This is a genomic window from Paenibacillus sp. UNC496MF (assembly GCF_900113915.1).
GTDB lineage: Bacteria > Bacillota > Bacilli > Paenibacillales > Paenibacillaceae > Paenibacillus_Z > Paenibacillus_Z artemisiicola.
On the sequence record NZ_FORE01000007.1, the window covers coordinates 227917 to 340873 of the forward strand.

The 112957-nt window shown below is 60.6% G+C and carries 110 protein-coding genes, 1 riboswitch and 1 other annotated feature (2 of these 112 running past the window's edge); of the genes, 76 read left to right on the forward strand and 34 right to left on the reverse strand.

Annotation, left to right across the window (positions count from 1 at the left end; genetic code table 11):
• Window positions 1–143 carry the 5' portion of a methyl-accepting chemotaxis protein gene (locus BMZ79_RS12785; RefSeq protein ID WP_090640680.1) on the reverse strand. Its footprint begins 1114 nt before the window's first position, so 143 of the gene's 1257 nt are visible here — the first part of the coding sequence; it begins with the start codon at window positions 141–143; the stop codon falls past the left edge of the window.
• A 300-nt stretch (window positions 144–443) separates the two neighbouring features.
• On the opposite strand from BMZ79_RS12785, the gene BMZ79_RS12790 reads away from it, so the two are divergent.
• Window positions 444–806 carry an O-methyltransferase gene (locus BMZ79_RS12790; RefSeq protein WP_256252709.1) on the forward strand — a complete coding sequence of 121 codons (363 nt, stop codon included), beginning with the start codon at window positions 444–446 and terminating at the stop codon, window positions 804–806.
• Between the two features lie 97 nt (window positions 807–903).
• Here the strand turns inward: BMZ79_RS12790 and BMZ79_RS12795 are convergent, their stop codons facing one another.
• From BMZ79_RS12795 to BMZ79_RS12805, 3 genes are all read right to left on the reverse strand, one after another.
• The gene (locus tag BMZ79_RS12795; RefSeq protein WP_090640684.1) at window positions 904–1125 is read right to left on the reverse strand and encodes an alpha/beta-type small acid-soluble spore protein; all 222 of its coding nucleotides are present in this window, start codon (window positions 1123–1125) and stop codon (window positions 904–906) included.
• A gap of 94 nt (window positions 1126–1219) precedes the next feature.
• Window positions 1220–1552 carry a DUF1980 domain-containing protein gene (locus BMZ79_RS12800; RefSeq protein ID WP_090640685.1) on the reverse strand — a complete coding sequence of 111 codons (333 nt, stop codon included), beginning with the start codon at window positions 1550–1552 and terminating at the stop codon, window positions 1220–1222.
• A 61-nt stretch (window positions 1553–1613) separates the two neighbouring features.
• A complete protein-coding gene (locus BMZ79_RS12805) occupies window positions 1614–2534 on the reverse strand; it encodes a permease (protein ID WP_177222130.1) in 921 nt (306 codons plus the stop codon).
• Between the two features lie 252 nt (window positions 2535–2786).
• Here BMZ79_RS12805 and BMZ79_RS12810 point away from each other — a divergent pair, with 252 nt between their 5' ends.
• Window positions 2787–4814 (forward strand): hypothetical protein, encoded by a 2028-nt coding sequence (locus tag BMZ79_RS12810; protein WP_090640689.1) that lies wholly within the window; start codon window positions 2787–2789, stop codon window positions 4812–4814.
• A 16-nt stretch (window positions 4815–4830) separates the two neighbouring features.
• Window positions 4831–6777, forward strand: coding sequence for a beta-propeller fold lactonase family protein (locus tag BMZ79_RS12815; RefSeq protein WP_090641004.1), 1947 nt, complete (start codon window positions 4831–4833; stop codon window positions 6775–6777).
• Window positions 6778–6912: 135 nt separating this feature from the next.
• Here the strand turns inward: BMZ79_RS12815 and BMZ79_RS12820 are convergent, their stop codons facing one another.
• Window positions 6913–7938 carry a YihY/virulence factor BrkB family protein gene (locus BMZ79_RS12820; RefSeq protein ID WP_256252710.1) on the reverse strand — a complete coding sequence of 342 codons (1026 nt, stop codon included), beginning with the start codon at window positions 7936–7938 and terminating at the stop codon, window positions 6913–6915.
• Window positions 7939–8083: 145 nt separating this feature from the next.
• Window positions 8084–8344 (forward strand) — a binding site (T-box leader).
• 46 nt (window positions 8345–8390) lie between these two features.
• Here BMZ79_RS12820 and trpS point away from each other — a divergent pair.
• On the forward strand, window positions 8391–9377 hold the full coding sequence (gene trpS, locus BMZ79_RS12825) for a tryptophan--tRNA ligase (RefSeq protein ID WP_090640691.1): 987 nt from the start codon (window positions 8391–8393) through the stop codon (window positions 9375–9377).
• A 65-nt stretch (window positions 9378–9442) separates the two neighbouring features.
• On the opposite strand, the gene BMZ79_RS34275 is transcribed toward trpS, so the two are convergent.
• Window positions 9443–9619, reverse strand: a complete 177-nt coding sequence (locus BMZ79_RS34275) for a DUF5325 family protein (RefSeq protein WP_177222131.1) — start codon at window positions 9617–9619, stop codon at window positions 9443–9445.
• A gap of 118 nt (window positions 9620–9737) precedes the next feature.
• On the opposite strand from BMZ79_RS34275, the gene BMZ79_RS12830 reads away from it, so the two are divergent.
• Complete coding sequence (locus tag BMZ79_RS12830) at window positions 9738–9968, forward strand: alpha/beta-type small acid-soluble spore protein (protein WP_090640693.1); 231 nt, start codon at window positions 9738–9740, stop codon at window positions 9966–9968.
• A gap of 117 nt (window positions 9969–10085) precedes the next feature.
• Here the strand turns inward: BMZ79_RS12830 and BMZ79_RS12835 are convergent, their stop codons facing one another.
• On the reverse strand, window positions 10086–11072 hold the full coding sequence (locus BMZ79_RS12835) for a metal-dependent hydrolase (RefSeq protein WP_090640695.1): 987 nt from the start codon (window positions 11070–11072) through the stop codon (window positions 10086–10088).
• A gap of 119 nt (window positions 11073–11191) precedes the next feature.
• On the opposite strand from BMZ79_RS12835, the gene BMZ79_RS12840 reads away from it, so the two are divergent.
• The gene (locus BMZ79_RS12840; RefSeq protein ID WP_090640697.1) at window positions 11192–11500 is read left to right on the forward strand and encodes a hypothetical protein; all 309 of its coding nucleotides are present in this window, start codon (window positions 11192–11194) and stop codon (window positions 11498–11500) included.
• Here BMZ79_RS12840 and gerQ read toward each other — a convergent pair.
• Window positions 11466–12065 (reverse strand): spore coat protein GerQ, encoded by a 600-nt coding sequence (gene gerQ, locus BMZ79_RS12845; RefSeq protein ID WP_090640698.1) that lies wholly within the window; start codon window positions 12063–12065, stop codon window positions 11466–11468. The genes BMZ79_RS12840 and gerQ overlap by 35 nt on opposite strands.
• Window positions 12032–12343 carry a hypothetical protein gene (locus tag BMZ79_RS12850; protein ID WP_371263718.1) on the reverse strand — a complete coding sequence of 104 codons (312 nt, stop codon included), beginning with the start codon at window positions 12341–12343 and terminating at the stop codon, window positions 12032–12034. The genes gerQ and BMZ79_RS12850 overlap by 34 nt, the downstream gene beginning before the upstream one ends.
• A gap of 213 nt (window positions 12344–12556) precedes the next feature.
• Between BMZ79_RS12850 and cyoE the strand changes: the two genes are divergently transcribed.
• Genes cyoE through BMZ79_RS12865 form a run of 3 tightly spaced genes read left to right on the forward strand, consistent with a single transcriptional unit; the run spans window position 12557 to window position 15011 of the window.
• Window positions 12557–13426, forward strand: a complete 870-nt coding sequence (cyoE, locus tag BMZ79_RS12855; protein WP_256252733.1) for a heme o synthase — start codon at window positions 12557–12559, stop codon at window positions 13424–13426.
• 13 nt (window positions 13427–13439) lie between these two features.
• A complete protein-coding gene (locus BMZ79_RS12860; protein ID WP_177222132.1) occupies window positions 13440–14060 on the forward strand; it encodes an SCO family protein in 621 nt (206 codons plus the stop codon).
• 6 nt (window positions 14061–14066) lie between these two features.
• Window positions 14067–15011, forward strand: coding sequence for an AEC family transporter (locus tag BMZ79_RS12865; RefSeq protein ID WP_090640703.1), 945 nt, complete (start codon window positions 14067–14069; stop codon window positions 15009–15011).
• An 11-nt stretch (window positions 15012–15022) separates the two neighbouring features.
• Here the strand turns inward: BMZ79_RS12865 and BMZ79_RS12870 are convergent, their stop codons facing one another.
• Together BMZ79_RS12870 and BMZ79_RS12875 are read right to left on the reverse strand one after the other, a co-directional pair.
• Entirely contained in the window at window positions 15023–15394 is a 372-nt protein-coding gene (locus BMZ79_RS12870) for a toprim domain-containing protein (protein ID WP_090640705.1), read from the reverse strand.
• 320 nt (window positions 15395–15714) lie between these two features.
• Window positions 15715–16923, reverse strand: coding sequence for an MFS transporter (locus tag BMZ79_RS12875; protein ID WP_090640706.1), 1209 nt, complete (start codon window positions 16921–16923; stop codon window positions 15715–15717).
• 163 nt (window positions 16924–17086) lie between these two features.
• Between BMZ79_RS12875 and BMZ79_RS12880 the strand changes: the two genes are divergently transcribed.
• From BMZ79_RS12880 to BMZ79_RS12940, 13 genes are all read left to right on the forward strand, one after another.
• Window positions 17087–17530: a hypothetical protein gene (locus tag BMZ79_RS12880; protein WP_090640708.1), complete on the forward strand. Its 444-nt coding sequence runs from the start codon at window positions 17087–17089 to the stop codon at window positions 17528–17530.
• A gap of 58 nt (window positions 17531–17588) precedes the next feature.
• Window positions 17589–18758, forward strand: a complete 1170-nt coding sequence (locus BMZ79_RS12885) for a transglutaminase domain-containing protein (protein ID WP_090640709.1) — start codon at window positions 17589–17591, stop codon at window positions 18756–18758.
• 43 nt (window positions 18759–18801) lie between these two features.
• A complete protein-coding gene (locus tag BMZ79_RS12890) occupies window positions 18802–20823 on the forward strand; it encodes a peptidoglycan D,D-transpeptidase FtsI family protein (protein WP_090640711.1) in 2022 nt (673 codons plus the stop codon).
• A gap of 499 nt (window positions 20824–21322) precedes the next feature.
• The gene (locus BMZ79_RS12895; RefSeq protein WP_090640712.1) at window positions 21323–22075 is read left to right on the forward strand and encodes a Cof-type HAD-IIB family hydrolase; all 753 of its coding nucleotides are present in this window, start codon (window positions 21323–21325) and stop codon (window positions 22073–22075) included.
• A gap of 7 nt (window positions 22076–22082) precedes the next feature.
• Entirely contained in the window at window positions 22083–22559 is a 477-nt protein-coding gene (locus tag BMZ79_RS12900; RefSeq protein WP_090640714.1) for a DUF456 domain-containing protein, read from the forward strand.
• Window positions 22560–22577: 18 nt separating this feature from the next.
• On the forward strand, window positions 22578–23300 hold the full coding sequence (locus tag BMZ79_RS12905; RefSeq protein ID WP_090640715.1) for a ThuA domain-containing protein: 723 nt from the start codon (window positions 22578–22580) through the stop codon (window positions 23298–23300).
• 42 nt (window positions 23301–23342) lie between these two features.
• Window positions 23343–24998, forward strand: a complete 1656-nt coding sequence (locus BMZ79_RS12910; protein WP_090640717.1) for a putative polysaccharide biosynthesis protein — start codon at window positions 23343–23345, stop codon at window positions 24996–24998.
• 81 nt (window positions 24999–25079) lie between these two features.
• Complete coding sequence (locus BMZ79_RS12915) at window positions 25080–26657, forward strand: copper amine oxidase N-terminal domain-containing protein (RefSeq protein ID WP_090640718.1); 1578 nt, start codon at window positions 25080–25082, stop codon at window positions 26655–26657.
• Window positions 26658–26738: 81 nt separating this feature from the next.
• A complete protein-coding gene (locus BMZ79_RS12920; RefSeq protein ID WP_090640720.1) occupies window positions 26739–27083 on the forward strand; it encodes a thioredoxin family protein in 345 nt (114 codons plus the stop codon).
• A 146-nt stretch (window positions 27084–27229) separates the two neighbouring features.
• The gene (locus BMZ79_RS12925) at window positions 27230–28162 is read left to right on the forward strand and encodes a COX15/CtaA family protein (protein WP_177222133.1); all 933 of its coding nucleotides are present in this window, start codon (window positions 27230–27232) and stop codon (window positions 28160–28162) included.
• Complete coding sequence (locus BMZ79_RS12930) at window positions 28159–29925, forward strand: UbiD family decarboxylase (protein ID WP_090640722.1); 1767 nt, start codon at window positions 28159–28161, stop codon at window positions 29923–29925. The genes BMZ79_RS12925 and BMZ79_RS12930 overlap by 4 nt, the downstream gene beginning before the upstream one ends.
• Window positions 29901–30740 (forward strand): Cthe_2314 family HEPN domain-containing protein, encoded by an 840-nt coding sequence (locus tag BMZ79_RS12935; RefSeq protein ID WP_256252711.1) that lies wholly within the window; start codon window positions 29901–29903, stop codon window positions 30738–30740. The genes BMZ79_RS12930 and BMZ79_RS12935 overlap by 25 nt, the downstream gene beginning before the upstream one ends.
• 30 nt (window positions 30741–30770) lie before the next feature.
• Window positions 30771–31556 (forward strand): SDR family oxidoreductase, encoded by a 786-nt coding sequence (locus tag BMZ79_RS12940; protein WP_090641009.1) that lies wholly within the window; start codon window positions 30771–30773, stop codon window positions 31554–31556.
• An 81-nt stretch (window positions 31557–31637) separates the two neighbouring features.
• On the opposite strand, the gene BMZ79_RS12945 is transcribed toward BMZ79_RS12940, so the two are convergent.
• Window positions 31638–31883, reverse strand: a complete 246-nt coding sequence (locus BMZ79_RS12945; protein WP_048744982.1) for a NifU family protein — start codon at window positions 31881–31883, stop codon at window positions 31638–31640.
• An 89-nt stretch (window positions 31884–31972) separates the two neighbouring features.
• Here BMZ79_RS12945 and BMZ79_RS12950 point away from each other — a divergent pair, with 89 nt between their 5' ends.
• Window positions 31973–32242, forward strand: coding sequence for a YuzB family protein (locus BMZ79_RS12950; RefSeq protein WP_090641011.1), 270 nt, complete (start codon window positions 31973–31975; stop codon window positions 32240–32242).
• 46 nt (window positions 32243–32288) lie between these two features.
• Here the strand turns inward: BMZ79_RS12950 and BMZ79_RS12955 are convergent, their stop codons facing one another.
• On the reverse strand, window positions 32289–33356 hold the full coding sequence (locus tag BMZ79_RS12955) for an NAD(P)/FAD-dependent oxidoreductase (protein WP_090640725.1): 1068 nt from the start codon (window positions 33354–33356) through the stop codon (window positions 32289–32291).
• A gap of 129 nt (window positions 33357–33485) precedes the next feature.
• Window positions 33486–34589, reverse strand: coding sequence for an aminofutalosine synthase MqnE (mqnE, locus tag BMZ79_RS12960; RefSeq protein ID WP_090640726.1), 1104 nt, complete (start codon window positions 34587–34589; stop codon window positions 33486–33488).
• A 300-nt stretch (window positions 34590–34889) separates the two neighbouring features.
• On the opposite strand from mqnE, the gene BMZ79_RS12965 reads away from it, so the two are divergent.
• From BMZ79_RS12965 to sda, 8 genes are all read left to right on the forward strand, one after another.
• Window positions 34890–35534 (forward strand): PAQR family membrane homeostasis protein TrhA, encoded by a 645-nt coding sequence (locus tag BMZ79_RS12965; protein WP_090640727.1) that lies wholly within the window; start codon window positions 34890–34892, stop codon window positions 35532–35534.
• Between the two features lie 141 nt (window positions 35535–35675).
• Window positions 35676–36035 carry an iron-sulfur cluster insertion protein ErpA gene (erpA, locus tag BMZ79_RS12970; RefSeq protein WP_090640728.1) on the forward strand — a complete coding sequence of 120 codons (360 nt, stop codon included), beginning with the start codon at window positions 35676–35678 and terminating at the stop codon, window positions 36033–36035.
• A gap of 545 nt (window positions 36036–36580) precedes the next feature.
• A complete protein-coding gene (locus tag BMZ79_RS12975) occupies window positions 36581–37183 on the forward strand; it encodes a hypothetical protein (protein ID WP_090640729.1) in 603 nt (200 codons plus the stop codon).
• The gene (locus BMZ79_RS12980; RefSeq protein ID WP_177222134.1) at window positions 37173–37700 is read left to right on the forward strand and encodes an accessory gene regulator B family protein; all 528 of its coding nucleotides are present in this window, start codon (window positions 37173–37175) and stop codon (window positions 37698–37700) included. Before BMZ79_RS12975 ends, BMZ79_RS12980 begins: the two co-directional genes overlap by 11 nt.
• Window positions 37697–37825 (forward strand): cyclic lactone autoinducer peptide, encoded by a 129-nt coding sequence (locus BMZ79_RS12985; RefSeq protein ID WP_090640732.1) that lies wholly within the window; start codon window positions 37697–37699, stop codon window positions 37823–37825. Before BMZ79_RS12980 ends, BMZ79_RS12985 begins: the two co-directional genes overlap by 4 nt.
• A 2-nt stretch (window positions 37826–37827) precedes the next feature.
• Entirely contained in the window at window positions 37828–38226 is a 399-nt protein-coding gene (locus BMZ79_RS12990) for a LytTR family transcriptional regulator DNA-binding domain-containing protein (RefSeq protein ID WP_090640733.1), read from the forward strand.
• 253 nt (window positions 38227–38479) lie between these two features.
• Window positions 38480–39154: a YheC/YheD family protein gene (locus BMZ79_RS12995; RefSeq protein ID WP_090640734.1), complete on the forward strand. Its 675-nt coding sequence runs from the start codon at window positions 38480–38482 to the stop codon at window positions 39152–39154.
• 244 nt (window positions 39155–39398) lie between these two features.
• A complete protein-coding gene (gene sda / locus BMZ79_RS13000; RefSeq protein ID WP_090640736.1) occupies window positions 39399–39542 on the forward strand; it encodes a sporulation histidine kinase inhibitor Sda in 144 nt (47 codons plus the stop codon).
• A 370-nt stretch (window positions 39543–39912) separates the two neighbouring features.
• Here sda and BMZ79_RS13010 read toward each other — a convergent pair whose 3' ends face one another.
• On the reverse strand, window positions 39913–40848 hold the full coding sequence (locus BMZ79_RS13010) for an NAD(P)/FAD-dependent oxidoreductase (protein WP_371263721.1): 936 nt from the start codon (window positions 40846–40848) through the stop codon (window positions 39913–39915).
• Window positions 40849–41253: 405 nt separating this feature from the next.
• Here BMZ79_RS13010 and BMZ79_RS13015 point away from each other — a divergent pair, with 405 nt between their 5' ends.
• On the forward strand, window positions 41254–42447 hold the full coding sequence (locus tag BMZ79_RS13015) for an NAD(P)/FAD-dependent oxidoreductase (protein ID WP_090640740.1): 1194 nt from the start codon (window positions 41254–41256) through the stop codon (window positions 42445–42447).
• On the forward strand, window positions 42447–42701 hold the full coding sequence (locus BMZ79_RS13020) for a hypothetical protein (protein WP_090640742.1): 255 nt from the start codon (window positions 42447–42449) through the stop codon (window positions 42699–42701). The genes BMZ79_RS13015 and BMZ79_RS13020 overlap by 1 nt, the downstream gene beginning before the upstream one ends.
• Before the next feature lie 81 nt (window positions 42702–42782).
• On the opposite strand, the gene hemQ is transcribed toward BMZ79_RS13020, so the two are convergent.
• Complete coding sequence (hemQ, locus tag BMZ79_RS13025) at window positions 42783–43529, reverse strand: hydrogen peroxide-dependent heme synthase (protein ID WP_090640743.1); 747 nt, start codon at window positions 43527–43529, stop codon at window positions 42783–42785.
• A gap of 175 nt (window positions 43530–43704) precedes the next feature.
• On the opposite strand from hemQ, the gene BMZ79_RS13030 reads away from it, so the two are divergent.
• The 4 genes from BMZ79_RS13030 to dnaI all read left to right on the forward strand — a co-directional run bounded on the left by BMZ79_RS13030 (window position 43705) and on the right by dnaI (window position 47639).
• Complete coding sequence (locus BMZ79_RS13030; protein WP_090640744.1) at window positions 43705–44010, forward strand: YuiB family protein; 306 nt, start codon at window positions 43705–43707, stop codon at window positions 44008–44010.
• Between the two features lie 116 nt (window positions 44011–44126).
• Entirely contained in the window at window positions 44127–45005 is an 879-nt protein-coding gene (locus BMZ79_RS13035; protein WP_090640746.1) for an alpha/beta fold hydrolase, read from the forward strand.
• A 130-nt stretch (window positions 45006–45135) separates the two neighbouring features.
• Window positions 45136–46662 (forward strand): replication initiation and membrane attachment family protein, encoded by a 1527-nt coding sequence (locus tag BMZ79_RS13040; RefSeq protein WP_090640747.1) that lies wholly within the window; start codon window positions 45136–45138, stop codon window positions 46660–46662.
• Window positions 46663–46685: 23 nt separating this feature from the next.
• Window positions 46686–47639 carry a primosomal protein DnaI gene (gene dnaI / locus BMZ79_RS13045; RefSeq protein WP_090641013.1) on the forward strand — a complete coding sequence of 318 codons (954 nt, stop codon included), beginning with the start codon at window positions 46686–46688 and terminating at the stop codon, window positions 47637–47639.
• 161 nt (window positions 47640–47800) lie between these two features.
• Here the strand turns inward: dnaI and BMZ79_RS13050 are convergent, their stop codons facing one another.
• The 3 genes from BMZ79_RS13050 to BMZ79_RS13060 all read right to left on the reverse strand — a co-directional run bounded on the left by BMZ79_RS13050 (window position 47801) and on the right by BMZ79_RS13060 (window position 54523).
• On the reverse strand, window positions 47801–49318 hold the full coding sequence (locus BMZ79_RS13050) for an S-layer homology domain-containing protein (protein ID WP_090640749.1): 1518 nt from the start codon (window positions 49316–49318) through the stop codon (window positions 47801–47803).
• 74 nt (window positions 49319–49392) lie between these two features.
• Complete coding sequence (locus BMZ79_RS13055; RefSeq protein WP_256252713.1) at window positions 49393–53313, reverse strand: bifunctional 2',3'-cyclic-nucleotide 2'-phosphodiesterase/3'-nucleotidase; 3921 nt, start codon at window positions 53311–53313, stop codon at window positions 49393–49395.
• A 190-nt stretch (window positions 53314–53503) separates the two neighbouring features.
• Window positions 53504–54523, reverse strand: a complete 1020-nt coding sequence (locus BMZ79_RS13060) for a sulfate ABC transporter substrate-binding protein (protein WP_090640750.1) — start codon at window positions 54521–54523, stop codon at window positions 53504–53506.
• 529 nt (window positions 54524–55052) lie between these two features.
• Here BMZ79_RS13060 and BMZ79_RS13065 point away from each other — a divergent pair.
• The 5 genes from BMZ79_RS13065 to BMZ79_RS13085 all read left to right on the forward strand — a co-directional run bounded on the left by BMZ79_RS13065 (window position 55053) and on the right by BMZ79_RS13085 (window position 59295).
• Window positions 55053–56174, forward strand: a complete 1122-nt coding sequence (locus tag BMZ79_RS13065; protein WP_256252734.1) for a sulfate ABC transporter substrate-binding protein — start codon at window positions 55053–55055, stop codon at window positions 56172–56174.
• Window positions 56175–56200: 26 nt separating this feature from the next.
• The gene (gene cysT / locus BMZ79_RS13070) at window positions 56201–57049 is read left to right on the forward strand and encodes a sulfate ABC transporter permease subunit CysT (RefSeq protein WP_090640751.1); all 849 of its coding nucleotides are present in this window, start codon (window positions 56201–56203) and stop codon (window positions 57047–57049) included.
• Between the two features lie 12 nt (window positions 57050–57061).
• Complete coding sequence (cysW, locus tag BMZ79_RS13075; RefSeq protein WP_090640752.1) at window positions 57062–57940, forward strand: sulfate ABC transporter permease subunit CysW; 879 nt, start codon at window positions 57062–57064, stop codon at window positions 57938–57940.
• Between the two features lies 1 nt (window position 57941).
• A complete protein-coding gene (locus BMZ79_RS13080; RefSeq protein ID WP_090640753.1) occupies window positions 57942–59006 on the forward strand; it encodes an ABC transporter ATP-binding protein in 1065 nt (354 codons plus the stop codon).
• Between the two features lie 70 nt (window positions 59007–59076).
• Window positions 59077–59295: a YezD family protein gene (locus BMZ79_RS13085; RefSeq protein ID WP_090640755.1), complete on the forward strand. Its 219-nt coding sequence runs from the start codon at window positions 59077–59079 to the stop codon at window positions 59293–59295.
• Between the two features lie 103 nt (window positions 59296–59398).
• Here BMZ79_RS13085 and BMZ79_RS13090 read toward each other — a convergent pair whose 3' ends face one another.
• From BMZ79_RS13090 to BMZ79_RS35105, 4 genes are all read right to left on the reverse strand, one after another.
• Window positions 59399–61627, reverse strand: a complete 2229-nt coding sequence (locus BMZ79_RS13090; protein ID WP_090640756.1) for an MMPL family transporter — start codon at window positions 61625–61627, stop codon at window positions 59399–59401.
• Window positions 61628–61711: 84 nt separating this feature from the next.
• Window positions 61712–62374, reverse strand: a complete 663-nt coding sequence (locus BMZ79_RS13095; RefSeq protein ID WP_090640757.1) for a TetR/AcrR family transcriptional regulator — start codon at window positions 62372–62374, stop codon at window positions 61712–61714.
• A 70-nt stretch (window positions 62375–62444) separates the two neighbouring features.
• Entirely contained in the window at window positions 62445–63629 is a 1185-nt protein-coding gene (rsgA, locus tag BMZ79_RS13100) for a ribosome small subunit-dependent GTPase A (protein ID WP_090641019.1), read from the reverse strand.
• A 519-nt stretch (window positions 63630–64148) separates the two neighbouring features.
• On the reverse strand, window positions 64149–64295 hold the full coding sequence (locus BMZ79_RS35105) for a YqzM family protein (protein ID WP_090640758.1): 147 nt from the start codon (window positions 64293–64295) through the stop codon (window positions 64149–64151).
• 198 nt (window positions 64296–64493) lie between these two features.
• Here BMZ79_RS35105 and uvrC point away from each other — a divergent pair, with 198 nt between their 5' ends.
• Entirely contained in the window at window positions 64494–66578 is a 2085-nt protein-coding gene (gene uvrC, locus BMZ79_RS13110; protein WP_090640759.1) for an excinuclease ABC subunit UvrC, read from the forward strand.
• A gap of 86 nt (window positions 66579–66664) precedes the next feature.
• Here uvrC and BMZ79_RS13115 read toward each other — a convergent pair whose 3' ends face one another.
• Both BMZ79_RS13115 and BMZ79_RS13120 read right to left on the reverse strand, forming a co-directional pair.
• Window positions 66665–68299, reverse strand: coding sequence for a CPBP family intramembrane glutamic endopeptidase (locus BMZ79_RS13115; protein WP_177222135.1), 1635 nt, complete (start codon window positions 68297–68299; stop codon window positions 66665–66667).
• A 287-nt stretch (window positions 68300–68586) separates the two neighbouring features.
• A complete protein-coding gene (locus BMZ79_RS13120) occupies window positions 68587–69480 on the reverse strand; it encodes a LysR family transcriptional regulator (RefSeq protein WP_090640762.1) in 894 nt (297 codons plus the stop codon).
• A gap of 238 nt (window positions 69481–69718) precedes the next feature.
• On the opposite strand from BMZ79_RS13120, the gene BMZ79_RS13125 reads away from it, so the two are divergent.
• The 3 genes from BMZ79_RS13125 to sdhB are packed head-to-tail and all read left to right on the forward strand — an operon-like array spanning window position 69719 to window position 72946.
• Window positions 69719–70390 carry a succinate dehydrogenase cytochrome b558 subunit gene (locus tag BMZ79_RS13125; RefSeq protein WP_090640763.1) on the forward strand — a complete coding sequence of 224 codons (672 nt, stop codon included), beginning with the start codon at window positions 69719–69721 and terminating at the stop codon, window positions 70388–70390.
• Window positions 70391–70414: 24 nt separating this feature from the next.
• Window positions 70415–72163, forward strand: coding sequence for a succinate dehydrogenase flavoprotein subunit (gene sdhA / locus BMZ79_RS13130; RefSeq protein WP_090640765.1), 1749 nt, complete (start codon window positions 70415–70417; stop codon window positions 72161–72163).
• An 18-nt stretch (window positions 72164–72181) separates the two neighbouring features.
• Window positions 72182–72946, forward strand: a complete 765-nt coding sequence (sdhB, locus tag BMZ79_RS13135) for a succinate dehydrogenase iron-sulfur subunit (RefSeq protein ID WP_090640766.1) — start codon at window positions 72182–72184, stop codon at window positions 72944–72946.
• Window positions 72947–73311: 365 nt separating this feature from the next.
• Here sdhB and BMZ79_RS13140 read toward each other — a convergent pair whose 3' ends face one another.
• Entirely contained in the window at window positions 73312–73620 is a 309-nt protein-coding gene (locus tag BMZ79_RS13140; protein WP_090640768.1) for a winged helix-turn-helix transcriptional regulator, read from the reverse strand.
• A gap of 301 nt (window positions 73621–73921) precedes the next feature.
• On the opposite strand from BMZ79_RS13140, the gene BMZ79_RS13145 reads away from it, so the two are divergent.
• A complete protein-coding gene (locus BMZ79_RS13145; protein WP_177222136.1) occupies window positions 73922–74788 on the forward strand; it encodes a DUF695 domain-containing protein in 867 nt (288 codons plus the stop codon).
• On the opposite strand, the gene BMZ79_RS13150 is transcribed toward BMZ79_RS13145, so the two are convergent.
• The 3 genes from BMZ79_RS13150 to BMZ79_RS13160 form a co-directional block, all read right to left on the reverse strand.
• Window positions 74753–75655 (reverse strand): EamA family transporter, encoded by a 903-nt coding sequence (locus tag BMZ79_RS13150; protein ID WP_090640770.1) that lies wholly within the window; start codon window positions 75653–75655, stop codon window positions 74753–74755. The genes BMZ79_RS13145 and BMZ79_RS13150 overlap by 36 nt on opposite strands.
• A gap of 166 nt (window positions 75656–75821) precedes the next feature.
• Window positions 75822–76631 (reverse strand): histidinol-phosphatase, encoded by an 810-nt coding sequence (locus BMZ79_RS13155; protein WP_090640772.1) that lies wholly within the window; start codon window positions 76629–76631, stop codon window positions 75822–75824.
• Between the two features lie 11 nt (window positions 76632–76642).
• Window positions 76643–77545: a LysR family transcriptional regulator gene (locus tag BMZ79_RS13160; protein WP_090640774.1), complete on the reverse strand. Its 903-nt coding sequence runs from the start codon at window positions 77543–77545 to the stop codon at window positions 76643–76645.
• A gap of 193 nt (window positions 77546–77738) precedes the next feature.
• Between BMZ79_RS13160 and BMZ79_RS13165 the strand changes: the two genes are divergently transcribed.
• Window positions 77739–79013, forward strand: a complete 1275-nt coding sequence (locus BMZ79_RS13165) for an MFS transporter (RefSeq protein ID WP_090640775.1) — start codon at window positions 77739–77741, stop codon at window positions 79011–79013.
• A 50-nt stretch (window positions 79014–79063) separates the two neighbouring features.
• Complete coding sequence (locus BMZ79_RS13170; protein ID WP_090640777.1) at window positions 79064–79717, forward strand: metal-dependent hydrolase; 654 nt, start codon at window positions 79064–79066, stop codon at window positions 79715–79717.
• Between the two features lie 104 nt (window positions 79718–79821).
• Here the strand turns inward: BMZ79_RS13170 and corA are convergent, their stop codons facing one another.
• Window positions 79822–80757, reverse strand: coding sequence for a magnesium/cobalt transporter CorA (corA, locus tag BMZ79_RS13175; RefSeq protein WP_090640779.1), 936 nt, complete (start codon window positions 80755–80757; stop codon window positions 79822–79824).
• A gap of 505 nt (window positions 80758–81262) precedes the next feature.
• Window positions 81263–81370: riboswitch (SAM riboswitch) on the forward strand.
• A 93-nt stretch (window positions 81371–81463) separates the two neighbouring features.
• On the opposite strand from corA, the gene metA reads away from it, so the two are divergent.
• From metA to BMZ79_RS13225, 11 genes are all read left to right on the forward strand, one after another.
• A complete protein-coding gene (metA, locus tag BMZ79_RS13180) occupies window positions 81464–82381 on the forward strand; it encodes a homoserine O-acetyltransferase MetA (protein WP_090640780.1) in 918 nt (305 codons plus the stop codon).
• Between the two features lie 40 nt (window positions 82382–82421).
• Complete coding sequence (locus BMZ79_RS13185) at window positions 82422–83582, forward strand: PLP-dependent transferase (protein ID WP_090640782.1); 1161 nt, start codon at window positions 82422–82424, stop codon at window positions 83580–83582.
• A 3-nt stretch (window positions 83583–83585) separates the two neighbouring features.
• On the forward strand, window positions 83586–84764 hold the full coding sequence (locus tag BMZ79_RS13190) for an aminotransferase class I/II-fold pyridoxal phosphate-dependent enzyme (RefSeq protein WP_090640783.1): 1179 nt from the start codon (window positions 83586–83588) through the stop codon (window positions 84762–84764).
• 169 nt (window positions 84765–84933) lie between these two features.
• Window positions 84934–86067, forward strand: coding sequence for a cyclic dehypoxanthinyl futalosine synthase (gene mqnC, locus BMZ79_RS13195; protein WP_090640785.1), 1134 nt, complete (start codon window positions 84934–84936; stop codon window positions 86065–86067).
• A gap of 700 nt (window positions 86068–86767) precedes the next feature.
• Window positions 86768–87601 (forward strand): putative sporulation protein YtxC, encoded by an 834-nt coding sequence (locus tag BMZ79_RS13200; RefSeq protein ID WP_218154691.1) that lies wholly within the window; start codon window positions 86768–86770, stop codon window positions 87599–87601.
• A gap of 399 nt (window positions 87602–88000) precedes the next feature.
• Entirely contained in the window at window positions 88001–89938 is a 1938-nt protein-coding gene (gene thrS, locus BMZ79_RS13205; RefSeq protein WP_090640788.1) for a threonine--tRNA ligase, read from the forward strand.
• Window positions 89939–90027: 89 nt separating this feature from the next.
• Window positions 90028–90612: a 3D domain-containing protein gene (locus BMZ79_RS13210; protein ID WP_090640790.1), complete on the forward strand. Its 585-nt coding sequence runs from the start codon at window positions 90028–90030 to the stop codon at window positions 90610–90612.
• 88 nt (window positions 90613–90700) lie between these two features.
• Complete coding sequence (locus tag BMZ79_RS13215) at window positions 90701–91249, forward strand: RNA polymerase sigma factor (protein WP_256252716.1); 549 nt, start codon at window positions 90701–90703, stop codon at window positions 91247–91249.
• A gap of 128 nt (window positions 91250–91377) precedes the next feature.
• The gene (locus tag BMZ79_RS35110) at window positions 91378–91506 is read left to right on the forward strand and encodes a hypothetical protein (protein ID WP_256252717.1); all 129 of its coding nucleotides are present in this window, start codon (window positions 91378–91380) and stop codon (window positions 91504–91506) included.
• A gap of 118 nt (window positions 91507–91624) precedes the next feature.
• Window positions 91625–91816: a hypothetical protein gene (locus tag BMZ79_RS13220; protein WP_090640791.1), complete on the forward strand. Its 192-nt coding sequence runs from the start codon at window positions 91625–91627 to the stop codon at window positions 91814–91816.
• Between the two features lie 211 nt (window positions 91817–92027).
• Window positions 92028–92369 (forward strand): hypothetical protein, encoded by a 342-nt coding sequence (locus tag BMZ79_RS13225; protein ID WP_090641023.1) that lies wholly within the window; start codon window positions 92028–92030, stop codon window positions 92367–92369.
• A 212-nt stretch (window positions 92370–92581) separates the two neighbouring features.
• Here the strand turns inward: BMZ79_RS13225 and BMZ79_RS13230 are convergent, their stop codons facing one another.
• Window positions 92582–93880 carry an ammonium transporter gene (locus tag BMZ79_RS13230; protein WP_090640793.1) on the reverse strand — a complete coding sequence of 433 codons (1299 nt, stop codon included), beginning with the start codon at window positions 93878–93880 and terminating at the stop codon, window positions 92582–92584.
• Between the two features lie 262 nt (window positions 93881–94142).
• On the opposite strand from BMZ79_RS13230, the gene liaF reads away from it, so the two are divergent.
• The 12 genes from liaF to serC all read left to right on the forward strand — a co-directional run bounded on the left by liaF (window position 94143) and on the right by serC (window position 107432).
• Window positions 94143–95369: a cell wall-active antibiotics response protein LiaF gene (gene liaF / locus BMZ79_RS13235; RefSeq protein WP_256252718.1), complete on the forward strand. Its 1227-nt coding sequence runs from the start codon at window positions 94143–94145 to the stop codon at window positions 95367–95369.
• 7 nt (window positions 95370–95376) lie between these two features.
• Window positions 95377–96423, forward strand: a complete 1047-nt coding sequence (locus BMZ79_RS13240) for a sensor histidine kinase (protein WP_090640794.1) — start codon at window positions 95377–95379, stop codon at window positions 96421–96423.
• Window positions 96410–97075, forward strand: coding sequence for a response regulator transcription factor (locus BMZ79_RS13245; protein ID WP_090640796.1), 666 nt, complete (start codon window positions 96410–96412; stop codon window positions 97073–97075). Before BMZ79_RS13240 ends, BMZ79_RS13245 begins: the two co-directional genes overlap by 14 nt.
• A 58-nt stretch (window positions 97076–97133) precedes the next feature.
• Window positions 97134–97547: a YugN-like family protein gene (locus BMZ79_RS13250; RefSeq protein WP_090640797.1), complete on the forward strand. Its 414-nt coding sequence runs from the start codon at window positions 97134–97136 to the stop codon at window positions 97545–97547.
• 184 nt (window positions 97548–97731) lie between these two features.
• Window positions 97732–99363, forward strand: coding sequence for a S1C family serine protease (locus tag BMZ79_RS13255; protein ID WP_090640799.1), 1632 nt, complete (start codon window positions 97732–97734; stop codon window positions 99361–99363).
• 172 nt (window positions 99364–99535) lie between these two features.
• Window positions 99536–100228 carry a response regulator transcription factor gene (locus BMZ79_RS13260; RefSeq protein ID WP_090640800.1) on the forward strand — a complete coding sequence of 231 codons (693 nt, stop codon included), beginning with the start codon at window positions 99536–99538 and terminating at the stop codon, window positions 100226–100228.
• Between the two features lie 6 nt (window positions 100229–100234).
• The gene (locus BMZ79_RS13265) at window positions 100235–101701 is read left to right on the forward strand and encodes a sensor histidine kinase (RefSeq protein WP_090640802.1); all 1467 of its coding nucleotides are present in this window, start codon (window positions 100235–100237) and stop codon (window positions 101699–101701) included.
• Window positions 101702–101769: 68 nt separating this feature from the next.
• Entirely contained in the window at window positions 101770–102720 is a 951-nt protein-coding gene (locus BMZ79_RS13270; RefSeq protein ID WP_090640804.1) for a 4-hydroxy-3-methylbut-2-enyl diphosphate reductase, read from the forward strand.
• A 19-nt stretch (window positions 102721–102739) separates the two neighbouring features.
• Window positions 102740–103249 (forward strand): DUF2062 domain-containing protein, encoded by a 510-nt coding sequence (locus tag BMZ79_RS13275; RefSeq protein ID WP_090640805.1) that lies wholly within the window; start codon window positions 102740–102742, stop codon window positions 103247–103249.
• A gap of 130 nt (window positions 103250–103379) precedes the next feature.
• On the forward strand, window positions 103380–104441 hold the full coding sequence (gene aroF / locus BMZ79_RS13280; RefSeq protein WP_090640807.1) for a 3-deoxy-7-phosphoheptulonate synthase: 1062 nt from the start codon (window positions 103380–103382) through the stop codon (window positions 104439–104441).
• 269 nt (window positions 104442–104710) lie between these two features.
• Window positions 104711–106135 (forward strand): type I glutamate--ammonia ligase, encoded by a 1425-nt coding sequence (glnA, locus tag BMZ79_RS13285; protein ID WP_090640808.1) that lies wholly within the window; start codon window positions 104711–104713, stop codon window positions 106133–106135.
• 208 nt (window positions 106136–106343) lie between these two features.
• Complete coding sequence (gene serC / locus BMZ79_RS13290) at window positions 106344–107432, forward strand: 3-phosphoserine/phosphohydroxythreonine transaminase (RefSeq protein WP_090640810.1); 1089 nt, start codon at window positions 106344–106346, stop codon at window positions 107430–107432.
• A gap of 73 nt (window positions 107433–107505) precedes the next feature.
• On the opposite strand, the gene BMZ79_RS13295 is transcribed toward serC, so the two are convergent.
• The gene (locus tag BMZ79_RS13295; protein WP_090640811.1) at window positions 107506–108234 is read right to left on the reverse strand and encodes a response regulator transcription factor; all 729 of its coding nucleotides are present in this window, start codon (window positions 108232–108234) and stop codon (window positions 107506–107508) included.
• 112 nt (window positions 108235–108346) lie between these two features.
• Here BMZ79_RS13295 and trmL point away from each other — a divergent pair, with 112 nt between their 5' ends.
• The 3 genes from trmL to BMZ79_RS13310 all read left to right on the forward strand — a co-directional run bounded on the left by trmL (window position 108347) and on the right by BMZ79_RS13310 (window position 110919).
• Entirely contained in the window at window positions 108347–108811 is a 465-nt protein-coding gene (gene trmL / locus BMZ79_RS13300; protein WP_090640813.1) for a tRNA (uridine(34)/cytosine(34)/5-carboxymethylaminomethyluridine(34)-2'-O)-methyltransferase TrmL, read from the forward strand.
• Between the two features lie 148 nt (window positions 108812–108959).
• Window positions 108960–109208 carry an AbrB/MazE/SpoVT family DNA-binding domain-containing protein gene (locus tag BMZ79_RS13305; protein ID WP_090641027.1) on the forward strand — a complete coding sequence of 83 codons (249 nt, stop codon included), beginning with the start codon at window positions 108960–108962 and terminating at the stop codon, window positions 109206–109208.
• Window positions 109209–109677: 469 nt separating this feature from the next.
• Window positions 109678–110919 (forward strand): aminotransferase-like domain-containing protein, encoded by a 1242-nt coding sequence (locus tag BMZ79_RS13310; protein WP_177222137.1) that lies wholly within the window; start codon window positions 109678–109680, stop codon window positions 110917–110919.
• Window positions 110920–111029: 110 nt separating this feature from the next.
• Here BMZ79_RS13310 and BMZ79_RS13315 read toward each other — a convergent pair whose 3' ends face one another.
• Together BMZ79_RS13315 and BMZ79_RS13320 are read right to left on the reverse strand one after the other, a co-directional pair.
• Window positions 111030–111350 (reverse strand): Rieske (2Fe-2S) protein, encoded by a 321-nt coding sequence (locus tag BMZ79_RS13315; protein WP_090640816.1) that lies wholly within the window; start codon window positions 111348–111350, stop codon window positions 111030–111032.
• The gene (locus BMZ79_RS13320; protein WP_090640818.1) at window positions 111347–112114 is read right to left on the reverse strand and encodes a DUF2161 family putative PD-(D/E)XK-type phosphodiesterase; all 768 of its coding nucleotides are present in this window, start codon (window positions 112112–112114) and stop codon (window positions 111347–111349) included. Before BMZ79_RS13320 ends, BMZ79_RS13315 begins: the two co-directional genes overlap by 4 nt.
• Before the next feature lie 454 nt (window positions 112115–112568).
• Between BMZ79_RS13320 and BMZ79_RS13325 the strand changes: the two genes are divergently transcribed.
• Window positions 112569–112957, forward strand: the beginning of a protein-coding gene (locus tag BMZ79_RS13325) for a PrkA family serine protein kinase (protein WP_090640820.1). Its footprint extends 1507 nt past the window's final position; only the first 389 of its 1896 coding nucleotides appear in the window; it begins with the start codon at window positions 112569–112571; the stop codon falls past the right edge of the window.

The window sequence follows — 112957 nt, forward strand, 5'->3', positions numbered from 1 at the left end:
ATCGCGACGATGCAGAGGCCGAGCAGCATGCTGCCGCCGGTAATCGCCAATCCGAGCAGCAGGGCGATCGCGAACAGCGCGACGATGGCGTAGCAGCCCGTCAGCAGTTTATTACGAATCGATAATGAAGAGAACCATGGCATGAGGCTCGCTCCTCCTAATTTTGGAATAATCCTATTATAGCATTGCAGTGCTTTTTGTCTATATTCGTCTCATCCGGTTCGATTCGAACGACTCATGTCGAAAGTACTGTAATATGTCCGAGGTCGGGTGTCGAAAGGACCAAAAAATCTGTAAGGTATTTGTAAAAAACTGTTGTAAGATTGGGAATGTTGTCCTATAATGGGACCATTGGATGAGATGGAAGTTTCATCTAAAACAGGACGACGGAGGCGGGAATAGTGAATCTGGAGGCAATGCCTTTATCTCGGCAAATCGATTTCGTGTTTAGACAGTTGGAAGACGAGCTGCTTTATTCGTTGGCGGGAACCGTAATCATTCAAATCCGCAACAATGTCGTCGGGAAGTACGGCGTTCGCCATAACCCCATCGAAAGCAAAAACGGGCGGATCGGGCCGGCGGAGCAGGGAATGACGCGGGAGCAGGTGCAGGCGTTCCGCCAGATGGCGGTCGATTCCATCAAGCTGAAACGCAGTTGGACGCACGGGGAGATCATGTACGATTTCTCGGTCCGGTCGGGCGCCTGGACGGCCGGCATTCTCTTCGAAAGCAATTACAATCTGGCGAGCGGCATGTTCCGGTATACGCCGAAGCACGGGCCGCAAACCCTGCGCGACGCGCCTTGACCGCGCCTTCATACATAACAAAGAAGCTGCCTCGGCTCATGGGGCAGCTTTTTTCGTCTCTATGAAGCGGTTGCCTTGGAGGAACTTCGCTTGGCCGTTACCGGGAAGCTCTTCCTGCAAGCTGCATTTCCGCCATTTGCACGAGTCTGCGCGTGATGTTTCCGCCGAGCGCGCCGGCGTCGCGGGTCGCCATCATGCCGTAATACCCGTCTTGCGGAATCGACACGCCGATTTCGCGGGCCACCTCGTACTTCATTTGATCGAGCGCCGCGTTGCATTGCGGGACGAGCAGGGAGTTGCTGCTGCGGTTGTTCGCCATTCGTCTTCACCTCCTTCGCGTACCCTTAGTATGGGTGCGCTGGAAGCGTTTATTCGGCGGCGCCGCTCCGGATCGGGATGTAATTATTGCCAGCTCAGAACGCGAAGCCGAGCGCGAGCGGAAGCAGGAACAGCCCGTAGACGAGCACGTTGGCGGCCAGGGAAGCGGGCGGCTCGTGGTTGCAGTCGCAGGCGGCGGCCGAGGTGCCTTGCCATTCCTGGAGCGCGGCGTGAAGCTGGTAGATGGCCGTCGCGAACAGGCCGATCGCGGACAGCTTGACGGCCGTGGCAAGATTCGGCTCGACGTAGCGGACGAGAGCGCCGGCGCGCGTCAGGAAGACGATGTAGAAGCCGAAGGCGGCGAGGATGCAGCACCGGATCAAATGATGCGCGATCGTTCTTCGCTGCCGGGTCGACAAGGGCGGCATGGCGCATGACCTCCTTCTTCGGGATGAGCGGGATTCGCGCGGTTCATGTGGATCATGGGATTCAGGTTCCGAATACGAGCTTCTCCGTCAGCAGCGATCCGATCCAGACCGCGGCAATCAGAAACGCGATGATGCCGACGATCGTGCGGCTGCGGAAGGCGGAGAAGAGCAGCAGGACGTTCTTGACGTCGACCATCGGGCCGAACACGAGGAACGCGAGCAGCGCGCCGGGGCCGAAGACGCCGTGGAACGACGAGGCGACGAACGCGTCGGACGTCGAGCAGAGCGACAGCGCGAAGCCGGCCGCCATCATGAACGGCGAGGCCAGCGCGGGCGAGGCGGCGACGGCCGTCAGGAGGCCCGGATCGGCATGCGACTGCGCGAGCGCGGCGACGAAGGCGCCGATGATCAGATATTTGCCGATATCGAAGAACTCCTCCGACGCGTGCGCGAACGTTGCTTGCACCCTTTCCGCGACGCCGCCGTTCGCATGGCCGTGGTTGTACTGGTAATCGCCGTCCGGCCGGCGGCCGGGCGAGACGAAGGAGTGCAGGCCGAGCTTGAGCGGATTGCGCTTCATGAACGCGTACAGCGCGAAGCCGAGCAGCAGGCAGACGAAGAAAGCGAGGCCCATCCGGGCATAGGCGATCGCAGGCTCGGCGGCGAACGCGCCCAGGGTGGAAGCGAACACGATCGGATTGAGAACCGGACCCGCGAAGATGAACACCATGCCGATGTAGGGCGGCATGCCCTTCCGGATGAGCCGGCGGACGATCGGAATCATGCCGCACTCGCACAGCGGCAGCAGCAGCCCGAGCAGGCAGCCGAAGAGCACGCCGGCGACGGGGTTGCGCGGGGTCAGCCGCGCGATCAGCCGGTCGGACACGAACACCTGCAGCACGGCGGACGCGAGGACGCCGAGCAGGATGAACGGAAACGCTTCTATAATAATGCTGATGAAAATATGCTGGAAATCGTGCACGTCGCCGAAGCTCCTTTCCCGCCGGCGCAAGCGCATCGGGCGCATGACGAAAACGCGGCTACGATTAAGGTATGCGGGCCCGTTCGCGAGCAGGACAAACTTTGCGCCGAAATTGCGCGGCCCGCAAAAAAAACGTTGCCAACGCTTGGGAAAAAGAGTAGAATTCGCTTTGCGTGATAATGATTATCATTGTTAATTAGATCGACATCATCTTCCATCCATTCACTCTTATAGGTAAGGGGTCTTCTTTCGATGAAATGGCGCAAAACAACGACCGGAGCCGCCGTGATGTCCGCGCTGCTCGCCGTCTCGGCGGCGGCAGCCGGCTGCAGCAACGACGGCGCGCACGTCAAGGTGACGGACTATAATTTCGACACGGCCGGCAACATGTTCGCTTACGCGGAATTCGAGCTGTCCGGCGAACCGCTGGCGGAGTCGCTCGGCGTCGATCTCGACGTGCTGGACGCGGGCAAGATCGACGAGCCGACCGCGTTCGACTATAAAGCGGGCATCGAATCGTACGAGTATTCCGAGGAGGGCATGTACGAGGTCGTGGAGAAGTCCGGGCTCGGCCTGCACCTGGCGAACGGCCCGGCGACCGCGCTGGAAGCGAAGGCGGCCGGCGTCTCCAACAACGAGCTGCTCGCGTCCCGGTTCCGGCATATGGCCGAGAGCGTCGGCCAGCCCGCGGAGGACATTCAGCAGAACATGTTCCCGACGTTCATCGAATATGCCTCGGGCGACCCGCAATACCCGCAGCCGGTCGATACCGGCAAGTTCGCCGACGGCGAGAACGGCGCGTACATCCCGAATTACCAAGTGAATTTCGCGTCGCTCCGCTGGGACCGCGACAAGATGAAGAAGCAGCTCGTGCCGGCCGCGTACGGCGGCGCGATGCTGAAGCAGTCGCTGTGGGCCGGAGATTTCCTCGGCAACCTCCACGACGCGAAGAGCGACGAAGAAGTGGACGCGTCGACGGCGAAGGAAGGGCCGGAAGGCGGCCAGGGGCTGAAGCTCGGCGTCAGCTCCGTCGACGGCATGCAGGGGATGATTTTGACCGACGAGGTCTGGAACAAGCTGCTGTACGTCCGCGACAACCTGTTCTATAACGCATCCGCGAAGTCGGTCGGCGCGCTGTCGGCTTCGTCCGAAGGCTACTTGCCGCACGCGGTCGACGTCGAGGAGGACGGCAGCAAGGACTTCGCCGGCGTCAAGAGCCTGAAGGTATCCGACGGCCGCAGCCTGCTGCAGGATCAGTGGCTGATGCTCTGGCCGGCGTCGGAGTTCTTCGGCATGACCGATCAGCGCCCGGCGAACCCGAACCGCAACCCGGCGTTCGCGCGCGTCTTCGACGGCGACCCGTTCCCGGCGGCGCCGGCCGTCAACACGGATGCCGACGACGCCAACGACGTCGACTCCACGGACCCGTACACCGTCGCGCGCGACGTGCTGCTCGCCGTGTTCGACAACGTGAAGAACCGCCACTGGAACGAGAAGGCCGGCGCGTTCGTGACGGAATCGGACGGCGCCGCGCAGGGCGCGCAGGTGGACACGTTCCAGGCGGGCTATACGATCGAGGCGCTGCGCATGTTCGAGCGCGCGATCGACGGCCTGCCGGTCGGCTACGCGAACGGCGAAGCGGCCGAAGGCCTGAATACGCCGCAAGGCGCCGCGGCGAAGGACATGATCGTGAAGCAGGCGGATTTTATCCTGAATTCGCTGATCAACAAGGACGGCCTGGCCGTGACCGGCTACGACACGGCGAAGGGCGAAGCGAGCGCCGACACTTCGCTTCGGGCGCAGATCGGCGCCATCCGCGGGCTGACGTCCGCGTTCCTCGTCACCGAGGACGAGAAGTACCGCGACGCGGCCCGCAAGCTGTACGCGGCCATGGACGAGAAGCTGTGGGACGACGGGCTGCAGGCGTACAAGACGAACGGCGACAAAGCCAGCTACGACGCGTTCACGGCGGGCGGCGTCTCCGCGGTGTTCCGTCTGGCGCTCGAACATCTGAAGAACACGAGCGGCGACGCCGATGCGGCGAAAGCGCTGGACCAAAGCGCGATTCAAGAGCGCTACGTGACGTTCTTCAAGCATGTCGTCAACGGGCCGAAGCTCGACGAGGGCATGCAGGCCAGCGAATTCTGGGATACCGGCGACGCGTACAAGGAAGGCGACGATTCCGGCAACACCGACGGCGACACGGTGCCGCAAATTCAGAAGGGACATGGTGAACATGGGATTGCTCCGATCCTTCTTCCGGTCGAAGTTACCGATTAACGGACGGCGGGCGGTCATGACGGCGGCGGGTGCTGGAGCACTCGCCGCCGCGGCGTTGCTCGGCGGCTGCGCCCATGACGGGGAGAAGGCGGCCCCGGCTCCCCAGTCCGGCAGCAGCATCGTCGCGAGCCCGGACGGGGAGACGCTCTACGTAGCGAACGGCGACAGCAACACCGTGTCCGTCGTCGACGCGAAGAACCGCAAGGTCGCGAAGGAAATCGCCGTCGGCAAGGAGCCCCGCGAGCTGGCTTTGTCGGCGGACGGGAAGACGCTCTACGTGACGTGCCGCTATGCCGATTCGGTGGAATGGGTCGACGTCGCCAAGGGCAGCGTGCTCGGCTCGGTCAAGACGGGCATCGAGCCGTACGGCATCGTCGCGAGCCCGGACGGCCGGACGCTGTATGTCACGAACTATCGCTCCGGCACGGTGTCGGCCGTCGACGCCGAGAGCCGGCAGGTCAAGGACAGCGTCTCCGCGGGGGACAACCCGCGCGCGCTGGCGCTGTCGGCGGACGGCGGGAGGCTGTACGTGTCCGATTATTTGACCGCGGAGACGTCGATCTTCGACACGGCGACGATGAAGCGGGTAAGCGACGGCACGCTGGCGCCTTCCCCGGATGTCGCCGACCGGAAGAAGAGCCAGGGCACGCCGAACACGGTGGAGCAGGTCCGGCTGACGCCGGACGGCGGCTCGCTGTGGGAAGCGCATCTGCTGACGAACACGGACACGCCGGTCCAGTTCGAGGAAGTGATCTTCCCGGCGCTGTCCGTCGTGGACGCGCGGACGGGCAAGGAGGACGCCAAGGCCCGCAAGGAGCTGTTCAAGGCGATCGACGTCAGGGACAAATTCGGCAAGACGATCATCGTCTCCAATCCGACGGACGTCGTCTTCTCGCCGGACGGCAAGAAGGCGTACGCGCTCATGGGCGGCAGCGAGGACCTGCTCGTCTTCGACTTGGCGCGGGGCGGCCGCGCGGGGCAAATCATCCACCACCTGCCGGGCGATCTGCCGATCGGCATGGCGCTGTCGCCGGACGGCGGCAAGCTGTACGTGCATAACGCGAGCTCGCACGATTTGACCGTCGTGACGCTGCCGCCGACGGAAGAGGAAGGCGGGCAGGCCCGCGTGGACGGCGAGCCGGTGAAGCTGGTCGCGCGGGACCTGCTGAACGCGCAGCAGCGGCTCGGGAAGACGCTGTTCTACAGCGCGAACTCCGACGACAATCCGCTTGCGGGGAACAATTGGATGAGCTGCGCGTCCTGCCATTCCGACGGCGAGGTCGACCGGCTGTCGATCATGACGGCCAAGGGACCGCGCAACGTGCCGAGCAACGCGCTGGCGTTCGAGACGGGGCTCTTCATGTGGGACGGCAGCCGCGACGACTTCTATGACTATATCCATACGGTGCAGGGCGAGATGGGCGGGCTAAGCGAGGTCGATCCGGCGAAGCCGCTGCCCGCGGACGCGCGGAAGCTGTTCGACGCGCTGGAGGCGTACATGACCATGCCCGACGCGTTTCCGGTGCCGCGCAGCCCGTTCCGGACGGCGGACGGCCAGCTGACCGAGGACGCGGAGCGGGGGAAGGCGATCTTCGAGGGCAAGGCGCAGTGCGTGGCCTGCCACGCGACCGACGTCATGACCGACAGCGCGATGGCCGTCGGCTCGGACGGCAAGCTGACGACGGCCGATACGGACTTCCTGCACGACGTCGGGACCGTTAACGGCGCGGACGTCGATTACGGCGGCGACGCGCGCGGCGCGTTCGCGAACAAGCGCCTGCGCGGCGTCTACGATACCCCGACGCTGCGCGGCGTCTACGCGACGGCGCCTTATCTGCACGACGGCAGCGCGCCGACGCTGGAGGACGTCGTGAAGCGGGCCGGCGACCGGCACGGGCATGCGTCGGAGCTGTCCGATAAGGAAATCCAAGACTTGGCGGCGTATTTGAAGCAGATTCAGTAGCGGAACGGACGATAGCCGCAGCGTGAGCGCTGCGGCTTTTTGCGCCGCCGATAGGCGGGCGGGCGTCGGCGTCGGCCTGCGGCGGATCGGACCCGGAGGCCGCCGCAGGCTCGGCACCGTGCCGGGAGAGGGCGTTTATTTTGCCCGTGTGGCGTGGTCTTTCTTGTCCTTGTGCCGGTTCAGCAGCGGGATCGAGATGGCGAATTGCTTGCAGTTGTCCTTCGTGATGCCGTTCCGGTCGAAGTGCAGCACGGCGTTGATCTCTCCGCCGAGGACGATGATGACGCTCGACAGGTAGAGCCACGTGAGCAGGACGATAATGCCGCCGATGCTGCCGTACGTTTTGGAATAGTTACCGAAGTTGTTGACGTAGAACGAGAACGCGAGCGACGTGGCGATCCAGCCGAACGTCGCGAACAGCGCGCCGGGGACGACCTCGCGGAACCGCAGCCGCAGATTGGGGACGTACAGGTACATGGCGGCGAACACGACGGCCATCACGGCGATCGGCAGCGCGAACTGGGCGATGCTCCAGACGGCGTCGATGCTGCCGGGCAGGCGCGTCTCGCGATACAGCATGTCCCCGATGACGCGGCCGAAGATCAGCATGACGAGGCTGAACACGATCACGAGCGCGAGCACGAGGGTGAAGACGAGCGAATAGGCCTTGACCTTCCAGAACGGCCGCGTCTCCTCGACGTCGTACGCCTTGTTCAGCGCCTTCATGATCGCGGCGACGCCGCTCGACGCCGACCAGAGCGTGACCAGCAAGCCGAACGAGAGGAGGGAGCCGCTGCGCGAGTTTTGGATTTCCTTGAAGGAGTCCGCGATCGTCTGGGCCGACAATTGCGGCATCACGGGCCGGATGCGGTCGATGACGTCGTTCACCGTCAAGTCGGCGAAGCTGAGCACCGCGATCAGGAAGATCAGGAACGGGAAGAACGCCAGAATCAAATAATACGTCAGCTGCGCGCCCATCGCCTGCACGTCGTCGTCCTGGAACCGGCAGTACAAATGCTTCGAGAACGACAGCACGCCCATGCGGCGCCGCGGTTTCCGCGGCTGCGCCGCGGGCGAGGGGCGGGTGCCGCCGGACGGTACGGTTCGGGGATCGGGAAGCCTGGCTTTCTCCGATTCGGGCATCGACCAAGGATTGGCCATCTGGATCTCCTCCTCGATATCGTTTACTGATCATTAACCAGCCCCCACAGCGGACAAACTAGGGCGGCTCTTTATCCTATGCGGCGTTTCGGGGGTTCTTGTCCTTCTCCGCTTGACAATCCATGCGCAAGAGCGTCATAATCGTTCTAAAGCAATGACGGGAACAAGTAAGCGCGGACGAATGCTGCAGAGAGCCGGTGGTCGGTGGAAACCGGCGCGGACGTCCGAGGCCGAATGGATCCCCGAGCCGCGATGAGGAAAGCGATCCCCGGGATCGGCCGTATGCATCGCCGTTTCGCTTCGCGTTAAGAAGCTTGGAGGTTTGCCGCGCCGACGCGGGCACGATTCGCGAAAAGCGGGACGCGGGCAAACGAATTAGGGTGGCACCACGGTCCTCGTCCCTTTGCGGCGGAGGGCTTTTTTTGCGTTCACATTCAAGGAGGCGTAGAGACATGAAACGCGTATTATCCGGCATTCAGCCGAGCGGTCAGCTGACCCTGGGCAACTACATCGGAGCCATTCAAAATTTCGTCAAGCTGCAGGAAACCCACGAGTGCTACTTCATGGTCGTCGACCTGCACGCCATCACCGTGCCGCAAGAGCCTGCGGCCCTGCGGGAACAAACCGAGTCGGTCGCGGCGCTGTTCATCGCGGCCGGCATCGATCCGGCCAAGGCGAGCGTATTCGCGCAGTCCCACGTGCCGGCGCATGCCGAGCTGGGCTGGCTGTTCACGACGCTGTCCTACATGGGCGAGCTGGAACGGATGACGCAGTTCAAGGACAAATCGAGCGGCAAGGAGTCCGTCGGCACCGGCCTCTTCGTGTATCCGACGCTGATGGCCGCGGACATTCTGCTCTACAACGCGGACCTGGTGCCGGTCGGGGACGACCAGAAGCAGCATCTGGAGCTGACGCGCGATCTGGCGCAGCGGTTCAACCAGCGCTTCGGCGACACGTTCACCATTCCGGATCCGTATATTCCGAAGGTCGGCGCGCGCATCATGTCGCTGGACGACGGGACGAAGAAGATGAGCAAGAGCAACCCGAATCCGGGCAGCTACATCGCCTTGCTGGATCCGCCGGACGTCATCCGCAAGAAGATCAGCCGGGCGACGACGGATTCCGGGCGCGAGGTGCGGTTCGATCCGGCCGAGAAGCCGGAAGTCAGCAATCTGATGAGCATCTACGCGCACTGCGCGGACATGACGCTGGACGAGATCGCGGCGCGTTACGAGGGACAAGGCTACGGGGCGTTCAAGAAGGAGCTGGCGGAGCACGTCGTGGCGAAGCTGGAGCCGCTGCAGCGGCGGTACGCGGATATCCGCGGCTCCGGGGAAATCCACGACATCCTGAAGCGGGGCGCGGAGCAGGTGTCGGCCGTCGCCAACGAGACCCTTCGCGCGGCGAAGGAGCGCATGGGCTTCCTGCTGCCCCGCTGATCGACTCGCAAGCTTGGGCCGCAAGGCCGGCATAGGGAAAAAAGAAGAACGCCGCAGACGGGGGATTACCCTTGTCTGCGGCGTCTCATTTTGGCGTTGACGATGAATCCGGCTCCGATGCTGAAGACGGTCAGAACGAAAAACAAGAGCGCGAGCCAGCCGCTATAGCTGATGGAAATAGCGGTGGCGCACATAAGCAGCACGGAGAAAACGGCGAAAAACAACGCCATGGGCTTGGACACGAATACCTACTCCTTTAGCTCGTCAAATATTTGCGCAAGGTTAGCATATTCTCCTCGCGAACGAATCATAATAAGTTTGCAACACACCATCGTAAGAGTTGAAAGGAGAAATTACAACATGGCAGGACGTAACAACGGAAGCAGCAATACGTTGGTTGTACCGCAAGCAAACGCAGCTCTTCAGCAAATGAAATACGAAGCCGCACAAGAGCTGGGTATCCAAATCCCGCAAGACGGCTACTATGGCAACTTCTCGACGCGCGACGCCGGCTCCCTCGGCGGTTACATCACGCGCAAGCTGGTCCAAATCGCCGAGCAACAACTTTCCGGTTCCTCGCAGTTCCGTTAATCCATAACCGGATCGAAGAAGCAACGGCCAGAAGCTCAAGGGCAACCTTGAGCTTCTGTTTTTGCATGAACGGACGCGCAAAAGCCTCTTCTATTTTGCAAGAAGAGGCCCTCCGAGTCAATACGTGTTCATGCGCAGCCGTTTCTGCAGCCGTTCGTCGCTGAGCCAGCCGACGTACGAGCCGAGCGTTTTGTGCTCCTTATCCATCAGAAGCACGCCGACGAACGGATACTGCTTTCGGTGCCGGTAGCGGACGTCCGACCAGCGGACTTCATAGCCCCAGGGATGCTCCTGCACGTCGGCGCAGGCGAAGGAGGTGAAGTACAGGAACGCGCGGATGGACGGATCGTTCCGGGACTTGTCGATCGCGGGATGGTCTTCGCAGCGGGCGCTGTCGATCCAGCGCAGCTTGCCCTGCCGGAAATCCCCGATGAAGAAGCGGCCGTCCGGCCGGCGTTTGACGACGTTCCAGTCGTGCAGCGAAATCGTCGGAATCAGAATGTGCTTGTCGCCGGGCCGATAATCGGGATCGATCCGGGCGAGCCGCCGCTGCAGCGTCCGGTGAGTCACGGTCCGCCAGATGTAGTACACGATCAGGAAAGCGTACAGCAGCGGGAAGATGACCGCGGGGTCGCCGACCCGGAGCGCCCACAAGGCGATGGCGACAAGGTGCGAGACGAAGATGACCGGGTCGAAAATATGGATGATGTTCCACGAAATCCATTTCTGCGTAAACGGCCTGGCCGCTTGCGTCCCGTACGTGTTGAACAAATCCGAGAAGACGTGGACGCATACCGCGAGCAGCACCCAGCCGCCGACATGGACCCACGGGAGACGGAAACGGAAGATCGCTTCGATGAGCAGGGTAATGGCGATCGTCCAAAGCGCGACGGCGGGAATGGAGTGGGACGCGCCGCGGTGGTGACGGATGTAGGCGGCGTTGCTCTTGAGCCGGAGCACCCCGTCGAGATCGGGCGCCTGCGAGCCGACGACCGTGCCGATCAATACGGCGGCGTACAGCGTCTGATCCCCGGCGACGACCGGGTCGACGGCGGCCAGCCCCGCGAGCCCGATGCCTACGACCAAATGCGTTCCGCTATCCATAGCTGAGAACCTCCTTGCATGCGTATGCGAAAATGGACTGATGGAATGGTGTATACTTCATATATGTACGCTTAAGTATTTTCCGAATCGTGGGCGTTTATAACGGGAGGCTGAAATTCATGTACATTTGTTTCGTCGAATATCGGATCGCGCCCGAAGCCGAGGCGCAGTACCGCGCCTGGATCGCGGACAAGCGTTCGGAAGCGCCCGGCTTCGCGCTGTACGAAGGCACCGACCAGCCGCAGCTGTTCGTCGAGGTATGGAACGCGGGCAGCCTGGAGGAGGCGGAGAACGTCAAAAAAGAACGCTGCGGGGAGCGTTCTTCTTGGCGCCATATGGCGGATTGGGTGCCGGGCGGCGCGGCGAAAATCCACGCCTGGACGTTCAAGCCCGTTACGGACGGCCGAGCGGAGCGGAATTCGTCGTAGGCGACGAAGGCAGCGCCGTGTTATTCGTGATGGTCACGCCGTTGAACGTGTACGAGTAGTTGATCGGGCCGTCGAACGTGACGTAGTCGAGGTTCAGCGTCAGCAGCAGGTAGCGCATGCCCGTGGACGGATCGCTGATGATGATGTGGTCGCGGCCGGCGGCCTCGATCACGCCGCGGAACACTTTCGCGTTCCATTCGCGGTTGTTCTCGTACGTCATGTAGAACGTCGCCATTTTGCCGCGGTTCATCCGCAAAATGTTCTCGACGTAGGATTCTTCCGAAGCCCCCCCGACGACGTTACCGCCGCCGGCCGCGATGAAGGATCCGTTCGGGATCATAGGCGGCTGCGCGGACGCGCCCGCAACGAGCGGCGACATGCCTTGGCTTTGCGCCTGGACCGGCATTTGAACCGGCAGCTGCATCGGCATTTGCGACGACATTTGCATCGGCATTTGCGCCGGCAGCGTCGTCGGCATCTGCGTCGGCATGCCGTAGCCGTAACCCGGGAATCCGCCCGTGCTTGCAGGGCTTACCGCTGTGTTGTACCCGTAACCGTTAGACATAAGATGTAACTCCTCGCTTTCTTGAATGGGTGACTTTGTTCATAAACCGCAGGACAATCGAAAGACTCGGGCGCGTAGAAGCAATGGGCTTTATATTTATCGACCAGCCGCTGTTCCCGCCGGGCCGCCGGCTGGCTGCCGCCCGGACTCCGGTAGACCATCTGCTGAATCGTGCGGATGTTGCGGACATCCAAGCAATTGCCGGACACGCGTTCGGCTTCGGGGCGCAGTAGCCGGGCCGGCTTCGCTTCTGCCGAATCGGACTTGACGACCGCCATCGCCGAAGCTTCCGCTTCCTTTCGTTCAGGTGGGCCATGAACCACATTGACACTGTATGGGGCTCTGGGCAAAATGGTTCCAACCGGTGTCAAATTCATGAACAGGAACCGCGAACATTGTCAAGAGCTTGTTTTTTCGGTATGATTAAAAACGATTTTAAAACATAGAAATGAGCGCCGAAACGACGCTCATCGGGATCGGAAGCGGGGAGGCTGGCTGTGCTTAAAGATTATGTGGCCCTGACAAAACCGAGCATCATTCGCTTAAACGCGATTGCGGCTTTCGGCGGGTTCTGGGTCGCTTCCAAATGGGATATCGATTGGCTGCTGCTGCTGTACATGCTCATCGGTTCGGCTCTGACGATGGCATCGGCGTGCGTGATTAATAACTATTGGGACCGCGAGTTGGACACGAAGATGGAGCGGACGAAGAACCGCGCCCTGCCCGCGAAACGGCTCAATCCGACCGCGGTGCTCGTGTACGGCATCGTGCTCGGCATTATCGGCGTGACGGTGCTGTTCACGCTGGTGAATCCGCTCACGGGCTGGCTCGGCCTGCTCGGCATCTTCGTGTACGTCGTCATCTACACGATGTGGCTGAAGCGGACGTCGACGTGGAGCACGTCCATCGGCGGGATCTCCGGCGCGATGCCGCCGGTCATCGGGTACTGCGCGGTCACGGGCGTCGTCGACGAAGGCGCGTGGATCTTGTTCGCCCTGCTGTTCCTGTGGCAGCCGGCGCATTTCTGGTCGCTCGCCATCCGGCGGGTGGAGGAGTACCGCGCGGCGGGCTTCCCGCTGTTGCCCGTCGTGAAGGGCATTCCGCGGACGAAGCTGCAGATGCTGCCTTACGTCGTGCTGCTCATTCCGACGGGGATTTTCATGTTCGCTTACGACTACGTCGGCTACACGTTCCTCGTTATTTCGCTGCTCGGCGGGCTGCTCTGGCTCGTGCACACGATCATGGGCGTGCGGGCCGGCGACACCACAAAGTGGGCGAAGACGAACTTTTTCATTTCCATTAACTATCTGATGGTCGTGTTCCTGATCATGATCGCGGATACGAATGGAGCGATCGGTTAGGGGGAGACGCTTTATGCGCGTCATGCGCAAGTACGGATTCGCGATCGCGGTGCTCGCGCTTTGCGCCGCGATGGGCCTTTATTTGTATCTTTCGTCCACGAAGGGCAGCGCCGTCAACCTGGACCAGAACCTCAAGGCGCCGAGCTTCGCGCTGACGGATCTGGACGATAACCAGGTCACGCTGGCGGACACGAACGGCAAGGTCAGGGTGATCTATTTCTTCTACGCCAACTGCCCGGACATTTGCCCGCCGACCACCTACCTGATGACGCAGGTGCAGGACAAGCTGAAGGACAAGGGGACGTTCGGCAAGGACGTCGAGTTCATGTGGGTGACGTTCGATCCGAAGCGGGACACGACGGACGCGCTGAAGACGTACGCGAGCAAGTTCGACATCGACGCCGGCGGCTGGAAATTCCTGCGCGAGGACAGCGAGGAAGACACGGAGAAACTGATGAAGGATTTCGGCTTGGGGCTGGCGAAGGATCCGAGCACGAACCTGTTCACGCATTCGGACGTGATTACGTTCGTCGACCGCGAAGGCGTGGTGCGCAAGTACTTGACGGGGTCCATCGACGAGACGCAGAACGCGGACAAAATCGTGGACGTCATCGACGCGCTGGTCAAAAAATAAGCGCCGATGACCATTTTTCTCTCCATATTGTGGAACAACGTAATCCCGCTGTCAGTCATGATCGCTCTAGGCATCACGCTGCATCGGGTTTTTTCTTTGGACATCAAAACGTTGTCGAAGCTCAACTTTTATCTGTTCTCTCCGGCCGTCATCTTTAATTTATTGTACACGACGGACATTACGGTGTCCGTGCTGCTGAAGGTGCTGCTGTTCTTCTTCGTCTTCATGCTCCTGCTCTACGGCTGCGTGGAAGTCATGATCCGGCTCCGGGGCACGCCGGGCGGCATGCGGGGAGCGGTTCGCAACAGCGTCCTGTTCTACAACAGCGCGAATTACGGCATTCCGCTCAACCAGCTCGCGTTCGCGTCGAACCCGTACACGCTTTCCGTGCAGGTGCTGATCATGATGATGCAGTCGCTCATCCCGAATACGTACGGCATCTACAACGTCAACGCGCATAAGCTGCGGGCGAAGGATATCCGCCGGACCATACTCGGCCAGCCCGTCATCTACGCGATTCCGCTCGGCTTCCTGCTCCATACGCTGCAGGTCCCCATTCCGCAGGCGCTGTCCACGCCGCTCGGCTATTTGGCAAACGCCTTCATCGGGACGGCGCTCATCACGCTCGGCGTGCAGCTCGGCAGCATAAAGCTGACGTTCCGCCATCCGAAGATGAAGGACGTGCTGCTCGCCTGCGGCCTTCGGTTGATCGGAGGCCCGCTGCTCGCGCTGGCGGTCGTCTGGCTGATGCGAACGAACGGCTTCACGGCCGTCGACGCCTTGATGGCGAAGGCGCTCATCGTGTCCTCGTCCGTCCCGACCTCGCTGTCCAGCGTGCTGCTCGCCGTCGAATTCGACAACGAGCCGGAGTTCGCGTCCCAGGTCGTGCTGCTGTCGACGACGCTCAGCATCGCGACGGTGACGGCCGTGATTTATTTCCTCCACATTTGACGGCGGGACGGTCAAATGCCGTCCTCTTTCGACCATATGGCGCCGCTCTCGGGCGGGTACTCGATATACGCTTCGAGGCCCGCCTTTTCCAATTGCTCGATCAAGTACTCTTCCGGCGTCTTCTCCACGCCGGGATAGCCGCGCCGGGTATGAATGTGCTCGGCGTCGGGGAAGGCGTCGCGCAGCATGCCGCGGATGCGCCGTCCGGACGAGTCGTTGTCGGTAAAAATGTAGATCTGCTTGTCGCCGGCTTCGCGGCGGAGCTTGTCGATTTGCAGCGCGCCCGGCGTGCCGTGGGTGCACAGGATGGGCACGTCCGCGTTCAGGACGCGCCGCAGCCGGCTTCGGTCGTTTTTGCCTTCCACGATCAGGGCGATGTCCATGGCGTTCACCTCTTACCGCCATCTTACCGCATTTGCGCCGGAAACGGAAAGACGGCCCGCCGTCGTCCGGCGAGCCGTCTATTCACGTCGAATTGGTCCTAGCAGAAGCAGCCGCTGAATACGATTACGAGCAGGATGAAGAGTACGAGGATAATGCCGATATGACCGAAGCCGTGATGGCCGTGGATTCCCTCTACGGACATTGTGAGTCACCCCTCTTTCGCCTATGGAGGACTAAGGCGTCTGGCGTTCTGCGCGAAGCATCACTGCCGCTTGCCACACAGTACTATATGCCCCGGAGTGACAACAGCCCTGTGCGCTTACCCAGAATGCGAAAAATGGGCGTCGGCGCGGTCTCGGGTGCGCGGGGTGTCGGCGTAGAAGGGCAGCACGGATACGGCGATCATGAGTCCGACGAACGCGATGTAGTACGGCGAGACGAAGTCGCGCAGCTGGCCCGCCAGCATCGGGCCGAGGAAGGCGCCGACGGAGAAGGCGATGGACAGGATGGAGAACACGCGGCCGTACCGCTCGCCGCCGCTTCGCTCGATCAGCAGGGAAGACAGCGCGGGGAAGATGACGCCCTTGGCCATGCCGAGGACGAACAGCAGCGCGTAGAACGGGATCGGCACGCCCGCGGCGATCGCGAAATAAGCGAGCGCGAGCAGGAAGGCGCCCCACAGCGAACGCTGAAACGGCGAGCGCCTGTTCAGGAACAGCATGCTGAGCGTGAACAGCGCGCCGAGGCTGACGATGGAGAAGAGGAGTCCCGTCGTCATCATGCCTTCCTTGGTCGTCGACATGAGCGGCAGCTCGAAGGACAGGATGCCCTGGGCGCAGCTCATGGCGACGGGCAGCAGGAAGATGAGCCACGGAATGACCGTCGTCTTCCCGCTCTTCTTCGCCGCTTCGACGCGCATGCCGATCGCTTCCGCGCCGGCCTTCGCCTGCGCGCCGCCGGACAACGGCACGGCCATCTGCGCGGGCACGTCGCGAATGAAGAAGAGCGCGCAGGTCGCCGTGACGATCAGGATCCAGCCGAGCACGTCGAAGGCCGTCGTGAAGCCGATCTGCGCCACGAGGTAGGCGCCCGCGGCCGGCGAGACGACGGAGGCGAGGGTGTGGATGAAGCCGTTGCCGGCCATCAGCTTGCGCTGCCGGATGCGGCTCGTGGCGATCCGCGCGAGCAGCGACATGCAGGCGGGCGAGAGGAACGCCAGCACGAAGCCGCTGACGGAACGAAGCGTCAGCAGCTGCCACGGATTCGTCACGTGGGATTGCAGGAGCAGGATGACGCCGGCGGCGCCGAGGCTGAAGACGATGAACAGCCGGCTTCCGAACCGGTCGACGCCGACGCCTGCGATCAGATTGCCGGGCAGATGCGTGATGGAATACAGCCCCATCATGAGGCCGATGAACGACGGCGCGGCCCCGAGCGACACGGCGAACGGGGTCAGGATCGGATATTGGGCGTGCAGGTCGAAGAACGCGACGAACAGAAACAGGTACAGCCAGATGGCGGTTCTCATAACGCGATCACTCCTTCGGGACGGACAAACCGATTGTTACTACTTGTACGCGGCCCGGGGCCGGGATATGTCTGGGCTTGGGGCCGGTTTACGCTCCCAGGGTCCTCGGGTATAATGGTTGGTAGAATGACCTATGGGCGGTATAATGGAGGCGTGCGCGCAAATGAGCTTTGATTTTAACTACGATACGGATACATGGGTGCAGTTTTTCAAAGACAACTGGCTGATGCTCGTCATCGCGCTCGTCGTGCTGTTCCTCGTCCTCCGGATCGTGAAGACGGTCGTGAAGTGGCTGATCGTCGTCGCGATTCTCGCGGGCGTCGTCATCTACAGCGGCTACTCGCTGGAGGACGTCAAGTCCATCGGCACGAAGGTGGCGGACGGCGTGAAGCAGGAAGCGATCTCGGCCATGGCGGGCGAGGCGAAGGACGCGACCTTCACGGATAACGGGGACGGCACGTTCACGGTGAAGACGAAGAACTTGGAGCTGGACGGCAAACCGGGCGACGACGAAGTGGAAGTCTCGTTCCGCGGGACCTCGCTCGGCAAGTGGAAAATCGACGCGACGATCCGGACGCTGATCGACCAGGCGAAGCAGAACGTCTGATTCGCCGGCCGGTCTGGCCGCAAGACGCGTCATTCTGAAATTCAAAGGAGGCCTCATCATGCATTCATGGGTTCAAACCCTGCTCAAACCGGAACCGGTTGCGCTCATGGTGGCGCTCATCCTGCTTGTTTCCCTGATATCGGGCATGCGAAGAGGTGCGTCGGGTTCCGCGAAGCACCTTTTCTTTTTTGTCTGGCAGGCGATCGCGGTCATCGTGTCGCTCGCGCTGGCCGGCCGGGGGGCCGTCTATCTGTCTCCGCTCGTCCGGGACTGGCTGGCGGCGCGGGACATCGCCGTGCCGAAGGAAGACCTGGGCGCGCTGAAGCAGTTTTGGTACACGGCCGTCACCAGCCTGCGCGACTTCGAGCTGCTGCGCTTCGGCGTGCTGTTCCTGCTCTTATATATCGTGATGCGAGTGGTTATTAACGCGCTGGAGCCGGTGCTGTTCGGCCTGCTGGACGCCGTGCTGCCGGCGCGCAGCCGCGACGGGCGCGGTCGCGGCGGTTCGCCGCTGATCGCCGGGACGGCGAGCCGGACGACGGGGGCGCTGATCGGCGCCCTGCTCGGCGGCGGCCGCGCGTTCATCCTGATGGCTTGCCTGTTCGTCTACGTATCCGTGCTGCCGAACGCGTTCGGCACGGACATCATCCGCGCTTCCGCGCTGTATAATAAAACGGCGTCGGAGCTGCTCGATCCCGTCGCCGGCGACGTGCTGAAGCGCGGGCCGGTCATCACGCAGGCGGTGGAAGCCGAATTCCGCCGGGTGCTGGAGCGCAAGTACGAAGTGATCGACGCGACGATCCCGCCGGATATCGGCGCGGCGGCCGCGGCGGCGATCAAGGGCGACAAGTCCGACGAGCAGAAGGCGCGCGCGCTGTACGACTGGGTCGGCACGCGGATCGCCTACGACTGGGACAAGGCGGACGATTACGTCGAGCGGGGCGTTTGGAAGGAACAAGCGCCGGCGGATACGTTCAAGACGCGCAAAGGCGTCTGCATCGACGTGGCGCGGCTGTACGCGGTCATGGCCCGCTCCGTCGGGCTCGACGTGCGCGTCGTGACCGGCGTCGGCATGACGGGCGACGGCGGCTACGGCCCGCACGCGTGGAACGAAGTGAAGCTGGCGGACGGCAGCGGCGCCTGGATCCCGCTCGACGCGACCTGGGCGTCGTCCGGCGATTGGTTCAACCCGCCGGGCTTCGACAAGACGCATATCCGCGAGGCGTAAGGAAGTCAAGCGGGAATAATGGAGAGGAAAGGGGTCCAAGCACGTGGAAGACGATCCGCAAAAGCGGGAGATCGCGAGACGCCGACATTTTGCGTTCCGGCTGAACTTATTCTTTTTCGCCACGTTTTTTCTGTTCAGCGTCCTGATCGTCCGGCTGGCGATCCTGCAGTTCGTCGAAGGCCCGTCGCTTCGCGAGGAAGAGGAGAAGCGGGGCTCCACGAAGGTGCTGATCCCGCCGATCCGGGGCAACATCTACGATTCGGGCGGCAAGGCGATCGCGTATTCGACCTCGACGCAGTCGCTGTATTACAGCATCGAGCCGGGCGAGAAGAAGGAAGACTCCATCGCGACCGCCCGCCAGCTCTATTACGTGTTCCAGCAGCACGGAGATCCGAAGGCCGCCGTGTCGCTCGAACAGATCGTCAAGAACATGGACCTGGACTACAAGAAGAACACGGTGTCCGTGCCCCGGCGCATCAAGAGCGGCCTGACGCCCGACGAGATCGCCTATTTCCTCGAGAACCGCGACCTGTTCCAAGGCATCGACATCGTCGAGGAAAGCATCCGGCACTACGACACGGCCAACACGGCCGTCCAGCTCGTCGGCTACTTGAAGAAGTTCGGCGGCGGCGCCGAGAACGGACTGTACAAGGACAAGGCGAAGACCGACGATCCGCGGCTGAAGTATTTGCAGCAGGAGGACGTCGGCTATGACGGCATCGAGTACATGTACCAGGACGTGCTGCGCGGCAAGAACGGGCTGAAGGTGTACCCCGTCAACGCGGCGAGCCGCATCATCGGGCCGCCGGTCGTGACGAAGCCTGACAAAGGCGACAATATTTATTTGACCGTCAACCGCCAGGTGCAGGAGACGACGGAGAAGGCGATCATGGATCAGCTGCATTATCTCCGGACGACGCCGACGGATAAACGTGCGCCGAACGCCAAGACGGGGTACGCCGTCGCGATGGAAGTGAAGACGGGCAAAGTGATCGCCATGGCGAGCATGCCGGATTACGATCCGAACATCTGGGAAGGCGGCAGCATCAGCACCGACGATTACAACGCGATCAAGTACGTGCTGCAGAACGGCGCCGTCAGTCCGGTCATCGGGCCGTACGACGATCCGAAGGAGCAGCGGAAGCATCCGTCCTCCATCGTCTTCCTCGGCTCGACCCAGAAGCCGCTGTCCGTGCTGATCGGGCTGAACGAGAAGCTGTTCACGACGAGCAGCGCGTATACGGATACGGGTTCGTTCTACTACGGGAAGGAAGGCTCGACGCGCCGCCGGATCGGCAACGCCAAGGGGCATGCGTACGGCACGCTCGACCCGTCATCCGCGATCTCCCATTCGTCCAACCCGTTCATGGCCAAGATGGTCGGCGACGCGCTGTACCGGAAGGATCCGAAGAACGGCGTGGAGATCTGGGATAAATACGTGAAGCAGTTCGGCCTCGGCGTGGAGACGGGAAGCGGGCTGCCGAACGAAAGCAAGGGCGTCATCGGCTACTTCCACGAGAAAGAGGCGGCGAGCTCGCAGTCCGCGCTCATTCTCGCGTCGTTCGGGCAGATGGGCCGCTACACGACGCTCCAGCTCGCCCAATACGCGGCGACGCTGGCAAGCCACGGCAAGCGGATGAAGCCGCAGTTCGTGAAAGAGATCCGCGACACGGACGGAAACGTCGTGCAGGGCTACAAGCCGGAAGTGCTGAACGAGATCCATTTCCCGGATGCCTACTGGAAAGAAATCGAAGCCGGCATGCTGAAGGTCAGCGTCAAGGAATTCAACGAAGCGCCGTACAAGGTGCTGCGCAAAACGGGGACGTCCCAGCAGCAGGTCAGCGGCAAGACGGTCGAGAATTCCGTCTTTATCGCGTCCGCGCCCGCCGACGATCCCGTCGTCGCCGTCGCCGTGGTCATTCCGGAAGGCGGCTTCGGCGCGGACGGCGCCGCGCCGGTCGCGCGCAAAATTTTGGACGCGTACAACGATTACATCGGCTTCGACGGCGTGCCGAAGAAGCCGGCCGGTTCGCCGTCGGGCGGCTCCGTCGGCGGCAACCCGTGACCGGACGGGTCCGAACGTTCCGACGGGCGAGCGATGCAGGCGCCGGAACGTGACCGGAACCGGGAAGAAAACGAGCCGATCGCAACGAAGAAGCGCCCCGCGGGCGGAAGACGCCGCCGCGGGGCGCTTCTTTTTTTTGCCGCTTCGGCTTGTCCCGTTGTTGCACAACGGCAACAGTGTTGCATAAGCTAAACCATAAGCGCTTTCGCGAAGGAGGAACTGCCCATGAAAGGACGTATGCGCAAGCACGCCGCGATCCGCCGGCTTCTGTACGCCGTGCTGTTTCTGGCCGGGACGCTTCTGGGCGCGTGAGGATGGCGGCCGGAACGGGATGCGCCGAACGAGGCGGACATGCGGCCCGCGCCGCGGATTATGGCCATGACAAGCCTGGCCGCGTCTCGCGGCCTTTTTGTCCGCCGGCGGTTTGGATTCTACCCATTCTGTGCTAAAATTGCTTCTAGTGGGCTGCCGCAGGCGCAGCTTGGCAAGGAGGCCAGCAATGGGAGCAATCAAATTCGTCGCGCTCGACATGGACGGAACGCTGCTGAACGACCGGCAGGAAATCAGCAAAGAAAACGCGAAATGGATTCGGAAAGCGCTGGATGCCGGCGTCGTCGTCAGCTTCGCGACGGGACGGGGCTATCAGGGCGCGGTGCCGTACGCGGAGCAGCTGGAACTGCAAACCCCGATGATCACCGTCAACGGGGGCGAAATATGGACGCGCCCGGGCGTCCTGCACCGGCGGACGCTGATGGCGCTGCCCGTGCTGAAGCGGCTGCACGAGCTCGCGCTCCGGCACGAGGACGTCTGGTACTGGGCGTACTCGACGATGGGCGTGTTCAACAAGGAGAACTGGAGCGAGCTCGGCGGGGACTACGCGTCCCAGCACTGGCTCAAGTTCGGCTATTACACGGAAGACCCTCCGATGCTGAAGGCGATTCTGGACGAGACGTCCGCATGGGGCGGCCTCGAGATCACGAATTCGTCGCCGTCCAACCTGGAGCTTAATCCGGAGGGCGTGACCAAGGCGGCGGCCATCCGCGAGGTATGCGGCCTGCTCGGCATCGACATGTCCCAAGTGGCCGCCATGGGCGACAGCCTGAACGATATCGCGATGATCCGCGAAGCGGGCCTCGGGGTCGCGATGGGCAACGCCCAGGACGAAGTGAAGGCGGCGGCGGACGTCGTGAACGTGACGAACGAAGAGGACGCCGTCGCGCGGTTGTTGCAAGACTACGTGCTGAAAGGGTGAGCCCGGCATGGAAATCGCAGGCTGGATCCTAGTCATCGCTTTGTTCGTCGTCGGCATGGCCGGCGCGATCTTTCCGATCCTTCCGGGAGCGCTGGCGATTTACGCCGCGTTCTTCGTCTACGGGTTTTTCATCTCGTTCTCGCCGTTCGGCTTCTGGTTCTGGACGATCCAGACGCTGATCGTCATCGTCCTGTTCGTCGCGGACTACGCGGTCAGCGCCTGGGGCGTGAAGAAGTACGGCGGCTCGCGCGCGTCCGTGATCGGCAGCACGATCGGCGTCCTGGTCGGCCCGTTCGTCATTCCGGCGTTCGGGCTCATTCTCGGCCCGCTGATCGGCGCCGTGGCCGGCGAGCTGTTCACGGGCGCGGGCTTCGAGAAGTCGCTCAAGGCGGGACTAGGGGCGGTCGTCGGCTTGTTCACGAGCACGGTCGTCAAGTTCATCCTGCAGGGCGCCATGATTGTGGCATTCTTCATTTGGATTTAATACGAGGAGGCAGACGAGATGATCAAGGTTACCGTTTGGAACGAATTTTTGCACGAGCACATCCATAACGAAGTGAAGGCCGTTTATCCGGACGGCATTCACGAGGCGCTGAAGGCGGGCATCGGCACGGACGGCTTCGAGGTCGCCACGGCGACGCTGGATCAGCCGGAGCACGGGCTGACGGAAGCGAAACTCGCGAACACCGACGTGCTCGTCTGGTGGGGACACATGGGCCACGACAAAGTGGACGACGCGATCGTCGAGCGCGTGCACGCGCGCGTCATGGAAGGCATGGGGCTCGTCGTGCTGCACTCCGGCCATTTCTCCAAAATTTTCAAGAAGCTGATGGGGACGGGCTGCGACCTGAAATGGCGCGAAGCGAACGAGAAGGAGCGCATCTGGACGGTCAACCCGGCGCATCCGATCGCGGCGGGGCTGCCGGAGCAGTTCGTGCTGGACCACGAGGAAATGTACGGCGAGCACTTCGACATTCCGGCGCCGGACGAGCTGGTGTTCGTGAGCTGGTTCGAGGGCGGCGAGGTGTTCCGCAGCGGCTGCACCTGGTTCCGCGGCCAAGGCAAAGTGTTCTATTTCCGTCCGGGCCACGAGACGTTCCCGACCTACTACAATCCGAACGTGCTGCAGGTCATCCGCAACGGCGTCCGCTGGGCGGCTCCTTCGGGCGCGGCCAAGCCGGTCCGCGGCAACCACCAGCCGCTCGAGGTCATCAAATCGAAATAAGCGCCGGACGACAGCTTCGGACTAGGAGACGAATAGCGGCTCATGGTTAAAAAGGACTCATTGATCAAAGGCACGATCATTCTCGCGGCGGCGGCGCTGGTGGCCCGGTTTCTCGGGATTTTCCAGCGCATTCCGCTCGATTATATGACGGACAGCCACGGCGGCGGGTATTTTACCGTCGCCAATAACATTTATCTCATGCTGCTCATCGTCGCGACCGGCGGCATTCCGAGCGCGATCAGCAAGATGGTGTCGGAGCGGTACGCGCTCGGCCGGCCCGACGAGGCGCGGCGCATCTACAAGGCGGCGCTGCTGTTCGGCGCCGTGACGGGCGTGCTCATCACGGTGCTGCTGCTCGTCTTCGCGCCGTTCTACGCGACGCATATCGCCGAGAAGCCGGGCGCCGACCTCGCGGTGCGCGCCATCGCGCCGGCGCTGCTGTTCTTCCCCGTCATCGCGATGATGCGGGGCTATTTCCAGGGCCGGCAGTTCATGGCGGCCGGCGGGATCTCCCAGATCGTCGAGCAGATTCTGCGGGTCATCACGGCCGTCGGCCTGGCATACCTCGCGCTCGCGATGGACTGGGGCCAAAGCTGGATCGCCGCCGCGGCGACGTTCGGCAGCGTGTTCGGCAGCGTCGGCGCGTTCGCCGTCATGCTGTCGTACGCCCGCAAGCTGAAGCGGCAGGACGCGAAGGACGCGGCGAGCGCGGGCGCTTCGCCGCGCCGCACGGGCCGTTCCGTCCTGTCGTTCGGCGCCATCTACCGGGAGCTCTTCAAAATCTCGGTGCCGATCGTCATTACGTCGATGACGGTGCAGTTCATTTATTTCTTCGACACCTCGTTCTTCATGAAGCTGACGCACGGCTATTACGCCGCCGCGGACGCGGACCAGATGCTCGACTGGCTGGGCGTGAAGGCGCAGGCGCTGGCCGGCATACCGCCGATTCTCGCGATCGCCCTCAGCCAATCGATGATTCCGATCATCTCGTCGGCGTACAAGGTGAAGAACATGAAGGAAGTGGAGCGCCAGGCGTCGCTCGTCATGCGGATCGTCGTCTTCACCGGCGTGCCGGTGTCGCTGATCATGACGGTGGCCGCGTTGTCCATCACCGGCCTGCTCTTCTCCAATACCGGAGGCAGCGGCGCCGTCGCGGCGCTGACCGCGGGCACGATCTTCCAGATCACGATGATGACGAGCAATACCGTGCTCACGAGCATGAACAAGCCGCGGCTGCCGATGCGGCACGCCTTGATCGGCATCGTCGTGAAGGTCGCGACGAGTCTGATCCTGGCGCCGCTGCTCGGCGTGTACGGCATTATTTTGTCGTCCACGATCTGCTTCATGGCGATCGCGTCGCTCAACTTCCGGCAGATCCGCAAGGAGATCCGGCTGAACATCCTCGGCACGCGCTGGGCGGGCTATGCGCTGACGATCGCGATCGCTTCCGGCGCGGGCTGGCTCGTCGATTACGCGTGCAGAACCTATATCGGCGGCACAGGCATTCCGGTCAAGATCACGTACGCGTTCTCCTGCATCGCCGCGGGCGTCGTCTCGCTCGGCCTGTACGTCGCGCTGCTGATTCTGCTCAAGGTCGTCACGCACGAGGACGTGCAGCAGTTTCCGGGCGCGCTGCGCCGGCTGCTGAGCCCGCTCATGCGGCTCGCGGGACGGCGCGGACCGGAATCTAGCAGATAACTCTTAACTTTCCAATAATCCCCTTATCATGGTAGAATAGGCCGTAGCCTTTTTACCTATGAAAGGGGATTTTATTCGTTTATGAAATCATGGATCCTGCGCAAGAAAGCTTTGGGATTGCTGCTGCTTTCGCTGGTCGTGCTTGTCGTGGCGGGCTGCCAGGCGGTGGGCGGCGTCGACTTCAACGCGATGCTGAAGCAAGCGGTTAAAGTGTCGGCCTACGAGGGCAACGAATCGGTAGAGTTCAAGCTGCTGATGAAGGACGGCGCGGCCGACATGCTCGCGGGCGAAGAGGCGGAGCTGCTGAAGCTGGTCTCCGACGTCAAGCTGACGCTGACCGACGTGAAGACGAGCGAGAAGGACGGCATGTCCGCCACGGGCAATCTCGCGCTCGGCGCCAAGAATATCGGGTTCGCGCTGAAAATGAACAACGAGGTCGCGGAGCTCGATCTGGAAGGCGCCAAGCTGCCGATTCTTCTGCCGCTGTCGGAAGGCGGCCTGGCCGTTCCTGACGGCGCGTCCGACGCCGACGCGGCCACGTTGACGAAAGCCGGCAAGGCGGTCATCGACGCCGTGAGCGGTTACGCGATCGACAACCTGCCGAACCCGTCCCATCTGAGCGTGACGCCGGGCCAAGAGACGGTCAACGGGGAATCCGTGACCGGGATGAGCGTTCATGCCGATCTGACCGGCAAGGAGCTGTGGAACTGGCTGAAGTCGTACCTCGACGCGCTGATCGCCGACAAGGAAGGCTTGAAGGCGATGCTGAAGGGCCTGCTCGAAGCGGTGCAAAGCCAGGAAGGCGCCATTGCGGCGTCCCCGGCCGAAGAGCTGTTCGGCTCGCTGCCGGAGGAGGACAACCTCGACGAAGCGGCCGACCAGATCTATGAGGCGCTGACGCAGCTGAAGGCCGAGCTGGCAAAGGCCGAGACGGAAGAAGCCGACGCGCTGAACAGCGTGTTCAACGACGGCACGTACGTGAAGGGCGACGTGTTCGTCGACGGGAAGCTCGACATTCGCAAAGCCGTGCTCGAAGCCGGCGTCAAGCTGACGGACTCGGCGGCTGCCGAGAATGAAGAAGAGGACATGGGACTGAACGCCATGATGCCGTTCGAGGGCATCCAGCTTAAGATTGCGTCGGACCGTTGGAGCGTGAACGGCGACGTGAAGCCGCTGCAGCCGTCGACCGGCAAGCCGGCGTTGAACGCCAACGCGCTGATGTCGATGCAGGGCTACGAAGTGCTTCGCCAGTTCGAGCCGAACTCCGTCGTCTACGATCTGCTGCGCAACCAGGCGCACATCAGCCGCCAGACGGTCATCATGAGCGCGGACTACAGCAGCAGCGCGCCGATCATCACGCCGAGCGGCATCACGATCGTGCCGCTGCGCTACACGGCCCAGTCGTTCGGCGCGACGCTCGCGAAGTCGGGCGGCTCGCTGATCGTCAAGGACGGCGCGACGAACGCGACGATCAGCTTGAAAAACGGCAGCGGCAATGCCATTATTAACGGTAAGACGGTCAAGTGGAGCTTCCCGACGACCGTCGTGAACGGCGTGACCTACGTGCCGGCGCGCGATTTCGCGAAAGCGTTCGGCGCCGAGATCCGCTGGGAGAACATGTTCGGAACCAAAGTGCTGATCATGGACCGCGAGCCTTAAGCCGCGAACCGCGATCCGCGTCCGTACCCCGTTCTCCCCGGCATCGCCAACGGAGGAGCGCCACGAAAGGAGAGGGATACGATGGAACGCATTTCGACGGAAGCGGCATTCCGCGAAGCCATACAAGCGGACGGCGTGACGGTCGCCGTGTTCAAGGCGACCTGGTGCAAGGACTGCCATTTCATTGAACCGTTCATGCCGGAGGTGGAGGCCGCGTACGGCGGCCGGATCCGCTTCCTGGAGATCGACCGCGACGACATGGCCGATCTGTGCAGCGAGCTGAACATTCTGGGCATTCCGAGCTTCATCGCCTTCCGGAACGGCGCCGAGCTCGTCCGTTTCGTAAGCAAGCTCCGCAAAGACCGGGCCGAGATCGAGCAGTTCCTCGACCGTGCCCTGCAAGTATCCGAAGCGTTGGCGAATTGATCGCCGAATGCGCGAAAAGCCCGCCGCGGCGGCCGATTACGGCCGTCCGGCGGGCTTTTTTTCGGCGCGCCGGCGTTCACAGTTTGAACATGGTATTTGTCGAATTTGTTCGTTATAATGGGAGTTGATTCTTAGGAAGCAAGGTGATGAAGTTGAATGATGCCCGCTATCGCGTGCTTGCCATCCTGACATGCATCGGCATGTTTCTCGTGCTGATCGCCGGCGCATTGGTCACGAATACGGACTCGGGCCGCGGCTGCGGCACGGATTGGCCGCTGTGCAACGGCAAGTTCGTTCCGGCGTACACCGTCGAGTCGTTGATCGAATATTCCCACCGCGTCATCAGCGGCGGCGTCGGCCTGCTCGTGCTGGCGACGTTCATCGCGACGCTCATGCTGTACCGCAACGACAAGGAGCCGATCTATTATTCGGCCGGGGCGGGCCTTTTCACGGTGCTGCAGGCGCTGCTCGGCGCCGCCGCCGTCGTCTGGCCGACGACCCCCGCGGTGTTGGCGCTCCATTTCGGCATATCGATTCTCGCGTTCATGTTTACGCTGCTGCTCGTCATCTGGTCGTACCGCAGGAAGCACGGGACGCTGGCGGACAAGCCGTCCAGAGCGCTTCCTCAGGCGGTCTTTTGGTTTTCGTTGCTGATTCTGGCGTATACGTATTTCGTTATTTATTTGGGCGCGTACATCCGCCATACGGAATCGGCCGGCGGCTGCGTCGGCTGGCCGCTGTGCAACGGCGAGTTCGTGCCGAATTTGGATGGCGCCACGTTCTACGTGTTCATGCACCGCGTCGGCGCCGCGATTCTGCTGCTCGTCATCGGCGCCTTGATGCTCTACGTGAACCGCGTCAGCACCGATCCGGGCATGCGCCGGTCGATGACGGCGACGTTCGTGCTCGTGTGCTGCCAAGTGCTGAGCGGGGCGCTGCTGACGATGACGCTGCGCAACGACGACTGGTTCGTCTTCACGAGCATTTTGCACAATATGATCGTATCCGGGTTGTTCGGCATCCTGAGCGATTTCATGATCCGGGCTTGGAAATGGCGCGAAGGGCGGTTGCAGGCATGAGTTTTACCGATTTGCGAGGCTTGATCAAGGTGCTGCGGCGCGAAGGCGACCTTGCCGTCATCGAGGCGCAGGTCGATCCGTACTTGGAGCTGGCGGAGATTCACCGCCGGGTCATCGACGAAGGCGGACCGGCGCTGCTCTTCACGAACGTCAAGGGGAGCCCGTTCCCCGTCGTCACGAATCTGTTCGGTACCGTGCGCCGCGTGGATCTTGCCTTCGGCCCGCGGCCGGAGGCGTTCATGAAGCAGGCGATCGGCGCGATGGACCGGCTGCTGCCGCCGTCGCCGAAGGCGCTCTGGGGCGAGCGCAATTTGATTTGGGATGCCTTGAAGGTGGGCATGAAGGAAGTGCAGGCGAACGCGGCCCCGATACTGGGCGCGGTGCGGCGAGAGCGGCCGCTGGAAGGCTTGCCCGCGCTGACGAGCTGGCAGCTGGACGGCGGCCCTTTCGTCACGCTGCCGCTCGTCTACACGGAGCATCCGGAGCATCGCGGCCAGCACAACCTCGGCATGTACCGAATGCAGATTTTCGACCATTCGACGACGGGCATGCACTGGCAAATTCATAAAGGCGGCGGCTTCCACTACCATGAAGCGGAGAAGCGCAACGAGGCGCTGCCGGTATCCGTCTTCCTCGGCGGGCCGCCGGCCCTGATCGCCTCGGCCATCGCGCCGGTGCCGGAGCATCTGCCGGAGCTGCTGCTGGCGTCGCTGATCATCGGCGGCAAGCTGCAGGTCGTGCAGGATCCGTACGGCCGGCACCGCATTCCGGCGCAGGCGGAATTCGTGCTGAGCGGAAAGGTCGAGCCGCATGCGCGGCGTCCGGAAGGCCCGTTCGGCGATCATTACGGCTATTACTCGTGGACGCATGATTTTCCGGTGTTCGACGTCAGCCATATGTGGCACCGGAAGGACGCGATCTACCCGGCGACGATCGTCGGCAAGCCGCGCCAAGAGGACTACTACTTGGGCGACTTCCTGCAGCGTCTGCTTTCGCCCGCGTTTCCGCTCGCGATGCCCGGCGTCAAGGAGCTGTGGACGTACGCGGAGACGGGCTTCCACGCGCTCGCCGCGGCCGTCGTGCGCGAGAGCTATTCGCGGGAAGCGCTCGGCACCGCGTTCCGCATCCTGGGCGAAGGCCAGCTGACGCTGACGAAATATTTGATGATCACCGACCGGCCGATCGACCTCGGCGATTTTCCGCAGCTGATGGAAACCGTGCTCGAGCGCTTCCGGCCGGAAACCGACTTGTTCGTCTTCGACAAGACGTCCCATGATACGCTGGATTACACCGGCGGCAAGCTGAACCACGGCAGCAAAGCCGTCATGCTCGGCGTCGGCGAGCCGGTGCGGGAGCTGCCGGCGGCCTACGACGAAGGGCCGATCGACGAAATCGCGGATGCCCGCCCGTACTGCCGCGGCTGTCTCGTCGTCTCCGGCGCCTCGTACGAGGGGGAGCCGGAGCTGGCGGTCCGGCTGCTTAAACGGCTGCGCGAGCGCGGCACGGCTTGGCCGCTCGTCATCCTGGCCGACGACGCGTCGATCGCCGAGGCGCAGACGCCGTTCCTATGGACGGTGTTCACGCGGTTCAACCCCGCGGACGACATCTACGCGGAGACGAAACTGAACCGGCACCACGTCGGTTACGACCTGCCGCTCGTCATCGACGCGCGCATGAAGCCGGGTTATCCCGACGAGCTCGTGCCGCGCGAGGACGTCGTGAAGCTGGTCGACGAGAGATGGCATTCGTATTTCAAACGCTAAGCGCGTATACTGGTCTAGAAGCCGTTGACGGCTCGGTCGCGCCGCCGCGCCGCACATCCGTGCAGGCGGCGGCGGTACGCCCGATGGCCGAGGATGGAGGAACGAAGACGATGCTCCGCATCTTGTTTGGCGAACCCCCGCGCAAGGACGAGGGCAAGCTGCTCGAGGCGTTTCAAGCGATGGAGCGGTTCGCCGCCCTGCTGCACGAACGCATCGAGCGCGGCTTGGATCCCGACCATAACCTGCGCAAATACGAAATTTACACGCTCGGGCTGATCTCGTCGCTGGACGAGCTGGAGCAAAGCACCTACGCGGCGTCCAAATACGCGGCGATGGTGAGCTCCGCGACGCACGAAGGCATGACGGAAGAGGAGCAGGTCAACTACAACCGGTACGTCTACTTCGACAAGAACGCGTTCATTCGCCTCTTCTCGCTGCTCGACAAGCTCGGCACGCTGATGAACGACTATCTTCATTTGGAGACCGAGCGGGTCAAGCCGCATTTTTCGTATTTCACGGTGCTCCGCCGGATGCGGGAACGGCTGGCCGACGCCGAATTGACGGCTAAGCTGCTGACGTTGAAGGAGAACGGCAAGGAGTCGATCAACCGGCTGCGGAAGCGGCGCAACATGGAGATCCATTTCATGAATTCCGAAATGCAGGACGATCTGCAGCAGAACCACGAAGCGTACTTCGAACAGCACCGCCTCGAAAATTTATCGCGGCAGACGCAGGACCTTGCGCAAATGATGGACCTGGTGCTGGACACGCTTAAGCTGACCTTTCATCATGCCTACAGCCAGATCAAGCATTGAATTGAACTGACCTGGGAGGGTGCTATGGAGCTGAGAGGAAGAACGGCCCTGATTACCGGAAGCGCCAAAGGCTTGGGCAAAATGACGGCGCTTACGCTGGCCGCGATGGGCTGCGACATCGTGCTCAATTACGTGAACAGCGAGCGGGAAGCAAACGAGTTGGCGGGGGAGATTCAACGGCTGCACGCGGTCAGGGCGACCGCCGTTCGCGCGGATATCGCCGTGCAGAGCGAGGTCGAAGCCTTGGCCGCGCAGGCGCTGTCGTGGTCCCGGACCGGCACCGTGGATATTCTGATCAACAACGCGGGCCCGTTCATTCGCGAACGCCGGCTCTTCGCCGATTACGACGCGGCGTCCATCACGGGCCTCGTCAACGGCAATCTGCTCGGCGTGATGCTGCTCGATCACCATGTGCTGCCTGGGATGCGCAGCAGACAGTGGGGGCGCGTCATTCATTTCGGCTTCGGCCATGCGGGGGAGGGGCGTGCCTGGCCGCACCGGGCGGTGTATGCCGCGGCGAAGACCGGCCTCGTCTCGTTCACGAAGACGCTTGCCGTCGAAGAGGGCGCGAACGGCATTACGGTGCACATGGTCTGTCCCGGCGATATTCGCGGTTTGAACAAGGAGCGCACGATCGCCGAGGTGGCGGGCGAGCGGGACGAGGAGTCGCCCCGCGGCCGTCCGGGCAGCGGCGAGGACATCGCGCGCGTCATCGCGTTCCTGTGCCTGCCGCAGTCGGACTACATGACCGGCAACATCGTCGACGTGACGGGCGGCTTCGACCCCATCAAGACGACGATCAAATCCAATGCATAACGAGCGCCGATCGGCGCGCAACAAAAAGCGTCTTGCCGCCGGCAAGACGCTTTCAGGTTTAATGGGGCAAGAAGCGCAAGCTTAGAATACTTGCATAACCTCTTGGACGCCTTCGACTTCCTCGAGCAGAGCGCGTTCGATGCCCGCTTTCAGCGTGATCGTCGAACTCGGGCAGCTCCCGCAGGCGCCCATCAAGCGAAGCTTGACGATGCCGTCTTCGACATCGACGAGTTCAACGTCGCCGCCGTCGCGCTGCAAGAACGGGCGAAGCTTATCGAGCACGTCGAGTACTTCGTCATACATGGTGCTTTGTGCGTTTTCGCTCATTGCAATCCACTCCTTTCTCCCCTATTATAGTACAAAGCGATGCAATTGAAAATGGATATCAGTAACTAGAGGTCAGGTGATTCATCATGTTGAAACCCATCATCGAATTTTGCGCGAGCAATATGCATCACGGCACGGATAAGCTGATGAAGAAGCTTGAAGCCGATCCGGATATAGAAGTCATTGAATACGGCTGCCTCGGCAACTGCGGCGAATGTTATCTCGCGCCGTTCGGCATGGTCAACGGCACGATCGTGTCCGCGGATACCGTCGAAGAGCTGGAAACGAAAATGATGGATGAGATCGAAGAACAGCAAGCCGTGCAAGAAGCGCTGGATCGGATCATTGACGATCTGTGAAGACCGTCTCGCGAACCCAACCGCTTCTTACGCGCATTTCCACAGGTTAACCGAAATGATGCTTGGACATCCACAAGACGCCGCTCTTGACGAGCCGCGGCACGCGTCCGAGCATCGTCGCGCGGCCCATGAGGCCGAAGCCGTCCTTCTTGCCGAGGGAGCCGAGCGTGCCTTTCAGCTTGATCTTGCCGAGCTTCGGCGTCTTGCCGGTCCAGATCGCCTGCATGACTTCGGCGACTTGCTTGCCTTGGCCTTCCGCGGCCTGGGCGCTCGGCGAGAACGGCAGAGAGGCGCAGTCGCCGACGATGAATACGTCGTTGTAATCCGGCAGCTGGTGGTGTTCGTTGATGATGAGCCGCCCTTGGTTATCCTTCGGCAGGTTCATGCGCTGCACGAGCGCCACGGGCTGAATGCCCGCCGTCCATACCGTCACGTCGGACAGGATCGGGCTCGTGCTGTTGGCGTCGTACAGGACGCCGTCTTCGAGCTTGTGCAGGGATACATGGCCGCGCATCTCCACTTCGTGCTCGATAAACCAGGAGGAGACGTACTCCTGCAGCTTGCCCGGGAACGCGGAGAGAATGCTCGGACCGCGGTCGATGATGCGGATGTTCAGATCCGGCCGGCTTTCGCGCAGCTCCGCGGCGACTTCCACGCCGCTCAGGCCCCCGCCGACGATGGACACTTGACCGTATGGCTTAACGTCGTTCAGCGCCATGTAGGTTTTGCGGGACGACGCCATCGTTTGAATGCTGTTGGAATGCAGCTCCGCGCCTTCGATGCCGTGGTACTTGTCCGTGCAGCCGAGCGCGACGACGAGCCAGTCGTAGGACAGCGGCTCTTGGCCGGCCATGACGATGTGCTTCTCGTCCAGGTTGATGTCCGTCACTTCGCCGTAGGTCACGATCAGCCGCGGATCCGACGGGAACGCCACCCGGAGGTCGACTTCCGGCGACGTGCCGGCGACCAGCGCGTAATATTCCGTCTTCAAGCCTTGGAACGGCATCCGGTCGATCAGGACGACGACCGTGTCGTCGGGGAGCTCGCCTTCGAGCAGCGCGTGCGCCACCGTCAGACCGCCGTAGCCGCCGCCGAGAATTACGAATCTTTTCATAATAAATCCCAACTTTCTATAGATGCGATAGTACTGCCGATTCGGATTTGTCATGTAGTATGCACACGACAGACCTTCGCAATGAGAGGTCCTCGTCGCGAAGGTCATGGGAATGACTGCTTTGACTGCTTATTCGTACACTTTGACTTCGTTGTAGAAGGTGTCGCGTTCCACCGGAATGCGGCCCGCGCCTTTGATGAGCCAGATCAGGTCTTCGCGGGTGATGCCTTCCGGCGTCAGCGCGCCCGCGGCGTGGCTGATCCGCTCTTTGACCATCGTGCCGTGAACGTCGGAGGCGCCCATCGTCAGCGCGACTTGGGTCAGCTGCGTGCCGATGTTGATGAAATACGCTTTAATGTGCTGAAAGTTATCCAGCATCAGCCGGCTGATCGCGATCGCCTTCAAGTCCTCGAACGCGGAATTGCGGCGGCGAATGCTGGCCTTCGGGCTGATCGGCTGCATGGACAGCGGGATGAACACTTGAAAACCGTTCGTCTCGTCCTGCAGCTCGCGAAGCTGAAGCATATGGTTGATGCGGTCTTCCTTCTTCTCGACGGAGCCGTACAGCATCGTCGTATGCGTGCGCAGGCCGAGATTATGCGCCGTGCGGTGCACCTCGAGGTATTGCGAGACGTCGGCTTTGTCGACGCGCATTTTTTTGCGGTACTCGTCGGACAAGATTTCCGCGCCGCCGCCGGTCAAGCTTTGCAGGCCGGCCGCGATCAGTTCCTGCAGCACTTCTTTGTAGGTGAGTCCGCTGATCCGGGAGAAGAAATCGATTTCCGCGGCCGTGTAGGCTTTCAGCGCGACCTCCGGAAACCGCTCGTTCAGCGCCTTCAGCGAATCCACGTAGTATTGGAACGGCACGTGCGGATTATGGCCGCCGACGATGTGGAACTCCCGGACGTCGGGATGAATATGCTGTTCCACATAGGCGATCATCTCGGGTCCGCTCAGCGTATAGGCGCCTTCGTCGCCCTGATCCTTGCGGAAATTGCAGAACGCGCAGTGCGCTTCGCACACGTTCGTGAAATACAAGCTCATATTTTCGATGAAATAGACCTTGCGGCCGTTCTTCTTGAGGTTGACCTCGTTGGCCATCATGCCGATCGTGAGCAGGTCGTCGGAGCGATACATGAACTCCCCGTCTTCCCGGCTCAGCCGTTCGCCGGAACGAACCTTCTCCACGATGGCCTGCATCTGTTTGTCTGCTGTCGGTATTGCCACATTCATGACGGCTTCCTCCTAAGTCCGCCGGGCACGCGTATTGTTGCAGGTCCGGTGAATGGTATAAAGAACAGAAACGACTTTGTGAAAAAAATTACTTATTCTTTCCCCAAAAAACCTTTGAAACAACTTTCCTTATTATAAACCTCATCACATCGGGCGGCAACCATTAACTCGTGGCAGCGCGGCAAAGAGCTGGAAAGCCCGCCCTTGCCGAACTCCGGCCGATTTTGAACCGGACGGCGAATTCGCGTACAATGAAGGCAGGGAACCGAACAAGCCCGCAACGCGGAAAAGAGGGATGAAATGGCAAACACATACACCTATACCCGCAAAGAAGAGGCGGTAAACGCGATCACCCACGGCATCGGGGCGGTGCTCAGCATCGCGGCGCTCGTGCTGCTGATCGTCTTCGCGGCGCTGAAGGGCAGCGCGGAGCACGTCGTCAGCTTTACCGTTTACGGGTCCATGATGCTGATGCTCTACGTGGCGTCCACGCTCGTGCACAGCTTTCCGGAGGGCAGGGCCAAGCAGGTGTTCGAAATTATGGACCATGCCTGCATCTATTTGTTCATCGCCGGCACGTACACGCCGATCGCGCTGCACGTCGTCCAAGGCGCCGCCGGCTGGACGCTGCTGGGCATCGTCTGGGGACTCGCGTTCTGCGGCGTCGTGTTCAAAATGTTTTACGCATCCAAGTTTATGTTCACGTCGACGTTGGTCTACCTCCTGATGGGATGGATGATCGTCTTCGCCTGGGGCTCGCTGCGGGCGAATTTGGCTGCGGACGGTTTGCATCTGCTCATCGCGGGCGGGCTGCTGTACACGGTCGGCACGGTATTCTACGTATGGCGCAGCTTCAAGCATCATCACGCGGTCTGGCATCTGTTCGTGCTCGGCGGGTCCGTGCTCCACTTCTTCGCGATCATGCTCTACGTCCTGCCGCGATAACGGCAGGAAGCGGCCGGGTTATCCGGCGGAAGCGCCCGAAACCGAGCCGTATGCTTATTGAGTCCCGGCGGGAAGTGCAGTATACTGATTACTATAGAAACGTAAGTAGGTTTGCGGAGACTGACCCTAGGAGGGATTATGATGATTCATATCAGCGAAACGGCCAACGAGAAAATCAAAGAAATGCTGGAAGCCGAAGCTTCGCCGGAGCTGTTCCTGCGCGTCGGCGTGAAAGAAGGCGGCTGCAGCGGGTTTTCTTACAGCATGGGCTTCGACGACGAGCAGGCCGATACCGATAAAGCGATGGAACTGAACGGCTTGAAGGTCGTCGTGGACGAAGGCAGCGCCAAATACTTGAACGGCCTCGAAATCGACTTCAAGGAATCCGCCATGGGCGGCGGCTTCACCATAAACAATCCGAACGCGACGGCGACATGCGGCTGCGGTTCTTCGTTCCGCACGGCGACGGAAGCGGGCAACCCTTCGGCGGAACCTTGCTGATCGGACGCCTTTGGCGGGCGGAAAGCCGGCACCGGTAAGGGTTCGGAGGCAGGAAGGCTCCCGTGGCGGGAGCCTTTTTCTTGTGCTCGCGGACGCCCCGGGCCGGGGGCCGTCAAGGGGGCGAACAGACAAAAAAGTTATTATTTAGTAAATGAAACATCTCTGTTATACTGAAAAAAATGCTAGTGACAAATTACTCATATCAGGATAGAACTTTGTTGCTAGATCGCTTATTATTAAGGTAGACATGGGGCGAGGCCGCCAAAAAGCAGCGGCAAACGGGGCCGCGCCGCCAGTAGGCGACAATCGCGGAAGGCGATGAAACGCCCCGGCATCCCAAGCGGGACAAGCGGGCCGCATTGGCGCTTCGCGTTCGGCCGTGGCGGGGCACGCAACAAGCCCGTCCGGCGGCGTTGGCGGCGCGAATCGGCATCGAACCAACGAACGGAATGTTGTTTAGTAGAAGGCGGAGGACGAAGACTACCATGAATTATGCACTGTTCTTATTAGGCTCTTTAATCGAGTATTGCACAACATTCGTTCTGATGTTCGCTTTATTCCGTTTCCCGCTCCGGGGCATCTTGACCCAAATCGTCATCATCGCCTTCATGATGAGTCATTTCTCCTACATAACGCGGCATTATACGGAGATCAACAGTTACTCCTCCTATCTGCAGCTGGTGCTATTGATCATCGTGACCTGGGCGGTATTCCGCGTGCCGCCGTTCTATTCCTTCATTATGAACGGGGCGGGCTTCATCAGCTTGTTCGCGGCGCAGGGCATTACGATTTTCTTGATCGTCCTGACGGGCACCCCGTTCGCCCACATTACCAAGGATCCGGAAATCATCTTCGCCACGCAGCTGCTCTCCGGGATCATCCTGGTTGCCGTCAGCCGGTTCATCGTCATCAAAAACTGGGGTTTCGATTACGTCCCCGCCTCGCACCGGGTTTACATCGAATTCAACCGGACCAACTCGGCCCTGTTTGCCGTAATCGCCTCCAGCATCGTCATCGCGCTCGTCGCGGGCATCGCGCTGAAGGGCAATTTGGAGAAATACATCGTCGTCGCGGGAACGACGTTCCTTTGCTCGATTCCCGTATTCCTTTACTACAGCAGAAGGAAGGATGTCGAGGATGCTCGATAAACTCGCCGTCGGCCTGCACGACCGGATGGTTGCCGCAGGCGTGGAAAAAGCGCCGTCCGCGGCGGTCATCAAATACGCGTTCGATATCTTGACGAATACGTTATCCGCCGCCGTCGCCGCGCTGATCATCGGCGCGTTCACCGGCGAGTTCCGAAGCACGTGCTTCGCGCTGCTCGTGCTGGCCGTCATCCGCTACATGTCGGGCGGCTATCACCTGAGATCCAGTCTGCTGTGCGCGACCGTTTCCACGCTGACCCTCGCCGCGATTCCGCACATTCCCGTCGCGGACGCATGGATGCCTTACCTCACGGGCTTCGCGGTCATCATGATGCTGTTTTTCGCTCCCGCGAATTACGATACCTACGCCACGCTGCCCGCCCGCTATTACCCGCTGCTCAAAGTCCTTTCGGCGTTATTCGCCGCTTCGAACTTTCTCGTTCACTCCGATATCATGACGGTCGTCATCGTCTTGCAATCGATTCTTCTCTTATTTAAGGAAGGAGGTGAAGCAGAATGAAGAAGAACGCGTACCGTTTGCTCGGCGTCGTCATCGCAGGCGTCGCCACGATGTTCGTCACGACGGGCTCTTATGTCATTTTCCACAAGCCAAGAATCCCGGCTGAGCTCAGAAAGCAGGTGTAAGCATGCTGATTCCGCTGGTCAAACGCTATAATAAGAAAGATTTCGATATCGTATACGTCCACCGCAACGACGTACTGCTCATGCACAGCAACTACGGACAGATCAACTACCAGCACAAGGACGGGACGATTCTGAATCCGCTCTCCACGTTTGAGGAGCATGAACGCTTTCTGACGCAGGACAAGTTTGCCAGAGTCGACCGCTGCTACGTCGTCAACATGGACCGCGTCGAGTTTTTCGACGAGGAACGGCAGCGGGTATTCTTCGATCCGGAACCGGTCGGCAAGACCGCGCCCAGCGCCCCGGTATCGTTCTCCCGCATGGACACGGTCAAGGACGTTCGCCGCGGCAGCGCGAACGGAAGCTCCGTCCAAAACGGGAATGCTCAGTTCTCGCGATAAGCAGTACCCTGGCTTTCCTGCCGAAGGAAAGCTTTTTTATTTGCCCGCCGTTTAGTCGCCCGCCGTCCGCGCTCGAAGGAACGGAGAACGGACAATTGCCCGGGCAATATCGACAAGGGTTATGTCGCCCCTTCTAGCATGCACGATCTATCAGCCTACCAAATCAGGCGAGTTGACCATATCAATCATCCAAGAGACATAGGGAGAGGAGGCATAAGCTATCGTATAGGAAACCAGGAAGGGGAGGACTATGATGTCGGATGAACAAGGAAGGCAGCTGGCAAGCAAATGGGCCAAGACGGAGGCGCTGCTTTCGCATGCGCAGATCGCGCCGCATATTCCGCCGACCCGGATGTTCACGAAGGATAATTTGAGCAGCATGCTGAGCCATCATGGCATGGTCGTCATCAAGCCGGTGAAAGGCGCGGGCGGGCACGGGGTCATTAAGGTTTCCCGCGAAGGAGGCAGCTACAAGTATACGTACTATTCGAAGACGAACCGGTTTCAAAGCTTCGACGGACTCTACCGATCGTTGAACTCGAAACGGGGAAAACGCCGGTACTTGATTCAGAAGGGAATTCGCCTGGCGACCATCGGCGGCCGGCCGATCGACTACCGGGTGAAGTACGTCAAGCAGCCGGAAGGGCATTGGGCCATCACGGCGATCGTCGGCCGGCTGGCGAAGCCCGGACTGTTCGTGACGAACATTTGCCGCGGCGGCACGCTGCTCAGCGGATCCGAAGGCATTCGCCGTTCGTTCTCCAAGTCGGTCGTCGTCTCGAAGAAGCGGGAAATGCGGACGCTGACGCAGCTTTCGACCGCGGTACTGGAAAGCCGGTTCCCCGGCATCGGGCAGCTCGGCTTCGACTTCGGCATCGATCAATCCGGTAAGATCTGGATCTTCGAAGTCAATACCCGGCCTCAATAATTTCGTAATATAATCGATTGATAGGTTGATAGAAGACCATTAAACTTTTTTATCAAAAATGGAAATTTGTTCCCTGTGTATAAACGTATCCACAAATCCCCATCGATATTTCCTGTTTTTTCGACGATTATTCACAGCGTATTCACATGCTGTCCACATGGGCGTGTGGATAATCGGAACGCTTGTTCTTGGGCTCTGGGACATGCTAAGATGAACTGGAAGTAAGAGGAAGGGGGGCTGTGATATGGAACAGCTGTCTGATGAATTGCTGCTCGATGCTTATATCGCCGCAAACAAGTACAACCTGGAGCCTGAGTTTATCGAGATGTTGAAGGCCGAACTGCTGCGCAGGCAGATCAGTCCGGACGCCTATCGCAATTCGGCTTAGCTCGGATCCAACCCTTCCGATTAACTCCATTTCCGCACCGCGGCTTCAAACGCTGCGCCGCACCGGCGACAGTACGCGACATGGCTGCAGCTTTGGGCCGCCGACATCCTTTCCTCCATCGTCATATCCGTAACCCAATCGACATCATCCGGCTGATAAGGCGAATAGGGTCCCGTAAAATCGGCCGTACGGCCCAAATCGTCGACCGCCGACGCGCACGCCGGACAGGGAACGGCCAGCTGTTCCAACCCGTTGCAGATCGGACATAACATAACTAAAGGGTACCCTCCTCAGCCCGAGCGGAACGCTCGCATCATGTTGGCTAACGGTAGGATACCCTTTTTATTTTCGTATTGATACGCCGCTTCGGTTACAGCTTCATGCTGCTGCTGTGGCCGGGCGACAGCTTGGCCGTCGGATCGACGTACACCTTGGCGTTATTGATGGCCGTCGGGGCTTCGCCGAAGCCGACGGCGATCAGCTTCAATTTGCCGGGATACGTGGTGATGTCGCCGGCCGCGAATATGCCCGGAATGCTCGTTTCCATGCGCGAATCAACGAGAATGGAGCCGTTGTCGATGTCCAAGCCCCACTCGGCGATCGGTCCGAGCGCGGAGACGAAGCCGAAGTTCACGATGACGTCGTCGATCGCCAGCTCTTCGGACTCGCCCGTCTTGACGTGCCGAAGCGTCGTGCTTTCGATCCGATCCGGACCGTTAAGCGCCGCTATCTCGTACGGCGTCCGCACGCGGACGCTGGAATTCATCAGATTCTCGACGCTATGCTCATGCGCCCTGAATTTGTCGCGCCGGTGAATCAACGTGACGCTCGCCGCGATCGGCTCCAGCATGAGCGACCAGTCGACCGCCGAGTCTCCGCCGCCGCTGACGAGCACGTGCCGGCCGCGGAACCGGCTTAAGTCGCTGATGAAGTAATGCAGGTTCTGCTTCTCGTAACGTGCCGCTTCCTCCAGCTCCAGCCGGCGGGGTTCGAACGCGCCGACGCCGGCCGTAATGATGACGGACTTGGCATAATGGGTCGTCTTGTCCGTCATGATGGCGAAGTCGCGCTCGTCGCGCTTCACGACCTGCAGAACTTTCTCTTCCAATAATATCTCGGGTTCGAACAGCGCCATTTGCTGTTTCAGCTGCTCGACCAGCTCGCCCGCGGTCACTTTCGGAAAGCCGGCGACGTCGTAAATATGCTTCTCGGGGTACAAAGCCGCGAGCTGGCCGCCCAGCTGCGGCATGCTTTCGATGATCTTGACGGAAGCCTGGCGCATGCCGCCGTAAAACGCGGCGAACATGCCGGCCGGGCCGCCGCCGATGATGGCGATATCGACTTGCGGGGAAGCGGAACTGGACACGGTCTACACCTCCAAAAGGTTGAAAATCATCACGGAAGATCCGCCTTTCTTTCAGTACATTATATATGGTTTACAAGCCTCTTTGAAAGATGGAAATTGGATGTTATTCTAAAGTTTTTCGTATATTTTACCCTTGAAGTTTACGGGAAAAGTTTGTATCATGTGTGGTATTAGTAACGGGGTGTCGAAAGGCGCCGGGCACGTTTTATAACATAAATGAACATGAAGATTCGCACACTACAGGCAAGAAATGATAAATGATTGTCTGTTTTTGCTTGTTTGTGTAAATTTTCACTTACTTAACTAGAGAAAGAAAAAGACTTTACGAATGGATGGGATACTGCGATGAGCAACATACCGAAAATTGTGATTCTGGGTGCCGGTTACGGCGGCATCCTCACGGCGCTTCGGCTGCAGAAAGAGTTGAATTACAATGAAGCCGACGTCACGCTCGTCAACAAGCACGACTATCATTATTTCACGACTCATCTGCATATGCCGGCCGCGGGTACGGACAAGACGGAAAATGCGCGCGTCAGCATCTCCAAGCTTATCGATGAGTTCAAAATCGATTTCGTGAAATCGACGGTCGTGCAAATCCGGACGCAGGACAAAAAAGTCATCCTCGAGGACGGGACGCTTTCTTACGATTATCTCGTCATCGGCCTCGGGGGCGAGCCGGAGACGTTCGGAATCCCCGGTATGCTCGAATACGCCATGAACATCCGCAGCCTCAACTCGGTCCGGTTGATCCGCGAACATATCGAATACCAATTCGCACGCTACAAGCGCGAGCCGCACCGCACCGATTATCTGACCTTCGTCGTCGGCGGCGCCGGCTTTACGGGCATCGAATTCGTCGGCGAGCTGGCCGACCGGATTCCGGAGCTGTGCAAGCAGAACGACGTGGACCGCTCGCTCGTCAAAATCTACAACGTCGAAGCGGCGCCGACGGCGCTCCCGGGCTTCGATCCGGAGCTGGTGGAATACGCGATGAACGTGCTGACGAACAAAGGCGTCACGTTCCGCATCGGCACCGCCATCAAAGAATGCACGCCGGACGGCGTCATCGTCGGCGACAACGAAGAGATCCGCGCGGCGACGGTCATCTGGGCGGCGGGCGTCCGCGGCAACCGGCTGATCGAAGATGCGGGCATCGAGACGATGCGCGGCCGCGTGAAGGTCGACGAATTCCTTCGCGTGCCCGGTCACGAGAATATCTATGTCGTCGGGGACAATTCCCTGATGTTCAATCCGGAAGGCCGCCCGTATCCGCCGACGGCGCAGATCGCCATGCAGCAGGGCGTCGTCTGCGCGCATAACCTGGTGGCGTCCATTCGCAACCAGCCGCAGAAGAAGTTCGAGTTCAAGAACAAAGGCACGGTCGCGTCCTTGGGCAAGGGCGAAGCAGTCGGGCTGGCGTTCGGCAAGAAGTACAAGGGACGCGTGGCGGCTTGGCTGAAGAAGATGATCGATATCCGCTACCTCTATATCATCGGCGGGATTCCGCTCGTGCTCCGCAAAGGGAAATTCCTCTAATGCGCCACTGCAGCGTGCAGGTGCGCGGGCTGCTGACGCGCGACGAGCTGGATCGGTATAACGCGCTCATGGAGGTCGGATCGTTCCTGGAGTCGCAGAACCGCTACGATCTCGCGTATACGGTGCAGAAGGAAGTCGATCTGCTCATTCTGCCCGCGATCGAGCGGCTGAAGGAGAAGAGCCGCGAGCGCGACCGTCAGACGGAAGCGTACCTGGAAGCGAAGCGGCTGCTTGAAGAGGACGACGAGGATTAAGCGAGGATTTATATAGAAGAAAGCGGATGGAACCCGAAGGCCTCCATCCGCTTTTTTTGGCGTAATCGCAGGAACGCCGACTTAAACGCGGAGCATCTCCGCGACCTTCTCTTCGGTCAGGCGGTTGCCGACGTAGAAGTCCCCGAAATCGCCGAAGCGCGCGCTCACTTCATCGAAGCGCATTTCATACACCAGCTTCTTGAACTGCAGCGCCTCGTCCGCGAAGAGCGTGACGCCCCATTCCCAGTTATCGAAGCCGACGGAGCCGGTGATGATCTGTTTTACTTTGCCCGCGTACTTCCGGCCGATCATGCCATGGCTGCGCATCATTTCTTTGCGCTCGTCCATCGACAGCATGTACCAGTTGTCGCTGCCTTGGCGGCGCTTGTTCATCGGATAGAAGCAAATATGGTTCCATTTCGGCAGAATCGGCTTCAAGCGCGCGACGATTTCCGGGTTTTGCAGCGGGTCGGAGCCCGGCTGGCCCATGTAGTTGCTCAGCTCGACGACGCTGACGTACGAATGCGCCGGAATCGTGAACGCGGCGAACGCGGATTTGTTGAACGCCGTCTCGAGCTCGTTCAGCTCCTCCAGCGTCTCGCGCAGATGCATCAGCACGAAATCCGCCTTCTGGCCGACGATGGAATAGAACGCCGTGCTGCCTTGCTTGCCGTCTTCGACGGACTGCCACTGCTTGAGGAACGCGTTCAGCTCGTCCAGCGCGAGGCCGCGCTCTTCGTCGTCCGCCGCGGTCCACGCGATCCAGTCGATGGAGCGGAAATCATGCAGCGCGTACCAGCCTTCCAGCGTTTGAGCCGCTTCACTCATTTGTCATCTCTCCTGTCTGTTTTGCGATACTAACCCGCAGGTTCATGTCGCATTCATTGTATCCCAACGGCGGCGGCGAGAGCAAATGGCGGACTTGTGACAACATGGCATTAGAAATTGACTTCCAATTCGCCATCTACTACACTATTTGTAGCGAAAGGGGAAGAGTTTCCGCATGAATACGGACGTTAACATTTTGCAGCTCGTCATCGCGACGGTATTGTTTTTCGTGATGATGTTCGGAATCGGGTTCATCTTGAACATGCTGCTCAAAACGACCTTTTTTCCGATATATTTATTCCTGATCGTGCTGGTGCCGGTCTTCATCTGGCAAACCTGGGACAACTCGAAGACGTTCTCGGGCAATTTCACGTCCTTCACGTTCGTCGATATCTTGCCGGGCATCGGCGCCTTGATCGGCGCGTACATCAGCGGCACGACGATTCGCCTGCTTCGCCGCGGCGGGTACAAAATGTTCTAGGACGCAAGAACGGATTCCGGTATGGTCATACTAAGGGAAAACGCGGGCGATGACGGCCGCGGCACGCGCTGCCGCGGATGATTCGGATCGCCGCGCGCCAACCGAGGTGAAGGGCTGTGCCGTTTTTTCGTATAGGGGATGTCGAGCTGCACCGGCATGAGCCGGCCGGCGGCGGGAAGGACGGGACGGTCGTCTGCGTCCATCCGCCTTGCCTGACGGGCCGGCTGTTCGACAGCGTCGAGCGCGAGCTGGGGAACGGGCTGCGGACCGTGCGCTGGGATATTCGCGGCCATGGCCGAAGCCATGCAGGAAGCGCAAGGCTGACGCTGGCCATGATCGCCGAGGATATGCGGCGGCTGCTGGACGATCTGGGCGCGAAACGGGCGTACGTCTGCGCGTACGGAGCCGGCGCGCCGGCCGCGCTTACCGCGCTGCTGCTCCATCCGGAGCGCTTCGCGGGCGCCGTGCTGCTGTCCGGCAGCCTGCCGTACGCCGACATCCGAAGCCGCTCCAAACTGCAGGCGGCGTACGTGTCGAGCCTGCTTGCGCCGAAGGGGCCGATCGCGTTCCGGGCGGCTTGGCACGAGGGGCGGACGCGAGCGGAGTTCGAAGAGCTGCGGCAGGAGGCGGGCTTGGGCGACCCCGGCAAGTGGCGGGATTACGCCGCGGCATGTCTGGACGGCCGGCTGGACAGGCAGATTCGCCAGATCAAGCAGCCGGTGCTGCTGCTCTACGGCGCGAAGGATGCGACAGGGGCGGACCATGCGATTCGGCTGCACCGGCTGCTGCCGAAAAGCGAGCTGTACGGGATCATCGGCGCGAAGGGCCAGCTGGCGACGCGCGAACCGAAAACGATGGCATTCGTCATCCGGCAGTGGTCGGACAAACAGGCGCATCCGGAAATCGCCGACACGCACGAGGAGCGCGAGCAACTGTTGCGGGAGCTGGCCGAGCACGGCGCCAAGGAGCCTGGCCAAGCCGGGCTGGTTCATTGAAGGCAGGAACGAATCGAGGGAAAATTCCCTGTCCCCAGGGGAATTTTCTTTTTTTTGCGTCCTGAAAAGGACGTCTCTTTTATGATAAACTAGGTACAAGAATCCAAGACGGACGGAGTCGAGGAACGAGATGCGGATCGGCAGCATGCACCAATTCACGGAACATCACCGCTTTTACACCTTTCGCGCTTTTTCGCTAAGCGCCGTCGACCGGAAGATGATCGGGCTAATCTATCAATCCATGGTCGGCGCGTTCGCGGCCGGTCTCTATCAGCTGCTCTATCAGCAGGTGGCGGAGGACCGCGTGGGCTATTCGCTACTGGAGCCGCAGCGGAAGCTGCTGCTCGGGCTGGGGCTCGACATGCACGAACGGGGCCGGCAGGAGCTGGCGAATCAGGCGTCGCGGCTCGAGGCGGTCGGCCTGCTCCAGGTGACGCGCCTCGGCGTGCCGGATAACGACGACGTCGTGTACGAATACGAAATCGCGAAGCCGCTGTCGCCGGACGAGTTTTTCGACAGCCCCCACCTCACGCTGCTGCTGCGGGACAAGGTCGGCAAGCATGCGGTCATCGCGCTGCGGGAATCGTTTTACGCGAAGGAAGCCGACGAGCTGGCGGGCGCGGAGCTGACGCGGGAGAACATTTCGGTGCCGTTCTACGAGCTGTTCCGGCTGAACGCGCAGGGCTTCGATCCCGAGCTGGAGCAGGCCCTGACGGAGGTGGCGCCCGCGAGGCAGCCGGCGCCGAAGCCGCAGCAGACCGAAACCGCCGGCATCCAGTACGGCGACATCATCATCCGCTTCCCGCGCAATTCCGCGAACCGGCAGTACGTCGAGCGCCTGCGCGGCAACGAGGACGCGATGGCGCAGCTCAACTACGTGGCGTACAAGTACAGCCTGAGCGTCGTGGATCTGTGCCGGCTGCTCGACGAGGACGACGTGTTCGCGGCCGGCGGCGAGCTGCTGCTCGACGAGCTGCAGCTGCGGGGCAATCAGCTGTACCGCCAGGACCGCAAGCGCAGCGACGAGCGGCAGCGGCTGTACGGCCGGCTGGAAGCCGTCAAGGCGGAGGAAGGCAAGCGAGCCGATGCCGGCGACGACCTGCCCGAGGAAGTGGCGGTGCAGGCCGAATTCTACATGGACGTGCCCGCGCAGCTGGCCGGGCGGTGCGACATTCACCAATACAACATGCTGATGCGCAACGAGCCGCATACGCGGTTCATTGCGCGTTTCTTCCCGGGGGCCGTGCCGGAATGGCTGATCCGGGTGTTCGAGGTCATCGATCATAATTACCGGCTGCAGGGCGCCGTCATCAACGTGCTGATCCATTACGTGCTCGGGATGAACGACGCGCAGCGCGTGACGAAGACGTACATCGACGCCGTCGCTTCCAATATGCTGGTGAAGGGCATCGATTCCTTCGAACGGGCCGTCGGCTACGTCAGGGAACAGCTGAAGCTGGAAGAGGACAAGGAACGCCGCAGGGAACAGGGCGCTTCGGCGCCGCGAAGAAGCGGGGGAAATGCCGCCGCCGCGAAGGGCAGGCGCAAGCCCCAGATTCCGATCATGCCGGATACGCCGAACGGCACGCCGGTGACGGAAGAGGAGCTGGCGGAAATTCTCCGGGTGGCGCGCAAGCTGGACGGAAAATCAACGTAAGATGAGGTGAGACCGCGATGGCGATGGAATCGTTGGGCGACCTGCTGAAGGCGATGCCGGGCGGCAGGAACGTGAGGGAGCAGGCCGACAGGCTGATGGCCGAACTGCTGGAGGACCCGCTGGTCGGAAGGCTTCGCGGCAAATATCCGGAGCTCGACGACGAGACGATTCGGCTGAATTTGAACCGCGTTTATCAGTGCGCGAAGGAATATCGGAACTGCTCGAATTGTCCGGGGCTCGATCAATGTCCCAATGATTTCGAAGGGCATTACACCGAGCTGACGGTCGAGACGGTCGGCGAGCTGGTGCAGCTGAACGACCGCAAGGTCCCTTGCAAGAAGCTGACGGCCAGACAGTCGGAAACCCGGATTCGCAGCCGCATCCGCAGCTTCTATATCGACGAACGGGCGCTGTCCCAGGGGTATTCCGCGGACGAGATCGTCAAGAAAGACCTGGAGCGCGTGAAGGCCGTCGGACAGATCGTCAACTACATCGACCGCACGAAGGAACAGGGATTGCAGGCGGAAGGATTGTACTTGACCGGGGCGTTCGGGACGGGCAAGACGTTCCTGATGTGCTATATGCTGCATGAGCTCGCGAAGGCGGGCCATACGGGCGCGATCGTGTACATGCCGGAATTCGTGGAAGACATGAAGGCGCTCATGTTCGAGCAGGGCAAGCTGAAGGAAACGATGGATATCCTGAAAGACACGGATCTGCTCGTGTTCGACGACATCGGCGCGGAGAATTTGAATCCGTGGGTGCGGGACCACGTGCTCGGCTCCATCCTGAATTACCGGATGAACCGCAAGCCGACCTTCTATACGTCCAATTATGGCCTCGACGAGATCGAGCAGCATTTCAGCTTCACGAACAAGGACGGGGACGACTTGCATAAAGGCCAGCGGCTGATGGACCGAATCCGGCCGTACGTGCAGCCGGTTCACGTGACGGGGCAGAATAAGCGCGGTCGGTAACGCGGTGCTATATGCGGTGCTATATGCCGTGCCGAAGCCGTGGGTACGTAACGATCATAGAAGTAACCTGCACTTATCGACTTCATTCGCGATACTCGCAAAAAAGAGCCTGCCGTTCGTCGAACGGCAGGCTTTTTTTGCTTCTCCGGCTGATCGCGGAATCAAGCGAACAGCAGGTTGTACAGCACTTTCGCCGCTTCCGCGCGAATGGCGTTGCTGCGCGGCGTGAAGCGATCGTCGCTGCCGGTCATCAGGCCGGCGTGAACGGCGTCTTGGACGGCTTCCTTCGCCCAGCCGCTTACCGCGGCCGCGTCCTTGAAGCCCGCGAGGTCGGAGGCGATGCCGCCCGCGGCCGAGCCGCTGCGCTTCTCGTAGACGTTGACGATCATGATCGCCATCTCTTGGCGCGTGATCGCCTTCGACGGCTCGAACCTGCCGCCGCCCGTTCCGGTGACGATGCCGTTCTCGAACGCCGCGGCGACGGTGTCGGCATACCAGCTGCCGGCCGGCACGTCGCTGAACGGCGCGGCCTTGGACGCCTTGAGGTTCAGCGCGCGGACGAGCATCGTCGCGAATTCGGCGCGGGTAACGTTCGTCTTCGGTCCGAAGGCATCGGCCGAGACGCCTTCCACGACATGCTTCGCGGTCAGCTCTTGAATGACGTCCGCCGCCCAATAGGAGGCCGGCACGTCCTTATACGTTTTCAGATAGGAGAAGACGCCGTATTTGCTGAAATGGCTGACGTCCGCCGTGATGACGCCGTCCTTGACGGTGCCGCCGACGTATTCGACGGCGCCCGCGCCGGTAAGGTAGTAGATGCCGGCAAGACGCGCGTTCGCGTCGGCCGTCAGGCGCAGCTGCAACTCGACCGGCTTGGCGAAGTTCTCCAGCTTCTTCGACGTGCCGTCCTTCAGGACGACGCTCAGCGACAGCTCGTACGCCTGGCCTTGCGGCGAGAGCCCCGCGCCGGCTGCGCCGGCGACGGCCGAGGCCGCTTCATCCGCGCTCAGCGCGCGAACGTTCAGCGCAAAGCTGGCGTCGCCGTCCGTGCCGGTCAGCTCCCCAAGCGCGGCGAGCACTTCTTTCGGCAGCGTGACGCTGCCGCCGGCGAGCGCGATGCGCAGGCTGTTGTCGCCGACCGTCTGACCGACGGCGGGCGGGAATAGGATTTGCAGGTTCGCGGCCGCCGGTTTGCTCGCATCCAGCGTCGCGATGCCGTTAGCCGGCGCGGAGACGTCGGACGTCGTGAATCTCACCTGCTGGGCGGCAGGGTCGACGGGAGGCGTAACGGGCGGGATATTGACCGTGCCGTTGTTGCTCGTGACGCTGAACGTCGCGGTGGAGACGTCGGTTCCTTGGCCCGCTACGACCTGATAACTGCCGACCGCCGCGTTCGACGAGAGCGCGAACGAGTCCCGGTACTTGCCTTCGCTCGCCTTAACGGCGTCGAAGAACAGGATGGTCCCGTCGGGATTCAATACCTTGATGATGACTTCTTGGGCGTTCGTCGTGCCGCTGATCGTGACGGTGCCGCCTTGCGCAAGGCTGGCGATGGCGTCGATGGTCGTGCCGGCCGTCGCGTTGATCGAAGCTTCGGCGGCGAAAGCGGCGGCCGGAATCGACGCCGGAACCGCAAGCGACAAGGCGAGTGCCGCCAGAAGGGCTGCTTTTCTCTTCAACGATGATGCTCCTTTCTGATGGGGCGGCCCGGAAAGATCGCATAGACCGGCTCCGGGCGCGCCTTCGGCATGGATTAAGGGGTTGTCGTGTTCGTGTTCGTAATGCGGCCCTTCAAGTCGGCCGTAATCGTGCCGTGGTTGAACGTCTTCAGCACGTATTGGTAGAACGCTTCGATGTCGGTGCTGCCGGCCGTCGGGTTTTTACCCTGCGTCAGCACCGTATAATTGTCGCCGCCTGCGGCCATGAAATTATTGACGACCGCCGTGTACTCGCCAGCGTCATCGATCGGCGTGCCGTCTTCCTTGGTCAGGGACGTGACGCGCTCCGCGATCGGCTTGCTGAAATCGGCCGTGTATTTCAAGCCGGAGATTTGCAGCGTTTTCGTGTCGGACGGCGAAGCGCCCCATTGCTGCTGGAGCAGCGTCTTGATTTGCGCGCCCGTCAGCGTCATCTTCACGAGCTGATTGCCGAACGGTTGAATACGGAACAGGTCGGAGTATACGATCGAGCCTTTCGGCAGATCCGCGCGAATGCCGCCCGGGTTCATGAACGAGAAGTCGGATTGCATGGCGTCCTTCATCGCGTCGGCGATCAGGTTGCCGAGCGCGTTTTCCTGCGTATAGGCATTGGCTTTGGAAATGATGTCCGTCGTCGTGCCCACGGGCTCCTGCAGCTCGGGGTGCCGTTCCAAGGAATCCGATACGATCTTGGCTACCTCCGGATCCGGCGTGATGCCGGCCTGGTTCACGTCGACGATCGTCGCTTCCTTCTTCACGATATCGTGCGTCTCCGGATCGATCTCGAGATCGACGTCCGCGAACGCCGTGCCGTACGAGTAGGCTTGGAAGACCAGCTTGTTGTCGACCGTGCCGTTGACCTTGGCGTGATTGTCGCCGGCGAAGATCACGTCGACTTCATCGTCGACCGCTTTCGCCAGATCGGCGGCTTCGCCGGTAATCGTCGTGCCGCTTTGGGAAGCGGGATCATGCGCCAGGACGACGATCGCTTTCACGCCTTGCTTCTTGAGCTCCGCGACGGCCTTATTGACTTCCGGCGCTTGTTCCACGATGTTAACCGGTTCCAGGGCCGCCGGCGATACCTTGCTCGGCGTCAGCATCGTAACGAGGCCGATGAAGCCGATTTTCTGGCCGCCGATTTCTTCGACGACATATGGCGAGATAATCGGTTTGCCCGTCGCTTTGTCGATGACGTTGGCATTCACGTAGTCCATCGTCGTTTTATTGAACGTGATGGTATTGTTGATCGGGTCTTTGCCGCCGTTCAATTGCGCCATCAGAGCCGGTACGCCCTGGTCGAACTCGTGGTTGCCGAGCGTGGCGACGTCGAAGCCGAGCAGGTCGAGCATGTCGAGCGTCGGCTTGTCGCGGTCGAGCGCCGACACCGGCGAGCTGGCGCCGACGGCGTCGCCGTTATGCACGAGCAGCGTGTTCGGGTTCGTGGCTTCGTACTGCTTGAGATAGGTCGCCAAGTAAGCGGCGCCGCCCAGAACATTGCCGCCGGCCGTCGTGGAATAGTCCAATTGGCCGTGGAAGTCGTTGATGCCGAGCAGCTGCACCTTGACGTTTTCGGTCGGCTGCGTGCCGCCGCCGTTCAGGTTCAGCTTGAAGATGCCGAAGCCTTTGTCGTCCTGCTTGTCCAGCGACGTGATGTTCGGGTTGTCCGCCAAGTAGTCTTTCGCCGAAGGAGACGTCGCGAACGTGACGTTGACGTTTCCGTTGATCGGCGCGATCGACCAGTTGCCGTCGGCGGACAGGTTGATCGTCTTCTGCTCCGTAATGTAATCCATCAGGATTTGACGGTTCTCGTCGGCGGAGTCGACGACGAGCGGAGCGCCCTTCACGCCCGGGAAGTTGCCGCCGCCGTTCGCGCGGTAGTTGTTGCTGACGACGACGAACTCTTGATCCGGGTCGATCGGCTGCCCGTTGTACCGCAGGTTGACGATCCGGCTCGACGAAGCGTCGTTGACCGTGCCGTCCGCTTTGTACTTCGCGGGCTTCGTCACGTCGACTTGGTACGTCACGCCGTCGATGACGTCGAAGTTGAATACCGGAAAGGACGGGTTAAGGAGCGATTGCTCGCCGGTCTTGCTCGGATCGATTTGATTGAACATGCCCGCGGACATGTCCAGCCAGTCTTTCACGACCGAGCCCTTCACTTTGATCGCCTTCAGGGTGTTGTCGTACAGGTACAGGTCGCTTGCGCTTTTGATCGCGAGGTCGCCGGCTTTGATGTCGGTATACTCCGTCGGGCCGTTGCGTCCGGCCTTGAACGGCGCGCCGACGGACAGGATCGGAAGGTCTTTGTCAGGCGAATTGTCGGCTTCCAGCTTCTTCTGGACATACCATTTCTGCGCCTGCGTCACGATTTGGACCGACGGGTCGTCCTGGACGAGCGCGAAGTAGCTGTAGATCGGGGCCGTCGTTTGGCCGATTGCTTGGTTGACGTAGGCGATGGTCGCGTCGTGCTCGTCCTTGATCGCATTGACGATCGCCGGATCCGCGTCGACCAGCGGCTTCTTGTTGGCCGAGTCGTAAATGTACTTATTCGAAGATTGCGAATCGACGACCTGCCACTTGCCGTTGACCTGCTTCATATTCAGATCGATGATGCCGAGGTTCGCGCCGCCGAAGCCGGCTTGGACGGCCGCCACGCCGTTGATCGTGCCTTTGTCGTTGTCGACGCCCGGATACGGTTGGCCTTGCGCGTTCTTGAAGATCGGATCGAGGGCGCTCACGCTGGCGGCCGGGAACACCTTGTGCGTATGGGAGAACGTGATCGCGTCGATGCCCGGCACCTTGCTGAGCGGGTAGACGGCGTCTTCGAAGCCTTGGCCGGCGACGGCCGAGCCGTTGAAGCCGGAGTGCGTCAGGGCGATGACGACGTCCGCGCCTTCGGCCTTCATCTCGGGGACGAATTTCTCGGCGGTCCCGACGATGTCCTTGGCGATGACGTTGCCGCTCAGATTGTCCTTGTCCCAATCCATGATTTGCGGCGGAACGAAACCGATGAAGCCGACCTTGACGGTCTGCGAGTTGCCGTTCTCGTCCTTGAACGTTTTGTCCATGATGACGTAAGGCTTATATTTATTGACGTCGTTGTCGGGATTGTCGTCGTGATCATCCACGTAAACGTTTGCGTTCACGTACGGGAAAGAGGCGTCGTCGGTCGCTTCGTCCAAATAATCGAGACCGTAATTGAATTCATGATTGCCGTAAGTCGCGATATCGTAGTCCATCAGATTCATCGCTTTGTAGGCCGGATGAACATCCCCGTCTTTGAGCGGGTTGATTTTCGCCATGTAAGTGCCGAGCGGCGTGCCCTGCAGCAGGTCGCCGTTGTCGACCAGCAGCGAGTTCTCGGCTTCCGCGCGCGCTTGCTTCACGAGGGAGGCGGTTTTAACAAGGCCGACCGTATCGGCTGGCGCGTCCTTGAAATAATCGTAGTTCATGAAGTTGGTGTGCACGTCCGTCGTCTCCATGATGCGGAGCTTCAGGCTCGTGCCCCCGATCGTGAGCGGGTCGGCCAGATTGGTGCCGACTTCGGTGAGCTTGCCGGAGTAGGTATCGACGACGAACACTTTGAGCGACAGTCTGCTTCCGGTCGCGTTAAAGTGAGCCGTCAGCTGTTCGCTGCCGGTAATGTCATGCGTAACCGCGGCGATGCCGACGGGCGTCGTGCCGTTGAACAATTCAAAAATGACGGTTTCATCGCCTGCATGTCCGACGGACGTAGGCGTGACGGTGACGGATGCTTTGACCCCGCCGTCGGTTGTCAACGACGGATCCGCGATGACGAACGGACGATCGGCATTCGGTTCTGCCGTCGTCGCGGCGGACGACCGCGTCGTGACGCTGCCGACTTCCATTGCGGCTTGGGCATGTACCGGAACGGCGATGTAAGACGAGGTCAGAAAACCGGCGAGAAGGGAAGCGGCGACTGCGGTCCGCATCAGCTTCTTTTGAAGATATGCCATTTTTTAGCAATTCCACCTTTCATTTGGTATAGAAGTATTATAACAACGAGAGTGTCATGGCAGATTTAAAAAGATGTTAAAATTTCGAAAAATTTGTCAATTTCAATCTTTAGCGAAACGACGCCTTTATCCGAATAACGGCGAAAAACCGCACGCTGCTCGCGCGCGGTCTTTCGTGAGTTCCTGGGCGTTACGGCTTAAAAATTTTGTCAAAAACGCCGCCGTCGTTAAAGAATTTCGCCTGCGCCTGATCCCAGCCCCCGAAGTTGCGGATGTTCGTCAGCTCGAGGCTCTTGAACTGCTTCGAATACTGCGCAGCGACGGTCAGGTTCGTCGGACGGTAGAAGTTTTGGGCGATGGTCTTCTGGCCTTCGGCCGTGTAGAGGTAGTCCAGGTACGCTTTCGCGACGTCGCGCGTGCCGTGCTTGTCGGCGTTCTTGTTGACGACGGCGACCGGCGGCTCGGCCAGGATGCTGTACGAAGGCGTCACGATTTCGAAGTCCTTCGGATGCTCCTTGAGCGCCAGGTACGCTTCGTTCTCCCAGGCGAGCAGCACGTCGCCGATGCCGCGTTCGACGAACGTCGTGGTGGAGCCGCGGGCGCCGGAATCGAGCACGGGCACGTTTTTGTACAGCTGCGTCACGAAGCCGGTCGCTTTGGCCTCGCTGTGGCCGTTGTGCTTCAAGGCGTAGGCCCAGGCGGCGAGGAAGTTCCAGCGGGCGCCGCCGCTCGTCTTCGGATTCGGCGTGATGACGGAGACTTTCGGCTTGACGAGATCGCTCCAATCCTTGATTTTCTTCGGATTGCCCTTGCGGACGAGGAAGACGATCGTCGACGTGTACGGCGAACTGTTCTTCGCGAAGCGGCTTTGCCAGCCGTCGTTAAGGAGACCGGCCCGCTGGATCTCGTTGATGTCGTAGGCGAGCGCCAGCGTGACCACGTCCGCTTCCAAACCGTCGATGACGGAACGGGCTTGCGCGCCGGAACCGCCGTGGGACTGCTTGACCGTGACGGTTTGGCCGGTTTTCTTCTTCCAATAAGAAGAGAACGCCTGATTGAACTGCGCGTACAGCTCGCGCGTCGGGTCGTAGGACACGTTCAGCAGCGTGACGTCCTTTTTGGCGGGTTTCGCCGATGCGGCAAACCCGGTCGTGGACAACGACAGGATCAGCGCGAAGGCGGCGAAGACGGCGAACAGCTTTTTCTTCATAACGAACAACTCCCCTGGCATAGATAATTTCCGCCGGCTTCAAGGCTGTCTATATGAGAAGAGGCCCCGAATCTCGGCCTGCGAATCATGCCCGAAGCATGATTGACGGCGAGAGAATCGGGGCCTCCGGCATACCGGTCGGCTCGATGGACTCATCGTAAACCAACAATTCCCACCTGTCAACTGTGAATTTAACGGTCGCCGAGCGAGCGGCTCGTTGCGGATCGAGGCGGTATCCATACCTTATCGATACCGGATTATCGCGATGACCAAGCCGAAGCGCATACGTATAGAAGCTTTATAAGTGATATTGATAACCCCTATCAGGTTTCTTAAAAAATGAATTGACAAGAAAGCTAGTCCATTGCTATTATGGCTCCATAAACCAACTAAACAGGTAGGATTAATTCTGTTTTTACTACCGGACAACGCGGCGTAGAAACACGTTAGTCATCCCTAAAACGAGTACGAGGGGTGCTTTGACATGTCCAACATGAAAAAGAGGAACGTTTTGCCGTTGAAAACCTTGATGATCGCGATTGCGTTCGCGTTCGCCCTGTCGGGCTGCGGATGGAATTCGGGCCCGAACAACGCGGCGAATTCTTCGAACGGCGCCGATCAGTCCGGCGGCAACGCCACGAACGATGCGGCAAGCGGCGCGAACGGCGGCGCGGCCGACGAACCGGCGTCATCCAACGACGGCGGATCGAAGAAGCCCGTTGAACTGCTCAACGTCTCTTACGATCCGACGCGCGAACTATACGAAGCGTACAATAAGCTTTTCGCCGATTACTGGAAACAGGAGAAGGGGCAGGACGTGACGATCAAGCAGTCGCACGGCGGCTCCGGCGCGCAAGCCCGCTCCGTGATCGACGGGCTGAAGGCGGACGTCGTCACGCTGGCGCTCGGCTACGACATCGATTCGATCGCGCAGAAGGGCTTGATCAACGCCGATTGGCAGCAAAAGTTCGATAACAACAGCTCCCCGTACACGTCGACGATCGTCTTCCTCGTCCGCAAGGGCAATCCGAAGGGCATCAAGGACTGGAACGACCTGACCAAGCCGGGCGTCCAGGTCATTACGCCGAATCCGAAGACGAGCGGCGGCGCGCGCTGGAATTACCTGGCGGCTTGGGGCTTCGCGCTGAAGCAGAACAACGGCGACGAAGCGAAAGCGCAGGAATTCGTCAAGGCGCTGTTCAAAAACGTGCCGGTCCTGGACACGGGAGCACGCGGATCGACCACGACGTTCGTCGAGAAGGGCATCGGCGACGTGCTGCTCGCCTGGGAGAACGAAGCGCTGCTGTCGGTGAAGCAGCTGGGCGCCGACAAGTTCGAGATCGTCTATCCGTCCCTCAGCATTTTGGCCGAACCGCCGGTCGCCGTCGTCGACAAGAACGCCGACAAGAACGGCACGCGGGAGGTCGCCGAGGCTTACCTTGATTATTTGTACACGGAGCCGGCCCAGCAGGTCATCGCGCAAAACTTCTACCGTCCGCAGCTCGCTTCCGTGTCGGAGCAGTACAAGGACCAATTCCCGGACATCCCGATGCTGAAAATCGACGACGATTTCGGCGGCTGGGCGGAAGCGCAGAAGAAGCATTTCAGTGACGGCGGCGTATTCGATCAAATCTATGCGCCGGGTTCATAAGCGATAACGAGGAGCTGACTCTACACATGACGAGTTCCGCAACGAAGAAGGCGAAGGCGCGCAGCGTGCTGCCGGGCTTCGGCCTCTCGCTCGGCTTCACCGTGTTTTACCTGAGCATCATCGTCCTCATTCCGCTTATCGGCGTCTTCGTCAAAACGTCCGGCCTGACGCCGGAACGGTTTTGGGAAACCGTCTCGAACGCCCGCGTGCTGGCGTCCTACAAGATCAGCTTCCTGACGTCCTTCTACGCGGCGCTCGTCAATCTCGTGTTCGGCCTGATCATCGCGTGGGTGCTCGTCCGCTATAAGTTTCCGGGGAAGAAGCTGATCGACAGCCTGATCGACATGCCGTTCGCGCTGCCGACGGCCGTGGCGGGCATCTCGCTCACCGCGATCTACGCGCCGAACGGCTGGGTCGGCAAGCTGCTCGAGCCGCTCGGCGTCAAGGTCGCCTTCACGCCGCTCGGCATCACCCTTGCGCTGATCTTCATCGGCCTGCCGTTCGTCGTGCGGACGGTGCAGCCGGTGCTGCAGGATCTCGACCGCGAGGTGGAGGAGGCCGCGGTCATGCTCGGCGCCTTCCGGTGGCGGACGTTCCGGCGGGTCATCCTGCCCGAGCTGATTCCGGCGCTCCTGACCGGCTTCGCCCTCGCGTTCGCGCGGGGCATCGGCGAGTACGGCTCCGTCGTCTTCATCTCCGGCAACATGCCGATGAAGACGGAGATCGCGCCGCTGCTCATCATGACCAAGCTGGAGCAGTTCGATTACCGGGGCGCGACGGCCATCGCGCTCGTGATGCTGGTCGCGTCGTTCCTGCTGCTCTTGCTCATCAATTACCTGCAATGGCGGAGCAATCGCCGCGTTGCGGCGGCATAAGGGGGGAACGTCATGGCTGGCGCGGTTACCGTACATTTGGCCGAGAAGGCGGCGCGACCGAAGCATATCAACGAATCGCTCGTCGTGCGCATCGTGCTTATCGGCATTTCACTGTTATTCTTGGGGTTCGTCGTGCTGCTTCCGCTGATTTCGGTCTTCGTCGAAGCGTTCAAGAAGGGCGCGGACGTCTACTTCGCGGCGCTGCGGGATCCGGATGCGCTGTCGGCGCTGAAGCTGACGCTGCTCACGGCGGTCATCGCGGTTCCGCTGAACACCGCGTTCGGCGTCGCGGCGGCTTGGGCGATCAGCAAGTTCCGGTTCCGGGGCAAAAACGTGCTCATCACGTTGATCGATCTGCCGTTCGCGGTATCGCCGGTCATCTCCGGCCTCGTGTTCATCCTGCTGTTCGGCGCGCAGGGCTTCCTGGGACCGTGGCTGTCGGATCATAACGTCCAGATCGTGTTCGCGCTGCCGGGCATCGTGCTCGCGACGACGTTCGTCACGTTCCCGTTCGTCGCCCGGGAGCTGATCCCGCTCATGCAGGCGCAGGGCGTCCAAGAGGAAGAAGCCGCCGCGAGCCTCGGGGCGAAGGGCTGGCAGATCTTCTGGCGCGTCACGCTGCCGAACATCAAGTGGGGGCTGCTCTACGGCGTGATCCTGTGCAACGCGCGGGCCATGGGGGAGTTCGGCGCCGTATCGGTCGTCTCCGGGCACATCCGCGGCGAGACGAACACGCTGCCGCTGCATATCGAAATCTTGTACAACGAATATCAATTTTCCGCTTCGTTCGCCGTCGCGTCGCTGCTCGTCATGCTGGCCGTCATCACGCTCGTCGTCAAGAGCTTCATCGAATGGCGAACGGCCAAGCAAGCTCCGAGGGAGGAAGGCTGATATGCATATCGAGGTTCGCAACGTCAACAAAGCGTTCGGCGCCCATCAAGCCGTCCGGGACGTGAGCTTCACGATCGAACGCGGCAAGCTGATCGGCTTGCTCGGCCCGAGCGGAGGGGGCAAATCGACGCTGCTCCGCATCTTGGCCGGGCTCGAAACGCCGGATTCCGGCGATATCTTCATCGACGGCAAGCGCGTCAACGACGTCAAGCCGCAGCTGCGCGGCATCGGCTTCGTCTTCCAGAATTACGCGCTGTTCAAGCACATGACCGTCTTCGATAACATCGCGTTCGGGCTGACGATCCGCAAGGCAAGCAAAACGGAGATCCGGAGCCGCGTGAACGAGCTGCTCGACCTGACCGGGCTGCGCGGCTTCGAGCACCGCTATCCGCATCAGCTCTCCGGCGGACAGCGGCAGCGGGTCGCCTTCGCCCGGGCGCTGGCGCCCAAGCCGGAGCTGCTGCTGCTCGACGAGCCGTTCGCGGCCATCGACGCCAAGGTCCGCAAGGAACTGCGCACGTGGCTGAAGAGCTTGATCGCGGAGCTCGGCATCACCTCGATCTTCGTGACCCATGACCAGGACGAAGCGGTCGAGGTCGCGGACGAGATGCTGATCGTGCAGCAGGGCCGCCTGGAACAGCAGGACTCGCCGATTCGCATCTATACCGATCCGCAGACGGCGTTCGTGGCCGGGTTCATCGGCCATTCCAGCGTCGTCGAGGAGCCGGGCAGCCTGCGCGGCTTCGAGAAGGCCGTTCAGGCGGCGGGCGCGCGGGCGATCGTGCGGCCCGAATTCGTCGAAGTCGGGCGTACGTACGAAATCCCGTTCCCGTCCGCGGCGGTCACGGGCAAGGTCCGCCACGTCTTTTTCCGCGGGGCGCATCTGGAGCTGGACGTCGAGGTCGGGCCCAACCGGCTGTCCGCCCACCGTTCGCTGGACCAGGAGCCGCTGCAGCCGGGAGACGAGGTCGCGGTGCTCATCCACCGGTTGTACGTCATCTCGGAAGAATCCGCGACCATGGTGGAAAATCCGTTGAAAGCCGATCCGCTTCCGGTTCATATATGAACCGGAGAACGAAGGCGCAAGCCGTTATGCAGCCGCCTGCCACGCTCAACACTATTAGGAGGGATTTATGATGGCGAAGCCAATCGTATTGGATCAAGAATGGTTAGACCGCATTGCGACGCAGGTGAACGGATTGGAATACGGCTCGGTGCTTATTACCGTTCACGACGGCCGCGTCGTCCAAATCGACCGTACCGAGCGCAAGCGGTTCGACGCCAATGCCGCGAAGCAGGGACAGCAGGCGCCGGCGCAGATAGCCCCTGAGAAACTGAAGGCGGCGAATGGCTAACGCCCCGGATGGCTGTACGCGCACGAATAACGCCCGATGACTCGTTGATCGTCAACGAGCATCGGGCGTTTTTTACGGACGCGGCCGCTGCGTCCGGCCGAGGCTAGCTTCTATCCGCCGCCGCCGCTTGCGTCTGATTCGCGTTGGCCGGCCAGAAGGCGCGTCGGCCGCACAGCACGGTAAGCGCGGGCACGAGGAACGGCCGTACGAGGAATGTGTCGAGCAGGACGCCGATGGCGGTGATGGTGCCGAATTGGACCAGGACTTGAATCGGCAGCGTGGCGAGCACGGCGAAGGTACCGGCCAGGAGCAGGCCGGCCGACGTAATGACGCCGCCGGTCCGGGACACGCCTTCCTTCACCGCTTGACCGAGCGGCATGCGCCGGGCGTTGGACCAAATGCTCGATACCATGAAGATGTTGTAGTCCTCGCCGAGCGCGACGATGAAAACGAACGCGTAAAGCGGGATGAGGCCTTGTATCGCGTCCGCTCCGAAACCGTAATGAAGCACGAGCCAGCCGAGACCGAGCGCGCTGAAGTAGGAGAGCAGCACCGTTGCCACGAGATAGAGCATCGCCACGACCGAGCGGAGATAGCCGACGAGCAGCAGGGCGATCAAGGCGACGATGACGGGGATGATCCTGCCGGCGTCGCGATTCGTCGCGACCCGCGTATCGTACTGTTCGGCGGTTGGGCCGCCGATCCAGACCCGGTCCCGGGCATCCGAGATGCCGGCATCGGCGAGCGCTTGTTCCGCGGCTTGGCGAACGTCCGGGAGGAAGCGAACGGCTTCGCTGGCGTACGGACTCGCCGCGAGCTCGACGTCGTAGCCGCGAATGCCGGCGTCGTGCGCGCCCTGACGGGCGTCCGACACGGAGGCAACAAGCGGCAGGGCCGACAGGGCTTCTTTCACGCCGGCCGCTTTTTCACCCGAGTGCACGATGACCTGCACGGGTCCGAGTACGCCCGGTCCGAAATGCTCGCCGATCAAGGCGAAGCCTTCGCGCGAGCCCGTATCTTCCGGGAACGAAGAGAGGGTATCGAACGTGTATTTGATTCCCGCGGAACAGAGCACGAACACGAGCAGCAGGGCGGTCGTCAGCGCCGCGATCAGCTTCGGCTTCCGGACGACGAGTTCCCCAATCCGGTCGCCCCAGGTTACCCGCGCCGGCTTGGCGATTGCCGGATTGCCTTTCTTGCGGGCAAGGCGCTGCTCCATCTCGGGCGTTCGCGGGATGAACGGGAAAAACGAGCCTCTGCCAAGCAGGCCGAGGAACGCCGGCACGAGCGTCAGGCTCGCGATCATCATGACGAAGATCGCAAGGCTGAACGGAACGGCGAAGCGCCGGAAGCTGCCGAACTCCGCGAGCAGCAGGGCGAGCAGCGAAAGCACGACGGTGAGGCCGCTCATCGCGATCGCGCCGGAGGCACCGCCGAACGCTCGCTTCAGCGCGGCGAGCGGACCGGCTTCTTCCTTCAGCTCGCTGCGAAAGCGCGAGATCAGGAACAAGCAGTAGTCCGTGCCGGCCCCGAACAGCAGCACCGTCATGATGGACAGCGACTGCGAGTCGTAAGCGATCCAGCCCGCCTTCGCCATCCACCCCAGCAGCGGCGTCACGGCGCCGTAGGCGAACCCGACGGCGATCAGCGGAATGAGCGCGAGCACCGGTGAACGGTAGATCAGCAGGAGCAAGACCAGGACGAGCGCGACCGTGGCGAGAAGCAGGGAGACGTCCGCGTCCTTGAACAAACCGGTCGCGTCGACGGAGATGCCGACCGGTCCCGTCGCGCGAACGGCGATGGCGCCTGCGTCGTCGAGCGCCGTCCGGAAGGGATGCTGCCCGGCGAAGACGGCATCGGTCCGCTCCCGCAGCTCGTCGAGTCCCGCTTGATGCTCGTCGCTGCCGGCATTTCGATCGAAGAAGACCGGCTGTACGAGCGTCGTGCCATCCGCGGATACCTGCCGCTTGAGCGATTCAAGCGGCAGGGCGTGAAGCGGCGCGGAGCCGTCTTGGTACGGCAGCGGGCGGGCGGCGATATCCTGCGACAACGACTGGATGCGCCGCAAGTCCGCGTCCGTCAGGCCGGATGCGCGATGCCACGTCAACAGGGCGGGGAGGCCTTCATCCGCCGGGAATTCCTTCTCGATCACTTGCTGTGCTTGGACGGACGGCTGCTTCGTCCCGAAATTGCCCAGCGTGTCGTCTTTCAGATCGTTCGCGCTCGGCAGCCATACGTTTAGCGCCGCCACGGCGGCGATCCAGACGGCGAGCGTGAACCAACGCCCTCTCCGGCCGCCGACGGCCTCCGCAATTCGAATCAGCATGTTCATGGCATGTTCTCCTTTGCTGTGATTTCTTCTTGCCGTTAACTTATCGTTCGATAAGTTAACGGTTGAAAAAAGGCTGCCGGGCAGCTAAACCGAAGGCGGTTCAACTGCCGACAAACCGTAAAGCAGCACGTTGACGAGAACGGCGGCCTGCTTCTCCCAATCCCTGATGCTGCCTGCTCCGAAATCGGGGCGGGTTGCCGAAGCCGTCGCCGGGCCGTTAACCGGCGCGGCGACGGACTGGTTGATGAGTCCCATCAGCAGCCTTGCGGCCGTCTCGGGTCCGACGCCGAATGCTTGGGCTTCGCGCAGTCCGCCGTCCCGCTGGCCGTTCTCGAAGATCGATACGATCGGTTCGAAGTAGGCTTCCTTCCATAAGGCGTAAATCGTCATCTGCGATGCCGGAGAAAGCTCGTGCCGGATATCGTGGAACATTTGGCTCAGGTCCTCCGGGTGATTCGCCATCATATAGTAGGTCACGTGATAGAGACGGTCTCGAACCGCGGCTTCGCGGCGAAGGATCCGTTCGAGCGCCGCTCGCGTGCCTTCGCATACGTGGCGCATCACCTCCACGTACAGCGACTCCTTATCCGTGAAATGATGATAGAGCGCCGGCTGCGTGAGGCCGCACCTCTTGGCGATGAGCCGCGTCGACACGGCGCGGTAGCCGAGCTCCATGAACAGCTCTTTGGCCGTGCGGACGATCAAGGCGCGGGTTTCGAGCGATGGATTCGATTTCGGTCTGGGCATGCCTGGAAGTCCTTTCGTTCATTCGCTTATCGCTTGATAAGATGTTACCCCGAATTGCGGCCGCAGTCAATCAATCGAAGTCGGTCGCCTGCCGGCGAGGCGGGTTGGCGCGGGCATTCTGGCGCTTGTCGGCGTTTTTCTTCGCGCGCATCGTCACGGATTGTTCCTTGCGGGTTTGGCGCGCGAGCTCCCGGCCGGTCTTCTTGTAGCTCAAGTATCGCTTCTCGTCGAGCGAGCCGTCCCGGATCGCTTCCCTGACGGCGCAGCCGAGCTCCTTCTCGTGCCGGCAGTCGCGGAACCGACAGGCGGCCGCGATCGCTTCGATGTCCGCGAACGCTTCCTGGCGGCCGGCATCGGACTCCCACAGCTGCAGCTCGCGCATGCCGGGGGTGTCCATCATCACGAAGCCGCCCGGCAGCGGGAACAGCTCGCGGTGCGTCGTCGTATGCCGGCCGCGCGCGTCGTCTTCGCGGACGCCCTGCACCAGCTGCCGGTCCTCGCCGGCCAGCCAGTTGAGCAGCGTCGATTTGCCGGCGCCGGACGAGCCGGTGACGGCGATGGTGCGGCCCGGCAGCAAATACGGCTGCAGCTGCGCGCGGCCCTGGTCTTCGAGGGCGCTGACGGCATGAACCGGCACGCCGGGCGCGGCGGCTTCGACCTCCGCGACGCGGCGCGCGGCATCGTCGCAGAGGTCGGCCTTCGTGAGCAGGACGACCGGCGAAGAGCCGCTCTCCCAAGCCGCGACGAGGAAACGCTCGATTTTGCGGACGTTGTAGTCGCCGTTCAGCGCGTTGACGATGAAGAGCGTATCGATGTTGGCGCCGATGACCTGCTCCTCCGGCACGGTGCCGGCGGCGCGGCGGATCATCGCGGTGCGGCGGGGCAGCACGGCGTGAATAACGGCGCGGCGTTCGCCGGGCAGCGGCTGCGCGGCGACCCAGTCGCCGACGGCCGGGAATTCGCCGCGGGACGCGGCCTGGAATTGGAACTTGCCGCTTACCTCCGCGGCAAGCTCGCCATCCTCGGTCCAGACGCGGTATTGGCTCGCGAACTGCGCCGTGACGCGCGCGGGCACGAGGCCGGCGCCGCCGGCCGGCAGCGCGTCGAACGCGAGACGCCAGCCGTCGTTCCAGCCCAACAATTCAAGCGCGGAGCGGCTCGGCGCATCGGCATTGGCACCGGCATCGGCATCCGCGTCCGCAGAGACGGGCGCGTCCGGGGCGGTCGACGCCGCGCCGCTGTCTTGCCATTTCATTTCATCGCGTTCCTGAAGCTTGCGGATCGCTTGGCGATCGGTGTTTAGATTCAAATCGGAAAACCCCTTTTTCCTGGAATAGTGGTTGGTTCGGTGCGTAGACGGGACGTTCGCGGTCGCACAGCGGCCGATAGGGCGGGCGGGAGACGACGCAAACAACGACAAAAAGACCGCGGGAAAGAAGCTCCTGCGGTCTGCGCGGCATCGCCGTCCGCCGATGATTTCCTTCGGCGGACGGACGGCCGGACAGCAAAAAGCCGCAGGAAACCGGAGCATCCGGTTCCCTGCGGCTACGACGGCGAAGAAGCGGGCGTAGCCGCGACTGCCGTGTTTGTTATCCGACCGAGACCGATGCGCATGCGATTTCCGTAACCGATACAATCGAAGTCGTGTTCGCCATTTACATCAGCCTCCTTATAGTAGATGTTGCCATTTTATGCGGAATCCGGCCGTTTGTCAACCGTTCCCGCTTTCGAAAAACGGCCCCGCTTCGGGCAGCTGCCGAAACAAGGCCATGGATTACGAAATCGCGTATTTGATAATCACCGCAACGGCGAAAATAACGAACATTATCCCGAAGAACCCGCCAAAGCCCATCGCGACGTCGAAAAAGTCATCGCGCGGCTCCTCGTTCACGTGCTCGCGCGGATCTCTAACATTTTCCATGGTTTCATTATCCTCCTCTGGGGCGACGATTGCTCCCCATAGTATACCCAACTTTCAGAATAATTGTAAAGGCGCCGGACGTGACAAAATTGAGGACATTTTCCAATCGGGCGATCGTCGCGGACAAGTTCTTCCGCGGCAAAACAAGCGTTCGTGTGGTACAATGGAAGGCAGCGCAAGTGCGGGAGGAGGACGACAATGGGGGATCAATACGCCGCCGAGACGGCCGCCGACAGGCGTCTCGCGGAAGAACGGATTCGCAGCAAGCTGGCGCTGCTGCCGGATCAGCCGGGCTGTTATTTAATGAAGGATGCCGGCGGCACGATCATTTACGTCGGCAAAGCGAAGGTGCTCAAAAATCGCGTGCGTTCGTATTTCAACGGCAGCCACAACGGCAAGACGCTGCGGCTCGTCTCGCTCATCCGCGATTTCGAATATATCGTTACGTCCAGCAACATGGAGGCGCTCATTCTCGAGTGCAACCTGATCAAGCAGTATCATCCGCGGTACAACGTCCTGCTGAAGGACGACAAGACGTTTCCGTACATTAAGATCACGGGCGAGAAGCATCCGAAGCTCGAGGTGACGCGGCGCATCGTGAAGGACAAGGGCAAATATTTCGGCCCGTACCCGAACGCGTTCGCGGCCCAGCAGACGAAGAAGCTGCTTGACCGGCTGTACCCGCTCCGCAAGTGCGGCACGCTGCCGGACAAGGTATGCCTGTATTATCATTTGGGCCAATGCGTGGCGCCTTGCGAATTCGAGATCGAGCCGGGCACGTACGAGAACATGGTGCAGGAGATCACGCGCTTCCTCGGGGGCGGCCACGACGAAGTGCGGAAGGCGCTTCAGGCCAAGATGGAAGCGGCCGCGGAGGAGATGGAGTTCGAACGGGCGAAGGAATTCCGCGACCAGATCGTCGCGATCGACGCCGTCATGGAGAAGCAGAAGATCACGCTGAACGACGCGATGGACCGCGACGTGTTCGGCTTCTCGGTCGACAAGGGCTGGATGTGCGTGCAAATCATGTACATGCGGCAGGGCAAGCTGATCGAGCGGCGGGCGACGATGTTCCCGTATTACGGCAGCGCCTACGACGATTTCATGACGTTCGTGACGCAGTATTATTCCGAGAACCCGGCGCTGCCGAAGGAGATTTTCCTGCCGGCGCAGCCGCAGGCCGATGAGACGCAAGCCGAAACGCAAGCGGGCGACGTGCAGGCGGCCGGCTCGTTGGCGGCGGATGCCGGAACGGGAGCCGGCGACGGGGACGCAGCGGCAATGGCCGGCGCGCAGGCCGATGCGGCGGCAACCGGCCTTATGGCGGCGGAGTCGCAGGAGCCTTACGGCTTCGGAAGCGACGCGCCGGACGACGAGCGGGAGGAGCAAGCCGCGGATGGCGATCAGCCGGCCGCCGGCTCGCCGGAGGAGGAAGTGCGCAGCTCCCTCCAGAAGTGGTTGAAGGTGAAGGTATTCATCCCGCAGCGCGGCAAGAAGAAGGACGTCGTGGCGATGGCCGTTCACAATGCCAAGATGACGTTGGAAGAGAAGTTCAAGCTGATCGAGCGCGACGAAGACCGCACGTTCAAGGCGGCGGAAGGGCTGGCGGAAGCGATCGGGCTGCCGCAGATCGGCCGCATCGAGGCGTTCGACAACTCGAACATTCAAGGCACGGATCCCGTATCGGCGATGGTCGTCTTCACGGACGGCAAGCCGGACAAGAAGGAATACCGCAAGTACAAGATCAAGACCGTCCAGGGTCCCGACGATTACGAGACGATGCGCGAAGTCATCCGCCGGCGCTACGAGCGCGTGCTGAAGGAAGGGCTTCCGCTTCCGGACCTGATCATCGTGGACGGCGGGCGGGGACAGATCTCCGCGGCGCTCGACGTGCTGGAGAACGAGCTCGGCTTGTTCGTGCCGGTCTGCGGCCTCGTCAAGGACGCGAAGCATAAGACGGCTCAGCTCATGACCGGCGACCCGCCGGAGGTGGTGCCGCTGGCCCGCGACAGCCAGGCGTTCTACCTGCTGCAGCGGATCCAGGACGAGGTCCACCGCTTCGCCATCACCTTCCACCGCGAGCAGCGGGGCAAGTCGATGGTGGCGTCGCGCCTCGATGCCATCCCGGGCATCGGCGAGAAGCGCCGGAAGGCGCTGCTGAAGCATTTCGGCTCGATCAAAAAAATCAAAGAAGCGTCCGTCGAAGATTTCCGGCCGCTCGCGATCGGCGAGAAGCTCGCCGCGCAAATCATCGAAGCGTTGAACAACGAGGAGCCGTCCTGAGGACGGCTCCTTTTTGTTGTGTCCGGGGCCGGCGGCCAGCGGCTGAGCGCGCGCCTGTACCCATGGCTTGCGCGCGAACCTCGCGCTTACGTATCGATCGCGTCGATGGCGCGCGGACCGGACCGCTTGGCGCGGCGGTCCCAAGAGCGGAACAGCCAGGCGATCGGAATCGGCAGCAGGATGTAGACGATGCCGGCCGCGATATTTTCGGCGCCGCCCATGAAGACGAGGGAGAGCGCCATCATGGTGCTGTCGAAGACGGCGTGGGCGAACAGCACGGTAATGAAGCCGAAGCGCAGGAACATGAAGCTGAAGACGAGGCCGATGACGGTCAGCTCCAGCAGCCGGGTGGTGGACGGGAAGATCGGATAGGTGACGTGCCCGAGCGCCCAGATGACCGTCGGAATGAGCGAGGCGACGAAGCTGTTCCGGAACCAGCGCTTCATGAGCCCGATGCCGAACAGCCGAAATACCGCTTCCTCGGAGATGGCGGCGCACCAGGCGAGGAGCGGGAACGCCCACGGCACCGCAAGATTGTAGGTCGATTGCGTCACGTCCGTCGTCGACCAGGAGCCGTACGCGTGCATGAGCACGATGAAGATGACCGTCTGCAGCCCGAGCAGCGCGAACGCGGTCAGGTAGCCGAGCCACATGCTCCGCCATACATGGTCGCCGTAGCCGGGTTGACCGTAACGCGGCCACTGGTTGCGGCCCATGGCCCGCCACAAGCCGTCTCCGCCGACAAGCGAGAAGTAGACGGCGAGCGCCATGACGACCGTGACGAGGCAGCTGACGAGGACGGCCGCCGCGGCGAGCACGTTGCCGTCGGACGTTTCGCCGTAACCGGCGAGCAGGCCGTCCTTCATGTTGACATCATTGACGATGTACATGGCGAGGAATAGCAGCGAGATGACGATGCCGCGCACGAAGGAGCTGTGCTTTCGGTACAGGGAGGCGTAAATGATGGCCAGAATGAACAGGACGAACGATAAGAACAGGCTGCCCAGCGTCGATAAGTAATTGGCGAGCTTCTTCTGTTTCGCGACGTAGTCGGCGTAGCTCTGCGGCACCGCGAACGCCGGTTTGAACGCCGTTATGCGGAAGCTGCCGTTCTCCAGCTTCTCGCCGCGGACCGTCAGGCGGAGCTTGGCAGCTCCGGCGCCGGCCGCGCTTTTTTTCTCGAACACGACGGTTTCGGTATCCGGCTGTTCGCGGAACGCCGTCAACTCCGCTTTCGGGTACCCTTTGGAAGCGAGGAAGGCGAGCGCGGCATCGCTCAGCTCGGTTCCCCGAGCCGGAGCGCCCTGCAGCTTGCCCAGCCGGTTCCAGCCGACGACCGAGCCGTTCTGCATGTGCAGATAAACGAAGATTTCGCTGCCGTCGGGCATGTCGGCCGTCGTCTGGTACGTCTCGGTCGGCAGCGTGCGGTCGTAGTTGTCGTCGTAGCCGCGGGTCAGTTTGTTCTTTTCCAAGTAGCCGTACAGCAGGCTGTCCGATTGATGCACGGCATGAACGGCGACCGGCCGGCTCGCGAACTGCTTCTCGACGAACGCCGCCGCTTTCGCCTCCGCGTCGCGTTTGTCCATGACCGGCTCGCTTCCGCTGTCGAAGAAGGAGTCGGCCGTCGCCGGAACGATTTGCACGAGCAAATACACGATCAGGCCGATGCCGGCCAGCAAGCCGTACCATTTCCAATTCGGGTTTAACCGCAATGGGTCCATTGAGCACCTCGTCTGCATAGAATCTTCGTTCGCCGCCGCGCGGCGCGCGGGCCGGCTTGTCATATTCATATTCGGGATAGCGGGGCATTAACACGTTCGGCCGAAGCAAACTTTGCGCCGCGCGGTCCCCGCGATCTTATCGGTCCTGGAATCCGCATGAATCCCTCCTCTTATCATCGGCAGCTTCGCGCCCGCCATCCATGGTATTGGATACGAAAAATGGCAAACAATAAATGAGGGGGATAGTTTCCGTCCGTTCCGCCCCGCGGTAATGGAACCCGAAGCCGCTAGACCGGCTTGTACTGGGCGGCGACCTCCTCGATCCAGCGGCGCACGGCGGGATTGAAGCCGTCCGACTGGTCGTAGATGAGCGACGTCGTCCGCTTCGATTCCTCCAGCTCGAGGATCGGGACGACCTGCAGGTCGTTGTCGGCCAGCATCTGCGGCCGCAGGTACGACTTGGGCAGCAGCGTCGCCGCGCGGCACGTATGGAGCAGGCGGAGAATCGCCTCGAACGAGTCGATTTCCATGCGGACGTCGGGCAGCAGCCGGTATTTCTCGAACAGCTCGTCCGTCAGGATGCGGTACCAGGTTCCCTTGGAGAACAGAATCATCGGCAGGCCGTTCAGGTCCGTGATGACGGGCGCGCTTTTCTCCATTATAAAATGGTTGCGCGGCAGGACGAGGACGAGGTGGTCGTCGAACAGCGGCACGCACGTCAGCTGGGCGTCCTCGATCCGGGAGGCGACGATGCCGAGGTCGGCCTTCCGGTCCCGGATGAGCGTGACGATTTCGTGCGTCTTGCCCGTGATCGCTTTGATGTCGAGCTCCGGGCTCCGGGCCGTCAGCGCCTGGATGAGATCCGGCAGCGAGGTTTGCAGCGTCGTGAGGCTCGCGCCGATCGTGAAGGTCGCGCGTCCGGCATGCTTGTATTCCGCGAGCAGCTTCAGGAAGCGCAGATGCTGCTGCCGCGCCTCTACCGCGTAGTCGTACGTCAGCTGGCCGATGCGGGTCAGCTCCAGGCGTTTGCCGACGCGCCGGAAGAGCAGCGCGCCGAGCTCCTGCTCGAGCTTGGCGATTTTGCGGGAGAGGGCGGGCTGGGACAGATTGAGCGCCGCCGACGCTTTGTTCATGCTGGACTGTTCGACGACGACGGTAAACATGTTCAATTCTTCGAGCACGGCGTGCACAGCCCCTTTTCCGAAGTATCGTATATGCAAATAGGTTATAACTTTTAATGAATAATACGCAATTCCATTATAAGCGCAAAAGGAGTATCATGTGAAATGTGACCATTTTGTGTGAATCTATTATTTATTGACGCTCATCTGGGCTGGGGTTACAATGGAGAATGGTTTTGGCGAATGGCGAAAATTGGCGAATGGAACGCCACAGTTTGGAAAGGAGAACGTTTACGTTATGAAAGGAAATTCGTATTTATCGCGCAAGATTCACTCCTTGCTCGGAGTCATCCCGCTCGGCCTGTTCATCATCGAACACATGGTATCGAACTTCTCGGCCGTCGAGAAGGGGCCGCAGGGGTTCAAGGATACCGTCAAGTTCCTGAATGACTTGCCGTTCGTCTTCGTCTTGGAGCTCGTCGGCATCTGGCTGCCGCTGCTGTTCCACGGGGTGTACGGCCTCTATGTGGCGTACCAATCCAACCTGAACACCGGCCGCTTCCAATATGGCCGCAACTGGGCGTTCACGCTGCAGCGGATCACCGGCGTGATCACCTTCATTTTTGTTTTCTGGCATATGTACCAAGCGAGGTTCCAAGTCATGATCGGCAACCTCACGCACGAAGAACTCGGCAATCAGATGCACACGATCACGACGAACGGGTTCTACTTCGTGCTGTACGTCATCGGCATTCTGGCCGCGACCTTCCACTTCAGCAACGGCATGTGGGCGTTCCTCGTCAGCTGGGGCATCACGGTCGGACCTCGCGCGCAGCGCGTCTCCTCTTATATTTGGATGGGCGTGTTCGTAATCGTGGCGGTGTTGTTCTTGGCGTCGCTGATCGCCTTCCGCGGCGACGAATTCAAGGAGGCGGCTTCCGCTGCCCTGCAATTGACGAATCTCGTTTGAGTTTAAGACAAGGAGCGAAATGCAATGGCTAAAAACAGAATCATTGTCGTCGGCGGCGGACTCGCCGGCCTGATGGCTACCATAAAAGCCGCGGAAGCGGGCGTACACGTCGACCTGTTCTCGGTCGTGCCCGTCAAGCGGTCCCACTCGGTCTGCGCGCAAGGCGGCATCAACGGCGCGGTCAACACGAAGGGCGAAGGCGATTCCACGTGGGAGCACTTCGACGATACGGTCTACGGCGGCGACTTCCTGGCGAACCAACCGCCGGTTAAAGCGATGTGCGACGCCGCCCCGGGCATCATCCACTTGATGGACCGAATGGGCGTCATGTTCAGCCGCACGCCGGAAGGTCTGCTCGACTTCCGCCGTTTCGGCGGCACGCAGTACCACCGCACGGCGTTCGCCGGCGCGACGACCGGCCAGCAGCTGCTGTACGCGCTGGACGAACAAGTCCGCCGCTGGGAAACGGCCGGCCTCGTGACGAAGCGCGAGCACTGGGAATTCATGGGCGCGATCCTGGACGACGACGGGGTTTGCCGCGGCGTTTCCGCGCAGGACCTCCGCACGATGGAGATCCATACGTTCGCCGCGGACGCGACGATCCTGGCGACGGGCGGCCCCGGCATCATTTTCGGCAAAACGACGAACTCCGTCATCAACACGGGCACGGCCGCCAGCGCGGTCTACCAGCAGGGCGTGTACTACGCGAACGGCGAGTTCATCCAGATCCACCCGACGGCGATTCCGGGCGACGACAAGCTGCGCCTGATGTCGGAATCCGCGCGCGGCGAAGGCGGCCGGATCTGGACGTACAAGGACGGCAAGCCGTGGTACTTCCTCGAAGAGAAATACCCGGCCTACGGCAACCTGGTGCCGCGCGACATCGCGACGCGCGAGATCTTCGCGGTCTGCGTCGACGAGAAGCTCGGCATCAACGGCGAGAACATGGTGTACCTCGATCTGTCGCACAAGGATCCGAAGGAGCTGGACGTCAAGCTCGGCGGCATCATCGAGATCTACGAGAAGTTCACGGGCGACGACCCGCGGAAAATTCCGATGAAGATTTTCCCGGCGGTTCACTATTCGATGGGCGGCATGTGGGTCGACTACAACCAGATGACCAACATTCCGGGCCTCTTCGCCTGCGGCGAATGCGAATACCAATACCACGGCGCGAACCGTCTCGGCGCGAACTCCCTGCTGTCGGCCATCTACGGCGGCATGGTTACGGGACCGAAGGCCGTGGAATACATCAAAGGCTTGAAGAAATCGGCCGAAGACCTCCCGTCCTCCGTGTACGACCGCGAGAAGAAGCGCCAAACGGACAAATACGAGGGCATCCTCAAGATGGACGGCACGGAAAACGCGTACGTGCTGCATAAAGAGCTCGGCGAACTCATGACGAACAACATGACGGTCGTGCGCTTCAACAAACGCCTGGAAGACACGATCTCGACGATCAAGGAACTGAAGCAGCGCTACCGCAACATCAACATCAACGACACGGCGCGCTGGAACAACGCGGGCGTGGCGTTCACCCGCCAGCTGTGGAACATGCTGGAGCTGTCCGAAGCGATGACGCTCGGCGCCCTGCTGCGGAACGAAAGCCGCGGCGCGCATTACAAGCCGGAATTCCCGGACCGCAACGACGAGGATTTCCTCAAGACGACGAAGGCCAAATGGACGGCGGAAGGGCCGCAAATCTCGTACGAGGACGTCGACGTGTCGCTGATCACGCCGCGTAAACGCGACTATTCCAAGAACAAGTCCTAGGAAGGAAGGAGAATCACGATGGCGGAAGCAGCAGTAGCAACGAAAACGGTCAAGCTGATCATCACGCGCCAAGACGCGCCGGATTCCGCGCCGTATACGGAAGAATTCGAAGTGCCGTACCGCGCGAACATGAACGTAATCAGCGCGCTGATGGAAATTCAGCGCAATCCGAAGAAGAGCGACGGCCAGAAGACGGCTCCCGTTTGCTGGGAGTCCAACTGTCTGGAGGAGGTTTGCGGCGCTTGCTCCATGGTTATCAACGGCAAGCCGCGCCAAGCGTGCAGCTCGTTGATCGACAAGCTGGAGCAGCCGGTCCGTCTCGCGCCGATGAAGACGTTCCCGGTCGTGCGCGACCTCGTCATCAATCGCGAGCGCATGTTCAACGCGCTGAAGCGCGTGAAGGCGTGGATCCCGATCGACGGCACGTACGATCTCGGGCCGGGACCGCGGATGGCGGAAACGAAGCGCCAATGGGCGTACGAGCTGTCCAAGTGCATGACGTGCGGCGTCTGCCTGGAGTCGTGCCCGAACGTCAACGACCGGAACAGCTTCATCGGTCCGGCGGCGATTTCCCAAGTTCGCTTGTTCAACGCGCATCCGACGGGCGAAATGCACATGGAAGAGCGTCTCGACGCGCTTATGACCGACGGCGGCATCGAGGGCTGCGGCAACTCGCAAAACTGCGTGCGCTCGTGCCCGAAAGGCATTCCGCTGACGACGTCGATCGCGGCGATCAACAAAGATACGACGAAGCATCTGTTCAAGAAATGGCTGGGCATGTAGCTTCGGTGTGAAGAAAATCCGCCGCTTAGTTGGCGGGCGGAAGAGGCATTGCGGCAGGATGACCTTGCTGCGGCTCCCCCGGAGGGGCCGGCACGCCGTACGTCATTTACGATTCGCGCTCCCGTGGTGCTTCGCACCAAAGTCGCTCGACTTCGGAAATGCCGTGCTCCGTGCCGACCCGGAGGCGCCGCTGCGGATTCCTGCGCGGTGCCTCTTTTTTGTCCGCCGCGTCAAGGGAGCGGCGGCTTTATAACCTACGCTGGTCCGGGGAGGCTCACGTCTTGGCGCGCCAGACGCAAAAGAGGCAGTTCCCGTCGGGAACTGCCTCTTTTGCTATAAGAGCATAAGCCGCGCGCTACGGCCGCTTAGCACCAATGTTCGCCCCAATCTTGAATGGAGCGGATAACGGGCTCTAATCCTTGCCCTTTGGCGGTTAATTCGTATTCGATCCGGACGGGCATCTCCGGATAAACGTTCCGTTTAATGATGTCGCACTGCTCGAGCTCCTTCATCCGGTCCGTGAGCATCTTGTCGCTCATTTCGGGAATCTGCTCTTTGATTTCCTTGAACCGTTTCGGCCCGCCCAGGAGAACGCGTATGATCAAGCCGGTCCATTTTTTGCCGAGCAGCTCGGTAGCGCATTCAAACTTCGGGCACATTTTGGAATAATCCACGTTATCACCCCGCTTTCTGTTCTTTCTATTGTAACACAGGACGATTTGTAAAGGGAATGGATATTCGGCTTCCGTCCAAAATACTTTTGAATTTGTATCAACTATACTTAAGTAAGTACAAATTTCGCCGCGAAATGGTCTCATGCTTGTCTCAAAATCGGCGTCCTCGGAAAATTCGCTTATGTTTGCCGGGACCGAAACCGAAATATTTTCTAGTACGCTGGCGAAATCGCCCTGCTATAATAGGGGGGCATGGAACGAAGCGAAAGAAAGCCGTACAAGGCGGCATCGAGGTGCTAGCATGGCAGACAATTGGGGATTTTACGAACGGCGCGACGGCGGCGAACAGCTGCGCGTGCTTGTCAATACGGGGTATAAAGGCGATGAACCGGCGGCGGATTATCCGGACCTGCTGTCGATTACGGTCAATTTGTATCCGGTCCGCGAGCAAGTGAAGACGAGGCGGCAGTTCGTCGCGCAGCTCGAGGAATTGGAATCGAAGCTGGAAGCGTGGCTCGAGAGCGGACGCGGGGCGATCTATGCCGGACGCATCAACGCGGCGACCCGCTTGGAGTTCTACTATTATTTGCCCGCGGACCGGCCCGGGGAGGACGCGCTGCGCGCTTGGGTGGACGAGCATTGGCCGCACCGGGCGCAGTGCTACGTGAAGCCGGATCCCGAGTGGGAATTTTACCGTTACCTGCTGCCGGACACGCTCGAGGAGCTGTTCGTCCATAACGCGCAAATGATCTACGCCCTTATTCATAAAGGCGATAAAATCGCGCAGCCGCGTAACGTCTATCATTGGCTGCTGTTCCGGGAGGACGAGGACCGGCTCGCGATGGAGCGGCTGCTGGAGAAGCAAGGGTACGTGATCGAGAAAGAGAAGGAGAGCAAGCCGGAGCAGGATTATCCGTATCCGCTCGTCATCAGCAAGTTCGAAGACGTCAAGCTCGATACGATCAACGCCCGCGTCCGCGAGCTGCACCGGCTGCTGGCCGAACGGGACGGGCGGTACGACGGCTGGGGCGCGGTGATGCGCCTTTCGCCGGCGAAGCGGTTCCGCCGCTACGTCCGCCGCCGGAAGGAGTCGGCGCATCTGGCGCTGCGGCGCGTACTGTCGTGGCGCTGCTCACAATCGAATCAGAACGAGGCCGGCAAACAGTAAGACGAAAGCCGACCATTGCGGCGCATTCAACCGCTCGCGGTAGAGCAGGATGGAGCCTGCGGCGACGACGAGGCTGTTCGCGGCGAAGATCGGCCCGGCGATGCTGGCTTGTCCCGTGCCGAGCGCGAGCGCATAGAGCTGCAAGCCGGCGTACGAGAACAGGCCGGCGATCAGTCCCCATTTCAACCCGGTACCGATGCCGGAGGCGGCAAGCCGGCGCGCGACGACGAAGTCCCCGATCCGGCCGGCGGATCGGATGCGCGTGCGATCGCGGAGGGTGAATGCGACGAAGCCGGCGAACGATAGCGCATAGGCGACGAAGAGGACGGGTGAGCTGGCGAGACCCATTTCCTCGGTCACCTTCATGCCGCCGTTGCGCAGCGCGAACAGCGCGATGCCGAGCCCGACGTACAGATGCCACGGCGGCCGGATGCCTTGGCGCCGGCCGCCGGACTTCATGGAGATCAGCGCGACCGCGGCGAGCAGAAGAATCACGCCGGCAAGTTCGAACGCCGACAGCGCTTCGCCGTAGGCCGCGATGCCGAGCGCGACCACGAGCAGAATGTTCATGTTCGTGAGGGGCGAGGTCAGACTGGCGGGGCCGTATTCGAGCGCCTTCACGAACAAGGCGTTGCCGAGCGCGGAGCCGGCGCCGATGATCGCGCCGGCGAGCCAGACGCGGACGTCGGCCAAGCCCGCGAGGAGGCTGTTCTCCGCGGCGCCGTTCGCGGCGAAACCCGCCGCGCCGGCAAAATAAAGTCCCAGAAACAGATAGGCGGGAGAACCGCCCTGCATCTGGGACACTTTCATCCACCAGCCCGCAAGCCCGAAGAGCAGTGCGCTGCCGACGGCTGCTGCAAACCACATGCCATTCACCTTTCTGCCGGGACGCGCGAAAAATTGTCACACAACTGAAATGTTCCTGTTATCGTCCCATTACATTCGTGGGGTAAGATACTGACCAAGACCCCCTTTTGATTATATATGCGTTGTTGGACCTGCCGCGTGCAGGTCCCTTTTTTTGTCCGGAGGGTCAGAGCGGCACGACGACCGGCTGCCGGTTTTTGTAGTACTGCCACTGCTTGAAGCCGATTTCCTTCAGCCGCTTCGCGACCCGTTCCCAATCCTCGCCGACGCGGCTCGGCTTGTGGGCGTCGGAGCCGAACGTGACGGCCACGCCGAAATGGCGGGCCCGCTCCAGAATCGCATCCGACGGGTACCAGCCGCCGACGTCCTTGGTGCCGCCCGACGTATTGATTTCAATGGCGACCCGGCTGTCCGCGATCAGCTTCAGCGCTTCGTCGACGGCGTCCTCCGCCGGGATGTCCGAAAACGCCGGGTAATAGCCTTTCATCGCGTCGATATGGCCGAGGATCTGGAACATGCCGCTCTGCGCGGACTGGCCGATCAGCTTGTAATAGAGCCGCTTCTGGTCCAGCTGCTTCTCCGCCGACAAGCCTTTCCACCGGTTGCGGTTGAATATGCTGACGCCGCCCGACTGGTGCACGGAGCCGATGACGTAATCGAACGGAATCGGCTCGTAGACGGCGCGATAGACGTCGGCGTGCTCCGGGAAGAAGTCCGACTCCACCCCCAGAAGCACGTCGATTTGGCCTTCGTACTTCGCTTTCAGGCGCTGGACTTCCTCGATATAATGCGCGAATTCGCTTCGGGCCATCGCGATGCCCGGGTTCGGGTGGTCGTGCTCGCTCGCGAAATAGGGCGAGTGGTCCGAAATCCCGATGACGCCGAGCCCTTCCTTGATCGCGGCTTGAATATAATCCTCGATCGTGTCGTCCGCATGCCCGCACCGGAAATGATGCGTATGTAAATCGAATTTCATGTTTCGTCCTCCTATTCGCTGCTGATGAATTGATCCTCCGGCATGCCCTTCAGATCGCTCAAAAACTGCTGCATCGCGGAATTGATGTATCGTCCCGACTTGTAGACGAGTCCGACGGGGTGGCTCATGTCCAGCTCGTTTACCTTGATGCGCTTCAGCGTGCCGAGGCGCACTTCGTTGGCGATGGCGAGCTTGGAGACGACGGCGGCGCCGAGGTTGATTTCCACCATGCGCTTGACTTCCTCGCTGCTCGACAGCTCCATGACGATGTTCGGCTGCAGGTCGTATCTGCGGAAAATTTGGTCCAGGAACCGCCGTCCTAACGTATCGGGCGACAGCATAATCATGGGTATGTCCTTCAGCGATTCAACGGTAGTATGCTTCAATTCGCTCATCGGATGCTCCGGCGCGACGACCAGCTCGTACGTGTCGTAGTACAGAATCGCCGTCTCCACGTTGGGATTGCGTTCGGTCAGGTACGTGATGCCGATATCGACGCTGCCGTTCTCGACGCTGGCCATGACGCCGGTCGACGGCATGGAATGGATGGTCGTCTTGATGAGCGGGAATTGGTTTTGAAAATAAGACAGCACGCGCGGCAAAATCTGAATGGCGATGGAGGAGGTGGTGCCGAGCACGATGTGGCCTTGCGGCGTCTGGTTGAGGTCGGACAGCTTCTGCTTGAGCTCCTCCACGATGGCGAGAATCCGCTCCGCGTGGTCCAGGAACACCTGGCCGCGGTCGGTGAGCGTAACGGGCTGGTTCCGATCGATTAGCACCGTCTTAAACTCGTCCTCGAGACTTTTGATTTGCGCGGATACGGCCGGCTGCGTCAGATTGAGCAGCTCGCCCGCTTTGCGGAAGCTCATGGTGCGGGAAATCGTCAACAACGTTTCAAGCTGGTTAATGTTCACGGAAGCCCTCCCTGTCTATTAAAGTTTTTTATCACCCTGCCATATGATTATAAATGATAATCCGGCGAACAGCAAAGAACGGGAGGCCGATTCCGCCCGGCTTCACAATACCTTTAGAAGGATTCATGGGACAATTGTCGAAAGGTCTGATAGAGTGTAAGCCAAAAGCGCTATAAAGGAGCGAAACGACCGCATGGATTCGAAGGCAGTCAGAAGCTGGATCATGTACGACTGGGCGAATTCCGCGTTCGCCACGACGATTATGGCCGCGGTGATGCCGGTCTTCTACAAGGAAGTCGCGGGCGCGGGGCTTGCGGGCAATACCGCGGAAAACTATTGGGGCTTCACGCAGACGGCGGCGATGATTCTGGTCGCGGTCCTGTGCCCGATTCTGGGCGCCGTCGCCGATTATACCGGTTCGAAGGTCCGGTTCTTGTCGGTCTTCATGTTCATCGGAGCCGCGTCCTGCGTCGGCATGGCCTTCATCGGCGAGGACGGATGGCTGCTCGCGTCGATTCTTGTCGTGATCGGCACGATCGGCTTCGCCGCCTCGAATACGTTTTACGACGCGCTGCTGCCGAGCGTCTCGACGCCCGAGACGATGAACGCCGTCAGCAACAAAGGATACGCGATGGGCTATTTGGGCGGCGGATTGCTGCTGTCGGCGAATCTTGTTATGATATTATTTTACGATAAACTGGGCTTTCCGTCGAAGACGGCGGCGACGCAGACGGTCTTCGCGACGGTCGGCGTCTGGTGGATCCTGTTCTCGCTTCCCGTCATGCGCAACGTCAAGGAGAAGGCGGGCGCGCATGTCTCCGGCTTCGCTGCGGCGATCGGCGGCGGCGTTGCCCGGATCCGGGCAACGGCGGGCACGTTGAAGCGCTATCCCGAGCTGCTCAAGTACATGGCGGCGTTCTGGTTCTTTAACGACGGCATCAATACCGTCATCGTCATGGCGACGATTTACGGCAGCGGCATCGGCATCGAATCGAACGACCTGATCGCCGCGCTGCTGATCACGCAGTTCGTGGGGTATCCCAGCACGCTGCTGTTCATCAAGTTCGCGAGGCGGATCGGCATCAAACCGTCCATTTACAGCTCGCTGCTCGTCTACGTGCTCATCGTCATTTTGGGCTTCTTCATGACGAGCGCCATTCATTTCTATTTGCTGGCCGCGCTGGTCGGCCTCGTGCAGGGCGGCAGCCAGGCGACGGCCAGATCGCTGTACGCCGAGCTCGTGCCGCCTTCGCGGACGGCGGAGTTTTTCGGCTTCCTCAGCCTGTCCAGCAAGTTCGCGTCCGTCGCGGGCCCGTTCGTCTTCTCGGTCGTGGGCACGCTGACGGGCTCGAGCCGTTACGGCATTTTGGCGCTGTTGGCCTTTTTTATCATCGGCATCGCGATCCTGGTCGGCGTGAACGTAGAGAAGGGACGGCAGGAAGCGCTGGCGGGGGAAGCGGCGTCTTAGAACGGATCGGGAAGCACCGGAGTCAGTCGCAAGGGGAGAGGACTTACAACATGAAAGGAACGACGCATCTGGCGATCGGGGTCGCCATCGGCGTCGCGGCCGCGGCGAGCCATCCGTTCGCGGCGAAGCATGCCGCGCTCTATGTCGCGGTGGCGGCGTTCTCGGCGCTCGGCGCGGATCTGGACGGCACGAGCCTGCTGAGCGGCAAGCTGAACCGCACGGCCAAGACGGTCCATTGGCTGCTGATCTGGGGCGGCCTCGCGCTCGCGGCCGCCGCGGCCGGCGTATACGCGGCGAAAGGCGAGCTGCGCTTGGAATGGGCGGTACCGGCGGTGATCGTGCTGCTGCTCGGGTTGGTGCTTGGGAATGGCACCATCCGCAACGCGCTCGTTTGCGCGATCGGGCTCGGGCTGCTGTACGGCGGCTTTGCGGGGGAGATGAGCTGGCTGATCGGCCTCGGCGTCTTCATCGCCTGGGTGCCTTGGCTGAATCATCGCGGCCTAAGCCATACGGCCTGGGCGGTAGCGGCTTGGTGGGGAATCGGCCTGGGGCTGGAGCGGCAGCTGGCGCTGGACGGCATCGCGCAGACGGCGATGTGGGGCTATCTGTCCCATCTGATCGCCGACACGCTTACGCCGAGCGGCGTCAAATGGCTGTACCCGCTGACGAAGAAGACGTTCAAGCTGCCGATCGGCAAGCTGTAGCGCCTAGGCGGACGCGGCGTGGGCACACGATTCCGCGCAAACGAAAAAGCTCTCCAGGACCGCGGTCCTTGGAGAGCTTTTGTTCGTTTGCGATTAATCGGAATTCAGAGCCATTCTTTCTTGCGGAAGATGAAGAACATGCCGAAACCGAGCAGCAGCATGAACGTCAGCAGGACGTACGAGCCGCCGTGCAAATGAAGCAGCGGCATATAATCGAAGTTCATGCCGTAGATGCCGGTCAAGAACGTCAGCGGCATGAAGATCGTCGTCAGCGCCGTGAACACGCGCATGATTTCGTTGGCGCGGTTGGCCAGGCTGGACTGATAGGCTTCGCGCAAGTTGCCCATGAGATCGCGGTACGTCTCGAACGTCTCGGCGATCTTCACCGCGTTCTCATAGATGTCGCTGAAATATTTTTGGAGCTGATCGTCGATCAGCTTCAGGTCCTTTTTGTTGAGCGTCGCGATCAATTCCTTCTGCGGGCCGAGCACTTTCTTCAGCCACAGAATCTCGGACCGGAGGCCGATGATTTCGTTCAGATGCGACTTCTTCGTGTGCATGAGGATGTCTTCTTCGAGACTCTCGATGCGCGCCTCGATCCGGTCGCCGACGAGGAAGTAATTATCGACGACGATGTCGACGAGATGATACAGGAAGTAGTCCGGCCGGCTGACCTGCTCCTCGAGCAGGATCGGCTTCAACGTGCGGAGCTCGTTGATTTTTTGCTTCGTTACGGTAATGATATAATGGCGGCCCAGAAAAATGTTCAGCGCCCGCAGGAAAATTTCTTCGTCGTCGAACCGGATGCTGTTGATGACCAGGAAATAATGGCCTTCGTGGATTTCGATTTTCGGCCGCTGCTCTTCTTCGCTCAAGCAGTCCTCGACCGCCAGATCGTGCAGCGAGAACAGCGGCTGCAGGACTTCCAGATCGTCCACGCCCGCGTCGATCCAATAGAATCCTTCGCCAGGCGGAATCGTCGCCGTCGCAATATCTTCGATCGGCGTGAATACGCCTTGCGTTACATGACGGATTTTCATCCGCGCTCCTCCTCTCTTGCCCTAATGCTGATTGTTTCCCGGATGCCGGCATGAGGAAGGAAGCGCGTGCGAATACGCCTATCGGCCCATTCGCTTCACCGCAGCGTATGTAAAGCGCGGAGGTACGAATAGGATCGAACGGGCGCAAGCGGACGCGCTACTGTTCCTGCTAGCCGGTAATCGATGCGGACGCGCGCAGGAACCGCGGCGAAATGCGCGGGTTCGATGCGGTTGTCCGCAGGCCTCGGGTCGCCTTCCATATTCGTAAACACCCCTTTGTAAATTCCGATTTTTGATTGCGCTCGCGCAATCCTTGTCTAGTATACTCCGACAATGTCTTTCCATACAAGAAGAAAAGCGGCGGGTGTCCCTACGTCATACCATATGCGGGGAAAAGCCCGCCGTGACACGTTTTTTGCCCGGTACGGCGACGATGCCTTGACGGAAACGGCGGAATGAATTAAAGTATTTCCATAACGTGTTCGCACAATTAAATAAGCAAGCTTTCTTATCAAGAGCAGGCGGAGGGACTAGCCCGATGAAGCCCGGCAACCGGCGTGAGAACGCACGGTGCTAATTCTTGCGGAAACGTCAGGTTTCTGAGAGATGAGAGGCGCATGTACGATAAAGTGATGCCCCTCTCTGCGGAGAGGGGCTGTTTTCGTTCACGCTCCTCAGTAAAAATTCACGACTGGAGTGAGTAGACATGCCGATTAAAGTACCGGACCAATTGCCCGCGAAAGACATTCTCGCGGAAGAGAATATTTTCGTGATGGACGAAAGCGTCGCCTATCACCAGGATATCCGCCCGCTGCGGATCGCCGTTTTGAATCTGATGCCGAACAAGGAAGTCACCGAGACCCAGCTGCTGCGGCTCATCGGCAACACGCCGCTTCAGGTCGAGGTCGTGCTGATCCATCCGAAGACGCATACGTCCAAGAATACGTCCGCGCAGCATCTGGACTCGTTCTATAAGACGTTCGACGACATCAAGCATCTGTATTTCGACGGCATGGTCATCACGGGCGCGCCGGTCGAGACGATGGATTTTGAAGACGTCAACTATTGGGAAGAACTGAAGGATATCATGGATTGGTCCGCGCGCAAGGTCACGTCGACGTTCCATATCTGTTGGGCCGCGCAGGCGGGCCTGTACCACCATTACGGCGTGCCGAAGCACGACCTGTCCGAGAAAATGTTCGGCGTCTTCCCGCATCAGATCGAGAAGCGCAACGTGCCGCTGATGAGAGGCTTCGACGAGCAGTTCTTCGTTCCGCAGTCGCGCCATACGGAAGTGCGCCGCGAGGACATCGAGAAAGTCGCCGATCTGGACATTCTGTCGCATTCGCCGGAAGCCGGCGTCTACCTCGTCGCATCCCGCAACGGACGGCAGATCTTCGTGACGGGCCATTCCGAATACGATCCCGCGTCGCTGAAGGCCGAATACGACCGCGACCGGGCGAAGGGCTTGGACATCGCCATTCCGAAGAATTACTACCCGAACGACGATCCGTCGAAGCAGCCGCTGTCCACCTGGCGCTCGCACGCGAACCTGCTGTTCTCGAACTGGCTCAACTACTACGTGTACCAGCAAACCCCGTACGACTTAGGGGCAGGCATTTAGCTTCATCTAATACGCAACGGAGAGGGAGAGAACGCAGTCCATGAAAATCGAAAGCCGCCTCGCGCAAATTGGATCCATTAAAGAGCCCGTCACCGGAGCCGTCAGCTTCCCGGTGTACCAATCGACAGCCTTTCGCCACCCGCGCCTCGGAGAGAGCACCGGCTTCGACTACGCCCGCACGAAGAGCCCGACGCGCACCGTGCTGGAAGAAGCCGCGGCGGAGCTGGAGTCCGGCGACGCCGGCTTCGCCTGCAGCAGCGGCATGGCCGCGTTGACGACGATTTTCTCGCTGTTCGGGCAAGGCGACCACCTGCTCGTGTCGCTCGACCTGTACGGCGGCACGTACCGACTGCTCGAGCGGATCATGACCCGCTTCGGCGTAACGGCTTCCTACGTGGATACGAACGATCTCGACGCGCTGAATACGCTCGTCACGCCTTCGACGAAGGCGATTCTCATCGAGACGCCGACCAATCCGCTCATGATGATCACGGACCTCGAGCGCGTCTGCGCCTGGGCGAAGTCGAAGAACCTGCTCAGCATCGTCGACAACACGCTGCTGACGCCGTTCTTCCAGCGTCCGATCGAGCTCGGCGCCGACATCGTCGTGCACAGCGCGACGAAATACCTCGGCGGCCACAACGACGTGCTGGCCGGGCTGATCGTGACGAAGGGCAAGGAGCTGTCGGAACAAATGGCGTTCCTGCACAACTCGCTCGGCGCCGTGCTCGGGCCGCAGGATTCCTGGCTGCTCATGCGGGGCATGAAGACGCTGGCCCTGCGCATGGAGCGCCATCAAGCCAACGCGACGGCGATCGCGAACTGGCTGCTGACGCACGAAGCGGTCGACGCGGTGTATTATCCGGCGCTTCCGCATCATCCCGGACACGAGGAGCAGAGCCGCCAATCGTCCGGCAACACCGGCATTTTCTCGTTCCGCCTGAAGAACGCGGCCTACGTCGAGCCGATTCTGCGCCACGTCAAGCTGATCGCGTTCGCCGAGAGCCTGGGCGGCGTCGAATCGCTGATGACGTATCCGGCGGTGCAGACGCACGCGGACATTCCGCTCGAGATCCGCGAGCGGATCGGCGTCGACGACCGGCTGCTGCGCTTCTCCGTCGGCATCGAGCATCAGGACGACTTGATCGCGGATCTGGCGCAGGCGTTCGAAGCGGCCAAACGCGAAATCGGGGAGGCGTAGAAGATGTCCAACTCACAAGAGCGCGACCCGAACAAAAAGCCCGAGACGCGATTCGCCACGAAGCTGATCCATTTCGGTTCCGAAATCGACGAGCATACCGGCGCGTCCAGCGTGCCGATCTATCAAGCGTCGACGTTCCACCATCACGATATTTTCAATCCGCCGGTCCATGATTACAGCCGTTCCGGCAATCCGACGCGCCAAGCGTTGGAAGACTACATCGCGGTGCTGGAGGGCGGCGTCCGCGGTTTCGCCTTCGCCTCCGGCATGGCCGCGATCTCGACGGCGTTCCTGCTGTTCTCGACCGGCGACCACGTCATCGTGACGGAGGACGTGTACGGCGGCACCTACCGGCTGCTGACCACGGTGCTGAACCGGCTCGGCATCGACTCCACGTTCGTGGACATGACCGATTTCGAGGCGGTCCGGGCGGCGTTGAAGCCGAACACGAAGGCCGTTTTCATGGAGACGCCGTCGAACCCGACGCTCAAGATCACCGACATCGGCGAAATCGCGGCATGGGCGAAGCAGCATGACCTCATCACGCTGCTGGACAACACCTTCATGACGCCGTATCACCAGCGGCCGATCGAGCTCGGCGTCGACATCGTGCTGCACAGCGCGACGAAGTTTCTCGGCGGCCACAGCGACGTGTTGGCGGGACTGGCCGTCGCGGCGAACGACGGCCTCGCCCGCCGCTTGAAGCAGCTGCAGAACGGCCTCGGCACGGTGCTCGGCTCGCAGGAATCGTGGCTGCTGATGCGCGGCATGAAGACGCTGCAGGCGCGCATGGAGCACAGCGAGCGGAGCGCCCGCAAGCTGGCGGAATGGCTGAACGCGCACCCGGCGGTGACGCGCGTCTACTTCCCGGGCTTGGCGGATCACCCGCGCCGGGACGTGCACGAGAAGCAGTCCAAGGGCTACGGCGCGGTCGTCTCGTTCGACGCCGGCGACGGCGAACGCGCGAAAGCCGTGCTGTCCCGCGTGAAGATTCCGCTCGTCGCGGTCAGCCTCGGCGCCGTCGAGAGCATTCTCTCGTATCCGGCGATGATGTCCCACGCCGCGATGCCGCCCGAAGTACGCCAAGAGCGCGGGATCACGGACGGCCTGCTGCGGTACTCCGTCGGCCTGGAAGACATCGACGATCTGATCGCGGATCTGGATCAAGCGCTGAACGGGTAAATGGCGCAAATAAAGCAATGCGCGGCAGTCCGGACGGACTAGCCGCGTTTTTCGTCATGTTGGCGGAGATTTGCTGGCCCGGACGCCAAATGACGGCCGTTATCGTTTGTGGTAGACTGAAGTGAACCTACAAGGTACGGAATCGGATAGAGAGAAGGAGGTCTCCGCATTGCAAAACGTGGACCGCATACTGGATCAAGCATTGCAGGGGAATCGGATCGGATTGGAAGAGATCGTAACGCTGTTCGAGTCCGACGAAATCGAAAAAATGGGGCATGTCGCCAATCAGCTGATGCTGCGGCGCCACCCGGAGCCGATCACGACGTTCGTCATCGGCCGCAATATCAACTATACGAACATTTGCGACGTCTACTGCCGCTTCTGCGCGTTCTACCGTCCGCCGGGCTCGAAAGAGGGCTACGTGCTGCCGGACGAGACGATTTTGCAGAAGATCAAGGAAACGACGGACGTGAACGGAACCGAAATCCTGATGCAGGGCGGCGTTAACCCGGACCTGCCGTTTACGTATTATTTGGAGCTCCTGCGCAAAATCAAACAACAATTCCCGGCGATCACCATGCATTCGTTCTCGCCGGCGGAGATTCAGAAGATGGTGACGCTGTCCGGCTTGTCGCTGGAGCAGGTGCTGATCGAGCTGAACCAAGCCGGCCTCGATTCGCTGCCGGGCGGCGGCGGCGAGATTCTCGACGACCGCACGCGGCGGAAGATCAGCCGCCTGAAGGGCTCCTGGACGGACTGGATGGACGTCATGCGCACCGCGCATAAGGTCGGCATGAACACGACGGCGACGATGGTCATCGGCTTCGGCGAGGAGATGGAGGAGCGCGCGCTCCATCTGCTGCGCGTCCGCGACGCGCAGGACGACTGCATCGCGAACGGTTACAACTCCAAAGGCTTCCTGGCGTTCATTCCGTGGACGTTCCAGCCGGAGAACACGAACATGAAGCGGGAGAAGGCGACGCCGGAGGAATACTTGAAGACGCTGGCGATCAGCCGCATCGCGCTCGACAACATCGACAATTTCCAGTCGTCTTGGGTGACGATGGGACCGGAGATCGGCAAGCTGACGCTGTCTTACGGCTGCAACGACTTCGGCAGCACGATGATCGAGGAGAACGTTGTCTCCGCGGCGGGCACGACGCACAAGGTCAACATCGGCTCGACGCTGCAAATCATCCGCGAAGCGGGCAAAATTCCGGCCCAGCGGAACACGAAGTACGAGATCTTGAAAGTGTTCGAGGGATCCGAGCAAGCGACGAACGATTTCATCATGCAAAATTAATCCGGATGCGAAAGCTCCCTTTCGGCGAACCGACGGTTCGCCGAAAGGGAGCTTTTTTTATGAGCCGCTAGCACGCTTCGCGGCCGCGATAATGCCGCCATTCCGTTTTCCGCTGCCACATCCCCCCTTTCATCCCAAGCCCTCGCCAGCGCAGCCAGCGCATTCATCGTATATCTGCTTTCGCTGAACCATATACTGTTAAGGAACCTCGGAATCGCGGATTCAGCTTGCAATGCTGGACATTCCGGCTCGCGAAGAGCCTTGCGCCGCTTTGATAATCGCAGCCGTACGGTGGTGTTATGCGGCTTGCATCGCCGGCCGGGGCCGACCGTCAAACCCAATTGCAACCCATGCGCTTCGACGCTAAATCGCCCCGAACGGGCCTTTGCCATCGCTTTCTTTGCTGATGCTTTGAGTCAGTTTCGCTCTAAATGGTCGAGGTTTTCGACCACTCAAATACGCAAAAACGTAAGCCCATGCTTTCGAAGTCGGTTTTTGCTTTAAATGGTCGGTCCTCCGACCACTCAATTACGCAAAAACTTTTAGGAGTGAGCCTATGGAACTTTTCACCGTTTCTTTGCACTCGGCTTCTACCGAAGCGATCGACCGGCTTCACCGGTATTTATGCGTAGAAATCGCCGACTTACATAGTGCCGATCACGCCGTTTTCGCCGGATTCGCCCGACCTTCCCATACGAACATGGAGATCGCCTGCATCGCCGACCTCCCGCGGTTCCGGCTGCAGGACGACGGCCCGGCGATTTACCGGACGGCGGCGGTGGCGTTCGCGCGTTATATCCTGAACGAGCTCGAGCCCATGCTGCTGCGCGCGATCATCCGCAAGCAATACCGCTACGAGGAAGCGGGGGAGATCGAGTCGGTCTCGCGCTACTGCCACAACATTCTGTACGGCTCCGGCACCGCCTCGCCGCAGGAGGAAGACAACGCCGCGGACATGCGGCACTCGGACCTCGAACGCAGACTGGGCAAAATCGCCGACGAGCTGGAACAGTTCCTGACGAGCAACACGCGGCTTCATCTGGACGGCTTCGTGTCGTTCCGGCTGGCGTCCTATTGGCAGGAGCTGCGGGACGTCGTCGCGTACGCCGTGGACGAATACGTGATGGATAAACAGTACCAGGAGTTCATCTCCCTGCTGAAATATTTCGTGCGCATGCAGGAAGTGAAGCTGCCGATCGTGCACGTGCTTCATAAGGGCGGCAGCGAGTTCGTGCTTTACGACCAGGAATTCCAGCTGCTCGACACGGTTCCGGCCGACCGCATTGTAGCCGAGATGCTGGAGTCCGAAATGAACATGGAGGACATGATCGTCAGCACGCTGATCACGGTGTCCCCGCAGCAGATCGTCATCCATACCAGGCAGCCGGAGCTTCCGGTCATGCGGACGCTGGAGACGATTTTCGAGCAGCGCGTCCGGCTGTGCTGCTCCTGCGGCCAATGCGGCCATCATTTCGACGAATCCGGCCGCCCGAGTCCCGAGTCCGGGAAGCGGGTCCGCAACGTCAGCCCGTAAGCCGCAAACCTCAAGCCGAAAACCGGTTCGGGCTTGACCTTGCCGTGCGCGCGTCATATAATTAAGGTATCTAAAAGCATTGACAAAGACATGTATCTCCGTCCCCGCACGGTCCAGAGAGAGGAGCCCAAGGCTGAAAGTTCCTCGCGCTGCAGCGGCGATATACCCCTTTGTAGCTGTGAGGTTGAAACCAAGCGTCTCGTTTGGCGGTAAGCCGCACCGGTTCGTTCCCGTTACGGAACCTCGACAAGGATCGGCTCTCGCTTCGGAACGGAGACCGCCGATTGAATTAGGGTGGAACCACGGGTCAATGACAAGCACTCGTCCCTTCGCGGGATGCGTGCTTTTTTTATTGCGCGCATGTCCGCAGCCAATACCGATCTGGGAGGAACGAAGGACATGGCAATTCAAATCAAACTGCCGGACGGCGCCGTCCGGGAATACGCGCAGGGCACGACGATCGAAGACGTGGCGGGCTCGATCAGCAACGGGCTGAAGAAAAACGCCGTCGCGGGCAAAGTGGACGGCAAAGTTGTTGACCTGTACACGCCGCTCGAAGGAGACGCCGCGCTGGAAATCGTGACGCTGGACTCGGCCGACGGGCTCGAGGTGTACCGGCACAGCACGGCGCATCTGATGGCGCAGGCGATCAAGCGGCTGTTCAAGGACCGCAGCGTGAAGCTCGGCATCGGGCCGGTCATCGAGGACGGCTTCTACTACGATATCGATATGGAAGAGCCCCTCACGGCCGACGACTTGGCCAAGATCGAGAAGGAAATGGAGCGCATCGCGCAGGAGGACCTGCCGATCCGCCGCCGTGCCGTCAGCCGCGAAGAAGCGGTGGCGATTTTCACGGAAATCAACGATCCGCTGAAGCTGGAGCTTATCCGCGACCTGCCGGAGAGCGCGCAGATCACGATTTACGACCAGGGCGAATTCTTCGACCTGTGCCGCGGCCCGCATCTGCCGTCCACCGGCCGGATCAAGGCGTTCAAGCTGCTCAGCGTGGCCGGCGCGTACTGGCGCGGCGATGCCAAAAACAAAATGCTGCAGCGCATCTACGGCACGGCGTTCCCGAAGAAAGCGCAGCTTGACGAGCACCTGCACTTCCTCGAAGAAGCGAAGAAGCGCGATCACCGGAAGCTCGGCCGCGAGCTGAAGATGTTCACGTTCTCGCGCGAGGTCGGCCAAGGCCTGCCGCTCTGGCTGCCGAACGGCGCCCGCGTGCGCAGAACGATGGAGCGCTACATCGTCGATCTCGAGGAGCGTCTCGGCTATCAGCACGTCTACACGCCGGTATTGGCGAACGTCGAGCTGTACAAGACAAGCGGCCACTGGGAGCACTATCACGAAGACATGTTCCCGAAGATGATCATGGACAACGAGGAGCTCGTGCTTCGTCCGATGAACTGCCCGCACCATATGATGGTGTACAAGAGCGAAATGCGGTCGTACCGCGACCTGCCGGTCCGCGTCGCCGAGCTCGGCACGATGCACCGCTACGAAATGTCCGGGGCGCTGACGGGCCTGCACCGCGTGCGGGCGATGACGCTGAACGACGCGCATATTTTCGCCCGTCCGGATCAGATCAAGGATGAGTTCGCCCGCGTCATCAATCTGATTCGCCAGGTTTACGAGGACTTCGGCATCAAGGAATACCGTTTCCGTCTGTCCTACCGCGACCCGCAGGATACGGAGAAGTATTTCCAGAACGACGAAATGTGGGAAATGTCGCAGCGCATGCTGCGCGAGGTCGTCGAGGAGCTCGGCCTGCCGTTCTTCGAGGCCGAAGGCGAAGCGGCCTTCTACGGTCCGAAGCTGGACGTGCAGATCAAGACGGCGCTCGGCAAGGAAGAGACGCTGTCGACGGCGCAGCTCGACTTCCTGCTGCCGGAACGGTTCGAGCTCGAATACGTCGGCGACGACGGCAAGAAGCACCGCCCGGTCGTCATTCACCGCGGCATCATCAGCACGATGGAGCGCATGACGGCGTTCCTGCTCGAGAATTTCGCGGGGGCGCTGCCGCTTTGGCTGTCCCCGGTGCAGGCGAAGATCATTCCGGTCTCGACGGCTTACGAAGCGTACGCGCGCGAAGTCGAGGAGAAGCTTCAGCTGGCCGGCATCCGCGTGGAGAGCGACTTGCGCAACGAGAAGCTCGGGTACAAAATCCGAGAGGCGCAGCTCGAGAAGGCGCCGTACATGCTCGTCGTCGGCGAGAACGAGGCGAATTCGGCGTCCGTATCCGTGCGCAAGCGCGGCGAGGGCGATCTCGGCTCGAAGCCGGTGGCGGAATTGATCGCGCTGCTGCAGGCCGAAATCGCGTCGAAACAGGTGTAACGCCGGACACGCCGCGGGGGTATGCCGCGTAACCGCATAAAGCTTGTCGTCGTGGGGAATCCTTCGTGGTAAGGAGGCTATTAATCCACATGACGACAAGCTTTTTACCGCTTTACCGGATCTTGACGGCTTGCGCGGCGGCGATCCTGCTGCTGAGTCAAGTATTCGAGCCCGAATGTACGGCAGAAGGCACCGCAGGCGCGAATATGCCGAAGGAGAAGCGGGAAGTCCGCGAATCGGTCATGGCATCCGTATCGGCGAAGCACGTACGTCCGATGCAAGTCGTGGCGACCGGTTACACGGCCGGCGTGGAATCGACCGGCAAGCGGCCGGGACATCCCCAATACGGCATCACGTATTCCGGCGTCAAGGTGCGCCGCGGTTTCGTATCCACGATCGCCGCCGATCCGAAAGTATTCCCCATCGGAACCGTGCTGTACGTGCCGGGCTACGGCTACGGCATCGTCGCGGATACGGGCTCCAAAATCAAAGGGAAGAAGATCGATTTGTATTTCGAAACCAGGAAGCAGGTCTACAAGCAATGGGGCAAGCGCCAAGTCACGGTATACGTGCTGAAGCGCGGCAACGGCAAGCTGACCGAAGCCAGAATGACCGAGCTGAACGAAGCGGTGACCGCCGAGAAGACGCTGCCTCGGGCATTACTGGAGTCCTAACGATAAAACCGGGAATGTTCGACGCCAGCCGTTGAACATTCTCTTTTTTTTACAGATTTGCTGTGCTACAATTATTGTAAACGGTATCATGGAATACTGGGGGCGGTTATGGATGAACGGCGATCGGGGTTCTTCCGAAGAGCGGAACCGGGCGGAATCGCGGCAATTCGACATGTTCGAGGACAAGCTGCTGCAGTTGTACCAGGAGATGATCGCGGTCGCGCTCGCCAAGGTGTACAACAAATCGGACGCCCAGGACGTCGTTCAGGAAGCATGGGTGCGCATCCTGACGAAGCATCACTCGCTTCGCGAGCGGGACAAGCTGCAGGCATGGGCGAAGGCGATCACGGCCAATACCGCCTCCAACGCGAACCGGCAGTCGCGCCGCGTGCTGCCGTCCGGGGATCGAGAATGGAGCGCCGGCCTGGCGGACGTCCGCGAAGAATCCGACATCCTGCTGGAGATCCGGGAGCTGCTGGGCCAGCTGGATCCCAAGACGAGAGCGCTGCTGCTGTACAAATTCTATTACGGCTACAAGGACCAGGAAATCGCGGCGGCTTGGCAAGTGCCCGTGGGTACGATCAAGGCGCGGATTCACCGCACGAAGCTCCGGTTGAAGCAATGGATGACCCAATGAAGTGACCGCGGACGGCTCCATTCGGAAGCGTCCGATACCGCCCGGATAGCCGGGCCGAATCAAGAAGCCCGTTACATAAACGCTTTGCGCGCCTGCCATACTAAGTGACGTACGGGAGGTGAGCAGCAATGGCGAAAAACAAAAACAACAAAATGAACGCGTCCACGCAATCGAAATTCCAAACGGAATTCGCGGCCGAAAACGCATCGATCAACAACGCAACAACGAAAGGCGCTTCGCAAAAAGCGGAGAAATAACATAAACTCGCCTTGCGGCGCGAAGAGGGACCCCGAAGCGGTCCCTCTTTTCTTTTGTCGAAACCCGTCCTATACGATTGGTTAATTCTGTCAACTTGTCGAAAAGGTAGGCGATTCGATGCAAGCGCTGCGGCGATTCAGGGATAAAGGGGCCGTCTGGTCCAACCGGGACGACGGGACGTTCATCTTCTCGCAGCCGGAAGCGGGGCAGCTCAACGCCAAGGGGCGCGATTGGTGGCAAGGAGCGATGGAGGGCCGCGCGTTCGCGTCGGCCGTCTACGTCTCCGCGATCACTAAGAAGCCTGCCTGACGATCGCGGTGCCGATCCGTTCGGCCTCCGGCACGATTGATCGGTGTGATAGGAGCTGACATCGGCGTCAATTAATTGCCATTTTTTCAGCCGATAAAATGGTTTTCAAACGGCGCCGGATCATGTAAGATAGAACTTGTAACGATTTATGACATGTAAGGATAGAGGGGTTGTCATGACGGATCCAATTTCCTACATTCCGCCTTCGCGCATGCGACACCGCAAGGCCGCCGAAGTCATCCCATTCTTAAGCACGTACATCGCCAAGCGCGAACAGGAAATCGCGGAGATCGAACAGATGATCGAACGCTACGAGAAGCGCCGGCTGCAGGAAGAACGCAGCTACCAGTCCATGTCGACGCTTCGCCGGCTGCTTTCCGGGAAGAAGCCCGCGCATCATCTGGCCGTCGAGTACATCCATTACGTGAAGCGTCCCATGGAGAAGGTCCGGACCCTGCGTCTCGAGATCGAGCAGGCGCGCGCCATCCTGAACACGCCCGATCCTTCCGCGATCGTGGCCGTTTCGAGCGACATGGCGGACGAAATGAATTGATTGAACGCTCACGACCATGAACCGAATCAAACCATGAACCGAATACCATATACCGAATGACGAACATAACCGAATCCATACCGCCCTTTGCCGGGCGGTTTTTTGTTCGCTCCTTTCGCTTCGAAGAGGCAGCGAGGCACGCAAAAAAACCGGCTTCCCGCCGGACCTTTCGGTCTCGCTTCGGTAAGCCGGCGCGTTCGGCCGATCGCCGCTCAGTCGTTTCTTGGCGTCAAGCGTTCCACGTCGAGGAAATCGTGATCTTGGTTGTAGGCGGGCACGCCGTGGATGCCGACGTCGAGCCCGATCAGCTCCTCGTCCTTCGAGACGCGGACCGGCATGATGCGCTTGATGAGCAGGAACGACAGCCAGGTCAGTCCGAAGCCCCAGACGCAAACGACGGCAAGGCCAAGCGACTGGACGCCGAGCAGCTGCCAGCCGCCGCCGTAGAACAAGCCGGCGTATTCTTGGCCGACTCCCTTGGTCAGCGACGGCATGGCGAACAGTCCGACCGCCAGCGTGCCCAGCGACCCGCTGACGCCATGGACGGCGAACGCCCCGACGGGATCGTCGACGCCCTTGCCTTCGAGCAGCTCGGTCACGAGCACCATCGCGACGCCGCAGACGACGCCGATCAGCATGGCGGCCCCGTCGGAGACGAACGAGCAGCCGGCGGTGATGCCGACGAGCCCGGCGAGCGAGCCGTTAATGACCATCGGCGGGTCGGCTTTCTGGTAGCGGAACATCGTGAACAGGATGCAGCCCGCGCCGCCGGCCGCCGCGGACAGCATCGTCGTGACGGCGATATGGCCGATGGAGCCGTTCGTCGCGCTCAGCGTGCTGCCCGAGTTGAAGCCGAACCAGCCGAACCAGAGGATGAAGGCGCCGACGGACGCGAGCGGAAGGTTGGAAGGGGGAACGATGTTGCTTTTGCCGTCCGGCGTGAATTTGCCGATCCGCGGACCGATGAAGATGGCGGCCGCGAGCGCGGCGAAGCCGCCGAGCGCGTGGATGACCGCGGAGCCGGCGAAATCGATCACGCCGAGCTTCCCGAGCCAGCCGCCGACGCCCCAAACCCAGTGGCCGGCAATGGGGTAGATGAGGCCGGTCATCGCGACGGCGTACAGGATGTACGCCTTGAAATGAATGCGCTCCGCGACCGCGCCGGAGACGATGGAGATGACCGCGATGACGAACGCGCACTGGAACAGCCAATAGGTTTCGTGCGAGATATCGAACTGAATATGCGACAAGTCCCCGCGCAGCAGGAACCCGGACCAGCCGATCAAGCCGCCGGCGTCCTTGCCGTACATCAAGCCGAAGCCGAGAAAATAAAAGACGAGCGCCCCAAACGTGATGTCGACGAAGACCTTCATGATGATGCTGACGGCGTTCTTCTGCCGAACGAAACCGGCTTCGAGCAGAGCGAACCCGCCCTCCATGAGCAGGATCATCGCAGCGGTCAGCACGACCCAGATCGTATTCAGCCCCGTGGAGAGCACTGCCGTGTCCATAATTACCAACCCCTTCCAAGTTTGATGTCAGGTATTAGATGCAGATCGTAGTCCGACACTCATTATATAAGCGCCGCGTAAGCGATGTCAACGCACGAAGTGACAAGATGTGACATCACTATGTAAGCGCTATCCGGAAGGAGTCGGCCTCCGTCTCGAGACGTAGCCGGCGTTCAATCGTCAGACCCTTTTATGCCGCTTGCGGCTTCCGTTATACTGGGAGTACAAACCTTGCACTACGATTTGGGAGCTGGTGGCGTCAATGAACGGAAATTTTATCAATCGATTAATGTGGGGCCTCTTGATCATCGTCGTCGGCGTCGGGCTCCTGCTCCGGCAGGGCGGCTACGTCGACTTCGATATCGGGGCGATCTTCTCCGTCTTCTGGCCCGTGATCCTGATGTTCCTGGGGGTTCAGGGCTTGCTCCAGCGGATGGCGTACGGCCGCGGAAGCGCCTTCGGGTCCGGCGTGCTGATCGTGCTCGGCTTTCTCTTCCTCGGCCGCAACCTGGACCTGTTCGTCTGGTCGGTCGGCGACATGATCAAATTCGCCGGTCCGCTCGTTCTCATCATCTTCGGTCTCTCCATGATTTTTAAACCGAAGGCCAAGAAGCGCGGCGACGAAGCGAAGGACAAATGGAAGGACGAGTGGCAGGCGTACAATTACGGGCCGACCGAGGAACCGGCCGTGCCTCCGGCGCCGCCGCTGCACCCGGATCCGACGATGGCGTCGTTCGATTTCGGCGACGGCGGGGCGGGAGCGAAGGAAGCGCCGTCCGGTCAAGACGGCGAACAGGCGCAGGGGCCGCGCCAATCGGGACAGGAGCGCCCGCAAGGTCCGCGCCAGGGCCCGCATCAAGGCCAAGGGCCTTCTCAAGGTCCGCGCCGGGAGCGTCCGGAGGGCGAAGCGGGAGGCGGCATGCCCCCGTACGGCCAAGGGTTTCCGAACCATTCGCTTCATCATAAGCGGATGAGCCATGCCGAGCGCCACGCGCTCCATGCGGCGAAAGTCCGCGAACGGGTCGAGCGCCGGCATTTCCGGCACTACCAGCGCCATCAACGGCATCCGGACCGCAAGGACCGCGTGGAATGGTGGAATCACGATCCGAACGTCCAGACCCGCTCCGGCTTCATCGGCGACATTTATTTGGGGCACGATTATTGGGAGCTCAAGCCGATGAACATTTCCCACTTTATCGGCGACACGGTGCTGGACCTGACGAAGGCGCAGATCGTGCCCGGCGAGACGGTAATCAACATTTCGTCCTTTATCGGCGACGTGAAGGTGTACCTCCCGAACGATTACGAATTCGGCGTGCACGTGGTGTCGAGCGCGTTCGTCGGCGACGTGGCGGTGCTGGAGCAGAAGGAAGGCGGGATTTTCAAAAACATCGACGCGGAAACGCCGTATTTCCAGGAGATGGACAAAAAAATCATTCTGCACGTCAGCACGTTCATCGGCGATGTGCGGGTCACGAAAGTAGGCTGATCCGCGGATGATGGTGCGTTTGTTTCGCAACAGCAAGTGGGACATGATTTTGCTCTTCGTCTGCTCCTCCGTCGTGTCCGTGCTGATCTGGGAGCTCGGCTGCGGATTGCTGCCGGACCGGGGACCGCAGAACGATTGGTGGATCGGGATCGCCGCCTTGTTCCTGCTGGTCAGCGCGGGCTTCGGCTACTGGGCGGCTAAGCGGATCCAGCGCCAGATCGATATGATGGTCATCGGCCTCAAGCAGGCCGCCCACGGCAATTACGGCACGCGGCTGCCGGAGGAAGGGGCGTTCACGCCGGCGTTCCGCGAGTTCAACGACATGCTGGAATCGCTGGACGAGCGCATGCAATGGATCCAGCGTTCCGGCGAGGAGCAGGTGATGCGCGAGGCGGCCTCCAACGAGGCGGCCGTGCTGGAAGAACGCCGCAGGCTGGCGCGGGATTTGCACGATACGGTCAGCCAGCAGCTGTTCGCCATTCATATGTCCGCCTCCTCGCTGCCCAAGCTGCTGGAGCTGAATCCCGACCGCGCGAGCGGCGTCATGGATCAGCTCATCTCCATGTCTTCGATGGCGCAGAAGCAGATGCGCGGCTTCATCGCGCAGCTCCGTCCGATGGAGCTCGAAGGCCGGTCGCTGCAGGAGGCGCTTGACAAATGGTTTCCCGATTACTGCCGGCAAAACGGGCTTCAAGGCGTGCTGGAATGGCGGGTCAAGGAGAAGCTGTCGGATGCGAAGGAGCATCAGCTGTTTCTCATCGTCCAAGAGGCGATGGCCAATATCGTCAAGCACGCGGGCGCGCAGACGGCGCTGCTCACGGTGGCCGAGACCGAACGGCAAATCGTCATGACCCTGCAGGACGACGGCGCGGGCTTCCGGGCCGATCAAGTGAAGCGCGGATCGTACGGCCTCTCGACGATGCGCGAGCGGGCGAGCAAGCTGGGCGGCGACGCCTCGATTATCAGCAAGCCGGGAAGCGGAACGAGAGTCCGCGTCACGCTGCCGAACTACGTGAACCATAAAGGAGCCGATCGAAACGATGAGCGCGAATGACGGATGGAAAATCATGATTGTCGACGACCATGACATGGTGCGGGCGGGCTTGCGCACGTATTTGATGCTGGACCCGAAATTCGAGGTCATCGCCGAAGCCGCGAACGGCCAGGACGCGATCGACCAGCTGCGCGCCGGCATTCCGGGCGGCCCGCCGCAGCTCATGCTGATGGACCTCATGATGCCGGTGATGGACGGCGTGGAAGCGACCAAGATCATCATGCAGGAGCACCCGCAGCTCAAGATCGTCATGCTGACGAGCTTTCTCGAGGACGAGAAGGTCGTCGCGGCCGTCGAGGCCGGCGCCGTCAGCTACGTGCTCAAGACCGTGTCCGCGGAGGAGCTGATCTATGCGCTGAACGGCGCGGTGAAAGGCATGCCGGTCATGACGCACGACGTCTCCCAGGCGCTCACGCGCGGCCTCCGGCAGCGGAGCACGCAAGGGGCGGACGAAGGCTTGACCGACCGGGAGAAGGAAGTGCTGCTGCTGATCGCCGAGGGCATGTCGAACAAGGAAATCGCCGACGAGCTTCACATCAGCATCAAGACGGTCAAGACGCACGTCAGCAACCTGTTGATGAAGTGCGAGCTGGAGGACCGGACGCAGCTGGCCGTCTACGCGCATCGAAAAGGGTGGGTAAAGACGGGATAATTGTCAGCGGGGAGGGGCATCTTATCGGTATACCAAGGCCAAGAGGAGAATGCCCGCAATGATCCCCCTGGAATCGAAGCTGGAGTCAAGCGAGAAGGAATTTACCGAAGTGAGAGGCATGCTGGAAGAGCATGCGTTTGCGTTGGGCGGCAACTGGGATTACGATCACGGTTATTTCGACCGCTCCTTGGACGAGGAACGGATGGTGTGGCTGCGCATGCCGTTCGACGTGATCAACGGAAACATCGACGAGGATACGCAGGATCTGGACGCCAAGATCAAGATGGGCCGTCCGTTCGTGCTCAAGCACGTGTACAACGAAGGGCTCGACGCGGAAGCGCACGTCAGTCCGATCGGCAGCCTGATGGATCAATTCCAGGAGCCGGTCGACGCCGACGCCGAAGTGGAATCCAAGTGGGTCGCCCAAGCGAAAAAAGTGCTGGCGGAAGTAGAAGAACGCCTGCTTCACTAGCGCGTTTGATAGAAAACGATTCGAGCCGGGTAATGCTGTGTAGACAGCTTCCCGGTTTTTTATGTGCCATTATAACAATTTTAAGTTTGATTTAAGGTAGATTGTGCAAGATAGAACTATAGAACGAACCAAGCAAACGCAAGCCTACGTCAACACTCATGGGAACTTTAAGGAGGAATACAGGATGGACGACCAGAACAAAAAGAACGATTACGACGATTTCTTCAAACCGGCAGGCGACCGCGACGGCGACGATGCCGGGTCGACCAATAGAGCGCAAGACGACAAGCACGAGGAAGAGGGCGCCGGCAAATCTTCCTACTATTACTCGTACGGGCCGTTCAAGCCCGGTGCGGAAGCGGCGCGCGGCGAGGACGGAGCGATCGAAGACCGGCAAGCGAGCGTTCCTCCGAGCCCGCATAACGTGGAAGTGACGCCGCCGACCCAGCTCCGGCCGTTCGCGCCGTCCCAATCGGCGCGCGGCTGGCAGCCGAAAGAATCGCGCCGGTCGCCGTTCAAGGCGATGTTCGCCTCGTTCCTCGTCGGCGTCGTCGCCGTCGGCTCGCTCATGTACGTGTCCGATAAGCAAAACTGGTTTACGTCGGAGCAGGCGCTGTCCCAGCAGTCGGCGAGCTCGGCCTCCTCGGCGGTCGGCAAAGCGGGCGACAGCGGCAGCGTATCTTCCGCGGCGGACGTCGTCCGGCCGAATAACATCGCGCAGCTGTTCGAGAAAGCGAGCCCGGCCGTCGTCAAGATCGAGACGTTCACGCGGCAGCAGTCGAGAGGCCAGCAGGGCGGCGCCGGCAGCTTCGACGATTTCTTCAGCCAATTCTTCGGCGACGAGAACGGCGGCCAAGGCCAGGACAACGGTCAAGGCCAAGGCGGCGGCCAGGATAAAGGCAGCCAAGGCACCGGCGATCTGACGCCGGAAGGGATCGGGACCGGATTTTTCTTCGATTCCAGCGGCTATATTTTGACCAACGAGCACGTCGTCGACGGGGCGGACGAAATCCACGTCACCGTGCAGGGCACGAGCGAGCCGTACGTGGCCAAGAAGCTCGGCTCCGATTACAACCTCGATCTTGCCGTGCTGAAGGTCGAAGGCAAGAATCCCTTCCCGACGCTGCCGATCGGCGATTCCAACAAAATCGACATCGGCGACTGGGTCGTCGCGATCGGCAACCCGTACGGCTTCGACCATACGGTAACGGTCGGCGTGCTGAGCGCCAAGGAACGCCCGATCAGCATCCCGGACAGCCAAGGCACCCGCGAGTACCAGCACTTGCTGCAAACGGACGCGTCGATCAACCCCGGCAACTCCGGCGGCCCGCTGCTTAACCTGAACGGCGAAGTCGTCGGCATCAACACGGCAGTCAGCTCCCAGGCGCAGGGCATCGGCTTCGCGATTCCGACGAGCACGATCACCGAGGTGCTCGACAACCTGAAGTCGAACACGGCGATTCCGAAGAAGCCGATCCCGTTCATCGGGGCGACGCTGGCGCCGATCAACGACGCGCTGCAGAAGGAGCTGGAGCTCTCCAACGCCAAGGGCTCCGTCGTGTCGGACATCATCTACAAATCGCCGGCGTACATGGCGGACCTGAGACAATACGACGTCATCACGGGCTTGGACGGCAAGAGCTACGACACGCCGGACGATCTGATCGCCGCGATCAAGACGAAAGCGGTCGGCGACAAAGTGAAGCTGAACATCGTGCGCAACGGCCAGAAGATGGACCTGACCGTCACGATCGGCAACAAGAACGATTTCGAGGCGCAAACGCAGCAGCAGCAGCAAGAACAGCAGAATCAATAACATAGTCAGCCGTACGCGAGCAACGACCGAACCAAGGGCGCAAGCAGTCTTCATGGCTGTTGCGCCTCTTTATTTGCGCCCGGGCGGAACGGATGCGTTTCACCGCGGCGCGGAAGTGCGATATAATGTAGAAAGTTTTGGACGAAGCGATATTTGACCCTGGAGGATTGCCATGAGACCGCATATCTTAGTAGTGGACGACGACGAAAAAATCACCTCTTTGCTCCGGCGCAGCCTGGCGTTCGAGGGTTATGAGGTGGCGACGGCCAACAACGGACTGGAAGGCTTGAAGCAGATGCTGTCCAGCGATCCGAATCTGTTGATTTTGGACGTGATGATGCCGCAGGTGGACGGCTGGGAAGTGTGCCGCCGGGTCCGCGAGGGCGGGAGCTCCGTGCCGATTCTGATGCTGACCGCGAAGGACGACATCCAGGACCGGGTACGCGGGCTCGATCTCGGCGCCGACGATTATCTCGTCAAGCCGTTCGCGCTGGAAGAGCTGCTCGCCCGCGTCCGGGCGCTGCTCCGCCGCAAGCCGGATAAGCTCGAGGAGAGCGCGAGCCGGCTGCAGTTCGAGGACCTGACGCTGGATCTCGACTCGCGCGAAGCGATTCGCAGCGGCCGCCGGATCGATCTGACGGCCAAGGAATTCGACCTGCTGCAGCTGCTGATGCAAAATCCGCGCCGGGTTCTGACCCGGGACGCGATCATGGATAAAATTTGGGGCTTCGATTACAGCGGGGAATCCAACGTGCTCGAGGTGTATATCGCCATGCTGCGCCAGAAAACGGAGGACGGCAGAGGCTCGCGGCTCATCCAAACCGTGCGCGGGACGGGTTACGTGCTTCGGGGAGAAGGAGGCTGAGGCGCGATGTCCATCCGGCTGCGACTGACGCTGTGGTATTCGGCGCTGCTTGCCGTGACGCTGTTTATTTTCAGCGTCTCGATCTATCTGTTCGTCAATTATAATTCCTATCGCGACGCGAAGAACGAAATCCAGGAGCAGCTCCGGACTATGAACATCGTCGGCTCGCTGGATTATTTCAATGGGCTTAATTTGGATTTTAACAATCCGTTTGCGAGCAACGTGTATATTCAAGTGTCGAACTACACGAACGGAAAATTCGTGCAATCGGACAATTTGACGCGGGCGAACAAGAAGTTTCCGGTACCGGACGCGAAGACGGTGCGCGAAGGCTACGTGACGCTCAAAGTCGACCAATACAAATTTCTCGCCTATCAATATCCGCTGCATCTGAAGGAGAACAAGCAATTGGTCGGCCTGCTGCAGATCGGGGTCTACACGGGGCCGATCGACAATTACATGCGCAACCTGCGCACGATTCTGATCTTCGCGTCGTTCGCCGTGATCGCGATCGCCTTCACGATCGGCCTGTTTCTGGCGAGGCAGGCGTTCCGCCCGGTCGAGAACGTCATCCGCGCCGCGAAGAGCATTCAGAACGAGTCGGATCTCAGCATGCGCATCCCGCGGATCGGGCCGAACGACGAGCTCGGCCGATTGACCGACACGCTGAACGGCATGCTCGGCCGCATCGAAACGACGTACAACGAGCTCGACGACGCCTACAAGGCGCAGCGCCGGTTCGTGTCGGACGCGTCGCACGAGCTGCGCACCCCGCTCACGACCATTCGCGGCAACATCGAGCTGCTGGAGCGGATGTGGCCGCCGGCGCTGGAATCCGGCTTGCCTGAGGAAGACGCGCAGACCGAGGACGAACGCCGCCGGATGACGATGACCCGCGAGGCGATGCACGATATCGCGGGCGAGGCCAAGCGCATGTCGAACCTCGTCAACGACCTGTTGGCGCTGGCTCGCGCGGATGCCGGCTACCAGATGGAGAAGACGGCGCAGCCGCTGCTTCCGCTTGTCGAAGACGTCGCGCGCCGCGCGCAGCTGCTTCCAAGAAACGCCGATTGGAAAATCGGGAACCTAACCGCCATTCAAAACGTACAAGTAATTGCGCACGCTGATTTTTTGCGTCAGCTGCTGTTCATTTTCGTGGAAAATGCATTCAAATACACGCCAAGCGGGCATGTCGAAATGCGGGCGGTCCGTTCGCAGGACCAGGCCGGCATCATCATCAAGGATACGGGCATCGGCATGGACGCCGACGAAGTGCCGCACATCTTCGAACGGTTCTACCGGGCGGACGAATCCCGCGGCCAGACGAGCGGAACGGGGCTCGGCTTGTCCATCGCGAAATGGATCATCGACGAGCACGGCGGCTCCGTCGAGGTGTCGACGCGCGAAGGGCAGGGCACGACGTTCACCGTCTGGCTTCCGATTGCTTTCCACGACGATGCGAATGAAGTATAATTTATTGAGGCGATAGGCATTCGAATCGTCAATTGGATGGTTGAGCAGGGAAAGCAGGTGCTGGTTTCATGGAAATTGTGAAAATATCGCCGCGCGGCTATTGCTACGGCGTCGTGGATGCGATGGTGCTGGCGTTGCAGACGGCGCGGAACTTGGATCTGCCGCGGCCGATCTATATTTTGGGCATGATTGTTCATAATAGTCATGTGACGGAAGCGTTCAAGCAGGAGGGCGTCATTACGCTCGACGGCGAGAACCGGCTGGAAATCCTGGAGCAAATCGATGGCGGGACGGTCATCTTCACGGCCCACGGCGTGTCGCCCGAAGTGCGCGACCGCGCCAAGGAGAAGGGGCTGACCGTCGTCGACGCGACCTGCCCGGACGTGACCAAGACGCATGACCTCATTCGCGAGAAAGTCGCCCAAGGCTACGAGGTCGTCTATATCGGCAAGAAGGGCCATCCGGAGCCGGAGGGAGCGATCGGCATCGCGCCCGGCCGCGTGCACTTGGTGGAGCGCGAATCGGACATCGATGCGCTCTCGCTGGACGCGGAGCGGATCATCATCACGAATCAGACGACGATGTCCCAATGGGATATCCGCCATCTGATCGGCAGGCTGGTCGAGACGTTCCCGGCCGCCGAGGTGCACAACGAGATTTGCCTGGCAACGCAGGTCCGGCAGGAAGCGGTGGCGGGCCAGGCCAAGGAAGCCGAGCTGTGCATCGTCGTCGGCGATCCGCGGAGCAACAATTCCAACCGGCTCGCGCAAGTGTCGGAAGAGATCGCGGGCGTGCCCGCCTACCGCGTCTCGGACGTGTCCGAGATCGACCGGCAATGGCTGGCAGGCAAGAAGCGGGTAGCCGTTACGTCCGGCGCTTCCACGCCGACGCCGCTTACGAAGGAAGTCATTGCCTATTTGGAGCAATACGAGGATGAGAACCCCGAGACCTGGGAGATTCGGCGCACGGTGAACATGGATAAGTTGCTACCCGCGATTCGCTCGAAATCGGCCAGGTAAGCGAAAGGAGCGCACGCGCATGTCTTCACCGAGAAAACCGCGCTCGATCAAACGTTGGATCAAATATAAATACACCCAATTGATGCGGGCCCCCGGCGGCCCGTCCATCGTGGCCCTAGGCTTCTCGATCGGCATTTTCGTCGAAATGTTTACGCTCCCGACTTACGGGCTGGCGTTTTTTCTAATATTTCCGCTGATTTACTGGTTCGGGGCCAGTTTTGCCGGCGCCTTGGTCGGATTCGTGTTCGGCAAAATCATTTTCATTCCGGTCGCGTTCGTCAACAGCATGGTCGGCGGTCTCGTGCTGCCGAATCATCTCAGGTTTCATATTCCGGTCATCCCGAATTGGTTGAACCATATCCTGCTGGTGAACTTGAAGCTGATTGTCGGAGGCATAATCGACGGGTTCGTGCTCGGCGCGATCTTCTACTTCCCGGTCCGGTTCGCCATCAAGTACGTGGCGGATAAACGCAAGGAGAAACGCAAGCTGCGCCGCACGGCGCTCGAGGCGAAACCGGTCGCGGAATGACCGCAAGCCGGTCTCTTGACGGGACCGGTTTTTTCTTGTATAGTTGCTTTATCGATTAAAAGCATAAAAGCCTAACAGCGTCGAAGCTTAAAAGCATATACGCGTTTAAGTGTGAAAGGGGATTGTCTACATGATCGTCATTACGAAGAACAACGAACCGGAAGAGCGGATCGCGGAAATCGTCGCGCATATCGAGAAGGTAGGCGTGCAGGCGCACGTGTCGCGGGGAACGGACCGCACGGTCATCGGCATCATCGGCAAGGCGGAGCCGACGCTCGCGGAGCATCTGCGCCAAATGAAAGGCGTCGAGAACGTCATCAAAATCTCGAAATCCTACAAGCTCGCGAGCCGCGACTTCCATCCCGACGACACGGTCATCGACATTAAGGGCGTGAAGATCGGCGGGGACAACCTGACGATCATGGGCGGACCTTGCGCGGTGGAGACGCCGGCGCAGATCGACGAGATCGCGCGCCTGGTCAAGGCGGCCGGCGGCCAAGTGCTGCGCGGCGGCGCGTTCAAGCCCCGCACGGGACCGTACAGCTTCCAGGGCGTCGGCGTCGAAGGATTGGCCATGATGGCGGAAGCGGGCAAAAAGCACGGCCTGCTCACGATCACGGAGGTCATGACGCCGGAGTACGTGGACATCTGCAGCGAATACGCGGATATTTTGCAGGTCGGCACGCGCAACATGCAAAACTTCGACCTGCTGCGCAAGCTCGGCACGGTGAAGACGCCGGTGCTGCTGAAGCGCGGCTTCAGCGCCACCTACGACGAGTTCCTGAACGCGGCGGAGTACATACTCGCCGGCGGAAATCCGAACGTTATGCTTTGCGAACGCGGAATCCGAACATTCGAAACTTACACGCGCAACACGCTCGATCTCGCGGCCATTCCCGTCCTGCAGGAGCTGAGCCATCTGCCGGTCATCTCCGACCCGAGCCACGGCACGGGCCGGCGCGAGCTGGTCGAGCCGATGTCCAAGGCGTCCGTGGCCGCGGGGGCGAACGGGCTCATCATCGAGATGCATACGGATCCCGACAACTCGATGACGGGCGACGGCGTGCAATCCCTGTTCCCGGACCAATTCGCGCGGCTGCTCAAGGAGCTGGAACAGCTTGGCAATCTGGTCGGCAAGCGGTTCGATACGCCGAAGGAAGACGCGGCCTACTTTACGACGTGGATCAAATAAATCGCCGAGAAACGGCGCCGTTATAAGGTTTTCAGAGCCGGAGCCGCCTCATCCGAGGCGGGCTCCGGCTTTCGTTTTCGGCGCCGAAATAGGGCGAAACCATTCATGAAAATTATGTGAAGTTAGCTCACAATGGGGTCAAAAAATACCTGACATAGCTATTGACGAGACTAGGCCTTAATTCTATAATTACAGACATAGTTTAGTGCAGAAGTTGAACAATCAATGTCCTACACATCGCAAATGTTCGGAAATGGAGGAAATACCTAATGTCAGTTCAAAACGTCTTGAACACGATTAAAGAGAACAACATCATGTTTGTCGATTTCCGCTTCGTGGATCTTTCCGGCCACGCACACCACATCACGCTTCCCGCGACGGAAGTGGATGCCGATACGTTTGTAAACGGCGTTGCCTTCGACGGCTCCTCGATCCCGGGCTTCCGCGGCATCGAAGAATCCGACATGGTGATGATGCCGGACACGGAGTCCAGCTTCATCGATCCGTTCACGGATCACCCGACGTTGAACATTATGTGCAACATCTACACGCCGGACGGCGAGCGTTACGAGCGCGACCCGCGCAGCATCGCTCAAAAAGCGGAAGAATATCTGAAAACGACAGGCGTCGGTACGGCTGCTTTCTTCGCGCCTGAATCGGAATTCTTCATTTTCGACGATGTTCGTTACGAAAGCAAAATGAACACGTCCTTCTACTCCGTCGACTCCGCCGAAGCCGGCTGGAACACGGCGAAAACAGAAGAAGGCGGCAACCTTGGGTATAAAGTCCCTGTTAAAGGCGGCTACGTGCCGGTTGCTCCGGTCGATTCCCAACAAGACATCCGCAGCGAAATGGTGCGCCTGATGCAAGAATCCGGCCTCCGCGTCGAACGTCACCACCACGAAGTGGCGACGGCGGGCCAAGCGGAAATCAACTTCCGTTTCGATACGCTGACGAAAACGGCAGACAACCTGCTGAAATATAAATACATCATCAACAACGTGGCTCGCCAATGGGGCAAAGTCGCAACGTTCATGCCGAAGCCGCTCTTCGGCGACAACGGCAGCGGCATGCACGTCCACAGCTCGATCTTCAACGGCGATTCCCCGTTGTTCTACGAGAAGGGCGCTTACGCGAACCTGAGCCCGCTGGCGCTGAACTACATCGGCGGCATCCTGCATCACGCTCCGGCGCTGATCGCCATCACGAACCCGTCGACGAACTCCTTCAAGCGTCTGGTGCCGGGCTACGAAGCGCCGGTTAACCTGGTGTTCTCGAAAGGCAACCGTTCCGCGGCCATCCGGATTCCGGTTGCGGCCGTTACGCCGAAAGGCTGCCGCATCGAGTTCCGTACGCCGGACTCCACGGCTAACCCTTACCTGGCGTTCGCGGCCATGCTGCTCGCAGGTCTGGACGGCATCAAGCGCAAGCTCGATCCGGTCGCGCTCGGCTACGGTCCGTTCGACAAAAACATCTACGAGCTGTCCGACGAAGACAAGAAAGAAATCCGCTCGGTTCCGGGCTCCCTGGACGAAGCGCTTGACGCGTTGGAAGCTGATTCCGAGTTCTTGACGGAAGGCGGCGTCTTCACGCAAGACTTCATCGACAACTACGTCGCGTTCAAACGCTCCGAAGCCAAAGCGGTATCGATCCGTGTTCATCCGCACGAGTACAGCCTGTACTTCGACTGCTAATCCGGGCTTCATCCGAATATCTCATAGCGAGCTCTCCGCCGGAGAGCTCGCTTTTCTATTGCCTTTTGGTCTTCGAAGCTAGCATTTGGGTCTAAATCCGAATATTATTCGTGTATATTTTGTTTTTGTTCGACTTTATGACTTGAAGCCTCGCCGCAAAATTGCTATCATAACTCATAAGCAAATTCGAAGAGTGGAGTGAGTGTCAGTGACGAATCGCGCGTACAACTTTAATGCCGGACCGGCGGCTCTGCCGCTTGAAGTGCTGCAGCAGGCGCAGCAAGAGTTTATCGATTATGCGGGAACGGGCATGTCCATCATGGAAATGTCGCACCGCAGCAGCGTGTTCGAAGGCGTCAACGACGGGGCGCAAGCGCTCCTTCGCGAACTGTTCGGCATTCCGAGCCATTATAAAGTATTATTCCTCCAAGGCGGCGCCAGCACGCAGTTCGCCATGATTCCGATGAATCTGCTGACGCCGGGCAAATCGGCCGCATTCGTGCACACCGGCAGCTGGGCGGAGAAGGCGTACAAAGAAGCGATGCTGATCGGCGAGACCGCGATCGCCGCGACGTCGGAAGCCGACAAATTCAATCGCATTCCGGCCTTGAGCGACATTCGGCTTCCGGCAAACGCCGCTTATCTCCACATTACCTCCAACGAAACGATCGAAGGCACGCAATTCGCGGCTTATCCGGATACCGGCGGCTTGACGCTGATCGGCGACATGTCGAGCGACATCTTGAGCCGTCCGGTCGACGTCGGCAAGTTCGGCATGATCTACGCCGGCGCGCAAAAGAACCTGGGACCTTCGGGCGTGACCATCGTCATCGTTCGCGAGGATCTTGTCGAATCGAGTCCGAAGTCGCTTCCGACGATGCTGCGCTACGACACGCACGTCAAGAACAACTCCCTCTACAACACGCCGCCGTCCTTCTCCGTCTACCTGGTCGGCCTGATGCTTCAATGGATCAAGAACAAAGGCGGCGTCGCGGCGATGGAGCAGTTCAACCGCGACAAAACGAAGCTGATCTACGACGCGATCGACCAGAGCGGCGGCTACTACCGCGGTTTTGCGGATGCGGGCAGCCGGTCGCTCATGAACATCACGTTCCGCCTGGGCACGGAAGAGCTCGAGAAGCAATTCGTCAAGGAATCCGAGCAGCACGGCTTCGTGGGCCTGAAGGGCCACCGCAGCGTCGGCGGCCTGCGCGCCTCGACCTACAATGCCGTTCCGTTCGAGAGCTGCAAGGCGCTGGCGGAATTCATGGGGGATTTTGCGAAGCGCAACGGGTAAGAGGATTAAAAAGAAGCAAAAAAAGACCGCCGGTCCGATGGACGGCGGTCTTCTGATTGAAAAAAGGGGCGGCTTAGGCCAGGGACGAGTCGGCGGTGCCGGTGCCGCTGCCGGGACCGGACAACTTGTAGCCGACGTTGCGCACGGTCATGATGTACTCCGGCGTGCGCGCGTTCTTCTCGATCTTGTCGCGAAGATGGCTGATGTGGACGTCGACGATGCGCGTGTCGCCGAGGAAGTGGTAGTCCCAGACGCCGTGAAGCAATTGTTGGCGGCTGAGGACTTTGCCCCGATGGCGGCACAGGAAGAGCAGCAGCTCGAATTCCTTCGGCGTCAATTCGACCGGTTTCCCGTCGATTTGCACTTCGCGCTGGTCCGCCAGGACCGACATCCGTCCGATTTCATGAACCACCTGTTCGCGGGCGCCCGGCAAAGCCTGCGTTCTGCGGAAGATGGCTTGAATGCGCGAGAGCAGCTCTTGCGGTGAGAATGGTTTTGTCATATAATCGTCAGCGCCGTTGTCGAGACCGGCAATCTTGTCAGTCACGTCTTGGAGTGCGGTTAACATGATGATCGGAACGGCATTGTTTTGTTTGCGAAGCTCCCGGCATACTTGGATGCCGTCCATTTTCGGAAGCATGAGATCGAGAACGATGAGATCGGGACGAAACGGCTTCAAGAGGTCGAATACGGCCTCCCCATCTTGGACGCAGCGAACTTCATAGCCGGCCAGCTTCAGATTGAATTCCAGCAGCATGGAGATGGAAGGCTCGTCATCGACGATTAATATTTTCTTCTTCATCGTTTATGATCTCCTTTTCGTGCAATGATAATTTTATTCTAATGGCCGTATTTTCACAAAAGATTAAACAAGCGTAAAAGCTATGTAAAATATAGTGAGGTGTTAACAAGCAATGGCATTTCATATCGTGCTTGTCGAACCGGAAATTCCGGCCAATACGGGCAACATCGCGCGCACCTGCGCCGCCACGGGCGCCATTCTTCACCTGGTGCGCCCGCTCGGCTTCCGCACCGACGACAAAACGCTGAAACGCGCGGGACTCGACTATTGGTACGCCGTGGACGTCCGCTACCACGATTCCTTCGCGGAGCTTCAGGAGCAGTATCCGGAAGGCCGGTTCTTCTGCGCGAGCACGCGCAGCTCCAAGGTGTACGCGGAGCAGACGTACCGCGACGGGGATTTCTTCGTCTTCGGGAAGGAGACGAAGGGGCTGCCGCAGTCGATACTCGACGCGTATCCGGACACGTGCATCCGCGTGCCGATGACGGACAAGGTCCGTTCGCTGAATTTGTCGAACTCGGTCGCGATCGTCGTGTTCGAGGCGTTCCGTCAGCTCGGCTACCCGGGCTTGACGTGACTTTTTCCGCCGCGCCGCCACATTTGCAGAATATTAAGCAAATATAAAACATTGCAGGATTAGCCGGGTTACTATCGAACCTTAGTACGATGCTGAAACTATCATCACATGATAGCTGACAATATGCGACTACAGGAGATGTGTAATGGTGAAACCGGCTGGCGTTGTGCGGAAAGTGGATCAACTTGGGCGGATCGTGCTGCCCAAGTCCCTTCGAAAGAGATATCAGATGAACGAAGGGGATCCTGTGGAGATCTTGGTTCAAGGGGATCATATCATCTTGGAGCGCTATCGCCCGCGCTGCGTGTTCTGCGGCGTGCTGGACGACGTGCGGGAGTTCAAGGAACGGTACCTGTGCGGCAAATGCATGTCGGAGATGGCGCAGCTGCGGCGGTAGGCCCGGGATGAGGCAAGAGGGAAATAAAAAGAAGCTTTCGACGGCTGCCGAGGACAGCGCGAAAGCTTCTTTTTATGTTGCGTTGCTTGCGTTGCAGGTCGCTGCAGTTACATGCCTTTGGTCTTGTCGTCGTTGTAGGACGCCGTCAACATGGCGAGCAAGAACAAGACGGAGACGGTAATGACGATCAGGAAATTCACTGTCATTTCGCTTACCCCCTAAGATGCCGTGGATATGGCTCCAACTTCGCAAATACTTCCCTCATTATACCCAACGAGGCCCAAAAAGAAAACGCTCCAAGATGTGAACAAGTTGTTACAGCCGCGCCTGTCCGCCGGCATAAGGAACCTGAATCCGAGCGATGCTAAGATGCGGTCCGCTGCCGGATGGCCGCGCCGGCGATCAAACCTGTGGCGTCCGCCCGCCGTCCTGCGTAAACTACAGCATGAGGGATGGGAGGGACGGCATAATGGCCAACAAGCAGTCGCGGAACGGGGCGCATCGCAGCGTCCCGCCGCTTGCGGACCTGTTGACGGACCAATGGCCGGCGCAGGCGAGCGAGCGGCACAAGGAGGATCGGATTTCGTTCGCGGGCGACTGGCCCGCGGGAGGCATTCCGTCGGTGCGGCAGGCGATCGAAACGGCGCGCGGGCGCGCGGACGGTGCCGGAGCCGAAGTGGGGCGGTCGACGTATCCAGGCTCGGAACGCCTGCGCGAGCTGCTCGCCGGGCGGCTGGCCGGCAGGGGGCTGCCGGTCGAGGCCGGCGATCTCGGGCTCGCGCCGCAGGGGGAGCCCGTGATCGCCTGGATCGCGCGCGGGCTGCTTCGCCCGGGCGACGCGGTGCTCGTCGAATCGCCGGCGCCGCCGGCCTGCCTGCAGGCGTTCCGCTCCGCCGGCGCCGTCGTCGTGCAGGTGCCATGCGACGAGGAAGGGATGCGGCCCGAAGACGCGGAGCGGCTCGCCGAAGCGCATCGGCCGAAGCTCGCGCACGTCATGCCCGCGCTCGGCAATCCCGCCGGCCGGATATGGAGCGCGGCTCGGCGCGAGACAATGCTTGACCTTGGCCGCCGCTTCGGCGTGGTCCTGCTGGAGGACGGCGCGTACGGGGAATGGCGCAACGACGAGGCCGAGCACGGGGCCGAGCGCGAGGCGAGTTTGTACGCGATGAGCGCCAAGACGGCGGATGGCGGCGTCATCTACGCCGGCACGTTCGCCGCCGCGCTCGGCCCGGAGCTGCCGGTCGGCTGGGCGGCGGCCGATCCCGGCATCCTCGCGCGGCTTGCGGCGCTCCCGCGGACGCCTGCCGCGGAGGAGCCGGACGCCGGCAGATCCGCCGAGGAAATGCTGTTTCGCTTGCTGGAGGGCGGCGAGGTAGATCCGCTGCTGCGTCAGCTTAGTGTGTCCTATAGCGAACGGATGTATCGGCTGGACGCGCTGCTGCGCGAGCGGCACTGGAGCGGCGCATCGTGGACGCTGCCGAATGGCGGCCCGTTCCTGTGGCTGACGCTGCCGGAAGGGCTCGATGCCGACGCGCTGCTTCGCGCCGCCGAGGCAGATGGCGTCGTCTTCGATCCCGGCGCGCCGTTCTATGCCGCGGATCCGCCGCGCAACCGGCTGCGTCTCAGCGTCGCCGGCGCGGCAGTCGACCGTCTGGACGAAGGGTTCGCGCGCTTGGCCGGGACGGTGGACGCGTTTCTCGCCCGCTCGTAGCGGTCGATAGGTAGTTTAAGTTGCGTTTCCATTGGCGCACGAACGAAAGAGCGGCCTCCGCACCGGCGGACGCCGCTCTTTCTACATTAATAAGGCCGCGCGATCGAGGATCAAGCCTTGACGACGAACTGCCCGTCTTCGATCTCGAGCGGCGTGCAGGCGAGCTGCTCGCCGGGAATGTTGGTCGCTTCTCCGGTGGCCAGATCGAAGCACCAGTAATGAAGCGGACAGACGAGCTCGTTCAGATGAGGACGGACCATGCCTCCGGCATGAGGACAGATGGCGGAGATTAAATTATAACGCTGCGGCTCGCCTTCCTTGCGCGGCGCTTCCACGATATAATGCGGTTCGTTGTCCACTTTCACGTGCGCGGGAAACGCGTCGAAATCGTTGACGCTGCCGATGATTTTGACCGAGTGCTGTTCGCTCATGATTCATGCTCTCCTTTATAGATGAGTTCGTTTACCGCAGCTTGTCCGCCGGCGCGTTTGCGCTGCCAGTCGTCCAGAATGGCCCCGTTTTGCTTGACGGCCGTTTCGCCTTCGGGCTTCAGCCGATACAAACCGCGTTCCACGCGCTGAAACCACCCGTAGTAATCCTTTTGCAGGAACGGCCCGGCCCGCGCGACGTCCGCGTGGACGGCCGCCTCGCGCGGCGACAGCATGCCGTGCCGGCTGATGGCCCAAGCGATGCGCAGCGCCTTCTCGCGATAAGCGGTTACAAGTTTGCGGTTGTTGCTGCCGCCCGTATTGTAATCGCCGCTGCGTTCGCGGAATTCGTTCAGCAGCCGCGCTTGGCGCGCCCGCCGCTGCCCGCGCACCGGAGGATCGCCCGGCTGGCAGAGCATCTCGATGACCGGCGGCTTCGTCTTGTAGAACGTGACGGTCATGAAGCCGATGCCGAGCATCCGGCACAGCTCCGTCAAGTCGCCGAAGCGCTGGTTGTGGGCGCCGGCCTTCTTGCGGTTGCGCTCCACGGCCAGGATCACGCTGCCGTTCAGCCTTAACCGCTCGATGCCTTGCAGCAGCAGCGCGAGATTGAACGTCTTCTTCATTTCAACCAAAACGGTATCTCCCGAATCGGGATGGATGGCGACCAGATCGCAGTGCATGACTTCGCTCTTCACTTCATAGCCCTGCGCCTCGAAGAACGCCTTGATCGGCCGGTACAGCTCCGTTTCGTGTTTGACGGCCAAGGCCCGTTCCCCCTTTCGCGCGGAGATTCTTTGGCGATTATATCATATCTGGACGCGTCCCTCAGCTATCTTAACGGCGTGACACGGAGTGTCATTCATTTTTTGCGGCCCGACGTTGGCGGATCCGGTCGAATCGGCCCGGCGTTCGACAGGGGCGCTCCCGGCTTGGAAATACCCGGCGCCGTCTGGGTTTTCGGCTCGGCCACCCGCGAATCGACGCTTGTTCGCCGCCGCTCCGCATGTGGCGTTTTTGTAAAAGCAGCCCGCTTTCGCGACGGATTTTGTAGAAAACTTGTTTAAATTATTGGGCAACTTCCCTTAAGAAAGCGCATAGGATTGTATTACTTCAATAAAAAATGCCGGGCAGCTTTAGAAGGTGGGACCCTCAAAGACCCCCGCGACCCGCATGACACAGGCACTCAGAAACACCGGGATGCACGAGAGGAGGTACGGCATGGATATTTTGAAACGAATTTCGGAGTACAAGGCGGAAAGCGAGAAGCTGACTTGGCAAGGCTCTTTCAAGGATTACATCGAGTTGCTGAAGCAGGATCCAACTCCAGCCATGACTGCGCATGCTCGTGTCTATGAAATGATTGAGTCGTTTGGGGTGGTGGACGACGGTTCGCACAAGAAATACAAGTTTTTCGAACAAGAAATATTCGGCTTGGATCGTGCCGTCGAGAAACTGGTAGAGGAATATTTCCATTCATCGGCTCGCCGGTTGGATGTGCGCAAACGGATTTTGCTGCTCATGGGACCCGTCAGCGGGGGCAAATCCACCATCGTCACCATGCTCAAACGGGGACTCGAGCAGTTCTCGCGTACTCCAAAAGGCGCCGT

What these genes read in the sequence shown, in the direction of transcription:
- BMZ79_RS12955 (WP_090640725.1), bottom strand. Translation starts at nt 33,356, where the DNA reads ATGAAAAGATTCGTAATTCTCGGCGGCGGCTACGGCGGTCTGACGGTG.
- BMZ79_RS35110 (WP_256252717.1), top strand. Translation starts at nt 91,378, where the DNA reads ATGGCGAAAAACAAAAACAACAAAATGAACGCGTCCACGCAATCGAAA.
- BMZ79_RS13115 (WP_177222135.1), bottom strand. Translation starts at nt 68,299, where the DNA reads ATGGACCCATTGCGGTTAAACCCGAATTGGAAATGGTACGGCTTGCTG.
- BMZ79_RS12860 (WP_177222132.1), top strand. Translation starts at nt 13,440, where the DNA reads ATGCGCGTCATGCGCAAGTACGGATTCGCGATCGCGGTGCTCGCGCTT.
- BMZ79_RS13080 (WP_090640753.1), top strand. Translation starts at nt 57,942, where the DNA reads ATGCATATCGAGGTTCGCAACGTCAACAAAGCGTTCGGCGCCCATCAA.
- BMZ79_RS13310 (WP_177222137.1), top strand. Translation starts at nt 109,678, where the DNA reads ATGGCCAACAAGCAGTCGCGGAACGGGGCGCATCGCAGCGTCCCGCCG.
- BMZ79_RS13020 (WP_090640742.1), top strand. Translation starts at nt 42,447, where the DNA reads ATGCGCCACTGCAGCGTGCAGGTGCGCGGGCTGCTGACGCGCGACGAG.
- BMZ79_RS13150 (WP_090640770.1), bottom strand. Translation starts at nt 75,655, where the DNA reads ATGTGGTTTGCAGCAGCCGTCGGCAGCGCACTGCTCTTCGGGCTTGCG.
- gerQ (WP_090640698.1), bottom strand. Translation starts at nt 12,065, where the DNA reads ATGTCTAACGGTTACGGGTACAACACAGCGGTAAGCCCTGCAAGCACG.
- BMZ79_RS13200 (WP_218154691.1), top strand. Translation starts at nt 86,768, where the DNA reads ATGGAGATCGCCTGCATCGCCGACCTCCCGCGGTTCCGGCTGCAGGAC.
- trpS (WP_090640691.1), top strand. Translation starts at nt 8,391, where the DNA reads ATGAAACGCGTATTATCCGGCATTCAGCCGAGCGGTCAGCTGACCCTG.
- BMZ79_RS12795 (WP_090640684.1), bottom strand. Translation starts at nt 1,125, where the DNA reads ATGGCGAACAACCGCAGCAGCAACTCCCTGCTCGTCCCGCAATGCAAC.
- BMZ79_RS12965 (WP_090640727.1), top strand. Translation starts at nt 34,890, where the DNA reads ATGGCAAACACATACACCTATACCCGCAAAGAAGAGGCGGTAAACGCG.
- BMZ79_RS12880 (WP_090640708.1), top strand. Translation starts at nt 17,087, where the DNA reads ATGAGCTTTGATTTTAACTACGATACGGATACATGGGTGCAGTTTTTC.
- BMZ79_RS13295 (WP_090640811.1), bottom strand. Translation starts at nt 108,234, where the DNA reads ATGAAGAAGAAAATATTAATCGTCGATGACGAGCCTTCCATCTCCATG.
- uvrC (WP_090640759.1), top strand. Translation starts at nt 64,494, where the DNA reads ATGGGGGATCAATACGCCGCCGAGACGGCCGCCGACAGGCGTCTCGCG.
- BMZ79_RS12985 (WP_090640732.1), top strand. Translation starts at nt 37,697, where the DNA reads ATGAAGAAGAACGCGTACCGTTTGCTCGGCGTCGTCATCGCAGGCGTC.
- hemQ (WP_090640743.1), bottom strand. Translation starts at nt 43,529, where the DNA reads ATGAGTGAAGCGGCTCAAACGCTGGAAGGCTGGTACGCGCTGCATGAT.
- sdhB (WP_090640766.1), top strand. Translation starts at nt 72,182, where the DNA reads ATGGCGGAAGCAGCAGTAGCAACGAAAACGGTCAAGCTGATCATCACG.
- BMZ79_RS13230 (WP_090640793.1), bottom strand. Translation starts at nt 93,880, where the DNA reads ATGGACACGGCAGTGCTCTCCACGGGGCTGAATACGATCTGGGTCGTG.
- BMZ79_RS12930 (WP_090640722.1), top strand. Translation starts at nt 28,159, where the DNA reads ATGAGTTTTACCGATTTGCGAGGCTTGATCAAGGTGCTGCGGCGCGAA.
- BMZ79_RS12895 (WP_090640712.1), top strand. Translation starts at nt 21,323, where the DNA reads ATGGGAGCAATCAAATTCGTCGCGCTCGACATGGACGGAACGCTGCTG.
- BMZ79_RS12840 (WP_090640697.1), top strand. Translation starts at nt 11,192, where the DNA reads ATGTACATTTGTTTCGTCGAATATCGGATCGCGCCCGAAGCCGAGGCG.
- BMZ79_RS13315 (WP_090640816.1), bottom strand. Translation starts at nt 111,350, where the DNA reads ATGAGCGAACAGCACTCGGTCAAAATCATCGGCAGCGTCAACGATTTC.
- BMZ79_RS13030 (WP_090640744.1), top strand. Translation starts at nt 43,705, where the DNA reads ATGAATACGGACGTTAACATTTTGCAGCTCGTCATCGCGACGGTATTG.
- erpA (WP_090640728.1), top strand. Translation starts at nt 35,676, where the DNA reads ATGATTCATATCAGCGAAACGGCCAACGAGAAAATCAAAGAAATGCTG.
- cysT (WP_090640751.1), top strand. Translation starts at nt 56,201, where the DNA reads ATGACGAGTTCCGCAACGAAGAAGGCGAAGGCGCGCAGCGTGCTGCCG.
- BMZ79_RS13010 (WP_371263721.1), bottom strand. Translation starts at nt 40,848, where the DNA reads ATGTTCGCCGCGTTTTACGGCGGCATGCGCCAGGCTTCCGTCAAGATC.
- cysW (WP_090640752.1), top strand. Translation starts at nt 57,062, where the DNA reads ATGGCTGGCGCGGTTACCGTACATTTGGCCGAGAAGGCGGCGCGACCG.
- BMZ79_RS13065 (WP_256252734.1), top strand. Translation starts at nt 55,053, where the DNA reads ATGATCGCGATTGCGTTCGCGTTCGCCCTGTCGGGCTGCGGATGGAAT.
- mqnE (WP_090640726.1), bottom strand. Translation starts at nt 34,589, where the DNA reads ATGAATGTGGCAATACCGACAGCAGACAAACAGATGCAGGCCATCGTG.
- BMZ79_RS12870 (WP_090640705.1), bottom strand. Translation starts at nt 15,394, where the DNA reads ATGGACATCGCCCTGATCGTGGAAGGCAAAAACGACCGAAGCCGGCTG.
- BMZ79_RS13270 (WP_090640804.1), top strand. Translation starts at nt 101,770, where the DNA reads ATGGAAATTGTGAAAATATCGCCGCGCGGCTATTGCTACGGCGTCGTG.
- BMZ79_RS13265 (WP_090640802.1), top strand. Translation starts at nt 100,235, where the DNA reads ATGTCCATCCGGCTGCGACTGACGCTGTGGTATTCGGCGCTGCTTGCC.
- BMZ79_RS13240 (WP_090640794.1), top strand. Translation starts at nt 95,377, where the DNA reads ATGATGGTGCGTTTGTTTCGCAACAGCAAGTGGGACATGATTTTGCTC.
- BMZ79_RS35105 (WP_090640758.1), bottom strand. Translation starts at nt 64,295, where the DNA reads ATGGAAAATGTTAGAGATCCGCGCGAGCACGTGAACGAGGAGCCGCGC.
- BMZ79_RS12910 (WP_090640717.1), top strand. Translation starts at nt 23,343, where the DNA reads ATGGTTAAAAAGGACTCATTGATCAAAGGCACGATCATTCTCGCGGCG.
- BMZ79_RS12885 (WP_090640709.1), top strand. Translation starts at nt 17,589, where the DNA reads ATGCATTCATGGGTTCAAACCCTGCTCAAACCGGAACCGGTTGCGCTC.
- BMZ79_RS13155 (WP_090640772.1), bottom strand. Translation starts at nt 76,631, where the DNA reads ATGAAATTCGATTTACATACGCATCATTTCCGGTGCGGGCATGCGGAC.
- BMZ79_RS12850 (WP_371263718.1), bottom strand. Translation starts at nt 12,343, where the DNA reads ATGGCGGTCGTCAAGTCCGATTCGGCAGAAGCGAAGCCGGCCCGGCTA.
- BMZ79_RS12830 (WP_090640693.1), top strand. Translation starts at nt 9,738, where the DNA reads ATGGCAGGACGTAACAACGGAAGCAGCAATACGTTGGTTGTACCGCAA.
- BMZ79_RS13215 (WP_256252716.1), top strand. Translation starts at nt 90,701, where the DNA reads ATGGAATACTGGGGGCGGTTATGGATGAACGGCGATCGGGGTTCTTCC.
- rsgA (WP_090641019.1), bottom strand. Translation starts at nt 63,629, where the DNA reads ATGAAATGGCAAGACAGCGGCGCGGCGTCGACCGCCCCGGACGCGCCC.
- BMZ79_RS13060 (WP_090640750.1), bottom strand. Translation starts at nt 54,523, where the DNA reads ATGAAGAAAAAGCTGTTCGCCGTCTTCGCCGCCTTCGCGCTGATCCTG.
- aroF (WP_090640807.1), top strand. Translation starts at nt 103,380, where the DNA reads ATGATCGTCATTACGAAGAACAACGAACCGGAAGAGCGGATCGCGGAA.
- BMZ79_RS13185 (WP_090640782.1), top strand. Translation starts at nt 82,422, where the DNA reads ATGAAAATCGAAAGCCGCCTCGCGCAAATTGGATCCATTAAAGAGCCC.
- BMZ79_RS12905 (WP_090640715.1), top strand. Translation starts at nt 22,578, where the DNA reads ATGATCAAGGTTACCGTTTGGAACGAATTTTTGCACGAGCACATCCAT.
- BMZ79_RS12815 (WP_090641004.1), top strand. Translation starts at nt 4,831, where the DNA reads ATGACGGCGGCGGGTGCTGGAGCACTCGCCGCCGCGGCGTTGCTCGGC.
- BMZ79_RS13125 (WP_090640763.1), top strand. Translation starts at nt 69,719, where the DNA reads ATGAAAGGAAATTCGTATTTATCGCGCAAGATTCACTCCTTGCTCGGA.
- dnaI (WP_090641013.1), top strand. Translation starts at nt 46,686, where the DNA reads ATGGAATCGTTGGGCGACCTGCTGAAGGCGATGCCGGGCGGCAGGAAC.
- BMZ79_RS13085 (WP_090640755.1), top strand. Translation starts at nt 59,077, where the DNA reads ATGGCGAAGCCAATCGTATTGGATCAAGAATGGTTAGACCGCATTGCG.
- BMZ79_RS12945 (WP_048744982.1), bottom strand. Translation starts at nt 31,883, where the DNA reads ATGAGCGAAAACGCACAAAGCACCATGTATGACGAAGTACTCGACGTG.
- BMZ79_RS13225 (WP_090641023.1), top strand. Translation starts at nt 92,028, where the DNA reads ATGCGACACCGCAAGGCCGCCGAAGTCATCCCATTCTTAAGCACGTAC.
- glnA (WP_090640808.1), top strand. Translation starts at nt 104,711, where the DNA reads ATGTCAGTTCAAAACGTCTTGAACACGATTAAAGAGAACAACATCATG.
- BMZ79_RS13095 (WP_090640757.1), bottom strand. Translation starts at nt 62,374, where the DNA reads ATGCCCAGACCGAAATCGAATCCATCGCTCGAAACCCGCGCCTTGATC.
- BMZ79_RS13015 (WP_090640740.1), top strand. Translation starts at nt 41,254, where the DNA reads ATGAGCAACATACCGAAAATTGTGATTCTGGGTGCCGGTTACGGCGGC.
- metA (WP_090640780.1), top strand. Translation starts at nt 81,464, where the DNA reads ATGCCGATTAAAGTACCGGACCAATTGCCCGCGAAAGACATTCTCGCG.
- BMZ79_RS13255 (WP_090640799.1), top strand. Translation starts at nt 97,732, where the DNA reads ATGGACGACCAGAACAAAAAGAACGATTACGACGATTTCTTCAAACCG.
- BMZ79_RS13210 (WP_090640790.1), top strand. Translation starts at nt 90,028, where the DNA reads ATGACGACAAGCTTTTTACCGCTTTACCGGATCTTGACGGCTTGCGCG.
- BMZ79_RS13165 (WP_090640775.1), top strand. Translation starts at nt 77,739, where the DNA reads ATGGATTCGAAGGCAGTCAGAAGCTGGATCATGTACGACTGGGCGAAT.
- BMZ79_RS13090 (WP_090640756.1), bottom strand. Translation starts at nt 61,627, where the DNA reads ATGAACATGCTGATTCGAATTGCGGAGGCCGTCGGCGGCCGGAGAGGG.
- BMZ79_RS12865 (WP_090640703.1), top strand. Translation starts at nt 14,067, where the DNA reads ATGACCATTTTTCTCTCCATATTGTGGAACAACGTAATCCCGCTGTCA.
- BMZ79_RS12800 (WP_090640685.1), bottom strand. Translation starts at nt 1,552, where the DNA reads ATGCCGCCCTTGTCGACCCGGCAGCGAAGAACGATCGCGCATCATTTG.
- BMZ79_RS12990 (WP_090640733.1), top strand. Translation starts at nt 37,828, where the DNA reads ATGCTGATTCCGCTGGTCAAACGCTATAATAAGAAAGATTTCGATATC.
- BMZ79_RS13275 (WP_090640805.1), top strand. Translation starts at nt 102,740, where the DNA reads ATGTCTTCACCGAGAAAACCGCGCTCGATCAAACGTTGGATCAAATAT.
- BMZ79_RS13250 (WP_090640797.1), top strand. Translation starts at nt 97,134, where the DNA reads ATGATCCCCCTGGAATCGAAGCTGGAGTCAAGCGAGAAGGAATTTACC.
- BMZ79_RS12980 (WP_177222134.1), top strand. Translation starts at nt 37,173, where the DNA reads ATGCTCGATAAACTCGCCGTCGGCCTGCACGACCGGATGGTTGCCGCA.
- BMZ79_RS13260 (WP_090640800.1), top strand. Translation starts at nt 99,536, where the DNA reads ATGAGACCGCATATCTTAGTAGTGGACGACGACGAAAAAATCACCTCT.
- BMZ79_RS12835 (WP_090640695.1), bottom strand. Translation starts at nt 11,072, where the DNA reads ATGGATAGCGGAACGCATTTGGTCGTAGGCATCGGGCTCGCGGGGCTG.
- sda (WP_090640736.1), top strand. Translation starts at nt 39,399, where the DNA reads ATGGAACAGCTGTCTGATGAATTGCTGCTCGATGCTTATATCGCCGCA.
- BMZ79_RS12925 (WP_177222133.1), top strand. Translation starts at nt 27,230, where the DNA reads ATGAAGTTGAATGATGCCCGCTATCGCGTGCTTGCCATCCTGACATGC.
- BMZ79_RS13190 (WP_090640783.1), top strand. Translation starts at nt 83,586, where the DNA reads ATGTCCAACTCACAAGAGCGCGACCCGAACAAAAAGCCCGAGACGCGA.
- BMZ79_RS12920 (WP_090640720.1), top strand. Translation starts at nt 26,739, where the DNA reads ATGGAACGCATTTCGACGGAAGCGGCATTCCGCGAAGCCATACAAGCG.
- thrS (WP_090640788.1), top strand. Translation starts at nt 88,001, where the DNA reads ATGGCAATTCAAATCAAACTGCCGGACGGCGCCGTCCGGGAATACGCG.
- BMZ79_RS13145 (WP_177222136.1), top strand. Translation starts at nt 73,922, where the DNA reads ATGGCAGACAATTGGGGATTTTACGAACGGCGCGACGGCGGCGAACAG.
- sdhA (WP_090640765.1), top strand. Translation starts at nt 70,415, where the DNA reads ATGGCTAAAAACAGAATCATTGTCGTCGGCGGCGGACTCGCCGGCCTG.
- BMZ79_RS12875 (WP_090640706.1), bottom strand. Translation starts at nt 16,923, where the DNA reads ATGAGAACCGCCATCTGGCTGTACCTGTTTCTGTTCGTCGCGTTCTTC.
- trmL (WP_090640813.1), top strand. Translation starts at nt 108,347, where the DNA reads ATGGCATTTCATATCGTGCTTGTCGAACCGGAAATTCCGGCCAATACG.
- BMZ79_RS12995 (WP_090640734.1), top strand. Translation starts at nt 38,480, where the DNA reads ATGTCGGATGAACAAGGAAGGCAGCTGGCAAGCAAATGGGCCAAGACG.
- BMZ79_RS13170 (WP_090640777.1), top strand. Translation starts at nt 79,064, where the DNA reads ATGAAAGGAACGACGCATCTGGCGATCGGGGTCGCCATCGGCGTCGCG.
- BMZ79_RS12935 (WP_256252711.1), top strand. Translation starts at nt 29,901, where the DNA reads ATGGCATTCGTATTTCAAACGCTAAGCGCGTATACTGGTCTAGAAGCC.
- BMZ79_RS12900 (WP_090640714.1), top strand. Translation starts at nt 22,083, where the DNA reads ATGGAAATCGCAGGCTGGATCCTAGTCATCGCTTTGTTCGTCGTCGGC.
- BMZ79_RS12810 (WP_090640689.1), top strand. Translation starts at nt 2,787, where the DNA reads ATGAAATGGCGCAAAACAACGACCGGAGCCGCCGTGATGTCCGCGCTG.
- BMZ79_RS12915 (WP_090640718.1), top strand. Translation starts at nt 25,080, where the DNA reads ATGAAATCATGGATCCTGCGCAAGAAAGCTTTGGGATTGCTGCTGCTT.
- corA (WP_090640779.1), bottom strand. Translation starts at nt 80,757, where the DNA reads ATGAAAATCCGTCATGTAACGCAAGGCGTATTCACGCCGATCGAAGAT.
- BMZ79_RS13220 (WP_090640791.1), top strand. Translation starts at nt 91,625, where the DNA reads ATGCAAGCGCTGCGGCGATTCAGGGATAAAGGGGCCGTCTGGTCCAAC.
- BMZ79_RS12820 (WP_256252710.1), bottom strand. Translation starts at nt 7,938, where the DNA reads ATGGCCAATCCTTGGTCGATGCCCGAATCGGAGAAAGCCAGGCTTCCC.
- liaF (WP_256252718.1), top strand. Translation starts at nt 94,143, where the DNA reads ATGAACGGAAATTTTATCAATCGATTAATGTGGGGCCTCTTGATCATC.
- BMZ79_RS13040 (WP_090640747.1), top strand. Translation starts at nt 45,136, where the DNA reads ATGCGGATCGGCAGCATGCACCAATTCACGGAACATCACCGCTTTTAC.
- BMZ79_RS13055 (WP_256252713.1), bottom strand. Translation starts at nt 53,313, where the DNA reads ATGGCATATCTTCAAAAGAAGCTGATGCGGACCGCAGTCGCCGCTTCC.
- BMZ79_RS12975 (WP_090640729.1), top strand. Translation starts at nt 36,581, where the DNA reads ATGTTCGCTTTATTCCGTTTCCCGCTCCGGGGCATCTTGACCCAAATC.
- BMZ79_RS13245 (WP_090640796.1), top strand. Translation starts at nt 96,410, where the DNA reads ATGAGCGCGAATGACGGATGGAAAATCATGATTGTCGACGACCATGAC.